Genomic DNA, 109,991 nt, shown 5'->3' with positions numbered 1-109,991 from the left:
AAAGGTTTCAATTAAGCTAATAAAGAACAAAAAAAAAAGACCGCCCAAGGGCGGCCCCGCAAAGATCTGCGATGGATTTGGATAGGAGTGGAGAGAAACCATACTGTACCTTTATTATATGTATCCGTTTTCATTTTGTCAACAAGCGTTTTCAAATGATTAACGAATATTTTTTAAAAATGAACGGCGTAGCCGATTTCGCCCAGACGCTCCACCGCGCGGTCCAAATCTTCCTGCTCCCGAAAGCTCAGACGCAGTACTCCGGGCACATCCTCCCGGCTTTCGGTGATCTGGACGTTGCTAAGGTTGATCGCACTGTTGCCGAGCTCCGTCGCGACCTTCCCGATGATGCCTGGATGATCGGGCACGTCGATGTAACATTCGTAGACCGAATGGATCATGCCTTTCCGCCGTTCGGGAAGCTGGCTGCGGAAGATCCCGGCTTCCCGGAACGCCCGCTCCACCGCCTCCCCGTTCTCGCCTTCGAGCATGCCGACGAACCGGTCCATGCCCGCCTGCCATGCTTTCAGCAGCCCCAGAAGCACGTCGCGGTTGTTCACGAGAATGTCGCGCCAGACGACGGGATCGCTGGACGCGATGCGCGTGATGTCGCGGAATCCGCCTGCAGCCAGCTGGCCGTACAGCGGGTTGTCCCCATTGAAGCCGCGCACGAGGTTCACGAGCGCCACCGCGATGATATGCGGCAGATGACTGATCGCGCCGACGATTTCGTCGTGCTCCTCGGGATTGACGTGCACGATGTTGGCCTTCGTATGCGCGAGCAGCTGCGTCAATTTATCAACGTAATGCCGCGGAGTCGACGGATCGGGTGTCAGCACGTAAAAGGCGTTCTCGAACAGATAAAGCGAAGCGGCTTCCACGCCCGCGCGCTCCGAGCCGGCCATCGGATGTCCGCCGATGAAGACCGCGTCGCCGAGACGGGCTTGTCTCGCCGCCGCGGCGACCGATGCCTTCGTGCTCCCGACGTCTGTAATGATGCAGCCCGGCTTCAGATTCAACTGGCTTAACTCCTGTACGTATCGGTCCAATGCGCCCACGGGCACGCACAGAAAAATAAAATCCGCCCCTTCTGCCGCCTCGCGAAGAGACGTCGTCGCATGATCGACGACGCCCCGCTCGAGGTATTTGGCTGCGGATGATTCGCGCACGGAATGACCGACGACCGTAATGTTCGGCTTGCCTTTGAAGCAGAGCGCGAGCGAGCCGCCGATCAAGCCGACGCCGAATATCGCGATTTTCGTCATGACGTTACCCCAGTACCGCCGCTTCCGTCAGCACGGCCTCGAGCGCCGCGACGAACGCTTCGTTCTGCTCCGGGCTGCCGATCGTAATGCGGATGTACGTCGGGTAGTGCGTCCAGCGCGCGCGGGAAATGACGCCGCGGCGAAGCAGGCCGTCGAATGCTTGGACGGAAGGCATTTTGACGTCGACCATGACGAAGTTGCCATGCGCTTCGAAGTAGTTCAGGCCCATGCGGTCGAACTCGCCGTACAGGTAAGCCCGGCCCGCCGCGTTGCGGTCCCGGCAGCCGCTGACGAATGCCGTGTCTGCCAGTGACGCCGCGGCTGCGGCTTGCGCCATCCGCGTCGTGTTGAACGGCTCGCGCACTTGGTTGACCATGCGGATGAGATCGGCATGTCCGGCGCCGTATCCGATGCGCAGCGACGCGAGGCCGTGAATCTTGGAGAACGTGCGGAGCAGGATCACGTTCTTGAATTCGCGCATCAGCGCCAAGCTGTCCGGGAAGGATTCGTCCGTAACGTACTCGATGTACGCTTCGTCGAGGGCCACGATGACGTTCGACGGCACCTGGCGGACGAACGCATCCAGCTCCGCCTGACGGACGATCGTGCCGGTCGGGTTATTCGGATTGCACACCCAGACGATCTTGGTCCGTTCCGTAATGGCGGCGAGCATCGCGGGCAAATCGTGCACGCCGTCCTTGAGCGGCACTTCGATGATCGTCGCGCCCTCGATGACCGCGTTGTGGCGGTACTGCGAGAACGTCTCGTCCGCCATGACCGTCTCGTCGCCCGGAGTCAGGAACGCCCGCGCGAGCATCAAAATGACTTCGTCGGAACCGGCACCGAAAATGAGCTGGTCGCGCTCGACGCCCAGATAGGCGGCGACCGCGGCGGTCAGGTCCGTGCTGAAGCTGTCGGGATATATGCTGATGTGCTCAAGTTCCTTCATAATGGCGGCTTTCGCGTGCTCCGAAGACCCGAATGGATTTTCGTTCGATGCCAGCTTAATGACTTCCTTCAGGCCCAATTCGCGTTTGACTTCTTCAATCGGTTTGCCTGGCTGGTACACAGGCAGGCTGACGATACTTTGTTTCGGTTGCATTCCTATCACCTCGTGAATGTGGTTACTGCTCAACATTTCAACATTGTCTCATAAGTTGCCCGCATTTAAAAGTGTTTCGCGCAATTTTTCTTTCGCGCTTTTAAGCTTTTATGCGAAGAAGCGTTAATTTTTCCGATCTTTCGTTAGCTCCCTCTGCCTCGCCCGCTCCCTCGCCTTCGTTCGGATGGACGCCAAAAACCTCCGGCAGCCGCGAAGCCCCGGAGGTTGGATAAGGTTGAAAAGCCGCCCGCGCTTAACCTCTCAATTCGCGGACGAAATCGCGGATCTGCGCGAGGCCTTCCTGCTTGGTCCCCGGCGATTTCAGCAGCGGCAGCGCCTCTTCGATCTTGCGGACGATGGCGCTGCCGACGATGACGCCGTCGGCCTGCTTGCCGAACCGCTCGACCTGCTCGCGGCTTGAGATCCCGAAGCCGACCGCGATCGGCGTATCCGTCGCGCGGCGAACCGTCGCCAGGAATTCGTCGATGCCCTGGTGGAAATCGGACCTCACGCCCGTGACGCCGAGGGAAGACACGCAGTACACAAAGCCGCGCGCCTTGGCGGAGATGCGCGTCACGCGGTCGTTCGACGTCGGCGCGACAAGCGGGATGAGATGGATGTTCGCCGCTTCGGCCCGTGCGCGCAGCTCGGCGTCTTCTTCGATCGGAAGATCGGGAATGATGAGTCCGCTGATTCCCTTGGCCGTCACGAGCCCGAAGAACCGGTCCAGGCCGTACTGCAGAACCGGATTATAGTAGGAGAACAGGATGAACGGCAGCTTCACGCCCGCCTTGCGCGCGTTATCGGCGACTTGAATGCAGTCCGCGATCGTCACGCGCCCGCCGCCGAGCGCCCGCTCCGAGGCGCGCTGGATGACCGGCCCGTCGGCGAGCGGATCCGAATACGGCACGCCGAGCTCGATCATGTCGGCGCCCGCCTGCTCCATGGCCGCGATGATGTCGACCGACGTGTCCAGATCGGGATCGCCGATCGTCAGGAACGGAATGAGCGCGGTGCGCCCTTCTTCGCGCAACCGTCCGAAGGCCGCGTCGATTTCGTTAAGGTGGTTCGCCATTACGCCAAACCTCCTTCCAGATAGCCCATGATGGCTTGGACATCCTTGTCGCCGCGGCCGGAGAGGTTCACGACGACGATCTGGTCCTTGCTCAGCGTCGGCGCCAGCTTCATCACCTGCGCGATCGCGTGCGCGGACTCCAGCGCCGGGATGATGCCTTCCGTGCGCGACAGCAGCTGCAGCGCCTCCAGCGCTTCGGCGTCCGTGATCGGCACGTACGCCGCGCGCTCCGAGTCCTTCAAGTACGCATGCTCCGGTCCGATGCCGGGGTAATCGAGACCCGCGGAGATCGAATGCGCCGGCTGCACTTGGCCGTAGTCGTCCTGCAGCACGTAGCTGAGCGAGCCTTGGAACACGCCGTGGCGGCCCTTCGTCATCGTCGCCGCGTGCTCTTCGGTATCCACGCCGCGGCCGGCCGCTTCGACCCCGATCAGCTTCACGGAAGTGTCGTCGATAAACGGGTAGAACATGCCGATGGCGTTGCTGCCGCCGCCGACCGCCGCCACGATGTAATCCGGCAGACGGCCCGCTTCCCGCTGAATCTGCCCGCGCGTCTCGTCTCCGATGATGCGCTGGAAGTCGCGCACCATCATCGGGTACGGGTGCGGCCCCGTCACGGAACCGAGGATATAGTACGTGTCGTCGACATGGCTGACCCAGTAGCGCAGCGTCTCGTTGCACGCGTCCTTCAGCGTGCGCGTGCCGGACGTGACTGGCACCACCTCCGCGCCGAGCAGCTGCATGCGGAACACGTTCAGCTCCTGCCGTTTCGTATCTTCTTCGCCCATGAACACCTTGCACTCGAGGCCGAGCAGCGCCGCCACCGTGGCGGACGCGACGCCGTGCTGGCCGGCGCCGGTTTCGGCGATGATTTTCGTTTTGCCCATCCGCTTGGCCAGCACGCCTTGACCGATCGTGTTGTTGATCTTATGCGCGCCGGTATGGTTCAAATCCTCGCGCTTCAAATAGATTTGCGCGCCGCCGAGATGCGCGGACAGCCGCTGCGCGTGGTAGAGGGACGTCGGGCGCCCCGAATATTTGGTTAAGAGATTGCGGATCTCCGCGATGAAATCCGGATCCTTGGAGTAATGCCGATAAGCCTCCTCCAGTTCGATCAGCGCGTTCATCAGCGTCTCTGGCACGTATCGGCCGCCGAATTTGCCGAAGCGTCCGTTCTCGTCCGGAACTTGCGTCATACGCCTTGCACCCTTTCCGCAAAAAGTCTGATTTTCGTCATGTCCTTCGCGCCGTCCGTCTCGACGCCGCTCGATACGTCCACGCCGCCGGGCGCATATCGCTTCACTAACTCTACCACATTATCGGGATGAAGTCCTCCCGCGACATAGAGCGGAACGCCGCCCGCCGCTTCCTTGTACCGGTCGATGACGGACCAGGCGAACGTCTTGCCCGTGCCGCCGCCCGCGGTGTCGATCAGGAACCCGTCCACGCTGCCGATGTACGCCTGCAGCCGGCCGGAACCGTCCGAATCCGGATCGGCGCCGTCTTCCGGCGTTACCGAGAGCACCTTCCACACCGCGACGCCGAATGCCGACCTCGCCTCCGCGCAGAACGACGGCGACTCTTCTCCATGCAGCTGGACTATGTCGAGCGGGGCGATCCGAAGCGTCTCGCGCAGTTCGTCCATCGTCGGATTCACGAACACGCCGACCGTCCGCGGCGCGGCGCCTTCCGCGTTGCGCAGCCGCCGCGCCGCGGCGATCAGCTCCGATGCCAACTCGGGCGCGATCTGGCGCCGGCTCTTCGCGAAGACGAAGCCGACCTCGTCGATCGGCAGCCCGTCCATCGCCCGCATGGTCTCCGCGTCGCGCAGGCCGCATATCTTGACGCGCGTCGCGCGGCCGTTACCTTGCTCCGGCTCCGTCATCCTACGCTCACCGGCCCCATGAGCCGCTCGACCGCCGCGCCGACGTCCGCCTGGCGCATGAGCGACTCGCCGACCAGCACGCCTTTGGCGCCGCACGCTTGGACGAAGGCGATATCCTCCGGCATTCCGATGGCGCTTTCGCTGATGACGGTCACGCCGGCCGGCACGAGGCGGATCAATCGTTCCGTCGTCCGCAGGTCCGTCTCGAACGTATGCAGGTTGCGGTTGTTGATGCCGATCAGCGTCGCCTTGCCCAAGCCGAGAACTTCCTCCATCTCCGCTTCGTCATGCACCTCGACCAGCACGTCCAGCCCAATCGAACGCGCGATGTCGTAGAACTCCGACAGCTGCGCCGGGCGCAGAATCGCCGCGATGAGCAGGACCGCATCCGCTCCGATGAGCCGCGCTTCGTAGATTTGCCGGTAGTCGACCGTGAAGTCCTTCCGCAGCAGCGGAACGCCGACGGCACCGGACACTGCGGTCAAGTATTCGTTGCGGCCTTGAAAATACTCCGCGTCCGTCAGGACCGAGATGCAGTCCGCCCCCGCCTGCGCGTACGTCCGCGCCAATTCGACGGGCTCGAAATCCGCCCGGATCAGCCCTTTGGACGGCGACGCCTTCTTCACTTCGGCGATCAAGCCGACCGGCCGGTTCGTCCGTCCGGCTAGCGCGCGCTCGAAGCCGCGGCATGCCGGAAGCGCGGCGATCCGGCGCTCGGCGTCGGCCAGCGAGAACGTTTCCGCCAGGCGCTCCGCTTCGTTTTTTTTGGTGGCCACGATTTTATCAAGAAACATCGCTCATCGCTCCTGTCGTTTCAATCAATTGGCGCAGCTTCGCCGCCGCGCCGCCGGAATCGATCACTTTCTTCGCCGCTTCGACGCCTTCGCGAAGCGAATCCGCCCCGCCGCCGACGAAGATACAGGCGCCGGCATTCGCGAGCACGATGTCGCGGTAAGCGCCGTATTCTTCGCGGTCGAAGATCGAGCGGATGATGCGGGCATTCTCGATCGCGTCCCCGCCGATGATGTCGGACAGCGCGTGCGTGCGCAGCCCGAGCTCCTCCGGCGTCAGCGTGTACGTCCGCACGGCGCCGCTCCTCAGCTCCGACACTTGCGTCGCCGACGACACACTGATCTCATCGAGGCCGTCGTAGCTGCTGACGACCATCGCGCGCTTCTGGCCGAGATCGCCGAGCACCGACGCGATCGTTGCCGTCTTGGACCGGTCGTAGATGCCGAGCAGCTGCCGGTCCGCGCCGGCGGGATTCGTCAACGGGCCCAGCATATTGAAGATCGTCCGGAAGCCCAGCTCCCGGCGGGGCGCCGCCGCGTGCTTCAGGGACGGATGGTACAGCTGGGCGAACATGAAGCAGATGCCGATCGCGTCGAGGCAGCGGGCGGCCTGCTCCTCAGTCAGCGCGATGTTGACGCCGAGCGCCTCGAGCGTGTCCGCGCTGCCGGATTTGCCGGACATCGCCCGGTTGCCGTGCTTCGCGACCCGTACGCCGGCCGCTGCCGCGATGATCGCGGAAGCCGTGGAAATGTTGAATTTATGAATGCCGCTGCCGCCCGTTCCGCATGTGTCGAGCAAGCCGTTTCGTTCCGTCGCCACGTGGCGGGAATGCGCGCGCATCGCCTCCGCGAAGCCGGTAATTTCGTCGCGCGTCTCGCCTTTGAGGCGAAGCGCCGTCGCGACTGCGCCGATTTGCGCGCCGGTCGCCTCGCCGCTCATGATCAGGTCCATTACACCGCGCGCCTCTTCGCGGGACAGGTCGGCGCCGCCGATCAGCTGGTTCAGCGCGCGCTGCATCGTCATGATTTCGTTTGTCACCGTCATCGTCCGCTCATCCTTTCGCGTTCGCGTAATAGTCCATGTTGATCATGTTCGCTGGGCGCTCGGGCTGCGGGAAGGCCGCTTCCGCCACGCGGACGGCTTTCAGCAGCGCCATCGCTTTGTTGACCGTTTCAGTGTACTCGTTTTCCGGGACGGAATCCCAGACGATGCCGGCGCCCGACTGCACGTACGCCTTGCCGTTCTTGAAGATCATCGTGCGGATCGTAATGCACGTGTTCAGGTTGCCGCCGAAGCCGAGGTAGCCGATCGCGCCCGCGTAGGCGCCGCGCGCTTCGTTCTCGAGCTCGGCGATGATTTCCATCGCCCGAAGCTTCGGCGCGCCCGATACGGTGCCGGCCGGCAGGCACGAGACGAACGCGTCGAAAAAATCGCGGTCCTCTCTTAATTTGCCTGATACGTTGGAAACGATGTGCATGACATGGGAGTAGCGCTCGATTTCCATGTAAGCATCGCAGCGGACGGAGCCGAATTCGGAAACGCGGCCGATGTCGTTGCGGCCGAGATCGACCAGCATGAGGTGCTCCGCGCGCTCCTTCTCGTCGGCCAGCAGCTCCTTCTCGAGCGCCAAGTCCTGCTCCGGCGTCTTCCCGCGCGGCCGCGTGCCGGCGATGGGCCGCGTCTCGACGCGTTCGCCGTCGACCTTCACGAGCGCTTCCGGCGACGTGCCGACGATAACTTCGTCGTCCATCTTCAGGTAATACATGTACGGCGACGGGTTCATCGTCCGCAGGACACGGTAGACGTGCAGCGGATCGACCTCCGTCTCGATGCTGAACCGCTGCGACAGCACCACTTGGAAAATGTCGCCGGCGCGGATGTATGCCTTCGATTTCTCGACGTTGGCCAGGAACTGCTCCTTCGTCACATTGGACGAAATCTCGCCGAGCTCCGGATCGGCGGGAATCGCGCCGCCCGTCATCAGCGTCGTCGGGGTCGGCTGCTGCAGCCGCTCGATCGCCGCTTCGATCCGGCGGACCGTCTCCGTGTAACGGGCTTCGATGTCCGCGTCCGTCGCGCCTTCCGGAACGTGCACGTTGCCGATCACCTGCACTTGCTGCTTGAAGTGATCGAACACGATGACTTGGTCGCAGAACATGAACTGCAAGTCGTTCATCTGCAAATCGTCGATCCGGTGGGCCGGCAGCTTCTCGTAATATTGCAGCAGGTCATAGCCGAAAAATCCGATCGCCCCTCCCGTGAACGGCGGCAGGTCCGCGACGGCCGGGCTGCGGTACGCGCGCAAATGCGCCTTCAGCAGCTCGATCGGCTTCTCGCGAAGCACCGTCGTTTCGCCGTCTCGCTCGATGACCATCTCGCCGTTCTTCCCACGGATGAACATGAACGGGTTCGTGCCGATGAACGAGTAACGGGCCCACTTGACGCCGCCCTCCACGCTTTCCAGCAGAAACGCGCGGTTCTCGCGGTAGAAATGCTGAAAGATCCGAATCGGCGTCTCCGTGTCCGCCATCACATGCCGCACGATCGGAATGAGGTTGTACGTCCCGGCCTGCCGGATGACGTTTTGCAGCTCGTGGTTCATGTCCCGTCTCCCCTTTTCGCTCGAAAAATAAAAAAACTCCTGCTTTCGCAGGAGTTCGCGTGTGTTGGAAGATGGTAAAATGAGGGTGAACGAAATAGCGAAAATAAGCGCAGGCACGAAAAACCGTTGCTGCACGCTATCTTCAACACTCGCTCAACTATACTACGCTCATCTCGGCTCTACTCATCTCAACTCACTGTACTGCTGCTCGGCTCTACTCGGTACTTCGCTAATCTGGTATTAACTATACAATAGCGCTCTTGCTCCCGTCAATCCCGAATATTCCGCGCCGTTGCGGCCCGATCGGCGATTTTAGGCTTTGGCCAAATCCGGACGGAGCGCTTTCGCGCCGCCCAAATAGACGTGCTCGATCTGCTCCTGGGTCCTCTCCGTATTGACGAGCACCATCAGTCGGATGCATTTCTCCAAGCTTCCTTGCACCGGCACTTCCAGCGCGCACATCAGCGGCACGAGCTCCCAGCCGTCCATCGCGCGGATGGCCCGGGCTGGGAACGTCGCATCAAGGTCGCCGGTCACCGTGACGAACACGCTCGCGATCTCGCCGGGCTCGATAGCGTTGGCGTTCACGATGCCGTTCAATAATTCCGCCGTCGCCTTCAGGATCGGCTGTTCTTCGTTGACGTTCACCGTAATGGCGCCGCGTATTCCTCTTACCCTCATGCCTCGACGGCCTCCTGTTTCAGCTCTTCCACGATCTCGCGAATGAGGGCGGTCGATACCGATTTATTGATTTCCACCTTGCCGACTGCGACGGGTACGATGAACGTAATCGCGCCTTCCTGGAATTTCTTGTCGTGCATCATCGCGCTCATGATGGCATCCGTGTCCAGATGCGCCGGCAGCCGGACGGGCAGTCCGACGCGCGCGAGCACGCGCTTGGTCACGCGGTAGACGTCTTCCGGCGCGCCGAGCCGGACCGCCAAGCGGGCCGCCCCCACCATGCCGATGGCAATCGCTTCGCCGTGCAGCAGCTCGACGTAGCCGGCCACCGCCTCGAGCGCGTGGCCGATTGTATGGCCGAGGTTGAGAATGGCACGCAGGTCGTTCTCCCGTTCGTCCTGCGACACGACCGCCGCCTTCACACTGCACCCTTTATAGAGCGCGTACCCGAGCGCCTCCGGATCCAGCGCCAGCAGCTTCTCCGCGTTGGCGTCGCACCAGGCGACGAATTCGGAGTCCCAGATCAAGCCGTGCTTCACGACTTCGGACAAGCCGGCCTTCACCTCGCGTACCGGCAGCGTCTGCAGCGTGTCCAAGTCGTAGAGCACGAGTTCCGGCTGGTGGAACGCGCCGATGATGTTCTTGGCCAGCGGGTGGTTGACGGCGACTTTGCCTCCGACGCTGCTGTCATGCGCGAGAATCGTCGTCGGGATTTGGACGAACTTGATGCCGCGCATGTAGGATGCGGCTACGAAGCCGGCCAAGTCGCCGACCACGCCGCCGCCGAGCGCGACGACCGCGGACTTGCGGTCAAGCCCCTGCTCCAGCGCGGTACCGACGAGTTCCTCCAGGCGGCTCAGCGATTTCGACGCTTCGCCGGAAGGGATGACCGCGGAGGCGACCGTGAATCCGCTCGCACGCAGCACGGCTTCCAGGCGGCCCAAATGCCGCTCCGCGACATGGGTATCCGTCACGATCAGCAGCGGCGACTTCTTGCTGATGCCGTGGTCGGCGAGCCGCAGGCCTGCTTCGTCCAGCAATCCTTCGCCGATATAGATCGGATAGGACCGTTCACCGAGATCGACGGTCAGCTTGCGCGCGCCGCCCATTAGTAATTCCTCACTTGCGCCAGGTAGTTGTCGTAGTTCGCGCGGATCTCTTCCATGGAATCGCCGCCGAACTTCTCCAGGAACGCCTTGGCCACTTCCCACGCCACGACGTGCTCCATGACGACGCTCGCCGCGGGCACCGCGCAGCTGTCGGAACGTTCGACCTGCGCCGTGAACGGCTCCTTCGTGTCGATGTCCACGCTTTGCAGCGGCTTGTACAGCGTCGGAATCGGCTTCATCACGCCGCGGACGACGATCTGCTCGCCGTTCGTCATGCCGCCTTCGAAGCCGCCGAGCCGGTTCGTCCGGCGATGGTAGCCGCGCTCCTCGTCATAGAGGATCTCGTCGTGCACCTGCGACCCGCGGATCGTGCCCGCTTCGAAGCCGATGCCGATCTCGCAGCCTTTGAACGCGTTGATCGACACGACGGCTTGCGCGATGCGGCCGTCCAGCTTGCGGTCGTACTGGACGTGGCTGCCGAGTCCGACCGGCACGCCTTCCACGATGCACTCCACGATGCCGCCGATGGAATCGCCTTCGGCTTTGATTTGATCGATGTACGCGGTCATTTTCGCTTCCGTATCCTTGTCGACGACCCGGACCGGCGATTCCTCCGTCAGCCGGATCAGCTCGTCCAGCGGCAGATCGTTCGCCGGGGCTTCGATTTCGCCGATGCGGATGACCTGGCCGCCGACTTTGATGCCGAAAGCCGCCAGGAACTGCCGGGCGACCGCGCCGACGGCGACGCGCGCCGCCGTTTCGCGCGCGCTGGACCGTTCCAGCACATTGCGCAGATCCGTCAAATTGTATTTCAAGCCGCCGTTCAAGTCCGCATGGCCCGGACGCGGCCGGTGCACGCGGCGCTTCTCCTCGTCGCTGCCCTCGATCGGCTCGATGTTCATGACGCTCGTCCAATGCTTCCAGTCGTTGTTCTCGACGACCAGCGCGATCGGCGCCCCCGTCGTGCGGCCGTGGCGCACGCCGCCGACGATGGTGGCCGCGTCCTTCTCGATCTGCATCCGGCGCCCGCGGCCGTGACCCTTCTGCCTGCGCTGCAGCTGAAAATTCAATTCTTCGAAGTCCAGCTGCAGATTGCTCGGCATCCCCTCGATAATGGCCGTCAGCTGCGGACCGTGCGTCTCTCCTGCCGTCAAATAGCGTAAATTCAACGTAAAGCTCCTCTCTCATCCCGAACGCCGCGAAGCCCGATTTCGGAACTACATGGTCTCCCTCGAATATCTTTGCTCATTATAGTATAGCCTCCGCGGTTTGACAAGAAATCGGCAAGGGCGCCAAAAGGCCGCCGAATCAAGTAAAAAGCCGCCCGGAACACCTCGTGGAGAGGCGTTCGGGCGGCCGGTTCCGGCTTATCCGTTGACGGATCGTTTGTCTTGCAAAGCTTGCGAATCGGCGGACAATTCGGGGTCGTTCATGAGCCCTTTCATCTGCCCCGTGTCGATGCCAAGGATTTGGGCGCATTCCTGGACGGTGATAAACCCGCGTTTGTACGCCAAAATCACTTTGCGTTTGTCCATGCTGCACCTCCTCTATGCGAATGGGTTGCGATACGCATAGTATTGGTGTGGCTGGAAATTCCTATACCACCTGTCCGAACGCTTTACGATCGCCGCCGGTAGAAGAACGTCTCCTCCGATTCGAGCTCGTACTGCCCCGGCGTGAAGATCTGCTCCGTGCTGCCGACGAAGAGCAGCCCGCCGGGCTTAAGCGCCCGCGAGAACTTCCGGTACAGCCCGTGCTTGGCGTCCTCGGTAAAATAAATCATGACGTTGCGGCAGACGATGATGTCGAAGCCGCCGTCGAACGGGTCGTTCAGCAGATTATGCCGCTTGAACGTGACGATCGCCTTCAGCTTGTCCGCGACGGCGATTTCGCCGCTGCCATGCGGCACGAAATAATCGGTCCGGTACGCATTGGGCACGTCACGGACGGACCGTTCCGGATAGACGCCAAGTACCGCTTTCTGCAGGACGGCGCTGTCCAGATCCGTGGCGAGAATGGAGACCCGGTCCTGGGCACCTAGCGCGTGCGCGATCATCGACAGCGTATACGGTTCCTCTCCCGTCGAGCAGGCGGCGCTCCAGATCTTCAGCGGCCCACCCTGCTTCAGCAGCTCGGGAAGAAACTTCCGCTCCATCGCCTCCCAGCGGCCGGGATTGCGCCAAAATTCGGATACATTGATCGTCATCCGGTCCAGAAATTCATCCATCAGCTTGCCGTCCCGTTCCAGCTCGCGGTAATAGGCTTCGAACGAGTCATAGCCATGTTTTTGCCGGAGCGTCGTCAGCCGGCGCTTCATCTGCGCTTCCTTGTAGAGCGAGAGATCGATCGCCGTCTTCCCCTTAATGCGTTCGATAAAGAGCGAAAAGTCCTTGTCTTCCAAGGTAGTTCCCCCGCGGATACAGAAAAACCGGGCAGACCGGACTACACCCACTGCCCGATCGTCTGCGTGTAATCTAGCAGCTCGTGCGGCTCGAAAAAGATGCCAATCTCCCGTTCGGCGCTCTCCGGCGAATCCGAGCCGTGAATGAGGTTGAAGTTCGTATGTACGGCGAAATCGGAACGGATCGTGCCGGGCGCCGCTTCCAAAGCGTTCGTCTTGCCGATCATGGCGCGCGTCAGCCCGATGACGTTATCACCCTGCCATACCATCGCGAATACGGGGCTCGACGTCACGAAGGCGACGAGCGGCGGATAGAAGGGCTTCCCGACGTGCTCGGCATAATGACGTTCGGCGATTTCCGGCGTGATGCGCATGAATTTGGCGGCAACCAGTTTAAGTCCCTTACGTTCGAAGCGCGATACGATTTCACCGATTAAGCCGCGCTGTACGCCGTCCGGCTTGACCATCAGAAATGTTCTTTCCACTCGAGTTCCCTCCCAGGCGCGTTCAATAGTTTCGTTTTCCCACGAAATGCGCGATATCGGTCAAATTCTTCTTCGCCGGAATGTTCGGCAGCCCGGCGAGCGCGCCGATCGCCTTGGCAATGTATCGCGCCGCCAGCTCGTCGGCGACCGCAATGCCGGCGCTCTTCCGTATGATGTTCAACGCGCGCTTCGTATCCCCTGCTCCGTTAGTGGATTGAATGCGGTCGATCTCCGCCTGCAGTTCTTCGGCGTTCGCCTCCCGCAGCGCGAGCAGCACGGGCAGTGTGATGTTGCCCTGCCGGATGTCCGAGCCCGGCGGTTTGCCGATCTGCTTCTCGGTGCCGAGCAGGTCGAGCAGGTCGTCGCGAATTTGGAACGCCATGCCGACGTTGTAGCCAAACCGGTACAGGGCGTTCGCGATTTTGCGGTCCGCGCCCGCGGCGATCGCGCCAAGCTGGCAGCTGATCGCGAGCAGGATCGCTGTCTTGCGGCGGATGCGGAGCAAGTAATTGCGGACGGACTGCTTCGTATTAAAGAAGTCGCGGATCTGCTCCATTTCCCCGATGCACATCTGCACCATGGCGTTTGACAGGATTTGGTGGATCTGCGGGTTTTCCAGCCCCGTCATGAAGGCGAGGGCTTTGCCGTATAAATAATCGCCGGTATACATCGCGATCCGGTTGTCCCATTTGGACTTGACCGTCAGCTGGCCCCGCCGGGTTTCGGCGTTGTCGATGACGTCGTCGTGCACGAGCGACGCCATGTGGATCAGTTCGAGCGGTACCGCCACCCGCTCCAGCACGCTCAGCTCGTACGTGCCGAACTTCCCGGACAGCAGGACGAACACGGGGCGAATGCGCTTCCCGCCGGCTTTAAGCAAATGGGTGGAGGTATCGGTCAGCAGCGCGTGCTCCGAAGTAACGCTTCGCGCCAGCTGGCCCTCGATCGTATCCAAGTCGCCTTTCATCTTGGCGTAAATGTCCAGTAGTTTCATTCGTTCTTCACCTTAAGAGCGGCGTGGTCCTCGAAAAAGCGCATCCGTACTTCGTGCGGCAGCAGTCCCAGCTGGTGCGCGTAATCGAAGTACAACGACAGGCCCGCTTGCTCGTCCGATCTGAAATTGTAGTGTAACTCTTGAAAATAGCGGTTCCAATACGAAGGCTCGCCGCCTAGCTGCGCGCACGCCTTGTTCACCAGCGGCTTCAGGTCGCGCAGGCTCCGCTCCTTGCTCGCCGTCAGAGCGCGAAGCACGTCCGCCACCGCACCTGGATCGCGTTCGGCCACTTCCTTGCGGACGGCGACCAGCGCGAAGGTCATGCCGTAGCCGGTCCAGCTGTTCCAGAGCGCCCCGAGATCGATGACGGTCAACCCTCTATCCTTCTGCTTATTGGCCCAGGAAGCATGGATGGCCGTATCGCCGATCAACAGCGCGGCGTCCGCTTCGGCCAGCATGTCGTCCAGCGAAGGCTCCATCGTGACGTAGGACGGCTCGGCCCGGTAATACAGCTTCATGAGTATCTTGAGCAGATTGACCGAGGTCGCGGAGGTCGCCGTCATGGCGATCCGTCCCGTCAGCACGTCTTCGAGCGGTTTCTTCAAGAATAAGAGGATGGAATTGACGCGGCCTTTCGCGCTGACGGACAGGTCCGGCAGCAGCAGATAACGGTCCGCATGCTCCGCATAGGCGAAGGAGGACATCGACGTAATGTCGATCTCGCCCTGCTTCAAAGCCCGGTTGAGCGCGGCTGGTACCCGCTTCTCGATGCGGAACCGGTCCGTTGGCAGCTGCTCCTCCGCGTAATGGAAGATCGGCCATACGTTCGCGTAGTCGATGCGGCCGACCGTAATCGGGCGGTTAGTCTCCATGCCGATCATCTCCCCATCTTCTGTACAGCTCGTGCTCCAGCGGAATTTGATCCAGCACTTTCCCGACCATGAAGTTCACCATCTCGTCCATGCTCTGCGGGCCGTAATAGAACGCCGGCATCGCCGGGATGATTTTGGCGCCGAGCTTGGCCAGCGTCAGCATGTTCTCCAGATGAATGGCGTGCAGCGGCGTCTCCCGCGGGACGATCAGCAGCTTGCGGCTTTCCTTCAGCATAACATCCGCGGCGCGCGTCATCAAATCATCTGAGATGCCGTGTGCGATCGACGCCAGCGTCCCCATGGAACACGGTACGATGATCATGCCTTCCACGCGGAACGAGCCGCTGGCGATGGAGGCGCCGATGTCGGCGTTCGGATGCAGCGTCAGCGCCCGCGATTCCGCCGCTTCGGGGAAATGCGCGGCCAGCGCGGCTTGCCGCTTCGTCGTGTCCCAGCCCTGCTCTTCCTTCAACACCCGCCAGCCCGCTTCCGTCACGACGAGATGCACGTCGACGCCGCAATCGAGCAGGCTGCGGATCAGCCGGATGCCATAGACGGAGCCGCTCGCGCCCGTTATGCCAACGACCCAGCGCTTGCGCAGGGCGTCTTTCGTTTCGTTTACCATGGATGCAGCACCACCAAATCAAGAAGCGTAAACGCGAACATCGTAATGCTGAGCCAGCCGTTCATCGTGAAGAAGGCCGTTTGCACCCGGCTGATGTCGCCAGGCTTCACAAGCATATGCTCGTACCAGAGGAAGCCGACCGACGCGATCGCGCCGATCAAATAAATCCAGCCTAGATCCGTTAACCAGTATAAAGAGATGAATCCGATCGCGGTTAGAAAATGAAAGCCGCGGGCAATCTTCAGGCCGCCGGCCAGGCCGAAGCGGGCCGGAATCGAGTAGACGCCTTCGCGGCGGTCGAACTCGAAGTCTTGGCAAGCGTAAATGATATCGAAGCCGGCCAGCCAGCAGACGACCGAGCCGTAGAGCACCCAGGCCGCCGGCTCGACCGAGCCGGTCACGGCGATCCAGCCGCCGAGCGGTGCGAGTCCGATCGTGATGCCGAGCACCACGTGGCACAGCCAGGTGAACCGTTTCGTGTACGAGTAGAGCACAAGGAAGAACACCGCGACCGGCATCAGCTTCACGCAGAGCGAATTGAGCTGCGAAGCCGCGATGAACAGCACGACAAAGGACACCGCGATGAACACGGCGACTTCGCCGGCTTTGAGCAGCCCGGCCGGAATCGCCCGTTTCGCGGTGCGCGGGTTCTTGGCGTCCATCACGCGGTCAACGACCCGGTTCAAGCCCATCGCCGCACTGCGGGCGCCGACCATTGCGAGCAAAATCCAGAAGATTTCCGCCCAGCCCGGCAGCCGGTGCTCCATCATGGTCGCGCCGATGAGCGCACCCATGAAGGCGAACGGCAGCGCGAATACCGTATGTTCGACCTTGATCATTTCCAATATAATGCGAGTTTTGCGTATCATCCCTTGTCCGTTCCCTTCGTCCCCGTGTGTAATGCCGCGATGCCTCCCGTCAGCGGATAAGCATGCACGTTTCGGAGACCGATGTCACGGAATTTATCCGCCAGCTGGTTGGAATCCGGGAACGCCTTGAGCGATTCCGGAAGCCATTTGTACTGCTCGTACCGTTTGGCGAACAGCTTGCCGAGCGCCGGCAAAATACGTTCGAAATAAAAATAATAGACCGATTTGAAAGGCTGCCAAATGGGCTTGGACAATTCCAGGCACACGACTTGGCCGCCGGGCTTGACGACGCGCATCATTTCGCGCAGCACTTGCTCGAGGTCCGGCACGTTCCGCAGACCGAAGCCGATCGTCGCGAAGTCGAAGCGGTTGTCCTCGAACGGAAGCGCCATCGCGTTGCCCTGGTGCAGCGAGATCTGCCGGTCGAGCCCTTCCTTGCGAACCTTTCGGGCGCCGATGTCCAGCATGTTCTGGCTGAAATCGAGACCGACGATCCCGCCGCTGCCGCTGGCGCGGGCCAGCGCGATCGTCCAATCGCAGGTGCCGCAGCACAGATCGATCGCGGTCTGCCCCGGCTGCACGTTCATCTTGCGCATCGTAAATGCGCGCCATGCCTTGTGCCTGCGGAAGCTGAGCAGGTCGTTCATCAGGTCGTACTTCGGCGCGATGCTCTCGAACACGTCGTGAACGTGTTGTTCTTTCGATTTGGATTGCACAGTCTGTCACCTTACCTTCTCTCGTTGAGGGCGGAAGCCGAGGCCGCCGGGAGGAGCGGACGCAGGAACGTCTCTCCGATCTGCTGAAGTTCGCGCACGAGCTTGTCGGAATCCAGGCACGCGATGACGGACTGCACGGCCGCGACGGACTGCCTCAGCTTCTCGGCCAGCTCCGCGCGGATATCGTACGCCGCGAGCAACGACGCCGCGAACGAAGGTTCCTGCGGCTCGTCGGCCAGCTTGCGCTTCTCTTCGTCCGTCCCGACGTCCAGCACATGCCAATAGCCCCAGCTGCCGCCGAAGCGCTCCGGCTTCTCGCTGCGATTCAGCTCGTCCAGCACGACCTCGCAGCGGCCCATTCCCTGCAGCAATTCCGTCCAGACGCGTGCCATCCGGTCGTCCAAAATATCCGTAAAGACCGTGAAGAGCTCCGTCTTGATTTGCGCGCATTGGTTCAGGTAATCCTCGGCCGTTAGCCTCAGCTGCTTCATCTTCATGTAGAAATTAACCTTCAATCGGTTCACTTCGCAAACGCCGTTGCTGATCCGGCGGATCATGCCGACTTGGCCGGCCTGGGCCAGCAACTGGTAGAACCGGCTGCTGTAGTAGTCGCCTGCGAGCACCTTCAACTGGCGCGAGCGCATTTCCTTCTCGGCCACGCGTCCCGATTCGTCGATCAAGTCGTGCGTGTCCATGCCCAGCTGCACCAGCGAGACGACCAAGGTGTACAGTTCGCTGTGAAGCAGCGGCGTACGTTGATTCGAAAGAAACGTAAAGAGCAGCCTGGCCCGGGAATCGGGAAACTCCGGCAGCTCCGTATGGGTTTGAATCATATCGTACTCGACGTACTTTTTGGCGATCTCGGGAACTTTGTAAGGTTTCATTGGCTTAGCCTCCGGACAAACAGCACATGGTTAGCTGCTTTATAATCTAAATAATTATAGCACTATGTTTGGCGTTTCGCTACAACCGCGCCCCCGACAAACGCAAGCGCTGGCGCCAGATTTCGTCCTGAAACGGCCTCGCGGCGCTTAAGTTTGACAGTTCTGTGGACAACCAGGCGTCCGTGCGCCGGACGTCCACCGCCGCGACTACCCGGACGTCGCTCCGCGCTTCGTCCGACTCCGCCTGAAGCGGCGCCACGAAGCGGACAAGCACCCGGTTCACGTTGTCGGTGCGGTTAAACGCGAACTCGAAGAGACGGCGCAGATCGTCCATCCCCGTGTCCACAGCATTCCCATCTTGTTCATCCGCTAAATCCACGGTGAGCACGGAACCGTTCCATGCGACCTTCTTCACCTTCAGCGACAAATTCAAAGTGAGCATCGTATCGACGATGGTGTCGGAACTGAGCCGTTTGATCGGCACGGGCCGGAAGACGGAGACCTCGCCCGCCCCTTCCTTCATCCGGCGGTCGGCCGCCGGCAGCGCGGTGATGAGCAGCGTGACGGCAAGCGTCGCGGCGCAGGCCGCGAGCAGCCCTTTCCATTGCGGCATGAGGCATCCGTCCTTCACATACAGAATATCCTGCTTCTTTTAGTGTACAAACTAAAAAAGCAGGCTATGCCTGCTTTTCACTCGACGTCCGTATCCACCGTGCCGTGTTTGGTCACAACGGTCGCTTTGCCGCGAATCTTGATCGCCGACGTATGTTCCGTGAACTGACAAATGAGCACTTCGCCTTTGTCGAGTTTCTCGGTGTGGTGGAATTTCGTATCCTGTCCGCGCGTCAGGCCGATGACCTGCACCCCTTGCGCCTTGGCTTTCACGACGATGTATTCGTCATTCCGGTCCGACATCTTGATTGGCCTCCTCTAACTCGGTGAATCTTGCAAAACGAAACGCGCGAAAGCCCCGGTATTAAAAAACTGCCCCCGAACTTGGCATTCGAGACGGCAGCCGTCGCTTGCGTATGAGAAATGGTCGGGTGTACCGGATTTGAACTGGCGACCTCTACCACCCCAAGGTAGCGCTCTACCAAGCTGAGCTAACACCCGACAAGTCTTACGGCCGCCCCTAATCGGGAACCGCAAAAATCAGTCTACTGGAAATGCTTACACTTGTCAATAGACCGGATCCGGCAAAAAAGAGGGCCGTCCCGGAACGAGAAACGCCCGAATGCGCAAGCATTCGGGCGTCGTCCAACGGCGCTTGGCCGTTCCTTATTTGGAAACCAGGTCTTTCAGAGATTTACCGGCTTTGAAAGACGGGATTTTGCTGGCCGGGATGTCGATCTCCTCGCCCGTTTGCGGGTTGCGGCCTTTACGCGCTTCGCGGCTTTTCACCTCGAAGTTGCCGAAGCCTACCAGCTGAACTTTGTCGCCGCCTTGCAGCGTGTCGGAGATCACGTCAAATACGGCGTCAACCGCCTTGGACGCATCTTTTTTGGAAAGGTCAGTCAATTCGGCTACTTTCGCAATCAGTTCCGTTTTGTTCATTTCTTTCACCTCCCCCGTCGGCAGTTAAAAGGCACATCATTATCATTCTGTTTTACCGAAACCCCGGAATTTATACCTGAAGGCGACGGTGAGAAGAAATTCCGGTATGTGCAATTCCTGCATAGTGAACCTAGAACAGATTTATAGTAATACAGTTGCCTATCCGATTTCAAGAGGAATCGCGCGTTTCCACGGAAGAATCCCGGATTTTGCGCGGTTTCATCGCATTTCGGACGCGTTTCCCGGAGGAAATGACAATGAAAGGAATCTCGGATATCCGGACAACGCAAAAAGAGACACGCCGGCTGCGTGCCTCTTCGCGCTTACAGGATAATGGCGATCAGGCCGCCGGATCCTTCGTTGATGATTCTGCCGAGCGTCTCTTGCAGCTTGTAGCGGGCGTTGTCCGGCATCATGGCGATTTTGCCTTGAATGCCCTCTCTGACGATGGAATGGAGCGACCGGCCGAAAATGTCCGACTCCCAGATCTTGATCGGGTCGTTCTCGAAGTCCTGCATCAGGTAGCGCACAAGCTCCTCGCTCTGCTTCTCCGTGCCGATGATCGGCGCGAATTCGGACTCGACGTCGACTCGGATCATGTGGATGGACGGCGCCGTCGCCTTCAAGCGGACGCCGAAGCGGGAGCCCTGCCGGATCAGCTCCGGTTCGTCGAGCGCCATCTCCGCCAGCGTCGGGGCCGCGATGCCGTAGCCCGTCGTCTTGACCATCTCGAGCGCTTCCGCGAACCGGTCGTATTCCCGCTTGGCATGGGCGAACTCCTGCATCAGCTGCAGCAGGTGATCCTTGCCGCGGATTTCGACGCCGACCACTTCCATGAGGATTTGGTCGTACAGCTCATCCGGCGCGTACAGGTCGATTTCCGCCACGCCCTGGCCCATGTTCATGCCGCTCAGACCGGCCCTCGCGATGAACTCGTATTCCATGAATTGCGTGACGACCCGGTCCACGTCGCGCAGACGGCGGATGTCCTTGACCGTGTCGCGGACGGAATTCTCGTAGTTCGTGCGCAGCCAGTGGTTGTCGTTCAGCACCATGACCCAGCTCGGGAGATTGACGTTGACTTCGTGAACCGGGAACTCGTAGAGCACCTCGCGGAGCACGGACATGACTTCTTCTTCGCCCATGGACGCCACGCTGAGCGTGATGACCGGGATATCGTACTTCGCCTGCAGCTCGCTGCGCAGTTGAAGCGCTTCGTCGCTCTTCGGACGCGTCGAGTTGACGATCAGCACGAACGGCTTGCCGACTTCCTTCAGCTCGTTCACGACGCGTTCTTCGGCTTCGATATACGAGCTGCGCGGAATTTCGGCGATCGTGCCGTCCGTCGTGACGACGACTCCGAGCGTGGAATGTTCTTGAATGACTTTGCGCGTGCCGATCTCCGCGGCCTCCTGGAACGGAATCGGCTCTTCGAACCACGGCGTCGTGATCATCCGCGGGCCGTTCTCGTCTTCATAGCCCTTGGCGCCGACGACGGCATAGCCGACGCAGTCCACCAGCCGGATGTTGACGTCGAGCCCTTCGGCCACGCGCAGCTGCACGGCCTGGTTCGGCACGAATTTCGGCTCCGTCGTCATGATCGTCTTGCCCGCGGCGCTTTGCGGCAATTCGTCAATAGCGCGCACCCGATCGGCATCGTTCGTGATGTTCGGCAGCACAACCGTCTCCATGAACCGCTTGATGAAGGTTGATTTGCCCGTGCGGACCGCACCGACGACGCCGAGGTAAATATCCCCGCCGGTTCGTTCGGCAATGTCCTTGAAAATGTCCACTTTCTCCACTGAATATCCCCTCCCAATCGTAATTCGCCTGTACATGGACGTACCGTAACTGCTGCTTTCCTCCTGGTGGTTGTCGTCAGGTTTCGCCGCTACCCGCCTGCCGATGGCCTATAGCAAGCGACGCAACTCGTACATGATTTTGGACTAGTAATAGCTTATTGCGACTGTCTCATGTTTATGACGACCGGAGAGTGAAATCTTTCGATTTTCGCGAGCTTTGCGCGGATTGACCTTCCAAGATTGAGATATATGAGAGCGCAGCCGCAGCTATGCCTGGACGGCAAAAAACTCCTGCCGCGGGGGCAGGAGCAAGTCAATGCGCGATGGGAGCTTGGGCTATTTCAGGACGGCTCTAGGCTCGCCGTTCACCAGCTTGTAGAGCGGCGATTTCACCGGCACGAAATCCGAGCCGTCGACGAGCAGCGTCCGCAGATCCGCGTTCGGATCCGGCTTTTCGCCGCTTGGGAGCTTGCCCAGCTGCTGCATGAGATCCGGGCCGTAATCCAGGTAGACGACGCCGTCCGGGTCCATCATGGCCGTCAGCACGCTGCCCGTAAAGACGCTTCGCTGCTCGGGGTCTTTGACGCCAAGCGCCTTGAAGTCGATGGCCGCGAACGATGGATACAGTTGCTGCCCGGCGGGCAATTTGCCTCCGTGCGCGCCGGCGTAGGCTTTGACGGACGCCTGAAGATCGTTGACCTTCTGATAGATTACGAGATTCATCAGCTTGACGGTCGGGTCCGTCTCCTCGTTGATCACGAGATAGTAGTAGCTTCCGCCCTTCTCGTATGCCGAAGCCGGAACCGCGGACATATAGTTCATCCGCTGCAGCTTGTCGAAGTCGACTTTGAACTTCTCGTAAACCGGCGTCTGCTCGTCGCTGTTCTGGATCGGCAGGAGCCCCGTATCCTTCTGAAATTGATCGACGATCGTTTGTACGTTTAAAATGGCGTCTTTCGGCGGCTTCTGGTTCTGTTCCAGCCGGTCCCGCGGATACAGGCAGCCGGACAACAGAACGGCCGTGCAGGCGAGCAGGAGGGCCGCCGCCGCGCTTCTAAAGCCTTTCATGATCCGATTATCCTCCTACCATAATTCATCGTCTTCCGCTTGGCGCATCATCTGTTTCCGGACGGCGGCGCGAAACGGATCTTCCGGCACTTCGACGATGGCGCGCCCGAATACCCGGGTCTGGCAAGCGAGCCTTGTCCCCATGCGGTCGAGTCCCGCCAGCTTGCGGCGTTCGTTATCGTTCGGCGGCGTCAGCCCGGCCGAACTGTGGGGCAGCGCCACCTTGCACATCAGGCAGGCCGCCTTGCCGTCGCAGCGCGTGCGGATCGGCACGCCTGCTCTTCTGGCCGCATCCAGCACGGTCGTGCCCGCGCGCACCGTAACGCTTCGTCCGGAAGGAAGGAACGTAATTTCCACATTCACCGGAATCCCTGCTTCCCTGGTTCATCTCGATTATCTCAATAGCTGCGATACGTGTTGCTGCATTTCCGCAGACAAGCGGTTCCTGGAGGCGATCAGCCTGAGGGCATCCGTATGAAGGCCATGTTCCTTCCGCATGCGAGCGGCGATCGGCGCCACCCGGTCATCTCTTGCCCGCAGGACGTTGAACCACAGCTCGTGCGCCAGCGGCGCCACGCCGACCGTATATGGGCCGGCCGCAACCGGCGTCCGCAGCGGATTCAGCACGTCCTCGACTTCCACGGCGTAACGATTCAAGCCCGACGAGACGACAAACCCGCCGACCAGCTCGACTTGTACGCCCGACACGTTATAATGGCTGAGCACCGAACGATAGATCGGGCTCACGCTTAATTGCGGTTCGTCCACTGCGTAAGCGCGAAGCGCCTCGTGCATGATGCCGGCCGCTTCGTCGTCCGCGTAAAGATCCAGGTCCCGGGGCGGCACCGTAAGCTCCAGCCCCCGCAGCAGCAGCCCTGTACTGCCGCCGATCAGCCATTGCGCGCCGGTAGGCGCCACGGCGCGGGCGATGACTTCGATCGCTTGAAGGAGCGGCTCGGCGTTGTCCATCGCTATCCGCCCTTCCATTAAAAATACGGCCGGTTCGCCGCTTTGATAAAGCCGGCCCCGGCTTTCACGACGGTTTGGCAGGCCAGCCGGTAGCCTTCCTCCAGTTCTTCCGGCTCCAGACGGTCCCACTCCTCGTCCGTGACCTCCTCGAGAAATTCCGCGCCTTCCTCAACCAGGCAGCGACATCTGGCGCATGTTCCGCGCGTGCAGGAGAACGCCCAGTCCGCATTATGCTTGATCGCGGCGTCGAGCAGGGTCAAGCCCGCTTCCGCTTCGACCGTCACGCTCTTCGTGCGGCTCTTCAATTCCAGCATCGGCCCATCTTCCTCTCTTCTCTCCGAAAATTCGTTGTGTGCGGCTACATGATGGAGATCAGTCCGAGAAATCCGCCGATTACGAGGAACAGAAACGCGGTCAGCGACAGCGCCATCCGCAAAAATCCTTTGGTCTTAAAGCGGGCCAGCGTCACCAGAACGGCAGCCAGCGCCATCAAGCCGATGCCCACGAGCGACACCCACATCTTCATCATTGGATCCATGACAACTTCTACCACCTTGTACACCCGATATTCGTTTTATTATACACCAGCGGCGATGAATGGGCTACTTTGGCGCCGGGTAAGCGAAGGGCGTACCTCGAAAAAAAGACTCCCGCCCAAAGCGAAGGCGGCACTGCACGCGGCAATGCCGGTCGCCTGTTTCGGAAGTCCGAAGCGTTACTTCTTGAGCATGAGCTTCATCAGCATTTCCATGTTGTTGACATTCATGCCGCTCTTCTTGACGGCGCCCACGATGTCGTTGATCGTTTTTTCCGAAACGGGGACTTTGGCCATCGCCGAGACGGATTTAATTAGCTTCCGCAGTTCATCTTCGTCCTGCATCGTATTTTCATTGACGCCGTTCGCAAGCTTCTTGACCGCGTTCTCGGTAATGTTCTTCCCGGTCTTCTTGTTCACGGCGCTCAAGACGTCCTTGGCTAAATCTTTCTTGCCGCTCATCGTTTCCCTCCTTCACGCTTCTGACGGCGTAAAAACTTTCGCGAGCCACCTGCGACAGGTTGCTGCTAGCAGTTTATGAAGAAGGGCCAATGTTGGTGTAGGCTATATGCCCGCGGATTCTTCGGTCTCGTGCGTGCGGCCTCTGCCCATCAGCGTTTCGACCGCGTCACGCGCCGGCTTCTGCGCGAACAGCACCTGGTAGAGCTGTTCCGTGATCGGCATCTCCACGCCGTACTGCTGCGCGATCTCGCGCGCGACGCTCGTGGTCCGGACGCCTTCGACGACCATCCCCATCCGGGTCAGGACGTCGTCCAGCGACGTGCCTTCCGCCAGCATCGCGCCCGCGCGCCAATTGCGGCTGTGCCGGCTCGTGCACGTGACGACGAGGTCGCCGACGCCGGCGAGTCCCGCGAACGTGAGCGGGTTCGCGCCCATTGCGATGCCGAGCCGGCTGATCTCCGCCAGGCCGCGCGTCAGCAGCGCCGCCTTGGCGTTGTCGCCGAAGCCGAGGCCGTCCGACAGGCCCGCGCCGAGGGCGATGATGTTCTTGATCGCGCCGGCGACTTCGACGCCGACGACGTCTTTGTTCGTATAGACGCGGAATTGCGGCGTGATGAATGCGTCCTGCACGAATTCGGCTGCGTCCAGGCTCGTGGACGCGACGACGACGGTCGTCGGCAGCCGGCGGACGACCTCCTCGGCGTGGCTCGGGCCCGAGAGGACGACGAGCCGATCCGCTCCGGCTTGCAGCTCTTCGGCGAGCACCGTCGTCATGCGCTTGTACGTGCCGGACTCGAAGCCCTTCGTCGCGTGCACGACGACCGCGTCCTCGCGTATATGCGGCGCGGCCAGCTTCGCCACGTCCCGCATCGCGACGGAGGGCGCTACGAACAGCACGAGTTCCGCCCCGCCGACCGCTTGCGCCATGTCCGCCGTCGCCGCGATGTTCGCCGGCAGCTCCGCATCCTTCAAGTAACGGCCGTTCGTCCGGCGCGTGTTGATTTCTTCGGCTTGCGCCTCGTTGCGCGTCCACAAGGCGACGGCATACCCGTTATCCGCCAGCACGGCGGCCAGCGCCGTTCCCCAGCTGCCGGCGACGAGCACCGCCGCTTTACGTTCCGTCATATGCGCGCCTCCTTACCCTTTTCTAGCGCCGAGCTTGTTCTCTTTGCCCTGCAGCAGTTTGACGATGTTCGTCCGGTGGCGTACGAACGCCAGCAGGCAGACGACAAGGCTCGCCCACACGTACGTATGCGGCTGGTCGCCGAAGTTCCAGATGAAGATCGGAAGCAGCAGGGCGAAAATCAGCGAACCGAGTGATACGAAGCGCGTGATCGCGATCGACGCGATGGCGACCGCTCCTGCGATCAGCGCCGGCACGATCGCGAGCGTCGCCATGACGCCGATCGTCGTGGCGATGCCCTTGCCGCCCTTGAAGCCGAACCAGACCGGCCAATTATGTCCAGCGATCGCGGCCAGTCCGCACAGCACCGGTCCCCAGTCGCCGCCGGCGACGTAGCGTCCGAGGATAACGGCGACGACGCCCTTCGCGATGTCGAGCAGGAAGACGACGATGCCCGGGCCTTTGCCCAGCACGCGGAGCGTATTCGTCGCCCCGGCATTGCCGCTTCCGTAATTGCGGATGTCGATCCCCTTCACCCATTTGGCAATAAGGATGCTGAACGAAACCGAACCTAATAAATAACTGATGAGTACTAGCAGCACGGTGACCAAGATAATCTCGCCTCTTTCAACGTTGTCCTAAGCGGGCCGCCGGACGGCCCTTTCTTTGCGGTGACAGGGAAACTGGTGCCCCCACGGCTCGGGCACCAGCTTCGTTTGATCGGCGAAGTTAGGGGTTTCATGGCGCTTGCGCGCCGACCTAGTCTTCGTCGGATTTTTTTCGGGTGAAGATCCGTACGGGCGTGCCTTCGAACTGGAAGGCGGCCCTGATTTTGTTTTCCAAGTACCGTTCATACGAGAAATGCATCATTTCCGGATCGTTGGCGAACAGCACGATCGTCGGCGGCTTGACGGCCACCTGCGTCGCGTAGTTGATCCGCAGGCGCCGGCCCTTGTCGGACGGCGGCGGGTTGATTGCGATCGCGTCCGAGACGACGTCATTCAGCAGATGCGTCGGAATGCGCATCGCGTGCTGCTCGGACACGTTCACGACGACCGGGAGCAGCTTGTGCAGCCGCTGCTTCGTCAGCGCCGAGAGGAAGATGATCGGCGCGTACGTCATGAACAGGAAGTGGTCGCGGATCTTCTGCTCGAACTGGTGCATCGTCTTGTCGTCCTTCTCGACGGCATCCCATTTGTTCACGACGAAGATCGCCGCCTTGCCCGCTTCGTGCGCGTAACCGGCGATATGCTTGTCCTGCTCGATGATGCCTTCCTCGCCGTTGATGAGCACGAGGACGACGTCGGCCCGCTCGATCGCCTTGAGCGCGCGCATGACGCTGTATTTCTCCGTCGTCTCGTACACCTTGCCGCGCTTGCGCATCCCCGCCGTGTCGATGAGCACGTACTTCTGCCCGTCCCGTTCGAACGGGGTGTCGATGGCGTCGCGGGTCGTGCCCGCCACGTTGCTGACGATGACCCGTTCTTCCCCGAGCAGGGCGTTGACGAGCGATGACTTGCCGACGTTCGGACGGCCGATGAGCGCGACGCGGATGACGTCGTCGTCGTACGGTTCGTCCTCGAGCTCGGGCAGCTTCTCGACGGCCGCGTCCAGCAGGTCGCCGATGCCCATGCCGTGCGAGCCCGAAATTGCGATCGGCTCGCCGAATCCGAGATTATAGAATTCATAGATATCGTCTCTACGATTCAAATTGTCGACCTTGTTGACGGCGACGACGATCGGCTTGCGCGAGCGAAGCAGCATTTGGGCTACTTCGTCGTCAGCGTGCGTCAGCCCGGCCTTTGCGTCGACCATGAAAATGATGACGTCGGCTTCCTCGACCGCGAGCTCGGCTTGCATCCGGACGGACTTCATGATCTCGTCTTCGCCGTCGATCTCGATGCCGCCGGTGTCCACGATGCTGAACGCTCGGCCGTTCCATTCGCCGGTTCCGTACAAGCGATCGCGCGTGACGCCAGGCTTGTCTTCTACGATGGCCAGCCGGTCACCAATGATCCGGTTGAAGATCGTAGACTTACCCACGTTAGGCCGCCCAACGATGGCGATAATGGGTTTAGACATAGTTTCACTCCTTAATATTTAAACGGTTTCGCACCGTTGTCATGAGCGTGTGTTCGTCGATCGCTGCTGAATGGCATCGATAATGAAGGGGCTTTCCCACACTCACGCCTATCATCATAGCAAAAAACAGCGGGAATGGCTAACATTTCATTCCGCGCTGTGGTCGACTAGAAGAAAGTTGCCGTCCTTCATGTCATGCGCGATGGCGTCCAAAATTTTCTCGAGGAGGAAGGCCGTCGATTCGCGCTTCGCTTTGTCGCTTTCGACGAATATCGGCGCGCCGCCCCCGACACGGTCGCGACTGTCCGTGACGATGGCCACGATTTTAGCCATGCTGCCGCTCCTCTCCCCGGTTTACGCCGGCTTCGGTCGGCATGCGCACCGCGGATTCCAGAATCGGCACCCGCTGCACGACCGCCTTCGCCTTCTCCGCGTCCTTCTCCTGCGGCAGCAGGAAGACCGCGAGCCGGCCGTCCTTCATGTCCAGCTTCGCCATCGGCACGAGCGCGGGCTCCCCGTCGTCCCGATAGACGCCGAGGATCGTGGAGAGGTCGAACAAAATTGCCTGCCGCTGGCCTAAGTTACTGAGCGGCGCCTTAGCGTTCGGATTGACCGGATGAAGAATGATCCCTAGCCCCCGCTCCTTGATGATCTGCTGATCGGACGACAAGCCCACATTCATAATGTAGATGTCGCCGACGTACAGATCGGGTCCGTCGACCTTCACGTCCGCAATCTCAGCGCGCGCGATGTGGGAGAGGGACTTGCCGGACTTGAGCCGATAGACGAGCAGGAGCGCCAGGAATCCCATAACGACGCCGAACGGCAAACCGAGCGCCAAGGATGCGAGGCTCGTGAGCAGCGATGTCAGGATGACGAGATAGTTCCGGCCTTCGAACACCATCGCGATGCCTTCGATATACGTCGATCCCCGCGAGACAAGCTCCATGCTGTCGATCTTGGACAGCGTCTGGCGCTCCATATTGCGTACGTCGCGAAACTGCTGGGCGGCGAGCGTCAGGAACGTAATCGCGGTAAAATCCTTTTTGTACAGCGCGGGCACGGCCACGGCGCCGAGCGCGGCGGCGATGACGCCGAGTGAGATATGAATGATGCGTCCATGGGGATATGTAGGGTACTGCCGGTAATCCGTCCGCAGCATCATAAGCCGGGAGCCTAGGCCGAACGCTACGCCGAGCATGATGCCATACACCACGTGATGCGGCTGGCCGGACTTTAAGTGCGTCCATAGATGTTCCCACATGTTTACGAGCTGCCTCCTTGTTCGCCGGATCGGCCGTCGAATACGCCAAGCGTCTTGTCTTTTATGAACGTCTTGACGGCGGACGTCAGTCTTGCGGCCGTCAAGGCGATAATCAAGCCGTCCCACCAAGCTGAGGACCCGATGAACAGCAGGCCGTCATGCGCCGCCGGCCCCAGATAGGCTCTGCCGAGCGCGATGACGGCGGCGAGCACGGAGATGACGAAGTGGCTCCGGAAGCGATCCGCGAGCAAGCCCGCGAACAGTCCGGCCAGCAGCGGGCCGTCCCAAGCCGGATGCACGGCCACGAACACGGGATCCATGCTGTAGATGTAGCCCATCCACATCCACATGAAGCCAGTAAGCAGCGCGGAGAAGAGCGTGAAGAGGATCGCGCCGGGCTTCCGCATGCTCACGAGGAGCACGAGCGCCGTGCCGATCGCGAGCGCGGCGCTTCCGGTCATCTCGGCTTGGTCGCGGACCGTGACGGACATCGCGTGCAGCACACCTGCCGCGCCGAGGAACGGGCCGAGCACGCGGAGCGGCAGCCCATCCGCGACCTGCCGCTCCCAGCCCGTGAAATAGAGTATCGCCGCCATCGATAAGAGCCATATCGCTATGAAGCCGTCGTTCATGCCTGATCCCTCCGTATGCCCTTATTATGCGCTTTCGGCCCGGGCTCTAACCCCAGGGGAGTCCGCCGGACCGGCTGACCTGGACATAAAAAAACCGCACGTTCCGCAGCAATAGCTGCGAAACGAGCGGTTTGTGATGCCGATCCCGGATGGAATCGATTATTTCAATTTGCTTAGCTTGTCACCGAAACGCTCGGCCAGCGTGAAGCTCATGCTTTCGTTGCTGAGGCTGACGTTCGGGTTGTTCAGCTCCACTTTCGGACCGCGGTCGCGGCGGTCTCCGCGGTCGCGGCGGTCTCCGCGCTCGCCGTGTTCTCTTTCGGAACGGGCAGGCTGCTCTGGAGCTTCTTCCGTTTCTTTGATGCTCAGGCTGACGCGCTTCTCGCCTGGATTGAAGTCGAGAATTTTCGCTTTGACTTCCTGGCCTTCTTTCACCACTTCGTTCGGCGTAACCACGTGGCGGTGTGCCAGCTGCGAGATATGCACGAGGCCTTCGACGCCCGGAGCGATCTCGACGAACGCGCCGAAGCTTACGATGCGGCGGACGGTACCCGTTACGATGTCGCCGATGTTGAAGCTGCCCGTCGCCGTTTCCCAAGGACCCGGTTGCGCCGCTTTGATGCTGAGGCTGATCTTGCCCGCGGCTGGATCGACTTTAAGTACCTTGACGCGAACGGATTGGCCTTCGGAAACAACATCCTTCGGATGCGCTACATGCTGCCAAGACAGCTCGGATACGTGGACCAGGCCGTCGATGCCGCCGATGTCGACGAACGCGCCGAACGGCGTCAGGCGTTGAACCGTACCGTCGATTTCTTGGCCGATTTGCAGGCCGCCGATGATGGTTTGCTTGTTTTGTTCGAACTCCTGGTCCAGCACTTCTTTCGCGGACAGGATGACTTTGTTGTTTTCGCGGTCGATTTCTTTGATTTTCACGCGGATCTTGCGGCCCTTGTAGTCGCTGAAATCTTCAACGAAGTGGCGCTCAACCATGGAAGCCGGAATAAAGCCGCGTACGCCCACGTCGACGACCAGGCCGCCCTTCACGACGTCCGCAACCGTGACTTCGAGCACTTCGCCGGCTTCGAACTGCGCCTGCAGCACATCCCAAGCCTTCTCGCTGTCGATCGCTTTCTTGGAAAGCACGAGGCGCTCTTTCTCGTCGTCGATGCTGACGACTTTCAGCTGTACTTCTTGGCCGACCTGCACGGCGTCCGCCGCGCTGTCGATTTGAACCGAGGAAAGTTCACGAAGTGGAATAACGCCGTCATATTTATATCCAAGGCTAACGGTCACTTGGTTATCTTCGATTTTGACGATCGTACCATTCACGATGTCCCCTTTTTTCAAGGACACGAAATTATCCAAAGCATCTTGGCTGATTGCTTCCGCGGACGCGGATTCTTGAACTTTTGTTTCTTCTGACATTTGAAATAACCTCCTCAATTCATACCCCAACTTTATTTAAACGTGAAGCCGTTGTTTGAAACGCGTTCAACCGGCCCACCGTTTAAAACATGAATAACGTGAAATGATTACCCTGCTTTGACCATGTTGCGGATCTCGCGCATGATGACATCGGTCACTTGCTCCAGCGCATCGGATGAAGAATCTTGTATGAAGGCCGACAAATCGATGGGCTTGCCATACTTGATGCTCATCTTGCGGAAAATCCTGTACTTGCCGATGATGGCGACCGGAATGACCGTTGCGCCGCTTCGCAGCGCGATCATGGCCGCGCCCTTCTTGCCCGCGCCGTCTCCCGCCGATCTGGAACCTTCCGGGAAGATTCCCATCACTTTGCCTTCCTTCAGCAGGCCGATCGCGGTGCGGATCGCTTCCTTGCTGACCCCTCCCCGCTTGACCGGGAAGGCGCCGAGCGACCGGATGAACGGGCCGAACAGCGGGACGGCGAACAGCTCCGCCTTCGCCATATAGTGCACCTTGCGGTTCACCGGCGTGCCGACGGTCGGCGGATCGAGCAGGCTGATATGGTTCGAACAGAGGACGACGGGACCGGTCGGCGGGATGTTCTCCAAGCCGGTCGCTTCAAAACGGAACAAGACGGCGTAAATGATCCGCAGCAGGCTGCGGCAAATGCTATATAGCATAGTTTACTTCGCCTCCACCGTTTTGGTTCGGCATAAGTCCAGAATTCGTGCGACGACTTGATCGATCGTCAGATCCGTGCTGTCGATCACGACCGCGTCCTCCGCGCGAATCAGCGGCGAGATTTCCCTGCGCTCGTCGCTAAGGTCCCGCTCCGCGATCTCCCGCTCCAGCTGCTGCAGCGGCACGGCTTCATTGCCGCTCAGCTCCTGATAGCGTCTGAGCGCCCGCACCTGCACGCTGGCGACGAGAAAAATCTTCACTTCGGCGTCCGGCAGCACGTGCGTGCCGATATCTCGGCCGTCCATGACGATGCCCTTCGAGTCCGCCAGCTCCCGCTGCAGCTGCACCAGTTTCAGCCGCACGGCCTCGTGGGAGGCGATCTGAGAAACGATCAGCGTCACTTCGCGCGTTCGGATTGCAGCGGTGACGTTCTCGCCGTTCAGCCATACCGTCTGTCCTTCACCGCCGGGCGCAAGCACGATGTTCAACGTCTGAACGAGCCGTCCCAGCTTGTCCGAATCGTCAGGGGTGATGCCTGCACCGATCGCCGCGTAAGCGACAGCCCGGTACATCGCGCCTGTATCAATGTAAATGTAACCCAGTTGTTCAGCGACTTTGCGGGCGACGGTGCTCTTCCCGGCGCCTGCCGGTCCGTCGATCGCCACGTTAATGCGGCCGCTGATGGTTCCCCCATTCTTGCCCAAGCGGTGTTTGACCTCCTTGAAAGTCGGGCAGCGGCTGCCACCATGCTGTAATCGTCATTAAAAAAGCAGGCATTGCCTGCGATACTAAAAATTATACCACAGCCGCCGAGGAAGTGCAAAGAACGCAAACCTGTTAAAAAGGCGTGCCTTCGAGCCGGTCCACGCCCGTGACCCACATTCGCACCTGCGGAATTTGGAGCGCCAGCTGACTGATCGCGAGCGCGGCGAGAAGCGCGATCACGGCAATCTTAAGCGCCCGGGTCACCCGGTCGGCAAGGGCCAAATAGTCCTTCTGGGATTTACGCGGCATGTCGTCGCCTCCTTGTCCGAGCGCTGTTCGCCAGGCGTGCCGCAGCCTGATCCTGCCGCATGGACGAGCCTCGGATAAGGCTAGTTTTTCCACGAAAGGAATCCTTATTCATTCCGGATGCCGGAATTATTGTTTCCGGAAATCGAGCTGCCGTTCGAAGCAAAAGCGGATGATGCGCTGCCGCTCGCTGTCCGCGATCTTCGCAAACTTTGCCATGATTTGGCGTTTGCCGTTCTCGAGCTTCACCCGAATGACCTCCGCTTTGAACTGGGCATGGTCGACCGATCCGTTCCGGTACGGCACGAGCAGCCAGCAGTCGAGCTCCGTTCCCGGCTTGATCGGCCATTTGGCATCCGCCATGAACGAAACGCCCCCGCCGCCCACGTCGTCGGTCACACCGATGAATCGCACGCTGCCCGATAGCGTGATCGCGATCTCGAGCTCGGCCGCTACCCGCAGGAAATGCCTGCGCTGAACTTTGGTGACCGAATCGGGCTCCGGCTTGCGGATCCGGACCAGCCTGACGGCGTCTTCCCTGAAGCCCAGCACGTGCGAATTGAAATAGTGCTTTACGCCCTCCTGCGTCATGTAATACGCGGAAATTTCGTCCCCGAGATACAGCCGCTTGTACCGCCCCGTCCCTTCCAATATCGGAACGTCGATGAGCAGCTCGTCCGCAGAGCTGTCCGCGATTCTGGACTTGTACTCCAGCGCGGCTTCTTCTTCGTCAGACGACGCGACTTGCAAGTATAGGAACTGATTGATCGTTGGCAGCATCGGCTTTCCTCCCCCCATCGCATGATTATAGCACAGCCTGTCGAAATTTGGGGAGGGAGGCGGGCACGCGAAAAGGGCGCGCGTCCCGGGACGCGCGCCCTTCCAATCAGGCCGGCAGCTGTTCGATGGACTCCTCGACGCCGCTGTCGGCGTTAATGTAAATTTTGTAAACCGAGCCGTTGATTCTGCCGACGAACTCGTAGCAGAGCACTTCCTTGTCCGCGTCGTTGTCGATCAACGCCATCTGCTGCCGGCTCACCTTGAAGTCGGGATTCAGCGCCGCCTTCGCCTGCGCGCTCGTCAGCTTCGCCTTCGGCAGCTTCCGCTTGCGGTGCTCGTACACGTAATCGCCGGCTTGAATCGCCACGCCGTCGCCGTTGTCGCGCGCGATCTTGACGGTCAGCTTGGCGGGGTAGATGAGCACCCCGTCCTGGGTATCGACGAAGGTGAAGACCGCCGCGCTGCGGCCGTCGTCGTAGGAAATCGGCCTCATGCCTTCGTAGCCGTGGTTCTTCAGGAACTCGCCGGCTTTGCGCTTCGCCTGCTCGATGCTGACGGTCGGCTTGCCGATGTCGCGCGGGTTCGAGAACCAGATTAGCTTGGCGCCCTTCTGCGTGTAATCGATCTCGATCGGATTATCCGCTTTGTTCGCCTTATACGTGGCCGAGAAGGAGGCGTACTCCGTGCCCTTGCCGTTCTCGACGACTCGGATTTGCTTCGCCTGCTCCGCGCTTAAACCGAGGAATTTGGCGGCGCGTTCCCGGATCTCCGCCAGGGTGCTCTTGCTGCCGCCGAGCATCGTGACGGTCCGTTTCTGGTACATGCTCGCGACCGACGGTCCCCAGTTGATTTCCGGGTATTCGCCGACCTTCTTGTCCACCGTCTTGAAGCCGTCGATGATCGTGTTGTCGCGGTTCGATTTCTCCGAGGCGAGCGCGATTTCGACGTCCATCCAGCGCAGGTTCTTCGCCAGGACCTTCTCCTGCACGCCGTTCAGCGATTTGGAGATGTCCGCCGAGTCCGCGTACAGTGTCTTCAACGTCTTGAACTCGTCGGGCGACAACGGCTGCTTGCCCAAATCCCGGACCGACGTTTTATACGAGAAGTTCGCGATTTTGGACAGGAATTCTTCCGTCTTGTTGAACGGCAGCAGCGTCAGCGGAAGCTGGTTGACCTCGTTCTGCGCCTCGCTCGTCAGCCTCCAGGCGTTCACCAGCCCTTTGCGCTGGAAGCTCTGCGACGCGCTGTTCACGGCCAGCGTGTTCCCGAGCTGGCGGTGCAGCTGATCGACATGGTACGACAAATCATGAAAGGCGCGCTGATATTGGCTCTCGGCCTTGATTAAGATGGAATTTTTCTCTTGGTGCTCCTGATATCCCCAGTACAGGGAGCCGATGAAGAACAGCGTCATGACCGGGAATAGCACCGCGCTTAAGCGACGATACATAGCAAAAGCTCCTTTCGTATGCAAAACCTGGTGTTAGTTTGGTTTGCCGAAAGGAGCTTTATGCATGTTTGGCGAAGTTTTCCTTGCGTCTGCCGCGCCGCGCTACATCGCCAATTCTTCAATATCGAAGTCGTCGACGTTGTTGCACAGGCACTGCTTGAAGCCGGTGTCGATCCGGTCCTTGTCCCTGCGTCCGCGGAGCACGAATTTCTCCCCGCACAGATTGCAGCGGATGGCGATTTTCACGCGAGCCGTTTCCATGGCGTTCCTCCCCTAGGCTGCCGGCCCAGTCCGGGCTGGCGTTTTTTACCTAGTATGGACGGAAATGCTACAGCTTAACCTCTTCCTCGCGGCTGATCAGCCTGAACGGCGACCGCGCGTTCGCCCGATTGATCCGGCGCACGCCCTTGTACCACAAGTAGGCCATGAGCGGCAGGATGAACCAAGCCCAATAGGTCGAGCCGGACCCCATGATGTAGTCGTATAGACCGTGTTCAAGCAGCGGCAGGCAGGCCGCGAGAATCAGGAAGCGCAGTTTCAGCTGGGACGCGTTCGCGAACTTGGCCTTCCCCAGGTAGTAGCCCATCGTGACGCCGAACAGCGCATGGCCGGATACCGGCAGCAGCGCCCGGATCAGGAGCGAGCCGACCGTCATCGGCTGGAAGACCGCGTAGAGCACGTTCTCGACCGTGGCGAAGCCGAGCGAGATCGCGACCGCGTAGACGATGCCGTCGTACGGCTCGTCGAATTCCGTGTGATTATATATGATATGGTAGAGGACGAACCACTTCATCAGCTCTTCGACGCCCGCCGAGACGGCGAACGAAAACACGACCGGCCCGCTTCCGAGGCCGAGCTGGAGTCCTCGCTGAATGACCATGATAGGAAGCACGATCAGCACGCCCATCAGAAAAACCCGGATAACCATATGAATCGGCTCCGCCTCGTAGCGGTCCTTCAAATAAAAGTAAGTCAACAGCGCGATGCCCGGAGCGACCGCGGCCGTCAATATCGAAAAAAGCAGCATTATCCGTGTCACCTTCCAGAAGGAAGCCGATCCGCCGGGATGGAGACCGGACAACCGTCTCCTTATACCCATCCCCGCAGGCGAACCGCTTCCGCCAATTTGCGAACGCCGACCATGTACGCGGCCAGACGCATGTCGACTTTCTTCGTGCGATGCAGCTCATACACGCTTTCGAAACCGCGAACCATCATGAGCCGCAGCTTGGCGTCGACCTCTTCTTCCGTCCAATAGTAGCCTTGGTTGTTTTGCACCCATTCGAAATAGGAAACGATGACGCCGCCCGCGCTTGCCAAAACGTCCGGCACGAGCAGAATACCGCGGTCCGTCACGATGCGGGTCGCTTCAATCGTCGTGGGGCCGTTCGCGGCCTCCACAATGATTTTAGCACGAATCCGGTCCGCATTGCTTGCCGTTATTTGGTTCTCGATCGCAGCCGGCACGAGCACGTCGCATTCCAGCGCCAGCAGTTCGTCGTTCGATATCGTGTTCTTGTATAAGTTGGTGATCGTCCCGAACGAATCCCGTCGGTCCATCAGTTCGTCGATGTCCAGTCCTTGTTCATTATACAATGCGCCGTGCACATCGGAAATAGCAATCACTTTCGCGCCGGCATCATACATGAACTTGGCCAGGTAGCTCCCTGCGTTGCCGAAGCCTTGGATGACGACGCGGGAACCTTGCAGCGGGATACCGAGCTTCCCCATCGCCTCGTCTATCATGATGGCCACGCCGCGCGCTGTGGCGCTCTCCCGCCCGTGCGAGCCTCCGAGCACGAGCGGCTTGCCCGTTATGAAGCCAGGCGAGTCGAATTCCCGGATGCGGCTGTATTCGTCCATCATCCAAGCCATGACCTGCGCGTTCGTCATGACGTCCGGCGCCGGAATGTCTTTGGTCGGCCCGACGATCTGGCTGATCGCCCGGACATAGCCGCGGCTCACCCGCTCCAGCTCGCGGAAAGACATTTTGCGGGGGTCGCAAATGACGCCGCCCTTGCCGCCGCCGTAAGGCAAGTTCGCAATGCCGCATTTCAAGCTCATCCAGATCGACAGCGCCTTGACTTCCGCCTCGTTGACGTCTGGATGAAACCGCACGCCTCCTTTAGTCGGGCCGACGGCGTCGTTATGTTGGGCCCGATAGCCGACGAAGACGCGGGTTTTGCCGTCGTCCATGCGGACTGGGAAGCGCACAGCAAGCACCCGCATCGGTTCCTTCAGCAAATCGACCATGTCATCGCCGTAGCCCATTTTGCGGAGCGCCTCTTCGATCACGATTTGCGTCGAGGTCAATACGTCATTGTTATCCATAGCTGTCATGGAAATGTCCACCGCCTTTTCCTTCAGTATGATCGGGCGCGAAGCCGGCTATGCGATCGGTTTGTCCGGAGGGCCGTGCCGGAATAAACAAAAAGCACCAGACGCGCGGATATCCGCTGCTGATGCTTTCAGTAACAAAGCGACGCTATTAGAAATGAGTGCAAATTTCGAGCACCGCTTTGGCAGGTACGATCACTTTGCCGTATTCTTCGAGTACCGCGGTCGTAATGGATGTGGCTTCCCCGTATTCCGCCAGCAGGGCGATAATGGCGTGGTAGCGGGGCAGCTCGAAGCCGACCGGCTCGAACGCAAGCATATATTTGCCGTTGTAGGCATAGAGACGTCCGTCTTCGATCAAATCAGCCGATTTCAGCTGCTTGCTGACGGAAATGACATCTTCGATGTCCTTGAACGCATAAAGCACGATATCGCTCTGCTCCAGCGTGACTTCCATCTCGTAAACGTCCTCGTCGTTTTCTTCTTCTTGCAGCTGGTCGTCGGCTTTTCCGTTCACTTTGCCGCGCGTCACGATGACGACCATGCCTTGAGCAGGTAGCGCAAACACCTCCACGGCCAACGGGCCGCTGGCGTCGAAGCCGAGCTCGCTGTAGGCTTGATCCATCATTTCGCTGAACAGCTCGTGGACTTTCGGAATTTCGCGCCACATGTCTTCCTTCTGGATCCCACGCTCCAGCAAGTCGTCGAACGTCAGGAAGATTCGGATTTTGTCTTGATTGAGCCGTTCGATTTTCATGATAGGATCCTCCTTTTCGAAAAGCATCTGCTTCGTCTATCGGAGCAAAAACCTTCGTCGAAAGCGATTGAACGCGGGTTACGTTTGTTATACACAGCGTATGATGCCGCCGTCGTTTGGTGAATAAAATGTTCTTATTGCTATGTTAGCATGTCTGGGTTCGGAATGCACTAGTGCGCAAAAAAAAGAATCGCCCCCGCCCCCAACTGTATATACGCAGCCGGGAAGGAAACGATTCGTTTTTGTCCATATTTCGTAGGTCGCCTTAATGCGTCTTCGCTTCGGATCGGATCGCGTCAACCTGATTTTTGAGGCTGGGATCGCTGCTCAGCATCATTTCGATCTGTCCCCAAGCGCCGGCGGAGTCTCTAGCGGAGCTCTCCGTATGCTTGGCGGACGCATGCCGGGCTTCGCCGAATTTGCGGTTCACGACCGCTCCCATCGCTCTTCTCGAGACGCCGGACATGGCCATTCCGGCCGCGCTTGTCGCCCATGCGAACATTCCGGGTCTTTTTTTGGCGACGTAAGCCGCAGCGGCGGCTCCGGCCAGACCCCCAATTAAAAACGCAGACCATTTCATCGGGAAAAGTCCTCCTCCAACATGCGAATGCATTCCGTTTCGCGTATAGTTTGACCCGGTCTCGGGCCGGTCATCCCACCACAAATTTAGGAAAGGGGAAAGTCCGGGCGTCTGGCTATAATATGCTACAATGAGGGCAATCCACGGGGCATGTCCGATGCTTTCGATCAAGGAGGTACGCTGAACATGAAACCGCGACACGCATTTCGTACGACGATGACGACCTTGCTGGGGCTAGCGCTCGCGCTTGCCGCCGGCTGCGCGGCGGCGCATAACTCTGCGGCTACGGAGCCTGGTCCGCCCGCCGAGCAAGCCGATTCCGGCGGCGCGGCGGCACCCGAAGGACTTCCGGCCACCGGCGAGACGAACGGCGCGTCCGGCTCAAACGCGGCAGCCGGCGGCATGAAATCCGGTTCTGGTTCTGCCATGACACCGAACGAGGGCACGAGCGGAGGCGGTCATGCGAGCGCGGGGAAAACGAACGCGGGGCAGCCGTCGCCGGCCGCTGCGGAATCAGCCTCCGGCGAGGCGAAGCCCGCGGGGCAGGCCGTCAAGAAGCTGTACCGCATGAACGCCGTCTACAGCTTCGCGCCGATCGATAAAGCGGCGGCGAGCGCCAAAGTCGTCCTGCTCACGTTCGACGACGGGCCGAAAGCGGACAAAACGGTCACCGCGCTGCTCGATGTGCTGGATAAGCACAATGCGAAAGCGATCTTCTTCGTGAACGGCTACCGCGTAAAAAGCCATCCCGAGCTGCTAAAAAAAATCGCCGACCGCGGACAGACGATCGGCAACCATTCCTGGGATCATATCGATTTGAAGAAAGAACGCGAAGCCGCCGTCCGAAAGCAAATCGGCGACGTCCAAACCATCGTGAAAAAAGTCACCGGCCGCGCTCCCGTCTTCTTCCGGCCGCCGTTCGGATCGGGCAACGATACGGTCAAGCGCATCGCTCGCGGCCAAGGCATGCTGTACATGACGTGGTCGAACGGGTCGCTCGACTGGGACGCCGGCTCCCGCGGCAAGCCGGAAAAAGTTATCGCCAACGTGCTCGAACAGCTGCATCCGGGCGCGAACATTCTCATGCACGAGCTGCCGTGGACGACCGAAGCGCTGGATTCGCTGCTGACGAAGCTGGAAGCGAAAGGCTACGGCTTCATCGATCCCGCCTCGATCGATCTCGGTTTGGATGCCCCTGCGAAGAGCGCAAAATAAGCCGGTGCATCTGCGGCTCCGTCAGAAGCCGGATTGGCAGCCTCGACGTCCCGAAGCCGCAGCTGACGAACAGCCGCATCTTCGGGACGCCCTTCGACGGCCGGTCGAACTCGAACCATCCCCGCCAATAGCCGGAATCGCCTTCTCCGCGCCACAGCGGACCGATCACCGGCAGCGCGACCTGTCCGCCATGCGTATGTCCCGACAGAACCAGGTCGATGTATTCGTCGCCCTTCAGCCGCTTGGCGATGATGGGATCGTGCGACAGCAAAATCGTGAATAGGTTCCCCCGGCCGTCCTCCATATCGGCGAGCGCCAAATCGGGCCGCTCATGGTCGGTTCGCGGATCGTCGACCCCGGCAAGCCGGATCCGGCTGCCGTCCTTCTGCTCCAGCACGACCGATTCGTTCGCGAGCAGCCGCACGCGCTCTTCCTCCAGCAGCACCTCAAACGGACGGATATCCTCGTCGTAATCGTGATTGCCGTGCACCATGTACATCGGCGCGATCCGCGACAGCCGCCGCAAATTTTCCCGGATGCGCGCGTCCGGCACTTTCTTCTCCCGCAAATCGCCGCCGATCAATACCAAATCGGCTCCGCCGGCCTGCAAGAACGCGTCGATCAGCCGGTTCGGAATGACGCGCCGGTGAACGTCGCTGATAAACAGCAGCGCCGTGCCGTCGAATGCTTGCGGCAGCCGCTCGAACGCCGCCTCCTGCACGTCGAGTTTGTACCGGTACGACGCGCGCACCATATGCCCCAGCGCCAACAAGCCGAATGCCGCGACGGCAGCCGCTATCCATAATAATGTCATGATTCCGCTTGCACCTCCGAATGACGTTCCCCTTACTCCCGCTACGCGTCCCTAGTACTCGAACTGCCTTCCCCACCACAGCAAACCCGCGAGCAAGAGCAGGAACAAGAAGATGAGCAGCCGATAAAACCAGCGCGTCAACTGCTGTTTGCTCGAAGGATGGGTCACCCGCCGCGGCGGCAGGGCCGGGGCCTCCTCCCCGTTCTTCTCGAGTCCCCATTCCTCCTCCAGCGCCGCGGCGGTCTCGTCGTAGAGATCGTCCAGCGGCTTGCCGGTCCGTTTGCCGAATTTTTTGACTCTGCTCATGGGTCCCTCCGAAACCGAATCACGAGCCCCATGACGAGATCAATGACGAAGTGCGCGACAATCGGCGCCAGCAGCGTGCCGGTCCGAATGTAGATCCAACCAAGCGCATAGCTGATCACGAATACGAGGCCCGTCGGAATCCAGTGCCGCAAATAGCGGACGTGAATGGCGGCGAATACGATACTGGTCCAGTACGGTCCGAGGTGATGCTGCACGGCTCCGCGAAACAGCGTCTCCTCGCAAATCGCCACGACGAGCGACAGGAGCGCAATATGCCAAATCGGCCGCGTCCGGAAGATCCGGTCGTTCACCCCGCCGTCGTCGTTCGCTTCGTCCGGCACGAACCGGGCCGCGAGCATGTCGAGCAAGATGACCGCCGCGGCGAGTCCGATTCCCCAATAGGCGAAATGCCAATCGTTCCCCGGCGCGTACAAAGAAAATGGATTGCGGCGCTGAAATAACAGCCAAACGAAACCGATAATGAAAGTAATCGCTTGCGTCGCGTACAGATTAATCAGGAGCATCCGGTCATCGATTTCGTCGATGCGCATCGTTTTCAGCCTGATTTTACGAAGATCGAATTTTTTCATGTCCTGCTCCTGCCATGATAGGTTTATATTTCCTTTTACTAGGATTTATCCTATACTAATAGGACCATCGCGAGAAATTTGTCGAAAAAAGTCTAATGCCTGAAGGGGATTTCACATGGAGAAACGGCTAACGCGCACAGAAATGCTTTATAGTCTCGGTTTTCTTTTCATGCTCGTCTTCGCGGTCGGCGCGTTTTTCTACGGCGTCAAGATCGGATCGGAAAAAACCGAAGCCCGATTGGCGGAGCCCGCGAAACAGCTCGGCGGAAGCACGAAAGGAAACGCGGATGCCTATCAGCAGCAGGATCTCGTTTCCTTCTATCATACCGTATATTCGCCCTATCGTGAATTTCAAAACGAATGGATCGCCACGTTCCGCAAATTGTCGGCCGGCCAGCTGACCAATGCCGCCTCCGCTTTGAACGAGCTGTCGGACGCCGCCGAGCAAGCCTACAAGGAAGCCGAGCGCGCTTCCGTCCCGGCCAACTCGCCGCTGCTGGCATCCGCGCAGCTTCAGCTGCTCAAGAGCCTGCGCATGTTCGACGAAGCCGCGTCGCGGGGCGCCGGCTCCGTCAAGGACGCGCCCGGTGCCGAGCTGGTCAAGGCGCTGACGACAGATGCCTATTACGTCGACGGCGTAAAATACGCGCTGAGCGGCCAGCAGGATTATTACGCGGCCATGCTGAAATGGAGTGCCTCCGTGAACCCGGACATTCCCGGCGAATACGAAGCGCCGGGCGGACTCAGCCTCGCGGATTGGAAGAAGCTCCCGCTGACCGTCAAGAACAAAGTGGCCGCGGACCGGCTGAACGCGCGCAGGTCGCTCGCCGCCTTCTATCCGCAGGATCTCGCCTCGCGCGTGGACGAGTTCGTCCATTCCGGCCAGGCGAGCGCAATGAAGATGCGCACGGTCGATGCCGTCATCGACTTGCTCCTTAAGACGGAAGCGGTCCGGGCCGGCGATTTCGGAAGCAGCAAGGATGAACTCTATTCGAAGGAACTGCTGCCGCAGCTTCCGTTTTTCTTCCCGGAGCAGGAATAGACCTAGGCACCCGATTCACTGCCGATCATCGAGTAGCTCCGCCTAACACCGATTCGTTTCGGTTATCGATTCGCGTCAATCATATTGAAAGCCGTCATGAAGGGATACCGCCGCCATGCCGCCAACCACGTTGGCGAGGCCGCCGTATCCCTTCTCGCTTAAGAAGCGGCACACCGCCTGGCTGCGCACGCCGTGCGCGCAGATGACGTAGACCGGCTTGTCCGCCGGCACCCGCGTCCACGTCTCGATGAAGGACGAGAGCGGCAGCATGGTGCTTCCCTCCAGATGATAATAGTCCCATTCTTCGGGCTCCCGCACGTCTATGATTTGATCCGGCTCAAGCTTCCCTTCCCGCACCAATTGCCAGAAAGCATCCGGTTGAATGTCGCGCCAAACGTCCATTTCGCCAACCTCCCGTTTACGGTCGATCATAACGAAATTTTCACATTTGAGCAAGTTTTAAGCATTGCAATTGCTTTTCAGCTTGCTATAATAGGGGAAACATTAAAGCAGGCCGAAATTGCCGTTCCACAGGATTCGTTCATAGTTGTGTGATCGTGCGAACAGACTCTCGCCTTTGGCGCCGCCGCGTGCGGCGGGATGGACGGGGGTCTTTCGCTTCTACTATATACCCATCATACAAACGCTCAGGAGGCAATCCAACATGTTCAAAGTATTGGTCTCAGATCCGATCAGCGATTTAGGCATCCAGAAGCTCGTGGATGCGGAGGACGTGACGGTCGACAAGAAACCGGGCCTCAGCGAAGACGAGCTCGTCGCCATCATCGGCGACTACGATGCCTTGCTCGTGCGCAGCCAGACGCGGGTCACCGCGCGGATCATGGACGCCGGCAAATCGCTGAAGGTCGTCGGACGCGCCGGCGTCGGCGTCGACAACATCGATCTGGAAGCGGCCACGCAGCGCGGCATCATCGTCATCAACGCGCCGGACGGCAATACGATCACGACCTGCGAGCACACGTTCGCGATGATGATGGCCGTCGCCCGCCACATCCCGCAGGCGTACTTGAAGACGGTCGGCGGCGAATGGGACCGCAAGTCCTTCCTCGGCGTCGAGCTCCGCGGCAAAATCCTGGGCGTGCTCGGCATGGGCCGCATCGGCAGCGAAGTGGCCAAGCGGGCCAAAGCGTTCGGGATGGAAATTTGGGGCTATGACCCATTCCTGACGGAAGAGCGCGCTGAGAAGCTCGGCGTCCGGCTGTCCAGCGTGGACGACATCGTGCGCAACGCCGACTTCATGACGGTGCATACGCCGCTGACGCCGGAAACGCGCCATATGATCTCCCGTCCGCAATTCGAGGTCATGAAGAAAGGCATGCGCATCGTGAACTGCGCCCGCGGCGGCATCATTGACGAGCTTGCCCTCGTGGAAGCCGCCGATCAAGGCATCGTCGCCGGCGCCGCCTTCGACGTGTTCGAGGTCGAGCCTCCGGCTGCGGATCATCCGTTTCTGAATCATCCGAAGATCATCGTCACGCCGCATCTCGGCGCCTCCACCGTGGAAGCGCAGGAGAACGTCGCGATCGACGTCTCCGAGCAAGTACTGAACATCCTGCGCGACAAGCCGTTCCTGAACGCCGTGAACATGCCTCCGATTCCGGCGAACGTGCTGAACAAGCTGCAGCCGTACTTCAGCCTCGGCGAGAAGCTCGGCAGCTTCGTCTCGCAGTTGATCGAAGGCGCCGTCGAAGAGATCAGCGTCAGCTACGCCGGCGAGCTCGCCGAAGTCGACACGCAGCCGCTCACCCGCTACATCGTCCGCGGCGTGCTGTCGCATCACCTCGGGGCGGAACAAGTGAACGTCGTCAACTCGCTGCACTTGGCGAAAGGCCGCCACGTCAACGTGGTCGTGAGCAACTCGCACGCCGCGCGCGACTTCACGAACTCGATCACGGTCGTCCTTCGTTCCAAGAAGGCGACGCGCCTCGTGACGGGAACGATGCTGACGGGCTACGGCCCGCGGATCGTCCAAATCGACCGCTTCACGGTCGACGTGGCGCCGCAAGGCAACCTGGTGCTGATCTCGCATAACGACAAGCCGGGCATCATCGGCAGCGTGGGCACGCTGCTCGGCGACAACGGCGTCAACATTGCGGCGATGCAGGTCGGCCGCGAGCTGGAAGGCGGCGCGGCGATCATGGTGCTTACCGTGGACAAAGGCGCTTCGAAAGAACTGATCGCGAAGCTCGTCGAGCTGCCGGATCTGAACAAAGCGAAAGAAATCAACCTGTACTGATGCTCGCCGCTTCCTGCGGCTGGATACCGAAAGAGCGCCTTTCCCTCGGGGAAGGCGCTCTTTTTATCTCATTGCGGCGTTTACGAAAATAAAATGTTTCACGACCAACAAGATTAGTCTACTTCCTTCAACAAGATGCGACGCGAACGGCGCTCTTCAGCCCTGTGCGTAAGCCGAATAAGCCGTACTCGTCCATCGAACGACAAAGGCGCTTGTCGTCGGGAAAAGCGCCTGTCGCTATTTAGTAGCCTTCGTTACGCTTAGTCGATGATCGCAGCGTCACCAACGCTTATTGCGACGGTTCGACCGGCAGCAGCAGGGTGAACGTCGTGCCGACGCCGACCGTGCTTTCCGCCCGGATGCGGCCTTTATGCGATTCGACGATGTTCTTCACGATGGCGAGGCCGAGCCCGGTGCCGCCGCTGGAGGCGCCGCGGGTGCGCGCCTTATCTGCCTTGTAGAAGCGCTCGAAGATGAACGGCAGATCCTCGCTCGGGATGCCCTCCCCTTCGTCGCTGACCTGGATCTCCACGTACGCATTCAGCTCCGCGACCATCTGCCGCGCGCTGATCCGGATCTGCGCTTCCGACGGCGTATGCCGGAGCGCATTGCTCAGCAGGTTCGTCAGCACCTGCTCCAGCCGGTCCTCGTCCGCTTCGGCGATGACGAGCGGCTCCGCGTCCATTTCGAGCTCGAGCTGAATGTTCTGCTCCTTCGCCAAGCCTTGGAATTTGCGGTGCACGCGCCGAAGCAATCCCGTCAGATCCGTCGGCTCCAGCTTCATCTCCAGATGGCCCGCTTCCATCCGCGCCAGATCAAGCAGATCCTTGACCAGCCGGCCCATCCGCAGCGATTCCTCGTAGATGACGTGGGCCATCTCCTTCCGCTCTTCCGGGGACGCCGCGATATCGTCGAGCAGCGCTTCGCTATATCCCTGCAGCATGGACAGCGGCGTGCGCAGCTCATGCGAGACGTTCGCGACGAAGTCGCGGCGCAGCTTCTCGAGCTTCGACTCCTCCGTGACGTTGCGCATGACCGCGACCGCGCCCCGCACCGTTTCATTGGACTTGAGCGGCGCCATGACCACCGACCAGACGCCGCTCTGCACATGCACCTTATCGGTCAGATCCCGGCCTTCCCGCAGCACCTTCCGATAGAGATCGAACAGCGGCGCGGGGACTTTGGAATATGTCTTGCGCTCCTCGGACCACTCCAGCTCGTTCCAGCGATCGATGAGCTGCTGGCCGTGCGGATTGGCGAGGATCACCTGGCCCGCAGCATCAAACGTCACGACGGCATCCGCCATGCTCCGGTGCACGCTGGCCAAATGCTCTTTCTCGTGGTTCAGGTCGCGAATGAGCGTATCGAGCTCGGCCGCCATGTTGTTGAATGTGTTGGCCAAATCGCCGATCTCGTCGGAGGAGCGGATCGGCACCCGGGTCCGGTATTCGCCCTGGGAGATGAGATCCGCCGCCTTCTTCATCTGCAGCAGCGGCTGCGTAATCTTGGTAGACAGGAAGAACGCGAAAAACGTGGACAGCAGAAACCCGATAATCGCCGTATAGACGAACAGCACTTTGACCGCATGGGAATTATTGAAGGCGATATCGATGTACTGCAGCAGAAACATGCCCAGGATGAGCAGCACCGCCGCCACGAGAGCAATGATCGTGAGCCAGAGCTTGCCGACTACGCTGCGCCAGATAACCACTTATTTGGACACCTCGAGCTTGTAGCCGACGCCCCACACCGTCGTGATCATCATGGCCGCTTCCGGCGAGACCTTGTTCAGCTTCTCGCGCAGCCGCTTGACGTGTGTGTCCACCGTGCGCAGGTCACCGAAGAACTCGTAATTCCACACGTCCTTCAGCAGCTCCTCGCGGGAAAACACCTTGTCCGGCGATATCGCGAGATAGTGCAGCAGCTCGTACTCCTTCGGCGTGAGGCTCACTTCCTGGCCGCCGGCCATGACCCGGTGAGCGTCGTGCTCGATGATGAGATGCGGGAACACGATGTTATTGCTCGTCATTGTCTCCTTCGTCAGGAACGCCGTCGCCGATGAGCGGCGCAGAATCGCCTTGACGCGGTAGATGACCTCGCGCGGGCTGAACGGCTTGACGACGTAGTCGTCCGCCCCGACCTCGAAGCCCTGCACGCGGTTCATCTCCTCGCCCTTCGCCGTCAGCATGATGACCGGCGTCGACTTCACTTGACGAAGCCGCGTGCAGACTTCGATGCCGTCGATGCCGGGCAGCATGACGTCGAGCAGGATCAGATCGAAATCGCCGTGCGTCGCCATCCGGAGCGCCGTTTCCCCGTCTTCCGCCTCCTCGATGCGGTAGCCTTCCTTCTCCAAATACATTTTGAGCAGCCTGCGGATCCGTTCTTCATCGTCTACGACGAGTATGCGGTGAAGTTCTTCGGACATGGAGCATGTCTCCTCTCGAATGGCGAACGATTCGCCTGTAATCGTGCCGCAGGCGCGCGCCTGATTAGACGCGCGCCCGGCACTCCTTGCTTCTATTATACACCTGCGTACGAGTGCAGGCCGACCAATACGAGATTAACCCCGATCAGCGTGAACATGACCACGACGAAGCCGATGACCGCGAGCCAGGCGGACTTGGAGCCATGCCAGCCGCGCGACAAGCGAAGATGGAGATACGCCGTATAGTACAGCCAGGTGATGAGCGCCCAAACTTCCTTCGGGTCCCAGCCCCAGAAACGCGACCAGGCGATATACGCCCAAATCATGGCGAAGATCAGCGCGCCGAGCGTGAAGATCGGGTAGCCGATCGCGATGGCGCGATAGCTGATTTCGTCGATGTCGTCCTCGTCGATGCCGTCCATGAGCGGATGGATGGCCGCCCCGATCCGCTTGCGGAGGATCAGGCGCAGGAGTCCGTACAGGATCGAGCCATTGATGACCGACCAGGTGATCGTGTTCAGCTTGCGCGCCGCGTCGACGCCTTTCATCCAGTGCGGCGTTTCGAACAGCGGCTTGTCGAGGCCGAGGAACGAATCGATCGAGACGACTTGGCTGTTGTACGGCTTGAAGATCGGCGGCAGCGAGTACTCCACCGTGTTGACCGCCGAATTCTCGACGCCGCTGTCGTCGATGGTGACCGTCTCCTGCTTGAAGCTCGCTTCGTAGCCCGCGCCGCGGAACGCGAACACCGAGCCGATGAAGGCGATGATGACGATGATGACGTACAGCGTGAATTCGACCCAGCGCTGCTCGCGCTTCGCTTTCTCGTCGGTCTTCCGAAAGTCGACCGTGCGCAGCAGGTACATGAGGCCCGCCGCGAAGCCGACGGCGAAGAACGCTTCGCCCGTCGCGGCCGTCGTGACGTGAATCTTCAGCCAGTACGACTGAAGCGCCGGAATGAGCGGCTGCACCTCCTGCGGAAACACCGCCGCATAGGCGACGATGATGACCGTGAGCGGCAGCGTGAACAGGCCGAGCAGCGGCTTGCGGTAGATCGCTTCGACGATGATGAACGCCGCCATGATCGCCATCGCCAGGAACGACATGAACTCGTACATGTTGCTTGTCGGGATGTGCCCGCCGCCGGCCCAGCGGGTGAAGAAGAACGTCAGGTGCGCGGCGAAGCCCGCCAGCGAGACGACGTACGCGACGCGCCCCCACTTCTTGACATGCTCTTCCGGGCTCCGTTTGCTCCACTTTTTGCCCAAGGCGGATACCCCGTAGAACAAAAATCCGAAACAGTATAAAAAGAATGCGACGATGAACGCGTCGCTGCTGAAATCAAGCAAACTCACGTTTTGTTCCTCCCGTTATCGAGCGACTTCGGCTCTACGGCGATACCCATGCCGCGCAGGGCGGACGCGAGCTCGGCACGCATGCCGTAATTGTTCTTGTTCGTATGGGCGCCGAGCGTGACGCGGCCGCCGTCGAGCCGCAGCCAGATTCGGCGGTGCTGCCAGTACGAGCCGATCAGCAGGCCGAACATCGAAATGCCGGCGCCGACCCAGATGTAAGGCATGGCGCGGTCGTAGCGGATGTTAAGCGAGCTTTCGACCGGGGCGAACTCGACGCCGTCCATCGAGCCGACCTTCAGTTCGAAGCGCTCCGCCAGCTTGCCGTTGATGACGTCCTGGCTGAACCGTTCCTTGTCCGTCTGTTTCGGGAAATACATGTACGGCTCGCCTTGCGCCGGAAGATCCGGCCCTTTCAGGACGAAGACGAACGCCGGCGCGTTCGGTTCGCGCGATTTCGTCGTCGGCTGGCCCTGATCGTTGAGTGCGAAGTCCATGTAGGATTGACGCAAATCCAGCGTATACGGCCCGAGCGCGTAGTGGAGCTGCGGATTGCGCATGTCCAGCTTGAACGGCCCGTACGTCTTGCCCGTCTTCTTGTCGACCAGGACGGGATTGACCGCTTTCAATTTCGGCGTGTCGTCGAAGCCGAACTGGTACGCCTTCAGGCCTTTGTACGTCAGCGGATCGTTCACGAGAATGTCGTGGCTCGCCACGGCCGTCAGCTTCGGCTGCTTGGACGGATCGTCGCAGTCGGCGGAGCAGGTGTAGAGCACGGCTTTCGTCTCATACAGCTTCGCCCGCGCCGTCCCCTGCAGCTCCTTCGGCAGCTCCGCGTCGGTATAGTAGTCGATAGTGAACTTCTCGTTCTTGATGTAGTACTTCGTCTCCGGCACCTTGACCGTCTCGCCTTCCGGCACGGTGACGTAATTGTCCATCTGCCAGCTCGGCAGCGTGCGCAGCAGCACGGCCAGCAGGAACACGATCAGCCCGATGTGGTTAATGTACGGCCCCCAGCGGCTGAACCGGTTCTTCTCCGCGAGCAGCGCGCCGCCTTCTTGGTGCACCTTGTAGCGCTTGCGCTTCAGCTGGGCGGCCATCGACGCTGTCCACGCTTCCTCCGGACCTTCGATCTCTCCCGCGTATACCGTTTTTTGACGGGTCAGAAACTCCGGGTGCTTGCGGACCTGCTGTTTGTTCAGCGCCCGGTACAGCGGCAGGACGCGGTCGAGGCTGCAGATGACGAGCGACGTGCCGATCATGACCAGCAGGCCGATGAACCACCAGGATTCGTACGTATGGGAAAAACCGAGCTTATAATACCATTTGCCGATCCAGCCGTAGCGCTGCTCGTAATACGTGCTCGGATCGAACGAGATGAAGGCGTTCTCCTGCGTGAAAATCGTGCCGATCATCGCCGCCAGCAGCGTGACGACGATGAGCCGGACCGCCACCTTCACCGAGGAGAAGAAGTTCCACACCCGGTCGATGGGAGACGGGTTGCTCTTCTGCGAGCGCCGGGCGATGCCGTCGTAGCGCATCTCAAGCGGGGCGCCGCTCTTCTCCTCTTCGGGATCGAGCGGATAGCCGCAGTTTTCGCAAAGCACGGTCCCGGTAGGATTCTGGTGACCGCACTCGCATTTCGTGTTCTCAAAAGCCGACAATGCAAAAAACCTCCTCCGACTAGGACGCCAGCAGTTTCGTGATGCGCTCGTCCATGTCCTGCTTGCCCATCGGTCCGATAAAGACGTCCATAATCGTACCGTCTGGCTTCACGAAGAAGGTGGTGGGATACGACCGAAGCCCGTATGCGCGTTCAATCTGCCGGTTGTCGTCCTGCAAAATCGTATAACTGACGCCGTATTGTTCGATGAAATTGCGGATCGCCAGCTTGTCCTCGCTCAAGTTGATGCCGACGACCTCGAACGGCTTGTCCGCGTGCTTCTTGTACTGTTCTTCCAAATCCGGCGTCTCCGTCACGCAGCCCGGGCAGAAGGTCCCCCAAAAATTCAGGACGAGCGCCTTGCCCTTATAGTCCTCGAGACGGTGCGTCTTGCCGTCCAGGTCCAGAAGCGCGAAAGAAGGCGGCGTCTGACCCTTCCCGGGCAGCCCGCCGCTGTTCGCGAACAGCGAGTTGCCGATGGCATAGCCGCCGAGCACGAGCACGCCGAGGAAGATCAGCACCTGAATGAGTCTGCGGTTCTTTTTCATTGCGTTTCACCGCCTATTCCTTAGCTGCAATGCTGCTGTTTGTCGTATTTCCATTATAACGAAAATCGGACGGCAATCGAGATTGCCGCCGACCGTTATTTTTGAACTTTATGTGTCTTGACGGCCGCCGCGCGGAGGTCCTGCACTTCCTTCGGCGTCAGATGCCGGAACTTGCCGCGGGCCAGTCCGTGCAGCCCCAATTCGCCGAATCGGATCCGGCGGAGCAGGATGACGGGATGATGAATAGCGTCGAACATGCGGCGGACTTGCCGGTTGCGGCCTTCGTAAATCGTAATCGTGATGGTCGACTGATTTTTCTCCGTGTCGACGTCGTGGTATTCGACCTCGGCCGGCGCCGTCATGCCGTCCTCGAGCAGAATGCCCTGCTGCAGGCGCTCCAGCGCGGAGCCGTGCGGGACGCCCTTCACGGTCGCCCAATAGGTCTTCGGCACGTGATGGCTCGGGTGCGTCAGCAGGTTCGCGAACTCCCCGTCGTTCGTCAGCAGCAGCAGTCCTTCGGTATCGTAATCCAGCCGGCCGACGGGATAGACCCGCTCCTTGATGCCCGGCAGGTAGTCGGAGACGATTTTGCGGCCCTGCGGGTCGCTCGCGCTCGTGATGACGCCTTTCGGCTTATGCAGCATCAGGTACAGCTTGTTTTCGCTCTTGATCTTGCGGCCGTTGACGGTAATGACGTCCGTCGCCGGATCCGCTTTGGCGCCCAAGGTCGTGACGGTCTCTTCGTTGACCTGAACCTTGCCGGAGAGGATCAGCTCCTCGCATTTGCGGCGCGACGCTACGCCGGCCTGCGCCAAAATTTTTTGTAAACGTTCCACTCGATTCACCTCACCCCCCATCATACCCTATATCGATACCGGAAAGAAAGTGCGCGTCCGCCATGGACTTCCAGTCCCATGCAAAAAGCCCCGGCGCAAGGCGTCCGGGAGCGGTCGCCGATTGCGTGCGGGGCTAGCGTGCTTATCCCTCGATTATGTACCTCTTGATGCGTCATTAAGAACCGAAGACGAACAAACATATAATGATAGCCGCAAAAAATCCGACCAAGTCCGAAAACAAGCCGACCTTGAGCGCGTACTTGCTCTTGCGGATGCCGACCGCGCCGAAGTATACCGTCAGCACGTAGAGCGTCGTATCCGTGCTGCCTTGAATCGTCGACGAGATCCGGCCGATCAGCGAATCCGGGCCGTACGTCTTGATCAGCTCCGTCGTGAAGGCGAGCGAGCCTGCCCCCGTCAGCGGCCGCAGCAGGCCGAGCGGCAGCACCTCGCTCGGGATGCCGAGGCTGTCGAACAGCGGGCGCAGCAGGCCTGCCAGCATGTCCATGGCCCCTGAGGCCCGGAACATGCTAATGGCCACCATCATGCCGACGAGATGCGGAATAATGTTGATCGCCGTGCCGAATCCGTCCTTCGCACCGTCGATGAACGACTCGTAGACGGGCACGCGCTTGAACGCGGCGTACAGCGGGATGAACACGATCATGAACGGAATCAGCCAGGCGGAGATCGCCGTGACCCACTCATACAACGGCCTCACCCTTTCCTTGGCCGAAGCCTCCGGCCGCCGGTCCCGGCGGCGGCTGCGGCGGACCGGCGCCTCCGCCGTGCGCCGGCGGGGCGTCGCGGCCGGCATCCCTAGGCGGCTTGCGGTTGTACCGATGGCGGTACCAGCGGTCCGCCGCGATCGCCGCCGCCGTCGCGACGAGCGTCGCCGCCAGCGTCGTGCCGACGATCTCGGCGGGATTGACGGAGCCGTACGTCATGCGGATCGCGATCAGCGTCGTCGGCACCAGCGTGATGCTCGACGTATTCAGCGCGAGCAGCGTGCACATGGCGGCGGACGCCGTCTCCTTGTGCGGATTCAGCTTCTGCAGCTCCTGCATCGCCTTGATGCCCATCGGCGTCGCCGCGTTGCCGAGCCCGAGAATGTTCGCGCTCATGTTGCTCATGATATATCCGAGCGCCGGATGCCCCTTGGGCACGTCCGGGAACAAAAACCGGACGGCGGGCTGCAGCAGGACGGCGATTTTGCGCAGCAGACCCGCGTCCTCGCCGACGCGCATGAGCCCGAGCCAGAACACCATGACGCTGATCAGGCCGAAGCTGACCGTCACCCCGCTCTTGGCGCCTTCGAACGCCGCTTCCGTGAGCGCGTCCATGCGCCCGTTCAAGATGGCGGCAACGAAACTGGCCGCGATGAAGAATAGCCAAATGAAATTTACCATCCCGCCGCCTCCTTCCCCCAAACGTTACCGGAGCGGCCCGGCCGCGCTCCGTACGGCCGCGCGCAAGGCCGCGCGTTCGCCCGAGGTCCAAGCCGGCTTATCCGGCAGACTGATCCGCGGGCCGTTCGGATCGTACACCGGCGTCGAGCCGATCTTTTCGTCGCCAACGAACCATTCCAGCGCGCCGCGTTCGCCGAGCAGATACGCCGTCGAGCCGGGGCTCGCGAGCGTCAGCTTGCTGCGCAGCCGCTCCTTCTCGCCTTCGGCGAACGGATAGCGGAGCGTCCGGCCGACGGCGAGCGGATGCCCGCTGACAGGTTGTCCCTTGCGCGCGACTTCGCTCAGCGGATAATGGTTGAAGCCGTAGCTCAGCATCCGCTGGTGGTCATTCCAGTCGTCGCTGTCCCGCAGCGTGACGGCGACGAGCTGCTGGCCGCCGCGCGAAGCCGAGCTGACCAGGCAGCGGAGCGCCTTTTTGGTATAGCCGGTTTTGACGCCGTCCGCGCCTTCGTACAGCGACAGCATTTTGTTTTTATTCATCCAGAGGTAATCCCACTGGTCGTTCGGGTTCGGCGCCGACTTGCGCTTCGTCTTGACGATTTCTTTGAACACCGGGTTTTTCAGCGCGTACGCGGTCAGCTTGGCCAAGTCGTTGGCGGAGCCGTAGTGGCCCTCCGCATCGAGGCCGCTCGGGTTCATGAAATGCGAATTCGCCAGCCCCAGCATCTCGGCCTTGTCGTTCATCAGATGGACGAAGCCCTCCTCGGACCCGCCCACATGCTCCGCGATCGCCGTGGCCGCGTCGTTGCCGGAACGCAGCATCAGCCCGTACAGCAGATTATGCAGGCTCATCTTCTCCCCGCGCCGCAAATAAATCGACGAACCCTCTTTGCCGGCCGCCCGGACGCTCGTCTCGACCATGTCGGACAGCTTGCCGTGTTCGATCGCCACGATGGCGGTCATGATTTTCGTCAAGCTGGCGATCAGCATCGGCTTGTCCCCGTGATAGCTGTACAGCAGCCGGCCGGATTCCACGTCGATCAGCGCGGCGCTCTCCGCTCCCGTCCTTAACTCCGGCGCCGGTTCCGCGGCCGCCGCCGCTCCCGGAAGAAGCAGCATGACGGACGCCGCGACGGCGGCGATTCTGTTCCTGATGCAGGCGAGCCTCATAGATGTCCTCCTTCGGATGTCGGTACTCGTCTTGTACAAGTATATGAACCGGTCCGGGATATATCCCACCTCGTCCTAAAAAAAGAAACCGCCCCGGAACGGACGGTTAGTCGGTAAAGCCGCGGCCCGCCGTCGGCACTCAGCGCACATCCATGCTGTCGATCAGCACGGAATCGACTTCGGCGACGGACGCATGGTCTTTCTTGAACATCGTCTGGATCTTATCGAACACCTGCGGCGCGGAATCGATGACCCGCTCCATCAGATGCGTCTGGTTGTCGAGCGGCACGATGCGCACGCCATGCGTGCCGACAACCAGGAACGCGATCGGAGTGATCGACACGCCGCCGCCGCTGCCGCCGCCGAACGGCATTTGCACGGCCGCGTTGTGCATGTCGGTCCCGCTCATTTTGTTATGGTCGCCCATGCGGATATCGCTGCCGCCCGCCACGAAACCGAAGCCCACCTTGGAGATCGGCATGATGACGCTGCCGTCCGGAGTCTGCACGGGATCGCCAACTATGGTATTTACGTCCACCATTTCTTTGATGTTTTCCATCGCGGTCTGCATTAGGCCTTGAATCGGATGGTCGTTCATCGATAAAGTCCTCCTCGGTTCGAAAAATCGGAAAGCTCTCCTTGCCGTTTCTAGCGTACCCCTGCCGGCATCGCATTATGTAATCAGCCGCGCAGCAATATCCGCTGCCAGCCGACGAGCCCCCTCGGTACGCCTTTGGCTACTTTTTTCATCTTAACCGCGAGCCGGATGCCGGCGTAGAGCGCATAGCCGAACGTAATTTGGGCCGTGAACCGCCCTTCCGTCGTGAAATGCGCGCCTTGGTACACGGGCTGCACCGAGAGCTCTGGATCCGTCTCGAGCCGGACCAGCTGCGACAGCACGCCGATCGTGGTCGTCTTGACGGACCAGGCCGTGCCGGTCGCCATCGCCGTCCACATCGCGTCGCCCGTGCCGACCGCGCTCGCCCATTTCCATTCCGTGATCCGCACGTGGTTCAACGTCCGGCGCACCCAGCCGAGCAGCTCGTCCGTATGCCGCAGAATCGCTTGAGCTTTGTTGATCGAAGACGCAATGTTCTTCGGATCGACATGCGACTTATCCGTGTTCGAGTGGACGCCGCCGATGTTGGCGGCCGTCAGCTCGCGCTTCAGCTCGAGGCCGAACCCCTTCGCCTTCACCACCGGCAGCTGCCAATGGTAATGCACGAGGCCCATCAGCGCGCGAATGCGCAGCTCGGCATCGTCGTTCTCCCCCACCCGTTTGAAATGGCCGCTGATGTTGACCTGCGAGCTCGCGATCACGAGGAGAAGCAAAAAAAAGAGACCTGCCGCGATCATCCATCCGAACGGGTAGCCAAGCATGGCGTTTTCCCCCATTTCCCTACTTTGGTCGGATATAGTATGACCTTGCGGACAAATCTCATTCGGGTTGTTACGGTTCGGATACCCGCTCCGGTTCGTGCTTCGGTTCCTGCGCCGGTTCGCGCTCCGGATTCGGTTCGGGCTCCTCGGACCCATCGCGGCGATTGTCGCCGAGCTCTGCCTCGAGATCGGCCATCGTCATGTCCTCGATTGTCATCTGGCGTCCTTCCAGCCGCTCGAACAGCAGCTGCGTCTGATCCTCCAGATCGTCGTCCGCGATGGACGACGGCTCCGGCAGCGCGTCCAGCCCGGACAAGCCGAAATAATCGAGAAACGACTTCGTCGTGCCGTACAGAATCGGGCGGCCAATCTGCTCGGCGCGGCCCACCTCCTCGATCAGATCCTTGCCGACGAGCGACTGGATCGCCCGGTCGCATTTGACGCCGCGGATCTCCTCGATCTCCACGCGGGTGATCGGCTGCCGGTACGCGACGATGGACAGCGTCTCGAGCGCCGCCTGGGACAGGCTCGAGCGCGTCGGCGAATACGCCATCCGCTCGAAATACGCCGCGTGATCGGGATTGGTCGTCATCCGGTACGCGCCAGCGACCAGTGATACCTGAATGCCGCGCTTCTTGGACTTCAGATCCTTCATCAGATCCTTCCCCAGGTCCGCGGCAACGCCGGCGTCCAGCTGCAGGATGTCCGCGAGCTGCTTGGCCGTCAGCCCTTCGTCCCCCGCCATGAACAGTAATCCTTCAATAATCTGCTTCAACTTCGAATAATCCGCCATCAGCCGTTTCTCCCCTCCAATGCACCACGATATCATCAAATAGGCCGTGCTGAAAACAGCGAATATGTTTCATCTTCATCAGTTCAAGCAGCGCCAGGAACGTCACGACGATCTCGTGCCGGCTCATGTCCTCCCGTATCAGCTTCGAGAAGCGGACGGTTTCGAATTCCCGCAGCACGTCCACGATGTCGCGAATCCGGTCCTTGACCGAAATTTCGTCGCGGTGGATCGTCGCGATGACGTTGCGCCGGGACGCCTTGCGCAGCGCCTTCTGGAACGCCGCGATGAGGTCGGCGACGCTCAGTCCCTTGACGGGATTCTCCGGCACGACCTTCATGAACGGCGTCATGTCCTCCGGCTCCTTCGTATAGACGAGGCTGCGCTCGAATTCCTGCTCCCGAAGCTGCTCCGCGATCTGTTTGTATTTGCGGTATTCCACGAGCTTCGCGATCAGCTCGTCGCGCGGGTCGAGGCCGTCGTCGGGCCATTCTTCGAAGTAGTCGTCCTCGATGACCGGCGGCTTCGGAAGCAGCTGCTTGCTCTTCATCGACAGCAGCGTCGCCGCCATGACGAGGAATTCGCTCGTGACCTCCAGCTCCAGTTCCTGCATCGCATTCAAGTATTCCATGTATTGATCCGTAATTTCGCTGACGGAAATTTCATGAATGTCGATTTCGGCCTTGTCGATCAAATGAAGGAGCAAATCCAGAGGTCCTTCGAACGATTCCAGTTTGTACGTCACCGTCATGCTGCACGCCACTCCCGCCAATGATTAGTTAAAGATCGGACGAATCGCGCATGCGTTACCGCGATCGGCCTTGCGCCCGTTCGGCCTGCCGGCCGGCGACCGGCTTAGCCTTGAAGCGTCTTCGTCAGGTTCGCCATTTCGATGGCGGTCACGGCCGCTTCCCAGCCTTTATTGCCCGCTTTCGTGCCCGCGCGCTCGATCGCCTGTTCGATGGAGTCGACCGTCAGGACGCCGAACACCGTCGGCACGCCGGTTTTGAGTCCGACGGCCGCCACGCCTTTGGCCGCTTCGTTGCAGACGTAGTCGAAGTGCGGCGTGGATCCACGGATGACGGCACCGAGCGTGATGACGGCGTCGTATTTGCCGCTTTCGGCCATCTTTTGGGCGATCAGCGGAATTTCGAACGCGCCCGGTACCCACGCGATATCCACTTCATGGTCTTCCGCGCCGTGGCGCTTGAACGCGTCGAGCGCGCCGCTCAGCAGCTTGCTGGAAATAAACTCGTTGAACCGTCCGACGACGACGCCGTATTTTAACCCTTCGGAAATTAAATGTCCTTCGAATACGTTTGGCATAATGCTGTCATCCTCTCTGAATTAGACCGCTACGGGCCATGTTATCGGTTATTCGGGCTATCGTCAAATTTGAGCAGGTGCCCAAGCTTGTCTTTCTTCGTGTGCAGGTACTGGTCGTTGTCTTCGTTGGCGTCCATCTGGATCGGCACGCGCTCGACGACCTCGAGGCCGTAGCCTTCGAGCCCGCGGATTTTGCGCGGATTGTTCGTCAGCAGCCGCATTTGGCGGACGCCGAGGTCCTTGAGGATTTGCGCGCCGATGCCGTAATCGCGGAGATCCGGCGCGAAGCCCAATTTAATATTCGCGTCGACGGTGTCCAACCCCTGCTCCTGCAGCTGGTACGCCTTCAATTTATTGATCAGGCCGATGCCGCGGCCTTCCTGGCGCATGTAGAGCAGCACGCCGCCCCCGGCTTCGTCGATCTGCCGCAGCGCCGCCTCGAGCTGCGGACCGCAATCGCAGCGGTGGGAATGGAACACGTCGCCGGTGAGGCACTCGGAATGAACGCGCACGAGCGTCGGCTTGGACGAATCGATCTCGCCCTTGACGAGCGCCACGTGCTCCTTATTGTCGACCTCATTCGTGTAAGCGATGGCCCGGAACACGCCGAAGTCGGTCGGCAGATTCACGTCGACGGCCCGCTCGACCAATTTCTCCTTCTCGTTGCGGTAATGGATCAGCGACTCGATGGAAATCAGCTTCAGCCCGTGCTTCGCTTTGAATTCGATCAGATCCGGCAGGCGCGCCATGGAGCCGTCTTCCTTGATAATCTCGCAGATGACGCCCGCGGGCTCTTCGCCGCACATCCGCGCCAGGTCGATGGCCGCTTCCGTGTGGCCGGCGCGGCGCAGGACGCCGCCCTTCTTCGCGATCAGCGGGAAGATGTGGCCCGGCCGGCGGAAGTCGTGCGCCCTCGTCTTCGAATCGATCAGCGCCTTCACGGTGAGCGACCGTTCGTAAGCGGAGATGCCCGTCGACGTCGACACATGGTCGACCGAGACGGTGAACGCGGTGCCGTGGTAGTCGGTGTTGCGCTGCACCATCGGCGGCAGGTCGAGCGCCTCGGCGCGCTCCTGCGTGATCGGCACGCAGACGAGCCCGCGCGCTTCGGTAATCATGAAATTGATGACCTCCGGCGTCGCCTTGCTCGCCAGCGCGATCAGGTCGCCTTCGTTCTCCCGGTCCTCGTCGTCGACGACGATGATCGGCTTGCCCAGCATGAGATCGTATATGGCTTCTTCGATGGCGTCGAAGGCGGACTGGTCGTCCGGCAAGTTTCTTGCTCCCAGATTGCTCATCGCGATCCGCTCCTTTGGCAGGCGGCTTGCCCGCCTGAGTATGGTTTAGAAAAATCCGTTGTCCGCCAGAAACGCGGCGGTGATGTTGCCGCTGCCCTCCGGTTTCCCTTCCTTGGCCTCGTCTCCGCCCTTGTAATGAAGCAGGTGGTCGACGTACTTGCCGAGGACGTCGCATTCGACGTTGATGACGCTGCCCGCGCCCTTATGCTGCAAGGCCGTCTCCTTCAAAGTGTGGGGAATGATGGAGACCGCGAAGCTGTTCCGGTCGGCCGTCGCCACCGTCAGGCTGATGCCGTCGAGCGTGACCGAACCCTGCGGAATGACGTAGCGCATCAGCTTCTCGTCATGCGGCCGGATCGTGAACACGACCGCGTTGGCATCGCTGCCGCGCGCGACGATGTCGGCGGTGCCGTCGACATGGCCCTGCACGATATGGCCGCCGAACCGGCCGCCGGCCAGCATCGCCCGTTCGAGGTTCAGCGGCTCACCGGGGCGAATGTCCTTCAGGTTGGAATGGCGGTACGTCTGCGGCATGACGTCGACCGTGAACGAACGGCTGTCGAACGCCGTGACGGTCAGGCAGACGCCGTTAACCGAGATGCTGTCGCCGAGGGCGACGTCCTTCAGAATGCGGCTCGCCTCAACGACGAGCAGCATCGCCTCGCCCTGCTTATACGACCGCTTCAGCGTGCCGATTTCTTCGATCAGTCCGGTAAACACGTGGTTGCTCCTCCTCTCCATTCGAGCCTCTCGCAGCTTGCTTTGCCGCGTCCGCCGCTATTCGGCTCCGCCTGCGCGGTCGCCCGGCGCGCGGTCGGGATAGCCGCTCACGAAGATGTCGTCGCCGATCCGCTCGACCTGCACGTCGCGGAACGGAATCGCGTGCGCCATCTTCTCGAAGCCTTCGAACTGGAACACGCCCGGCGCGCCGGCTCCGCCGATTACCTTCGGCGCCACGAACAGCAGCAGCTTGTCGATCAGCCCGAGCTCGAGCATGGCGCCGTTCAGCTTGCCGCCGCCTTCGAGCAGGATCGAGCCGATCTCGCGTTCGCCGAGCTTGCGCATGGCGAGTGCGAGGTCGACGCGGGGGCCGTCTCCGCAGCCGATGACCTCGACGCCGGCCGCCTCCAGGGCGGCTCGCTTGCCGGGATCCGCGCCGTCGACCGTCAGCACGATGACGGGCGCCGTCCGGTCCCGCAGCATGCGGGCTTCGAGCGGCAGGCGGAGTTTGGAGTCGACGACGATGCGGACCGGATGCACGGCCGGCACGGACAAGCGCGTCGTCAGCTCGGGATCGTCGACGATCACCGTGTTGGCGCCGACCATGATGCCCGTGTGCCGGTGCCGCAGCGTGTGCGTCATCTCCCTGGCACGCGGCCCGCTGACGTAGCGGCTGTCGCCGCTCTTGGCGGCGAGCTTGCCGTCCAGCGTCATCGCCGACTTCATCGTGACGAACGGCAGCCGCGTGACGATGAACTTGTTGAACATCTCATTCATCCGCTGCGACTCCTGCTCCAGCAGGCCGACCTCGACGGCGATGCCCGCTTCCCGGAGGCGGGCAAGCCCCCGGCCGGCCACCTGCGGGTTCGGATCGGTACAGGCGACGACGACGCGCGCCACCTTCGCTTCGATGAGCCGCTCGCAGCACGGCGGCGTCCGTCCGTGATGGCTGCACGGCTCCAGCGTGACGTAAGCCGTCGCGCCCTCCGCCTGTTCGCCCGCCATGCGCAGCGCGTGCACCTCCGCGTGGCCCTCGCCCCGGCGCAGATGGGCGCCGAGCCCGACGATGCGGCCGTCGCGGACGATCACGCAGCCGACGACGGGATTGATCTCCGTCTGCCCCTGCGCCTTGGACGCCATATCGAGCGCGAGCCGCATGTACGACTCGTCGTTCAACACGTCGATCGAAGACATAATAAAAATCACCCCTCGGCTAAATGTCGCCAACGGGGTGATGAGAGAGCATGCATAAAAGGACGCGTCTGAAGACACATTCAAACAAACTCGGCAACCATGTGAAAAAAAGAACAAGGTTGGCGAGACATGAAAAAATGGAATTCACGAGCCCTCTCCTTCTCCCATCCAGACTATACTGTCGGTCCCGGATTCGCACCAGGTCCACCGCCAAGCAGCCGTGCATGCCCTGGAGGGACTTGCACGCTTGCGAGTCGGGTCACGGACTGACAAAGGAAGACAGCCGCATGTCGCTCAAGCGGAACTGCAGCCCTTTGATCACCGCCGGTTGGGAATTTCACCCTGCCCCGAAGGATTGTCGTAAATACGTTTGTGGAAATGGTACCACTTCGGACTTGAAAATGCAACTTGTTTTGTAGGCTTAATGTCGAACCGTGGCCGCACGTCCCGCGCAAGCCATAAAAAAGGCAGCGCGCGGATCGGTTCCGCGCGCTGCCTTGCTCAAGCTCACACTTCCAAAATTTCGACTTTCTCCATGCGGTCGCGGCCTTGGAACGCGTCGACGTGCTCCATGCCCTTCGCGACTTTGCCGAATACCGTGTGCTGGCCGTCCAGATGCGGCTGCGGCTGGTACACGATGTAGAACTGGCTGCCGCCCGTGTTGCGTCCCGCGTGCGCCATGGCCAGCGCGCCGCGCTCGTGCTTGTTCGGGTTGATCTCGCAGTCGATCGTGTAGCCCGGACCGCCGGTGCCGTTGCCGTTCGGGCAGCCGCCTTGCGCGACGAAGCCCGGGATGACGCGGTGGAATGTCAAGCCGTTGTAGAAGCCTTCGTTTGCCAGCTTCTCGAAGTTCGCGACCGTGTTCGGCGCGTCCTTCTCGAACAGATCCAGGTACACCTCGGCGCCGTTCGCCAACGTGATTTTCGCTTGTTTTGCCATGAGTGGTGGCCTCCTGTCGAAACTGATTATTTCACTGCCGACGTTTGCAAACGCGCCGGAATGACGTCGTTGCCGATAATGTCGTCGAGCGACTCGCGCTTGACGGCGACGTCCGCGGCTCCGTCTTTTACGAACACGACGGCAGGACGGCGAATGCGGTTGTAATTGCTCGCCATGGCATAATTGTACGCGCCCGTGCAGAATACGGCAAGCAAGTCCCCGTTATTGGCCTTGGGAAGCTCCAGATCGATGATCAATTTATCGCCGCTTTCGCAGCATTTGCCCGCGACCGTGACGGTCTCTTCGAGCGGGTCGTTCGCGCGGTTCGCCAGTATCGCCTCGTACTTGGACTCGTACAGCGCCGGACGCGGGTTATCCGTCATGCCGCCGTCGACCGCGATATACTTGCGCACGCCAGGGATGTCTTTGCTTGTCCCGACGGTGTACAGCGTCGTGCCGGCGTCGCCGACCATGCTCCGGCCCGGCTCGACCCAGATTTCCGGCAGCGGGTAATCGCCTGCGGAGAAGTTGGTCTTGATGGCGTCAGTGATCGCCTTGACGTATTGCGCGATCGGCAGCGGCGTGTCGCCTTCCACGTAGCGGATGCCGAAGCCGCCGCCGAGGTTGATGACGCGGAACGTCACGTTCAGCTCGTTTCTGACCTGCATGGCGAAGCCCGCCACTTTGGCGGCCGCCATCGAGAAGCCTTCGACTTCGAAGATCTGCGAGCCGATGTGGGAGTGGACGCCGAACAGCTCCAGGTTCGGCTGGGCGACCGCTTCTTGAATCGCTTTATACGCCGTGCCGTTGCCGAGGTCGAAGCCGAACTTCGAATCGGTCTGGCCGGTGGAAATGTAATCGTGCGTGTGCGCTTCAACGCCCGGCGTGATGCGCAGCAAAATGTTGACGCGCTTGCCTTTGTTCGCCGCGAGGGCGTTCAGCAGGTAGAGCTCGCTGAAGTTGTCGACCACGAAGCAGCCGATGTTGGCGTCGAGCGCCATGTTGATCTCGTCCGGCGTCTTGTTGTTGCCGTGGAAGTGGATGCGCGCCGCCGGGAAGCCCGCCTTCAGCGCCGTGTACAGCTCGCCGTCGGAGACGACGTCGAGCGACAGCCCTTCCTGCTCCGCGATGGAGCACATCGCCATGACGCTGAACGCCTTGCTCGCGTAGGCGACCTGGAATTTCAAGCCCGACGCGCGGAAGGATTCCACGTATTCGCGGGCTCTTTGGCGCACGAGCGCCTCATCTACGATGTAAAGCGGCGTGCCGAACTGCTTGGCAAGCTCCGTCGTGTCGACGCCGCCGATTTCCAAATGGCCTTGTCCATTAATTGTGCTGGTTCCATGTAAGTACATTGAGTTCCCCTCCGCCTTCTGCATAAAAAATGCCCAATCGTGAGATTTGCATCATTTAGCATCAGTATAACGCATTCGCTCCCCCGCCGAAATGGATAATTCCACATTTCATTTGCATTTTTAACTTTGGGGCAGGAGCGGGAGGGCTGTCAATTCGGCATTTTGTCCCGCTGCTGCGCCTTCAGGTAGTTCGGGCGCTTGCGGTTTTGCAGGACGGGCACCCGCAGCAGAATGCCCAGCATGCCCTTGGCGTCGAACGGAACGAACGGCCACATGTACGGCCGGTTGAACGACCGCTGCATGCACAGCATGACAAAGAAGAACGTCGTTGCGACCACGAAGCCCGGCACCTCGAACAGCGCGACCGTGATGATGAGCACGAGCCGGATGATCCGGTTGGCCAGGCCGAGCTCGTAGCTCGGGGTCGCGAACATGCCGATGGCCGATATGGCCATGTACAGCACGACCTCGTTAACGAACAGGCCCGTCTTGACGGCGATATCGCCGATCAGGATGGCGGCGATCAGGGACATCGCGGTCGCGAGCGGGGTCGGGGTATGGATGGCCGCCATCCGCATGAGGTCGACCCCGACTTCGGCCAGGATGAACTGCGCGACCATCGGCAGGTGCCCGGCTTGCTGCGCGCCGATGAAGGCAAGCCCGGGCGGCTTCAGCTCCGGCCGCAGCGTGAACAGGAACCAAAGCGGCAGCAGGAAGAGCGACGCGACGACGCCGATGAAGCGGACCCAGCGCAAATACGTGCCGATGAACGGCGTCTGGCGGTTCTCCTCCGCGTGCTGCAGCAGGTCGAAGAACGTCGTCGGCAATATCATGACGCTCGGTGTCGTGTCGACGAAGATGGCGATATTCCCTTCCATCAGGTGCACCGCGACGGTGTCGGGCCGCTCCGAGTAGCGGACGAGCGGGAACGGGTTCCAGCCCCGCTGCACGGTCGCTTCCTCCAGCTGCTTGTCCGCGAGCGGCAGGCCGTCGACCTTGACCTGCTTGATCTTGTCCTTCATCGACTCCAGCATTTCCTTGTCGACGATGTCGTCGATATAGGCGATGCAGATATCCGTCTGCGTGCGCTCGCCGACCCGCAAGACCTCGTAGCGCAGCTGCTTGTCCCGCAGCCGCCGGCGCACGAGCGTCACGTTGACGAGCATCGTCTCCACGAATCCGTCGCGCGCACCGCGCACGACCCGCTCCAGCGTCGGTTCCTCCGGGTTGCGGGCCGGGAACGCCTTGGCGTCGATCAGCAGCACCTTGTCGTCGCCTTCCACGAACATTGCGGTGCCGCCGGAGAGGACGTTCGTCATCATGTTGTCCCAATCCTGCTCCTCGACGACCTGGATCGCCGGCACGTAGAGCCGGAAGAAGTCATGGAACGACGCGGCGCGGTAATCCTCCGCCTGGAGATACGTCAGCCGCTTGAGCACCTCGGTCAAGATCGTGTCCTTCGCGAACCCGTTGAAGAAGAAGAACGCCACGCGGCGGTCCCCGAACGTCATCTCGCGCAGGACGATGTCGAAGCTCGTCTTATAGCCGACCTCCTCCTCGAGCTTCTGCTTGAAGCCCTCGAGCGAAGCCGGGATCGGCACGGGCTCCTTCGCCTCGTCCGCTTCCTTCGCTTCACGGTCCGGCTTCCGGTGAGCCGCGATCGGGCGCGCGGGAAGCTCCTCCTCGTCCGGATCCGCCGCGGCCGGCCGTACGGAGAGCTCCTCGCCCGCCGCCTCATGCGCTTCGGCCCGCGCTCCGGGACGCCCGCCCGCGCCTGAAGGCGCCGCTGCCCGCTGCGCGGTCAGCGGTTCGGCTTCGGCGAGCCGCTCGCCTTGATGATCCGCTATGGGCAGCTCCGCTTCCGCTTTCCCGCCGGCGTCCGCCTGCCCGATCGGCGCGGCTGCGCCCGCGCCGGGCTTATCATGTTCCGGAGCGCGCTCCCCTTCCCGCATCGGCGCTTCTTCGCGCGTTCGGGCCGCCCCCCAATCGGCCGGAACCGCGTGCGCGCCATGCTCCTCCGGCTCGTCGCCGAAGCCGTTGCCGTCGTCGTGCCAGAACACGTGAACCGGCTTTTTGAATTCGGTCGTGCCCGTTTCTTTATCGCCATGCCCGTTATCGCGCATAATTCCGCCCTTCTTTCTTCTCGTCGATTTTCGCCCTTTCGCCTTGCCTTAAGGGTCCATGTATTGAAAGACTAGCCAATCGAACAGCGACCCCGTCACTTTGCCGATCACCATAGCGTAGACGAGGCTGACCAAATATCGGCTGAGCCGGACGCGCTTGGCCAGAATCGGCAGCACGTTCATCACTTCCGTCAGCGCCGCGCCGAGCATGCCGACGAAGATGCCGTCGAACGTGCCGATGATGGCCAGAGTCGGATGCTTCGGCAGCCACAGCCGCCATTCGAGGAAGTCGGCCAGCGACCAGAACAGCGCGCCGCACACGACGGCCGTCTCGAACCAAATGGACTTGCGGTACGCAAAGGCCAGCTGGGCCAGCCGCGGGATGATGTCCAGCACGATGAGCAGCGCCGCCAGCGCGCTGCCGACGCCGAGCCCGCCGGCAAAGCCGAGCACGGCCACGAACGAATTCGCCGCGAGGCCGCTAACCATCGTCGACCCCCGCCTTCGGACGCCGCCGCGCCGCCGCTTCCTCGCCCGGCTCGTTCTTCCGGCGCATCTCGTCGGCGATGACGTAGGCGTTGACGTTCTCTTCGTACATGTACAGCTCCACCTCGAGCGGGTTCGGCTCCTCGTTGAACCGTTTGCGGAACAGGTGGTTGAAGAAGACGAGCATGCCGACGCCGATGCCGACGGAATACGGCACTTGGAACCAAAGCGGGTGCTCCGCCTTCCTGCCCGTGACGAGCTCCGTGATCCGCACGTGGACGTCCTTCATGCTGACGTCGGTATGGAAGTTCATGATCGCGAGCCCGGACCCGAAGAAGAGCAGCAGCCACGTGACGAACAGCACGGATTTCCGCGGCTCGCGCGGCGCGTCGGCGATGATGACCAGCACCTGCGGGTCGCCGTATGCGTCCACGACGGCGCCGGGCGACTCCTCGCGGATCAGGCGGACGATCTGGAGCAGGTCGATTACGACGCGGTTGCCGTCCTTCAGCGAATGGCGATGCAGCGTGAGCGACTCCAGCCGCGCCTCCAGCGCCGGGTCGCTCGCGAACAGGCGCGCCGCCTGCCCCAGCGTGACGACGCCTTCCGGGCGGATGCCGATCCGCTTGCGCAAGCGCAAGTACACGGTCGGCGTCATGTCTGCGCCCATCGCGCACACCTCCTTGTCGTCATGATCTCCCTTAGTATGAGAATAACGGGCATGAAAATAATCGCAGGTTTGCCTGCGAATATTAAAAAAGCCGGCCGTCCCGGATGGGACGGCCGGCTTCGCTCGCCGGACGGCGCCGCTCACTGTGCGATCTGGTCGCGGATGAGCTGCAATATTTTTTTCTCCAGCCGGGACACCTGCACCTGAGAGATGCCGAGGCGCGCGGCGACCTCCGACTGGGTCTGGTCGCGGTAATAGCGGAGGAAGACGATGAGGCGTTCGCGCTCCGACAAGCCGCCGATCGCTTCGTTCAGCGCAAGCTTATCGAACCAGCGCTCCTGCGAATCGTCGGCGATCTGGTCCATCAGCGTGATGGGGTCGCCGTCGTTCTCGAACACCGTCTCGTGAATGGACGTCGGCGGTTTGTTCGCTTCCTGCGCGAAGACGACGTCCTCGGGCGTGATGCCGAGCCGTTCCGCAACCTCCTTGATCGTGGGCAGACGGCCCAGCACTTTCGACAGCTCGTCCTTCGTCTTGCGCACTTTGTTGGCCGTTTCCTTCAGAGAACGGCTGACCTTCAGCGTGCCGTCGTCGCGGAGGAAGCGCTGGATTTCGCCGATGATCATCGGCACCGCATAGGTGGAGAACTTGACCTCGTACGAGAGATCGAACTTATCGACCGACTTCAGCAGGCCGATGCAGCCGATCTGGAACAAGTCTTCCGGCTCGTAGCCGCGGCCCATGAAACGCTGCACGACGGACCAGACGAGCCGGATATTGCACTGCACCAGCGTGTCGCGCGCCAGTGAATCCCCGGCCTGACTCAACGCGATCAGCCGCTTGACCTCGGAATCATCCAGGTATGGCTGCGCCGTTTGTTTCATATCGACATCCATGCGGTCCAACCCCTATGCCCCTAATTGAAGAGCGCTTTTTTCGATTCGATGCGCTTCGTCATCGCGATGGCGGTGCCTCGTCCCGGTTCGCTCGACACGTCGAAGCCGTCCATGAAGTTCTCCATGATCGTGAAGCCCATGCCCGACCGTTCCATCTCCGGCTTGGAGGTGTAGAGCGGCTGGCGGGCCAGGTCGACGTCCTCGATGCCGCGTCCCTTGTCCTTCACGACGAGCCGGACGACGTCGCCTTCAATGGCGCCTTCGATCGTCACCATGCCGGAAGGGTCGCCGTCGTAACCGTGGATGATCGCGTTCGTCACCGCTTCGGAGATCGCCGTCTTCAAATCGTTGAGCTCGTCGAGCGTCGGATCCAGCTGCGACACGAACGCCGCCACGGCGACCCGGGCGAACGCCTCGTTTTCCGAACGGGCGGAAAAGGCAAGTGTCATCTCGTTTCTCTCGTTCATGAAACGACCTCCAGACTCGTGAGCGCAAGCCGCTCGTTATCGTGAATCGGCAATATCTTGAACAAGCCCGACAGTTCGAACAGCCGGTAGACGCTCGTATTCACGTCGCATACGACCATTTTGCCGCCTCTGGCCTTCAGCTGCTTGTAGCGGCCAAGAATGACGCCAAGCCCTGAGCTGTCCATGAATTGGAGCTCCTTCAGGCTCAGAATGATGTGGTCGCTGTTGCCGCGAAGGATCGCTTCCTCCATCTTGAACCGGACGACGTCGGCGGTATGATGATCCAGCTCGCCGCGCAGCCTGACGATCAGCACGTTACGGTAATGTTCCAATTCCACCTGCAAGCTCATCCTCATGTTCACTCCTCGCGTTGAATTTGCGGAGCACGAGCCGGTCCCGGACCTGCCTGGGCGGCCGGCGCCAGGTTCGCGTTGAAAGGAGGATTCTACGCCGCGTCCGCCGTTTCCTGCCCCCCGACAAAACTAGAAGCAGAGCGCTAAAGGCAGACAAAATGCGAGCGGCGGAGGCGGATCTTGCTTCGCGGGTGCCGTTTTTAGCTGAACAAGCCGCCCAAGGAGCGCTTGAACAGCGTCCACCAGCCCGCGCGTTCGACGGAAGACGGGGCGTCGACGGCGAATTCCGTCAGCACCTGTTCGCCCTGGTACACGATCAGCTTGCCGATTGGCTGGTTAACCGTGACCGGCGCCTTCAGCGGATGCAGCTTCAGCTCGTAGCGGATGTCCTTGACGGTGCTGCCCCTCTTCAGCAGCACGCTGTAGGAATGCTTCGCCGTGAGCTTCAGCTCCTGCTGCATGCCCTTCTCGATCTTCACGGTGCCCATCGGGTCGCCCTTCTTGAAGATCGAATGGTTCATGTACTGCGCGAACGAATAATCGAGCATCTGCGACACTTCCGCGTTGCGCGTCTTCGTGTTCGGCTCACCCATCACGACGGCGATGACGCGCAGGTTGTCCCGGTGCGCCGTGGCCGTCAGGCAGAACTTCGCCTCGCTCGTGAAGCCGGTCTTCAGCCCGTCCGCGCCCGTGTAGAAGCGGACCAGCTTGTTCGTGTTGACGAGCCAAAACGGCTTGTCGCTCGTCTTGCGCAGGTAGTCCTGGTACACGCCCGTGTATTTCGTGATTTCGCTGTGCTTCAGCAGCTCGCGCGACATAACGGCGATGTCATGCGCGGACGTATAGTGCTCCGCCGCCGGAAGCCCGTTGCAGTTGGCGAAATGGGTGTTCTTCAGCCCCAGCTCCGACGCGCGCTTGTTCATCATGTCGACGAAGGCCGACTCCGTGCCGGCGATCTTCTCCGCCATGGCGACCGACGCGTCGTTGCCCGACGCCATCGCGATGCCCTTCAGCATCTCGTCGACGGTCATCTCTTCGCCCGGCTCCAGGAAAATTTGCGAGCCGCCCATCGAAGCGGCATATTCGCTCGTCGGCACCTTGTCGGTCAGCTTGATGCGCCCTTCGTCCAGCGCTTCCATGATCAGCAGCATCGTCATGACCTTGGTGATGCTAGCCGGCGGTAGCTTGGCATGGCTGTTCTTCTCGAAAATGATAGTCCCGCTGTCGGCGTCCATCAGAATGGCCGAACGCGCGGACGGCGCCAGGTCGGACGCGCCCGCGCCTTGCGGCGCCGTTTTTTCTTCGGCCATGGCCGATACGGGAACAGAAAGCGCCAAAATCATCGTCAACGCCAGGATGACGAAAGGTTTCACGTTGATTTTCATCGAAGTTCTCCTCCTGAGTGGTGCCCGCGGCAAAGCTAGACCGCAAAACGGCTAAAATCTCATTCCTAGTGTGCACCGATCGGGGGTAAAATATTCCAGTCGCCCTGGCAAAAAAAGAAAGGCATCCGACCGAAATCGGATGCCTTTCCCCTAGAACCGATGAACGCGTTAGAGTCGCGTCACGCCCTGCTCCGTGACAATCGAGAGCAGCAGCGGGGACGGCCGCGCCGGCTCTTCGCCGATCGCGTACGCGTCCTGGACACGGCGCAGCACCGCCTGCGCCGCGTCGCCGTCCTCGCGCACGTGCAGGAGCGCGATCGTCTCGCCTTCGCGGACTTCCGTACCGACCTTGCGCTGCAGTGTAATGCCGACCGCGTGGTCGATGAGGGATTCCTTCGTCGCCCGTCCGGCGCCGAGCAGCATAGCCGCGAGGCCGAGCTCCTCCGCCTGGATGGCGTGCACGCTGCCGCTCTTCGGCGCCGGCACTTCGACGAGCACGGGCGCCTGCGGAAGCAGCGCGGGATCGTCGCCGACGGCCGGGTCGCCGCCCTGCGCCTCCACGAACTGCTTGAACTTCGCGAGCGCTTCGCCCGAGCGCAGCTTCTCGCGGAGCGTCGCCTCCGCCTCCTTGAGGCCGGCGGCTTGGCCGCCGAGCACAACCATATGCGACGCGAGCGCGATGCACAGCTCGGTCAGGTCGTCCGGACCGCGGCCGTGAAGCGTCAGGATCGCCTCCCGGACCTCCAGCGCGTTGCCGATGGCGAAGCCGAGCGGCTGGTCCATGTCGCTGATCAGCGCGGCCGTCCGGCGCCCGACCTGCGTGCCGATCTCGACCATCGCCTTCGCGAGGCGCTCGGAGTCGTCCAGCGTCTTCATGAACGCGCCGCTGCCGGTCTTGACGTCCAGCACGATGGCGTCGGCGCCGGCCGCGATCTTCTTGCTCATGACGGAGCTGGCGATGAGCGGGATCGATTCCACCGTCGCGGTGACGTCCCGCAGCGCGTACAGCTTCTTGTCGGCCGGAGCGAGATCGCCGCTCTGGCCGATGATGGCGACGCCGATGCCGTTAACCTGCGCGATAAAGTCCTCTCGCGCCAGCTCCGTGCGAAAGCCTGGCATCGATTCCATCTTGTCGATGGTGCCGCCGGTATGGCCGAGGCCACGGCCGGACATTTTGGCGACGGGCACGCCGCAGGATGCGACGAGCGGACCGATGATCAGGCTCGTTTTGTCGCCGACGCCGCCGGTGCTGTGCTTGTCCACTTTAATGCCGCGGATGGGCGACAGATCGACCCGGTCGCCGGATTCGGCCATCGCCAGGGTCAGGGCCGCGGTCTCCTCCGGATTCATGCCTTGAAAGTAGACGGCCATCGCCCAAGCGGACATTTGATAGTCCGGAATTTCTCCGCGGCTGTAGCCTTGTATAAGAAACGTCAATTCCTCGTTCGTTAACGCGCCGCCGTTGCGCTTCTTGTGAATGATGTCGACCGCTCGCAAGCTTGTTGACCTCCTATGCGTGCTTCCCGGTTGCGCGTGACGGGCCTTTCAGCCTTGCACCGACTCCGGCGTCCGGTTTTTCTCGCGCTGTACTTTGACGATGAGCTGGTCGAGCGTCTGGCTGAGCAGCAGGACGTCGCGGTTCAGGAACGTTCCCTTCCCCATGGCGGCGCTGACCAGCTGGCCGCGCAGACGCTCGAGTACATGATAGCTTTGCTTGTCCATGAAAAAAATTCCCCGCTTTATGAAAGATGGTGGATTAATGATCACGGACATTATACGACGACCATCCGATAAAGAATGTCACAATGAGTCGAGACCGATTGTTACATTTATGTTACAAACTACACCGAAGGAATCAGCCCCGTCACGAGACCAAGGAACCGGGTTTTCACGCGTTCCGTCGTTTCCATGACCTCTGCGTGGGACAGCGGCTGATCCAAAATACCCGAAGCCATGTTGCTGATGCACGAAATTCCGAGCACTTCCATGCCGGAATGATTCGCCGCGATGACTTCCGCGACCGTCGACATGCCGACGGCATCCGCCCCGAGAACGCGCATCATGCGGATTTCCGCCGGCGTTTCGTAGGACGGACCCAGCACGGCCAGATAGACGCCCTCCTGCAGCGAGAAGCCCTGCTCCAGGGCGACGTTCGCCGCGAGCTCGCGCAGGCGCTTGCTGTACGGCTGCGACATGTCCGGGAACCGGACGCCGAGCTCGCTGTCATTCAGGCCGACGAGCGGATTGCGCCCCTGGAAATTGATATGGTCGCTGATCAGCATGAGATCGCCCGGGTTGTAGCTCGTGTTCACCCCGCCGGCGGCGTTCGTGACGATCAGCTTGGACGCGCCGATTGCCTTCATAACGCGGACCGGGAAGGCCGTCAATTCGGGCCCATAGCCCTCGTACATATGGAACCGGCCGCGCATCAGCACGACGGGACGCCCGGCCAGCGTGCCGATCATGAGCTCCCCGGCATGGCCTTCCACCGTCGAGACCGGGAAGTGCGGAATGTCCTCGTACGGGATGACGACCGCCTGCTCGATATAGTCGCCCAGAATGCCCAGGCCCGAGCCCATGATCAGGCCGACCTCCGGCTTAAGCGAAATGTTCCCCAAAATATACTCCGCCGCTTCGCGGACTTGCGCTGCGTTCAACATCTCCCTGTTTCCTCCTTGTATGGTCATGCCTGCGCGCCCGGCGCCTGGCGCGTATGCCGCCGTGCGCCGGGTGGCGGCCGTTACTGCAGCTCGCCGAGGAACGACGCGCCGTTCGGCGGCCGCTTCACGCCGAAGTTGTCGGCGATCGTGGCCGCCACGTCGGCATAGGTGGCGCGCACGCCGAGCGAGCCGGGGCGCTTCAGCGCCGGGCCGTAGACGAGCAGCGGCACGTATTCGCGGGTATGGTCGGTGCCGCGGTAGGTAGGGTCGTTGCCGTGATCGGCCGTGACGATCAGCAGATCCCGCTCCCCGAGCAGCTTCTCCAGCTCCGGCACCGCGAGGTCGAACTCCTCGAGCGCGCCGGCGTAGCCCTGCGGATCGCGCCGATGGCCGAACAGCGAGTCGAAGTCGACGAGGTTCGTGAACAGCAGGCCGCGGAACGGCTTGCCGAGCGCGCCGAGCGTCTTCGCGATGCCGTCCGCGTTGCTCTTCGTCGGCAGCGACTCCGTGACGCCTTCGCCGCAGAAGATGTCGTTGATCTTGCCGACGGCGATCACGTCATAGCCGCCGTCCTTCAGCGCGTTCAGCACGGTCGGCTCCGGCGGCTTCACCGCGTAATCGTGCCTGTTCGGCGTCCGCTTGAACGCGCCCGGCTCGCCGACGTACGGCCGCGCGATGACCCGGCCGACCGCGAAGCGCTCGTCCATCGTCAGCTCGCGCGCGATTTCGCAGGCGCGGTACAGCTCCTCGAGCGGGATCACGCCTTCGTGCGCGGCGATTTGGAAGACGCTGTCCGCGGACGTGTAGACGATCCATTTGCCCGTCTTGAGCTGCTCTTCGCCCAGCTCGTCGAGAATTTCCGTTCCGCTCGCGGACTTATTGCCCAGCACGTCGCGGCCGGTCCGTTCCGCGAACGCGTCGATCAGCTCCGCCGGGAAGCCGTCCGCGAACGTCTGGAACGGCACCGTAATCTTCAGGCCGGCGATTTCCCAGTGGCCGGTCATCGTATCCTTGCCCGAGGACACCTCGGCCATCTTGCCGTAATACGCGTCCGGGCCTTCCTCCGGCGACCAGTCGCCCAAGGCTTCGATGCGGTCCAGTCCCCAGCGCCGCAGCTGCGGCAGCTTCATGTCCGGCACCTCGCGCAAAATATGGCCCAGCGTATGGGCGCCGGCATCGCCGAACGCCGGGGCGTCGGGCAGCTCGCCGATGCCCACGCTGTCGAGCACGATGACTGCAATTCGGTCAAAACGCATCACGTTCACTCCGTTCTCGATTCTCTTCTCGTTATAATGATGATGGCTAAACAGGCTTCATGCTTCATGCTAATCTGGCCGGCTTATGTAGGCCGCCCCGCCCGCGGATGGGCCTGGCGGTACACATCATTGATCCGCGTCTTCGCGGGCTGAGCGTATTGCAGCGTCGCCTGCAAGCCGGCGTGGCCCATCATTTCCTGGACGGACCGGAGATCCGCTCCGTTGCGCAGCAGATGGGCCGCGAACGCCTGCCGCAGCGAATGCGGCGTCAGCTCCCGCTCGATGCCGGCGTCCCGCGCGGCCTGCTTCAGGATTTTCCAGAAGCCCTGCCGCGTCATCCGGCCGCCCTGCAAGTTCAGGAACAGGGCTTGTCCGCCCGCCTTCGCGAGCTTCGGCCGCACCCGCTCCAAGTAGGCGGTCAGGGCGTCTGCCGCCGCGCCGCCGACCGGAATGATCCGCTCGCGGCCCCGCGCGTCGACGCAGCGGATGAAGCCCAGCTCGAGCCGGACATGCTCGAGGTCGAGCGCGGCCAGCTCCGACACGCGCATGCCCGTCGCGTACAGCAGCTCCATCATCGCCGCGTCGCGCGCGCCCGCGTCGGAGGCCGCGTCCGGCGCGGCGAGCAGCCGCTCGACCTCATCTTGCTCGAGCGGCTCCGCCCTGCGCTTCTCCGGCTTCGGCGCCTCCAGTCCGAGCGCCGGGTTCGACGGCATGCGCCCGCGCGCGACCAGCTCGTGGAAAAACGACCGGACGGCGACCATCTGCCGCGCGACGGTCGCTGCGGCCCGGCCCTGCTGGCGCAGCCGGTGAAAATAAAGCGACAACTGATGCTTCTGCACGTCCTCCGCCCGCTCGACGCCTTCGCCCCGCAAATACGCCGTCAGTTGAAGCAAATCCCGTTCATACGATTGAAGCGTTTGCGGCGACCGCGGGCGTTCGCCCTGCCGCAGCGCATCGATAAAAGTTTTCACGTCTTCGTTCATGCCGCGTTCCTTTCCGGGACGTTCGGCCGTCCCCGGTCCACCTGCCTCGTAACTTTCCACGGCAGGCCGGCCGTTTCCTGCAAACGAACGCCGAATCTGTCGAAACGAAAGGCGGGCCGGCCTACTCGCCGTACCAATAAAACAACCGCAGCCTTTCCGCGATGCTGCCGTTCTCCCCTTCCTGCTGATCCGCCGCCTTGAATACCTTGAGCGCATGCCCCTGCGGCACGCGGTACGGATCGTCCGGCGCGATCCAGACCGCGATCATCCTGCAGCCGCCGTACATCGTCACCGTGAGCACGCCGAGCAGCAGCATGAACAGCAGCCGCCGCAGCCATCTGCGCACCGACACAACCATCGATCGCGTCCCCTTCCCATGCGAAAACGGACATGAGCCGCGGCCCTTCCGGGCCATGGTTGTCCTTTACATCACCATATGAGACGGGCGCGCCGTTCATGCCTGGGCGGGCCGGACAATTGGCGGATGGCGCCAAACTAATGCAGCGCGGCGGCTGCCCAGCATAGCGGGCGGAACGGGAGGAGCCGCTGCCGCGGCGTTAGCTCAGCTTCTCGAAACGGATGCTCTCGAGCAGCTGCTCCATGCCGACGTAGGGCATGCCGACGGCTTCGGCCACCTGGGGATGCGTCACGCGGCCTTTGTACGTATTGACGCCTTTGCGCAGCGGCTCGTTATGCCGGACCGCTTCCTCGAGTCCTTTGCCGGCCAGCTCCAGCGCGTAGGGCATCGTTGCGTTCGTAAGCGCGAGCGTCGACGTCCGCGGCACGGCGCCGGGCATGTTCGCGACGGCGTAATGGAGCACGCCGTGCTTCTCGTAGACGGGGTCCTTGTGCGTCGTCACCCGGTCAATCGTCGCGATCGTGCCGCCTTGGTCCACGGCCACGTCGACGATGACCGCGCCCTTCTTCATGCTCTTGACCATGTCCTCGGTGACGAGATGCGGCGCGCGGGCGCCCGGAATGAGCACCGCTCCGATCAGCAGGTCTGCTTTCTTCACCGCGCTCGCGATATTGTACGCGTTGGACGTGAGCGTCCGGATGCGCCCGCCGAACACATCGTCGATGTAGCGCATCCGCTCGGCGCTCCGCTCGAGGATGACGACGCTCGCGCCCATCCCGAGCGCGATCCGCGCGGCGTTCGTGCCGACGATGCCGCCGCCGAGTATGATGACCTCCGCGGGCGGAACGCCGGGTACGCCCCCGAGCAAAATGCCGCGGCCGCCGTAGAACGCCTCTAGAAACTGCGATCCCACCTGCACTGCCATCCGCCCGGCCACCTCGCTCATCGGCGTCAGGAGCGGCAGACTGCCGTTCGCCAGCTGGATCGTCTCGTACGCGACGCCCGACACTTGCTTGTCGACGAGCGCCTTCGTCAATTCCGGCGCGGCGGCCAGATGCAGGTACGTGAAGAGCAGCAGCCCTTCCCGGAAGCAGCCGAACTCCTCCGGCAGCGGCTCCTTGACCTTCATGATCATCTCCGCGCGCGCCCAGACCTCCTTCGCCTCGGCGACGATCGCCGCTCCTTCGGCCTCGTACGCCTCGTCCGGAAAGCTGCTGCCCGCGCCGGCCCCGCTTTGGACGAGCACTTCGTGGCCGGCCGCCTTCAGCATCGCCGCTCCGGCCGGCGTAAGCGCGACGCGGTATTCGCTTGCTTTGATTTCTTTCGGCACGCCGATGATCATACGCATCTCCCTCTCCTGTTTCCTTGCTTCATCATATACAGGCAGAGGACGGCTTGACAGTCCTCGCTGATACGATTTCCTCGGCTGTCATAAATTATGTACCCCGGGGGGCGAATGCCCAAGCTCTCGCGCGGACGCCTCCATACACTGCAGTAATGGCTTCGCCACGCAACGCCCATGACATCCATCGCTAAAAGGAGGTACTGCCTTGCCTAAGGTGGAGAAGCTGCTGCTCAGCTGTTCGTCGGCCCGTTCGTCCGCCCATACGACGCGAAAGCTGATCGGCTTCAAGCGGCGCGGCCAATACGTGAGATGCATGAACCAACTGGCGAATTACGGCATTAAACCGATCAAAAGCATCCGGCGCGGCCGGTTGATCGTCTGCTATCTCGACAATCGCCGTACCGACAAGCTCCATTCGCTCGCAACCCATCCCGATATCAAATTTATCGAACCGGATTCCAAGGTCCGCGCACACGGCCTCGGCCCCGTCCGGGTAAAGAGCCGGCGCCCGGCGTCCCCGTTCGTGAAGCGCAAGCTCCGCGCGAAATCCGCCAAAGCCGGCGTACGCTCAGACGATTCCGGCAGCTCGGTGCCCTGGAACGTCAAGCAGGTGCAGGCGCATTCGGTCTGGCCGTCGACGCGCGGCGGCGGCGTCGGCATCGGCATCATCGACACCGGCATCGGCAAAAACGCCGACCTGAACGTCACCGGCGGCGTCAATACGATGGGCGGCAGCTCGTACGCGGACGATAACGGGCACGGCACGCACGTCGCCGGCATCGCGGCCGGCCTCGGGAAGAACGGCCTGACCGGCGTCGCGCCCGGCGCCAAGCTGTATGCGATCAAAGCGCTCGACGCGAACGGCGCCGGCTACATTTCGGACCTGATCAAGGGGATCGAATGGTGCATCAAGAAAAAAATCCCCATCATTAACATGAGCCTCGGACTCGAAGGAGAAACGAGCTCGGCCCTGCAGGAAGCGGTGGAGCGCGCCCGGAAGAACGGCATCATCGTCGTCGCTTCGGCTGGCAACAGCGGCCCGTCGAACAGCAACGGCATCGACCAGCCCGCGCGGTATTCCGACGCGATCGCCGTCGCGGCGACCACGAAGAACGGCAAGATCGCCGACTACAGCAGCCGCGGGTCCGGCATCGACGTGGCCGCTCCCGGCAGCTACATCAAGTCGGCGAAGCCGGGCGGCGGCTACGCCGTCATGTCCGGCACCAGCATGTCGTGCCCCCACATCGCCGGCGGGGCGGCCCTGCTGAAGGCGCTCAATCCGAGCCTTACGCCGTATGGCGTCAAGAAGCGGCTGCGCGCGACGGCGAAGAAGCTGTCCGGCACCAGCTCGAAGGCGCAGGGCTACGGCGTGGCCCAGCTATTTGACGCCGCGGGAATCGAGCGCGAGGCCGAGTCGGCCCATCGCAGCCAAGCGCGCGCGTCCACCCGGCGCAAGCGGAAATAAGCGACAAAAAAACTCCCTTTAACAGCGGAGCCCAGTCAGTGGACTGTGCACCCTGCGGAAGGGAGTTATTGTTGGTCCGGTTTGGCCAGATTGTTTTTCGCCCTGCAATTTTTGCATACCCCTTGAAAATCAAGCCGGTGGTCGACAACCGTAAAGCCGTACTCCTTCTCCAACCGCTCCTCGAGCGGCCCAAGCCAATCTTCCAATATCTCGCTCATCGTGCCGCATTGGACGCAGATGAGATGATGGTGATGATGTTTGTTGTTATCAGTCCGCAAGTCGTACCGCGCGACGCCGTCGCCGAAATTCAGTTTCTCCACGACGTGGAGCTCGCTCAGCAGCTCGAGCGTGCGGTAGACGGTGGCAAGCCCAATCTCGGGCGCTATATCCTTAACGAGCATGAAGACGTCTTCGGCGCTCAGATGATCCTCTTCGTTCTCCAATAGCACGCGAACGGTCGCTTCCCGCTGCGGAGTCAGCTTGTACCCCTGTGACTGCAGCTGCTGCTTGACTTTATCAATCCGGGATTCCATGGCTTTCCCCCTCGCAACATGACTTTGGCTGGAACCGGTATGAGTTTCAGCTTTAATTATAGGTGCTTCTATCGAGGAAAGTCAATTTTTTTTAGAATGATTCCAATTCAGCGGGAAGTCCCGCCACGAGCGGCGCGGCCCAGCGCAGCAGGACCGGCGTCACGTACGATTCTACCAATGCTGCGGCGATCAGGAGAACGAGCATGACGGCGGCCGTCGCCGTGTACGCGAGAAGCGGGCGGCCTAGCGGGCCGAAGCGGCCGAAGAGACGGCTCTTCACGACGTGGACGGCGAACGTGACGGCGGAGACGCTGGCGATCAGGAAGGCCGGCACCGCGATCAGGTTGACCGGCGCCACCGACGCGAGCGAGAACGCGAGCCCTTTCCAGGCGAATTCCCGGACGAGCATGCCGATCGCGAAGCCGACGAGCACGCCTTTCAGGAAGTCCAGCGCGAGCACGAACGGCATGCCGACGACGGTCAAGCCGAGCACCCAGACGAGCAGCAGCCATTTCGCCTGGAACCACGCCCGGTCCGCGAACGTTTCGCTCCCCTGCGCCAGCGTGCCGTTCTGAATATGAAGAAGGAATTGACGGATATCGTCGGACAGGTCCTGCTGCTGATCCAGCGTCAAGGCATTGATCATCAGCGCGCCGAAGACGACGCCGACGACGAAGAGCACGAAGACGAAGACGTACAGCGACAATTGGTCCTTCACCGACGTCTGAAGCGCGGAAGTTCGCATGGCACACTCCTCCAACCTGGGTTGGTACAGTGTATGTCCAAGCGTCCCTGCCTATGACGGCCACCTGTCCGCAGACGGAGCTCCTCAAGCCAACTCTCGTCAGCCGATGCCGCCCTGCTGCACGACCTTGCCGTATCGGCCGCCGCCGCCCGCCTGCAGGCGAAGCCCGCCGAGCCGGGCCGAAACGATCATGGCCGCCGCTTGCGCGCCCGCCGTCTCGGCAAGCTCGGCTTCCGGCGCGTCGTGGAGAATGGCCATCTCCGTGCCGAAGCGTGCCAGCAGCTTGTCCAGCGTCTTCCGGCCGATGCCGGGCACGAACTCGAGCGGGACTTGGTAGACGTACTTCGGCCGGTCCGCCGGCACGACGGGCTCGGCGCGCCCCGCCCGCTCCGCGAGCTCGAGAATCCGGTCCAGCACGCCCCGAACCCGCTTGGGGCTGCCGCATTGGCCGCAGCGCGTGCCGTCCCCGTCCGCTTCGGCCAGCGAGCCGCAGTTCAGGCAGAAGGTCCGGTGATATTTGCCGAGCACGGGGTTGAGTCCGTAGTTGGCCGCGATCGCCCGGCCCTCCTCGCCCCGAAGCGCCAGCGTGAGCTCGCGGAAGGACGGTTCGGCGAGCCGCAGCTCGTTGTATTCGCGGCCGATCTTGGCCAAGGAATGCGCGTCCGAGTTGGTCAGGAACGGATAGCGGTCCAGGTCCGGCACATAGCCCGCCATCCGGGCATCCGAGCTCAGGCCGAGCTCGACGGCGTCGACCCGTTCGGGATCGAGCGTGTCAGCCAGCCGGTCGGAGCAGCTGCCGAACAAGCTCTTATGCGGCGTGAAGATATGCGCGGGTACGAACAGGCCGCCCCGGCCCTTCGCTTCCGCCTGCAGCTCGCGGCTCGGCGCGTACAGCCGCTGCGAGCTGAGCCGGACGTTGCGCATATGCTTCGCGAGCCATGCCGTAAAGTCCCGCATCGTCGCGAGATCCGGCAGGAAGACGAGATGATGCGCGGGGCCGAAGCCGGGATCCCGCACTTCGATTTCGGCGCCGAGCAGGATGACCGTGTCCCGGTAACGAATGCCCCCGCCCTCGGCCTCCGTCATCTCGCCGCGGTCCAGCAGCGCTTCGATGTCCTCCTGCACGCCCGGCGACTGGCAGTCGATGACGCCGAGCAGGGAGATGCCTTTGCGAACGGCCGCTTCGTATGCGATGTTCCGGAACGTCAAGTCGCGGCTGCCGCTGATCTTGACCGGCTCTCCCCGTTCGGTGCGCCCGATGTGCAGGTGCAGGTCGGCGAACACCCGCCGCAGCGGGGCCGGATGCTCGTCGCGAACGGCGTTTTCCGCCTGCCCGGTCACTAAATCTCTCCCGTCAGCCGGTAGACCTGCCAGGCATATACCGCCAGCACCGTCTTCGCGTCGCTGATGCGCTCTTCCCGAATATACTGCTGCGCCTGCTCGAACGTGATGGCTTCCACGGCCAGATACTCATCCTCGTCCGGCGCGCTTTCCCCCTTGACAAGATCTTCGGCGAGATAGACATACAGCTTCTCGTCGGCAAACCCCGGCGAGGTATAGAACGCGCTAAGCGGCCGCAGCTTGCCCGCCTTATAGCCCGTCTCCTCCTCCAGCTCGCGCGCCGCGGCCGCCATCGGATCCTCCCCGGCGTCCAGCTTGCCCGCCGGAATTTCGATCTGGAACTTCTCCATCGGCTTGCGGTACTGCTCCACGACGAGCATTTTGCCGTCGATCAGCGCCAGGACGGCCGCCGCCCCGGGATGGCGGACGATTTCGCGCGTCGCCGTGCCGCCGTTCGGCAGCTGAATCGTATCCACTTGCAGCGAAATGATTTTTCCCTGAAAAATCGGTTCGGTCTTCACCGTAACTTCCCGGTATTGATCGGTTTTCTCCAGCATGGTCGCTTCTCTCCTCGCGAATCGGTTGGTTGGCATAACTTGTCCGGCGCCCGCATACCCTCTATCAAACGGAACATTCGATTCGAATACCGGAACGGCAATAAGGGGGCGATCGGCATGAAACAATATCTCGAGCACGGTCACTTGACGCTCGTGGGCAAAGCCTGGGAAATCCGCCATCAGTTGAAGCTGCTCAGCAAATCGGGCGCGAAAGCCGGACCGGCGCAAGGCCCGACGCTGCGCGAGTGGCTGCAGGCGTCCGTCCGCTCGCGGTAAGCGTCCGCGACAGGCGGCTTGATACGCCGAATTGCAAGCCGAATTGCAAGCAGACGGGTATGAAAGCGGCCGGTATAAAGCCATTATTGGCAAAGGTTCGGCGGGATATCGGCAGCGGCCGAACCGGCCGATACGAGGAAGGGGCAGCCCGGGCAGTAGACGCATGTCTACCGCATCCCGGGCGCCCCTTTTCGGTTTGCCGCCGCCGCGCGTGCCTGAATCGTTCTCGCCGTTCGCGCAGGCCGCGATGCTGCGCGGATTACGCTCTGGGCTCCGCCGTCATGGCGATGATCGTCAAGACCAGCTCGGCCGTCTTCTCCAGGTCCGACGCCTTGATCTGCTCGTTCGCCGTATGGATATGCTCGTACCCGACAGCCAAGTTTACCGTCGGCACGCCGAAGCCGTTGAAGATGTTCGCGTCGCTGCCGCCGCCGGAATGGAACGTGCGCGGCACGGCGCCGATCTTCGCGATCGCTTCCTTGGCCAGCTCCACGACCGGCGCGTCGTCGCCGTGCATGAACGCCGGATAGGCGAGCCGGTTGTCGAACTCCGCCTTCGCGCCGTACTCCTTCGTCACCGCGTCCACCGCTTCACGCATCGCTTCGACCTGCTTTTCCAGCTTCCCGTTCACGATGCTGCGCGCCTCGCAATCGAGCTTCACGTAATCGCAGACGATGTTCGTGGCGCCGCCGCCCTCGAATCGGCCGATGTTGGCCGTCGTCTCGTGGTCGACGCGTCCGAGCGGCATCCGCGCGACCGCTTTGCTCGCCACTTGAATCGCGCTGATGCCGTCCTCCGGATTGACTCCGGCGTGAGCTGATTTGCCGTAAATCTTGATAGTGATCTTCGCTTGCGCCGGCGCGGCGACCGCGATCGCGCCGATCTCGCCGTTCGAATCGAGCGCGTAGCCGTACGACGCTTCCAGCTTCGACGGATCGAGCGCCTGCGCGCCGACGAGTCCGCTCTCTTCGCCGACAGTAATGATGAACTGCACCGGACCGTGCGGCAACTGCCGTTCCTTCAGCACGCGAATCGCTTCGAGCATGGCCGCCAGGCCGGCTTTATCGTCGCTGCCGAGGATCGTTGTGCCGTCACTCCGGATATAGCCGTCGTCGTCGAGGCGCGGCTTGATGCCGTTGCCCGGCGTCACGGTGTCCATGTGCGAGGTGAAGAAGATCGTCGGCGCTCCTTCCGCACCGTTTCCTTCCAGCTTCACGATCAAATTACCCGCCCCATGGCCGGTAATCGCCGCCGCGCCGTCCTCCTCGACCGTCAAGCCGAGGCCGGCGAATTTTTTCGTCAGTACGTCGCAAATGCGACGCTCGTTCTTCGTCTCGCTGTCTACCTGCACGAGCTCCATGAATTCCGCAATCAATCGGTTCCGGTCGATCATCGGCTTTCCTCCGTCCGTCGTTATCGTTTACAATAGGGACAAGCCTAGGGGCATACTCTCTTATTTTACATGAAAGGAGCATCCTGCCGCCATGCGTCCCAACGCCATGATGAAAGCATTTATTTGGGTGCTAATCGCGTCCCTCTTGATTTCCACGCTGCTGATCGGCATCGGCTGGGTTTTCGAGTAACCCTTCCAGCCGCGCGACCGTCCGGCCGAACTGCCGGCAGAAGTACGGCAGCAGCTCCGACGCCACCTGCTCCACGCTTCGGTGGAGGCCGGTCACGTCCGCGAACGACGTTACCTCGTATTCCTGAATGCCGCACGGGATAATGCCCTTGAAGCCGTCCTGGGCGATACCGGCCTTCACGTTCAGCGCGAAGCCGTGGCTCGTCACGAATCCCCGCCTTGCCCGCGCTTTATTGAATTTCACGCCGATTGCCGCGATCTTCTCGTCGCCGACCCAGACACCCGTATACTCGGGCTTGCGGCCGCCGGCGACGCCGTAGCCGGCCAGCCAATCGATGATGACCTGCTCCAAATCCCGCAAGTATTGATGCAAATCCAGATTCGCGCTGTCCAGGTACAGCAGCGGGTAGCCGACGAGCTGGCCCGGGCCGTGGTACGTGATGTCCCCGCCCCGGTCGATCTGGAACAGGCCGATGCCGCGCTGCGCCAGCTCCTCCTCGGAATATAACAAATGCTCGGGATGCTTCTGCGAGCCGACCGTATAGGTTGGCGGATGCTGAAGAAGGAGCAGCGACTCGCGCCGCTCCCCCTTGTCGATCTCCTTCACGCACGCTTTCTGCAGGTCCCAAGCTTCGGCGTACCCCATCATGGGCACGTACCGCACATCGATCGCGTTCACGTTCGTTGTCATCGCTTGTTCGCCTCGTTTCAATACAGCTTCGTATCCAACGTGAAGCCTTCCAAATTTTCTTTCACGCGCTGCAGGAACCGCCCGCATATGACGCCGTCCAGAATCCGGTGATCCAGGGACAAGCAGATGTTCGCCATGGACCGGACGGCGATCATGTCATTGATGACCACCGGCCGCTTCACGATGGACTCGAACGTCACGATCGCGGCCTGCGGATAGTTAATGATAGGATAAGACAGAATGGATCCGAAGGAGCCCGTGTTGTTGACCGTAAACGTGCCGCCTTCCATGTCTGCGAGCGTCAGCTTGCCTTCGCGGGTTTTGCGGGCGAGATCCTCGATCTCTCGGGCGAGCCCGGCGATGTTCTTCTGGTCCGCGTTCTTGATGACGGGCACCTTCACCGCGTCCTCCGTGCCGACGGCCAGTCCGATGTGAATGTCGCGCTTGACGATGATCTTATCGACGGCCCAGACGGAATTCATGATCGGGAAATCCTTGATCGCGTTGACGACGGCTTTCACCCAGAACGCCAAATAGGTCAGGTTGACGCCCTCGCGCTTCATGAAGTCTTCCTTCAGCTTGTTCCGCAAGGTGACGAGATTGGTGACGTCGACCTCCATCATCATCCAGGCGTGCGGGATTTCGGTCACGCTCTGTCGCATGTTGCGCGCGATGGCGTTGCGCACCGGCGTGACGTCGATGAAGTACTCGCTTCGGCCTGGCAGCTGATGCCCTTCGATCTCCACCTTCGGAATGCGCGGCGTCTCCGACAGGTGAATGCCCGTCGAGCGCACCGGCTCCTTGGAGTTCAAGTTCGGCATGGCCGCGGGCGGCTGCGGCGCGGAGGACGCCGATGCCGCAGGCTTGGCGCCGCGGCCGTTCTCGATGTACGCCAGCACATCCTTGCGCGTGATCCGGCCGCCGAGTCCCGTCCCCTGCACGTACGTCAGATTGACGTTATGCTGGACGGCCAGCTGCTGGACCGCGGGCGAGAACCGGTGGCGCATGCTGTCGTCGCCGTCCGTCTCGCCGCGGCTGGCCAGTCCTTGCGCGCGTACGGCGGCGCGGTCGCCGCTGCTCACGCTCGCCGCCGGCACGGCTGGCGGCGCATCCGCGGCTTCTGCCGGCGCGCCGGCGGCGTCGCCTGCGCCCTCCCCGTCGGATTCGATCAGGCAGACCGGCGTGCCCACCGGCACCGTCTCGCCGTCGCCGACGAGGATTTTGATCAGCCGGCCCTGCACGGTCGCGGGAAGCTCGGCGTTCACTTTATCCGTTATAATTTCGCAGATCGGCTCGTACATGTCGATACTATCGCCCGGCTGCTTGAGCCATTTGTCGATCGTCGCGGTGACAAGCGATTCGGCGAGCTGCGGCATGACGATTTCCGTCACTGTTTTCATTCCGACCACTCCTAAACGTATGCGTGATGTCGGCGCCCTCGCTCCCTAGTACACCGCCAGGCGCTTCATGGCTTCCTTCACTTTGTCCTTGTTCAGCATGAAAAATTTCTCGCCCGGCGGATTGATCGGCATCGCCGGCACGTCGGGGCCGCACAGCCGCATGATCGGCGCGTCGAGCTCGTAGAGCATCTCTTCCGCGATGATCGCGGACACTTCGGCGCCGATGCCGCCGAATTTGTTGTCCTCGTGCACGATCAGCACTTTGCCCGTGCGGCGCGCGGCCTCGAGGATCGCTTCCGTGTCAAGCGGCTGCAGCGAGCGCAGGTCGAGGACATGCGCCGTGATGCCTTCCGCTTCCAACTCGGCCGCGGCTTCCATGATGAAATGCAGCGGCAGGCTGTAGCTGATGACGGTGATATCGTCGCCTTCGCGCAGCACGTTCGCCTTGCCGATCTCGACTGTGTAGTCGCCTTCCGGCACGTCGCCGCTCACGAGTTTATAGCATTTTTTATTTTCGAAATAAAGGACGGGGTCCGGGTCGCGGACGGCCGCCTTCAGCAGCCCTTTCGCGTCATACGGCGTATAGGGCGCCACGATCTTGAGCCCCGGCGTTCCGAAGAACACGGATTCCGGGCATTGGGAATGGTACAGGCCGCCGAAAATGCCGCCGCCGATCGGCGCGCGGATGACGAGCGGGCAGTTCCAGTCGTTATTGGATCGATAGCGGATCTTCGCCGCTTCGCTGATGATCTGGTTCGTGGCCGGGAACATGAAGTCGGCGTACTGCATCTCGGCGATCGGCTTCATGCCGTACATCGCCGCGCCGATGGCCGTGCCGGCAATGGCCGACTCCGCCAGCGGCGTGTCGAGCACGCGGTCTTCGCCGAACTGCTCCAGCAGCCCTTTCGTCGTCGTGAAGACGCCGCCCTTGTACCCGACGTCCTCGCCGAGCACGAACACGTCCTCGTCGCGTTCCATCTCTTCCTTCATGGCCAGGCGGATGGCATCAATATAGTCCATTTTCGGCATATTAGCGCCCTCCTCTGCCTGCATCGTCGCCGTGATAGACGTGATACAGGATGTCTTCCGGCTCGGGGAACGGCGCTTTGTCGCCGTAGGCCGTCGCATCGTCGACGGCCGCTTTCACTTCTTGCTGCAGCAAGGCGTCGCGCTCATCGTCCAACACGCCGCAATCGATCAGATACTGCTTGAACTTCGAAAGGCCGTCCTTGTCGCGGTGCATCTCGATCTCTTCCTTCGTCCGGTAGGCCGTGTCCTCGTCGGACGTGGAATGCGGCGACAGCCGGTACATGACGGCTTCGATCAGCGTCGGCCCTTCGCCGCGGATCGCGCGCTCCCGCGCTTCTTTCACGGCGCCGTATACTTCAAGCGGATCGTTGCCGTCGACGGTGACGCCCGGGAAGCCGTAGCCGAGCGCGCGGTCGGCGATGCGGCCACCCACCTGCTTGTGCAGCGGCACGGAAATCGCGTATTGGTTATTCTCGCACAGAAATATCACCGGCAGCTTGTGCACGCCCGCCATATTGGCGCCTTCATGGAAATCGCCTTGGTTGCTCGAACCATCGCCGAACGTGACGAAGCTGACGAACTCTTTTTTCTTCATCTTCGCCGCGAGCGCGATGCCGACGGCATGCGGAACCTGCGTCGTGACCGGGCTCGAGCCCGTGACGATGCGAAGCCGTTTGGAACCGAAATGACCGGGCATTTGACGCCCGCCGCTGTTGGGATCGGCCGCCTTGGAGAAGAGGCTGAGCATCAGCTCGCGCAAGGTCATGCCGACCGAAAGTACGAACGCGTAATCGCGGTAATAGGGCAAAAAGTAATCCTGCTCGCGGTCAAGCGCGAAAGCGGCCCCGACCTGCGCCGCCTCCTGACCGATGCCGGAGACGTGGAATTTGATCTTCCCCGCGCGCTGGAGCAGAAGACAACGCTCGTCGTAACGCCGGCCCATCAACATCAGCTTATACATCTCGAGCACTTGTTCGTCCGTGAGTCCAAGCGCCGCATGCTTCGGCTGCTTGACTGCGGATTCGGATTGAGTCATGAGGTTCGCCCTCCTTTTAGCTGCTATTATAACCAGGTACTAAGACTTGCCTATACCCATTATAACCGACTTTGGGACAAAAGGAAATGCTGCCTCGTTTTGCCTGTTTTCCCCGCGGCGCGTTGCGCTTCAGATCGATAGCGCCTTCCCGTCGACGGCGAGCATCGCTTCGCCCAGCACCTCCGACAGCGTCGGATGCGGGTGAATGGCCTGCGCCACTTCCCATGGAGCAGCGTCGAGCAGCATCGCGAGCGACGCTTCCGACAGCAGGTCCGTCGCATGCGGGCCGACGATGTGGACGCCGAGCAGGTCGTTCGTCTTCGCGTCCGCGATCACTTTGGCGAAGCCTTCCGGCTCGCCGAGCACTTGCGCCTTGCCGATCGCCTGAAACGGCACCTTGCCGACCTTGATAGCATGTCCTTGTTTGCCGGCTTCGTCCTCCGTCAGGCCGATGGACGCGATTTCCGGCTTCGCGTAGATCGCCCGCGGAATGCGGGCATGCTCCGGCGCCTGCTCGGCGCCGCCGAGAATATGGCCGACCGCGACGATCGCCTCGTGCGCGGCGGCGTGCGCCAGCTGCATCCCTCCCGTCACGTCGCCGATGGCATAGATATGCGGCTCGTTCGTTTGGAAGTACGCGTTGACCTTGATCGCGCCCTTCTCGACGCGGACGTCGGTATTCTCCAGGCCGATGCCCTCGACGTTCCCTTGTCTGCCGACCGAGACGAGCAGCCGCTCCGCGGTCAAGATGACGGGCCCGTCGGCCGTATCCGCCGTAATGATACCTGTGCCGTCACTAAAGGTATACGTTTCCGGCTTCAATTGGATGCCGGTTAATATCCGTACGCCCCGGCGGCGCAGCTGCTTCGTTAGCTCGGCCGTAGCGTCGGCGTCCTCGCCGGGCAGCAGCCGTGCGGCGGATTCCACCAGCGTCACCTCGACGCCGAAGTCGATCAGCATGGACGCCCACTCCACGCCAATGACGCCGCCGCCGACGATGAGCATCGACTTCGGCAGCTTGTCCATCTCCAGCGCTTCGTCGCTCGACATGATCTGGCCTTCCACGGGCTCGAGCCCTTTCAAGTGGCGCGGCCGCGAGCCCGTCGCGAGGATGAGATGCGCCGGCACGACCGTCTCCATCTCGCCGTCCGCCAGCTCCACGGCTACGCTGCCGCTCTTGGGCGAGAAGATCGACGGGCCGATGACGGTCCCGCTCCCCTGAAGCACGGTGATGTCATGCTTGCGCATCAAGTATTGCAGGCCTTTGTACAGATTCTCGACCGTGCCGCTCTTGCGCTGCTGCACCTTGGCAAAATCGAGCGTCACGGTACCGTCCACCTGAACGCCGAACGTGTCGGCCTTGCGCAGCGTGGCGAATACCTCCGCGCTCCGCAGCAGCGCCTTGCTCGGGATGCAGCCTTTATGTAAACACGTGCCGCCGAGCTTCTCTCTCTCGATAATGACGGCTTTCTTCCCCGCCTGCGCGGCCTTGATGGCCGCCGTGTATCCTGCGATGCCTCCGCCGATGATGGCAATGTCGCACGCGATCGTCATGGTCGTTCCCCTCTCCATATGGTCAAGCTGGTCTACTCCCTATTGTACCTGTTTTCGTTCCGCGGGAAAACTCCGGCGGTTTTTCCAAATGGACAGCCCTGCGCGGAAAAGGTATGATGAATATCGTAGAAGCGTTTTTCCGCAAGGCAACGGGAGGGTTCAAACAGAAATGAAGCAAGTTCTCATTCGGTTCATCGCGGTTCTGCTGCTCGTGATTCCGGGTCTCGGCGCCACGTACGGTTTTCTGCTCATGAAAGATGCGATCTTTCATTTCTTCGCTTCCTTCGGAGACGATGCTTCAGTCGTTCATCCGTTCGAATGGTGGCGCTTTATCGCCGGTCTCGCGCTGTTTTTGCTCGGCGTCGGCTTTATCGGCGGCTGGACGTTCTTCCGCGACCGCAAGCGCAATTATGTCGCGCCCCGCTTCCGCAAGAAGCGTCCGCGTCCGCCGCGGCCGCAATCGTAATTTGACAATGGCTTACACAACATGCCGGTCCGTATCGGCGCGCTCCTCGCGCCCTAAGACGGCAGTGCAAAAGGGCAGGTTCTCCGCGGTGCGGAAAGCCTGCCCTTTTGCTTGCGCTATCGTTCGCGCATTTGCTTGCACATGGTTCCGCCTATCAACGGCCGGCCCTTCGCATCAGGAAGCAGCCCCGTTCGACGCGATGACGCGGTCGACGATGCCGTACGCCACCGCCTCCTCCGCGCTCATGAACCGGTCGCGGTCGGAGTCCCGTTCGATCTGCTCTACGGATTGTCCCGTATGGTGCGAGAGCAGCGCGTTGATTTTCGCCCGCGTCTTCAAAATCCAGCTGGCATGGATTTGAATATCGCTCGCCTGCCCCCTTGCGCCGCCGAGCGGCTGGTGGATCATGACTTCGCTGTTCGGCAGGACGAATCGTTTGCCTTTCGCGCCGCCGGCGAGCAGGATCGCCCCGAAGCTGGCGGCGAACCCGGTACAGATCGTCGAGACGTCCGGCTTGATGAACTGCATCGTATCGAAGATCGAGAAGCCCGCGGTGACGGAGCCTCCCGGACTATTGATATACAGTTGAATATCTTTCTCCGGGTCGTCCGCCGCCAGAAACAGCAGCTGCGCGACGATGGCGTTGGCCATATGGTCCTCGATCTCGCCGCTGACCATGACGATCCGGTCCTTCAGCAGCCGGGAATAAATGTCGTAGCTCCGCTCTCCCCGATTGGTCGTTTCGATAACGTAAGGCGTCAAATTCATGCGCATTCCCTCCTCGTTCGGTTACGCAGCAAACCGCATCGTAACGGACGAGGAGGAGGCGATATCCGAGGGCGCGAACCGCTGGCTAAGCCGGCTGACCGCTTCCACCGGGTCGATGATCTGCGCTTCGGCGTTCGCGAGGACGACGAGCGCTTGAGGATCGCCGTGCCGCACGGCGTTCACGTAGGCCGACAGCAAGCTTTCGTCGACGTCCGCCGCCGGCGCGCTCGGCTGATCCGGATCGCGAAACCGCGCCCCGAGCTTCAGCTTCTCGACGGCGATCCGCGCCCGGTGAAGCGCCGCCTTCACCGCGCCCTCGGACGTCGACAGCTTCGCCGCGACCTCGCCGTTCTTGAAGCCAAACAGTTCCTTCAGCAGAAACACGGTCCGCTGGAGCGGCGATAAATGACCGAGCAGCAGTCCGAGCATCGCTGTCAATTCCGCGGAATCGCCATAGAAACGGCTCAGGGCGGCTTCGCTGCGCTGCATGGCCGCGAGCGCGCGCTCGGCGCGTTTCTTCCGCCTCGATTGGTCGACGGCGATGTTTTTGGCTGTGCGGAGCAAATACGCCGTCGGATTCGGATGCGCCACCGACCCGTTCATGACCGGGAGCGCCCGCAGGCAGGTCTCCTGCACGAGATCCTCCGCGTCCCAGGCAGAGCGCGTCAGCGACAGGCAATATCGATACAGCGTGAACCGCAGATCTTCCACGGCCCCGGATGGCTGAAGTTTCGTCATGGGCATGCACCTCCTTATCCGTTTGGTTTGCTTACACTGCGTAAACGAACGGCCCTGTCAAAAGGATACGCAGGCGGGAACCCGTTATACGACCGAATTCGAATTGACGGCCGCTTCCCCGCCGGCGCTCCGGAACAGCGGCCCGAGCAGGGCGAACAGCGCAAACGCTCCGCCCAGCAGCAGGAACACGCTTTGGGTCGATACGTATTGTATGCTGGCTCCCCCCACGCTCGGACCGAGCAGGCTGCCGATACTGAAATGGATCGATGCGATGACGTTGGCCGACGGCAATAGATTCCGCGGAAGCACATCGCCCGCGTAGGCCAATCCGAGCGAGAAGAACGAACCGACCAAGCCGCCGACCAGCGACAGCAGGACGAACAACAACGGCACCTGGCTGCCGGCAAGCGGCACCGCGAAAAAGACCAGGCCCGCCGACAACGCGCAGCCCATCAGGACGCGTTTGCGTCCGATCCGGTCGCTCAGTATGCCGAGCGGGAACATGACGACCAGACTGCCGATGCCTAGAGCAGGCAGCAGCATCGATATCGTTTCTTTGCTGAGCCCGATTCGGAGCCCGTAGAGCGGAAAATTGCTGTTCATCGTCGATTCCAGCAAGCCGTACAGGATGGCCGGCAATAACGCGAACCATCCCAGACGATAAACCAGCCAAAAACGATTGCCGCTCTCGGCGGACGATTTCGCGGCTTCGGGGTACTCCCTGCCGAGCGGCAGCATGAAGAAGGCGACGAGCACGAACAGCGCCGCGTTCAGTGCGAATGGCATCCAGCTGGCTGCATTCGCCAGGTTAATGCCGATTGGGCCGAGGCTGAAGCCGATGCCGTAAGCCATGCCATAAAGCGAAATAACCCGGCCGCGGCGCTGCGGCGAAGCGCTGCTGACGATCCAGAGCTGCGCGCAGTAATGGAGCGCGCTGTCGCCGATGCCGACGGCGATCCGCAGAATGAACCAGATCCATAATGCGCCGGAGAAGACCGGGAACAGCAGCGTGGCCGTTCCCGCGAGCGCGATGCCCGCGAGGATGCCGGCCTTATACCCGAACCGGCGAATCGGCTTCTCGATAAAGAACATCATGCCGAATGTCCCGATATACAGCGCCATGGAGTTGAGGCCGTTCATATCCGACGAGACGCCTTGCTGCTCGAGAAGAATGGCAAGCAGGGGGAGCAGCAGCCCCTGATTGAAGCCCGAGATGAGCGTGACGGACAATAAGACGGTAAGTCGTTTCCACGAAGGAGCGGAAGTAGATGTCAACGATGCCACAAGAAAACAATCCCCCTAGATGCTTGAACAACGCGAAACGCCACTGCCCGCGAGTGACTCGCGGGAGCGGCGCTCCATCCAATCGAATGAATCGTTCGTAATAGCGTGTCGTTCTAAGATACTTTGTGTTCGATCCGCAGCTTGTCGGCGACCATCGCGATAAACTCGCTGTTCGTCGGTTTCGACTTGCTGATATTGATCGTGTAGCCGAACAAGTGGCTGATGCTGTCGATGTTGCCGCGCGTCCAAGCGACCTCGATCGCATGGCGGATAGCGCGTTCGACGCGGGAAGGCGTCGTTTTGAATTTCTCGGCGATCGCGGGATACAGCGTCTTCGTAATCGCGCCTAAAATTTCGATATTGTTGTATACCATTGTAATCGCTTCGCGCAAATATTGATACCCTTTGATGTGAGCGGGTACGCCGATTTCGTGAATGATGCTCGTAATATTGGCATCGAGGTTTTTTCCTTTGGCGATCGGAACGACGTTGGACTTCGTTGCCGAGGCGGACGAGGCCGAGGCGGTGTACGACGATGAGATAACCGTCGGATTGCCGACCAGCTGCCGGATGCGGTTCGCCAAAATTTCCATATCAAACGGTTTCAAAATGTAATACGACGCGCCCAGCTGAACGGCTTTTTGCGTGATGTTCTCTTGGCCGAACGCCGTCAGCATGATGATTTTCGGCATTTGCGGCAGATTCATTTCGCGCAGGCGCTCCAGCACGCCGAGGCCGTCAAGATGCGGCATGATGATATCCAGGATCAATACATCAGGACGCGTTTCTTCCAGAATGCGGAGAACTTCCTCGCCGTTATACGCGACACCCGTTACAGTCATATCGTTTTGTTCGGAAATATACTCGGAAAGCAGAGTCGTAAATTCACGGTTGTCATCAGCCAACAATACTTCAATTCTTTGCAAGGTATAGTCCTCCTTAGACTTAAATCCTAATGGTTGAGACGCAGCATCTTTACGTCTTTCCTGCTTGTTAAACATTTTCGACATGGGGTATAAAATTCCTTCTGTCGAATAATCTTTTTCTTTATTTTTTATTCGATGTGATTTATAATGAATAATTTATTACATGATGTATCATTGTTCGAAATTTTTCGACAAGTCATGATCTTGGACTTGTCCTATGTACAGCGAATGAACTTACGCAACTACCCGTTTCGTACATCTCCGACTTCCGCTACTACATATCCGCGAGAAGCAAAAAATCTTAAGGTGGCTTAGGCCGCCTTAAGATTTAAGTTCGTCGTCTTCAGCAACACGCCAGCATCCTGCAGCATCCACTCGATAAAGCAGCCATATCCCGACGTCGGGTCGTTAACGAATACGTGCGTCACTGCACCGATCAGTTTGCCGTCCTGTATGATCGGGCTTCCCGACATCCCTTGCACGATGCCCCCGGTTTGCTGCAGCAGGCGGCGATCCGTAATTTTGATGACCATGCCCTTCGTGGCGGGCGATTGCTGCCGGGTCACGTGCACGACCTCGACATTGAAACGCTCCACCTTCTGTCCGTTCACGACGGTGAGCAGCTGCGCCGGCCCTTCTTTCACCTCTTCCGCGAATGCAACCGGGATCGATTGCTGATTATAGCTGTGCGCGGGGAGCTCCCTCATTTTGCCGAATATCCCAAAGGACGTGTTGCGTTCGATATTGCCAAGCACTTTGCTTTCTTTGATGAAATGAGCCCGTTTTTCCCCCGGTTCGCCGTTCTGGCTCTTATTGATCGACGTCACGTTGGATTGAAGAATTTGCCCTTCGCCCACCTCGATCGGCGTCTGCGTGTCCATGTCGGTTATAACGTGCCCAAGCGCTCCGTAGACGCCTTGATCCGGCGCATAGAATGTCAGTGTGCCCACGCCGGCTGCCGAGTCGCGAATGTACAGGCCGAGCCGCCAGGCGCGGTCTTCCGCATCGTAGACCGGAGAAAGCTTCGTTTCGAACAATCTTGTGCCGCGTTTGACCGTCAGTTGAAGCGGTTTTTTGGCGGTACCGGCTTCTTCGGCCAGCTTGGCCACTTTATAAACTTCATTGACATAATTGCCGTTGATGCGCACGATCAGATCGCCGAGCTGCAATTTGGCCGTTTCGCCGGGAGAAACCTTCGTTCCTTTATCGTTGACGACTTGGTGATGGCCTACGACCATGATGCCCGCGGACTTCACTTTGACGCCGATGGTTTGTCCGCCCGGTATGACCCGCAGATCCGGTACGACGTTGACTTTGAGCGTCTTGAATGGAATTTTGCCGAATAATTTCAATTTGAGCGTTGTTTCGCCGCTGCTGGATGATTGAATCGTCACCGGCTTGTTTAAATTAATGGAGGTAGAGCGGCCGCTCGAACCGTTAATCTGAAGCAGCTGCGAATCGGATGTTACTTGCGCATGAACGGGCATACTGTAATCCAGCTGTTTCAATTGCCCCGAGAATAAGCGAACTTCATTCGGAAAGGCGGCGAAATGTTGGATTGGCGAGGATAGACCAAGCATGCAGACGATGATGACGAGGAATAAACCAAGCCACCGTTTCCGCTGATAGGCATTCAATGACTTCACGCTCCCTGCTGCTGAATCGCTTGACGAGAAAGGTGGTTCGCCATTTGCGTACCTATAAGGTATCCCTGCCCTTATTGTTTTATGTCGCCAAAAACATTCCCTGAATGGTTCTCTTATGCTCCCTTCTGTTTGTAAGCCAGGTCAAGCATTTCTTGCGCATGGTGGCGCGTTTTTTCCGTGACTTCCACGCCGCCTAGCATGCGCGCCAGCTCTTCGATCCGATTCGAATGGCTGAGTTCCGTTACCCGCGTCGAGGTCCGTTCCGACACGATGGTTTTGCGGATCTCATAATGATGTTCCGCCATGCAGGCCACCTGCGGCAAATGGGTAATGGAGAACACTTGGCACTGGCTGGACAATCGCGCCATCTTCTCCGCGATAGCCTGGGCGGCGCGGCCGCTTACGCCCGTATCGACTTCGTCAAAGATGAGCACCGGCACTTCGTCGATGGAAGCGAAGATCGTCTTTAGAGCGAGCATGATCCGCGACATCTCGCCGCCGGACGCGATTTTGCTGATCGGTTTCAGCGGTTCGCCCGGATTCGGCGCGATCAGGAAGACGGCTTCGTCGATGCCGTTCGAATGGAGTTTGTAGCCTTCGCCGACCGGCGACTGCTCTAATAGGACGCGGAACGTCGTCCGATCCATCTGCAGCTGGCGCAGCTCGCTCTCGATCGCCGTCGCGAGCCGCTCCGCCGCTTTGCGCCGCAAGCCGGACAGTTGAACGCCGAGCGCCATGCAGTCGGTCTGATGCTTGACGAGCTCTTGCTGGAGCCGGGCCAAATGCTCGTCACGATTTTCGATTTTGTCCGTCTCGGCTTGAATATTGCCCAGATAAGCGAGAATATCGGGAATCGACTCGCCGTATTTGCGCTTCAGGCTGTTGATCAGATCGATCCGGTCTTCGATCAACGTCAGCCGTTCCGGATCCGACTCCACGCCGTCCCGGTAATCGCGAAGCTGAAACACCGCGTCTTCGAGCTGGAAGAACGCCGACTGGAGCTGCTCCAGCAGCGGATCGAGAACCTGCGGATCGTATTCGCGGATATCGGTCACCTTGCCGACCGCTTTGCTGATCGCGTCGAGCCCCTTGTTGCCGTTCAACAGGCTATACGCCTCCGCTGCCGAATCCCGGCGCTTGACGGACGACATCAGCTTCTGGCGCTCCTCGGCCAAGTCCTCGTCCTCGCCCGGCTTCAGGCGAGCCGAAGCGATCTCCTCGATCTGGAACCGGTATAGGTCGAGCATCTGCATGTTTTGCCGCGTGGTCTCTTCCAGGCTCTTGAGCTCCGCGCGAACCTGCTCATAGTGTTTGTAAACGACGCGATAAGATTCCAGCGTGCCCTGCACCGCGTCGCCGGCATATGAATCCAGCCAATCCAAATGCTTCTCGGTCCGGAGAAGCGACTGATGCTCATGCTGGCCATGGATATTCACGAGGCATTCGCCAATCTCACGCAGCATGGACAGCGTGACGATATGTCCGTTAACGCGGCTGACGCTCTTGCCTTGGGAGGATAGCTCCCGCCGGACGACAAGACCTTCCTCGTGCGAAGCCCGCAGCCCGAATGTCGTCAAGGTCGTCCAGACCGGGTGTCCCTGCGGCAGCTCGAACATGGCTTCGATTTCGGCTTTGTCGCAGCCGTACCGGACCATGTCGGATGCGCCCCTGCCGCCGACGACCAGGCTGAGCGCATCGATCAGAATCGATTTGCCCGCTCCCGTTTCCCCCGTCAGAACATGAAACCCGTCATGAAACTTTACAGATACCTGCTCGATAACAGCCAAATTGCGAATAGACAGCTCGCGAAGCATCGTCGCTCTCCTCCTTAGCGAATTAGGTAATCGTTGATCGGCCTAGCGTGACTTAATTCATCAATCCGAGCAAGCGGTCTACAATCTCGGAGCTAAGCTCCTTGCTGCGGCAAATAATCAGAATCGTGTCGTCGCCGCAAATCGTCCCCATGACTTCGACCCACTCCATGTTGTCGATCATGGCGCAGATCGCGTTGGCCGTGCCCGGCAAGCACTTCATGACGACCAGGTTGTCTGTAAAATCGATATGCAGAAAATGATCGGACAACGTGCGCTTCAGCTTCGAAATGGAATGCGTTCGCGTCTCCTGCGGAATGGAATACTTGTACCGGCCGTCCTCGATGGGCACTTTGACCAGCTGCATTTCCTTGATGTCGCGCGACACGGTTGCCTGCGTCACTTGCAGACCCGTGTTGCGAAGCGAGTCGACCAAGTCGTCCTGCGTTTCGATGATTTGGTTCGAGATGAGCTCGCGTATTTTCATTTGCCGAACGCTCTTCATGTACATCCTCCTCTTGGTTAAGAACCGAATTTAAACGTTATGGTCCGTATGACGGACTCCTTGTGATCCACGAACAGGACCCCTTCGCATTTCGGCATCAGCAGCGCGTACACGAGCAGCCGGTCCCGTACGCCGCTGCCCGTCCAATCGATGGGCTTTCGCTCGCGCGCCGTCTTCACAATATAGTATTTGCCGTCTTTCTCGGCAATCAAGTCGATAAACAACCGGCTGTACAGCGTCGTACCGTCCAAATCGATCGTCAGCGGAACGCGGTACTTGCCGTGCGTCACCTCGTAGCCGGCCTTCTCGAGCAGCTGCACGTTCACGTCGTCTTCCATAACGTCATCCGTCTCGCTCAAGAGGAGCTTCGTGTTCAATCCCGGCGGCTCGTGCAGCCAGCGGTAAAAAAGCCGATACAGCCAGTAAACCAGCAGCGCGCCGGCGACGATCATGACCAGCCAATCCCCGTAGTCTCCCATGCAGGACCTCCCGCGATCGAAATGATTGCCACTGTACCATTTCGTGGCCCGCGGTCAAAATCCTGTCGAGGGGAACATATGAGTCCCGAACAAGTGTTTGCTTTTGTTCTTATCTTATCAAATAATGGGCATTATGCAAAGGGGGGTGAACCAAAAAATCAGCAAAAAAAGCCTTTCATGCGGCGTGATGCCTCACGAAAGACTTCTTCTAAGCGAATGCGGACGCGGCTTCCTCGACGAGCGAAGCGATCGCCGCTTCGTCCGGAACCGTCCCGGGACGACCCGGCTCCCACCGCCAATACGCCAAAAATTCGATATTGCCTTCGCCGCCCGTAATCGGCGAGAACGTCAGCCGTTCCAGCTCGTAGCCGATTCCAGCCGCAAACCCGAGCACCTGCTGCAGCACCTCCCGATGCGTAGCCGGCTCCCGGACGACGCCCGACTTGCCGACCTTCTCGCGCCCGGCTTCGAACTGCGGCTTGATGAGCGCGACGACGCGTGCTCCCTGTTCGAGCAGCGTACCGAGGGTGGGCAAAATCAATTTCAGCGAAATAAAGGAAACATCGATCGTCGCGAACGTCGGACGCGGTCCTTTGAGATCTTCGGGAACCGTGTATCGGAAATTGGTTCGCTCCATGACGTTCACGCGTTCGTCCTGCCGCAGCGACCAGTCCAGCTGGTTATAGCCGACATCGAGGGCGTAGACGTACGAGGCGCCGTGCTGCAGCGCGCAATCCGTGAATCCGCCGGTCGAAGCGCCGATGTCCAGCATGACCGCGCCTTCGAGGTCCAATCCGAATTGCTTGATCGCCTTCTCCAGCTTCAGGCCGCCGCGGCTGACGTAAGGATGCAGCGCGCCCTTGACCACGATGGAGGCGGTCCGCGGCACCTTCATGCCGCTCTTCTCGATGCGCTCGCCGTCCACGAGGACGAGACCCGCCATGAGCGCCGCCTTGGCTTTGACGCGGCTGTCGTAGTAACCCTGCTCGACGAGCAGCACGTCGATTCGTTCTTTTGCTATTGTCATCGGTTCGAAATCTCCTGTGTTCTATACCTGTCCGGTTACGCGCTTGCGCACCCGCGGAAGCAGCGTGCTCAGCTCCGTCGCGACGTGCTCGGCGGTCAAACCGACTTCCTGGCGCTGCTCCTTCACGGATCCGTGCTCGACGAAAATATCCGGCACGCCCATAATGCGGACATGCGCGCCGTCGCGGCGGTGCAGCGAGTAAAACTCCATCACGGCGCTGCCGAGACCGCCTAGCTCCGCCCCTTCTTCCAGCACGAGCATCGGCAGTCCTTCGTCCGCGATCCGGTGCAGCATCTCCTCGTCGAGCGGTTTGACGAAGCGGGCATTGACGACGCGAACGTTCAAGCCTTCGCGCTTCAGCAGCTCCGCCGCTTCCTCGGCGACCGGAATCATCGGGCCGATCGCGGCGATGACCGCGGATTCGCCCTCGCGCACCACTTCCCATGTGCCGATCGGAATCGGCGTCATCTCTTCGTCGATCGGCACGCCGAGCCCGTTGATGCGTGGGTAGCGGACGGCGATCGGGCCATCGTCGTAATCGATCGCGGTCTTCATCATCCGGCGCAGCTCGTTCTCGTCCTTCGGCATCATCAGCACCATGTTCGGAATGTGGCGCATGAATGCCATATCGTAAACGCCTTGATGCGTCTCTCCGTCCCCACCAACGAAGCCGGCCCGGTCGATCGCGAACACGACGTTCGTGTTCTGGCGGCAGATGTCGTGGACGACCTGGTCGTATGCGCGCTGCAGGAATGTCGAGTAGACGGCGAACACCGGCTTCAGCCCTTCCATCGCGAGCGCCGCGCACATCGTCGCCGCGTGCTGCTCGGCGATGCCGACGTCGATCATCCGGTCCGGGAACCGCTGGGCGAACTTCAGCAGGCCGGAGCCCCCGGGCATGGCCGGCGTGACCGCTACGATCCGTTCGTCATTCTCGGCCAGCTCCATCAATGCATCGCTGAACACCTCTGTATACATCGGCGGACCAACGACTTTGAGCATTTGACCGGATTCGATTTTGTAAGGAGTCGATACGCCATGCCACTTAAAGGAGTCCGCTTCTGCCGGCGAGTAGCCTTTGCCCTTTATCGTAATGACATGCACGAGCACGGGTCCCGGCACTCGGCTCGCCTGATCGATCAGCTCCGTGAGCTGATTCAAGTCATGGCCGTCGACCGGCCCGAAATACGTAAAGCCGAACTGCTCGAACAAAATACCGCTCACGAGCAAATACTTCAGACTATCCTTGAGCCGCTCCGCGGTTTTGGCCAGCCGGCCCCCGATCGCCGGAATTTTGTTCAGGAATTGGTTCAGCTCTTCCTTCGCCTTTTGGTAGTGGCGGTCCGTCCGGATTTTGCCGAGATAATGGTGCAGCGCACCGACGTTCGGGGCGATCGACATCTCGTTATCGTTCAAGATGACCATGAGGTTCTTCTTCTCGTGGCCGATGTGGTTAAGCGCCTCGAGCGCCATCCCGCCCGTCAACGCGCCGTCGCCGATGATCGCGACGACTTTGTTCTTCTCGCCTTTGAGGTCACGGGCGAGCGCCATGCCCATGGCCGCAGACAGCGACGTGCTGCTGTGCCCCGCCTCCCAGACGTCGTGCGGGCTTTCCGCGCGCTTGATGAAGCCGCACAGCCCTTTATATTTGCGCAATGTATCGAACTGATCCCTGCGGCCAGTCAGGATTTTATGGACGTACGATTGATGTCCGACGTCGAAAATGAACTTATCCTTCGGGCTGTCGAACAAATAGTGCAGCGCCAAGGTAAGCTCGACGACTCCCAGGTTGGGAGCCAGATGTCCGCCGGTCGCCGACAGCTTCTCGATGAGGAAGGTGCGGATCTCGCCCGCAAGCTGCTCCAGCTGCGCGATCGACAAGGACTTCAAATCTTTGGGCTCGTTGATATGTTCAAGCAACACGATGTTTCCTCGCTTTCCCGGCCATACAGCCCTCGTTAACCGACAATCGTCAAACGTGGCTAAATTATATCATAATTCGTGGCAGAAACACACGCGGCCGGGATTCTAGTGGTCTCGGCTCATCAAATAATCGGCGATCGCGAGCAGCGTATCCGGCGTCTCGAGGTTCGCCTCGACCAGTGCTTGCTTCGCCTCCTGCGTAAGCCGCACGACGAGCTTCTCGCTCTCTTCCATGCCGATTAAGTACGGATACGTCACTTTCCGCTCTTCCACGTCGCTTTGCACCGGTTTGCCCAGCTTCGCCGCGTCGCCGATCAGATCCAAAATGTCGTCTTGGATCTGGAAGGCCAGACCCAGCTTGCGCGCGAAGCGCTGCAGCGCTTCCAGCTGCTCCGGGGACGCGCCGCCGATCCGGGCGCCGGCCAGCACCGAGAACACGAGCAGATCCCCCGTCTTGTGCATGTGGATGTATTCAAGCTCTTCCTGCGACGTGATGCCCTGCTCGCCCTGAATATCCGCGGCTTGCCCGCCGACCATCCCCGGCACGCCGGCCAATCTGGCCAGATCCGAGACAATCGCGAGCACCGTCTCCGGCTGCGCGCCCAATGCGACGGACTGCGTAGCCGCGAAAAAGGCATGCGTCAGCAGCCCATCGCCGGCCAGAATGGCCATCGCTTCGCCGTAAATCTTATGATTCGTCGGCTTGCCCCGGCGGAAATCGTCGTCGTCCATCGCGGGCAGGTCGTCGTGAATCAGCGAATACGTATGGATCATCTCGACGGCGCAAGCGACCGGCATCGCAAGCTTGCGCGCGTGCTCCTCGCGCCCGACGGCTTCCGCCGCGCTCAGCACGAGAATCGGCCGCAGCCGCTTGCCTCCGGCCTCCAAGGAGTACATCATCGACTCGCGCAGCTTGGGCGGAACGTCCCATTCTTCCGGAATGGCGCCTCTCAGCGCTTCTTCGATTTCAAGGACGGACCGGTTCAAGTAGTCGTTCAGCGAAAGTGAAGTTTTCACCTGTCGTCCCCTCTGTCTTCGTTTGCGGGCGCAAACGGTTTTCGCTGCAGGCCGTTCTCGGATTCGATCAGCGTCTCGATCTTCCGTTCGACCTGCTCCAGCTTGGAGCCGCAAAGCTGGGACAGCTTCATGCCCTCCTGGAACAGCTCGATCGCCGTTTCGAGCGGAACGTCGCCGCTCTCCAGCATGCCGACGATGTCCTCGAGGCGCTCCATGGCGGCTTCGAAGCTGAGTTCCTCCTGTACCGCGACTTTTTCCTTCGCTGCCATCGCTTACGCCTCCCCTTTCATTGCCCATACCTGGCATTCCAGCTGGCCGTCCGTCACGTGCACCTTGACCAGATCGCCGAGCTGAACGTCCGCGACCGACTTGACCAGCTTCTTTCCCTGCTCGTCGTATACGAGACTATACCCGCGCGCCATGACTTTAAGCGGGCTGAGCGCGTCCAGCTGCCGCATCGAAGCGACGAGCTGCAGCCGCCTCGCCTTCAGGCCGCCGGCCATGCCCGCTTCGAGCCGCGCCGTCGCCTGCGTGAGCTGCTTCGCCGCAGCTGCCGCCCTGCTTCCGGGATGCGACCGGTTCAGCGCCGCCTGCAGGCGCGCGAATCGTTCGCCGTTCCGCTCCGACAGCCGGATCGCGCGATGCCGCAGCCGCTCCCGCAGCACGTCGAGCCGCTGTGATTGCTGCAGCACGTACCGGCGCGGATTCACGAAGACCGGCGAGCGTCGCGCGCGCGACAGCCGTTCTTTCCGGCTAAGGAGCGTCTGGCGCAGCACGTGCACGAGACGCGATTCGGTTCGGGCCAGCTGCGCCTTCAGCTCGTGCACGCTCGTCACCGCCAATTCCGCAGCGGCCGTAGGCGTAGCCGCCCGCAGGTCGGCGACGAAATCCGCGATGGTGAAATCCGTCTCGTGGCCGACCGCCGAGATGACCGGGATCAGCGATGCGGCGATGCTCCGGGCGACGGCTTCTTCGTTGAACGCCCACAGCTCCTCGAGCGATCCGCCGCCGCGGCCAATTATTAATACGTCGACCTCCGCCAATCGGTTCATCGTTTCGATCGCCCGGACGATCGACGGCGCGGCTCCCTTCCCCTGTACGGAAACGGGAAAAAGCAGCACCGGCACGGAAGGGTGTCGGCGCTGCAGCGTGATCAGAATATCGCGCACGGCAGCGCCGGTCGCGGAGGTAATGACGCCGATCGCCTTCGGGAATTTCGGAATCGGACGCTTGCGCGCCGGATCGAACAAGCCTTCGTCCTGAAGCTTGCGCTTCAGCTGCTCGTAAGCCATGTATAGGCTGCCGATTCCGTCCGGCTGCATCGTCGTGCAATAGAATTGATAATTGCCGTCCCGCTCGTAGACGGACACGTTGCCTCTGGCCAGCACCTTGGCGCCTTCCTTCGGCATGAAGGCCAGGCGCTGGTTATGGGAAGCGAACATGATGCATTTCAGCCGGCTGTCCTTGTCCTTCAGCGTGAAATACATATGGCCGCTGGAATGATGCGTGAAATTGGAAATTTCGCCGCGCAGCCAAACATCGCTCAGAAGATCGTCCGATTCCAGCTTCATCCCGATGTAGCGGTTGATTTCCTTAATCGAAAAGACGCGCGTTCGGTCAGCCATCGTACGAGATTCACTCCTTCGCCGCTTGCTGCCGCTTCGCGGCTTTCAGCGTGTTTTGCATCAGCATCGTAATCGTCATCGGGCCGACGCCGCCCGGTACCGGCGTAATGTAACCGGCGTTGTTCAAGACGTCGTCGTAATCGACGTCGCCGACCAGCTTGCCGGTATCGAGCCGGTTGATGCCGACGTCGATCACGACGGCGCCCGGCTTGACGTAGTCGCGGCCGATGGCGTTCGGCTTGCCGATCGCGACGACGAGAATGTCCGCCGTCTTGGCGATGTCCGCCATGTTGGCCGTACGGGAATGGCAAATCGTCACGGTGGCGTGTTCGCGGAGCAGCAGCATGGCGACCGGTTTGCCCACGATGTTGCTGCGGCCGATCACGACGGCGTGCTTACCGGCGATGTCGACGCCCGTCCGCTTGATCAGCTCGATGACGCCCGCAGGCGTGCACGGAAGCAGGCTGTCGTCGCCGATGACGAGATTGCCGACGCTGACCGGATGGAATCCGTCCACGTCCTTCTCCGCGCTGATCGCGTCGATGACGGCCTTCTCCTCGATATGCTTCGGCAGCGGGAGCTGCACGAGAATGCCGTTGATCGTGCTTTGCCGGTTCAGCTTGTCGATCAGGTCGAGCAGCGCTTCTTGCGACGTCGCGGTCGGAAGGCGATGCACTTCGGAGTAGAACCCGAGTTGATGGCAGGCTTTTTCTTTGTTGCCGACGTAAACTTGCGATGCCGGGTCTTCGCCGACGAGAACGACGGCCAGGCCCGGAACGATGCCTTTCGCCGCCAGCTTCGCCGTCTCCTCGGCGATTTCGATCCGGATGGCGTCGGAAATGGCTTTACCTTCGATGCGTTGTGCTGTCACTTCGATCACTCCTATGTAACGCCCCGAAGGGCTGTAGTATCGGAAACCCCTTACGCCGGACGGGCGCAAGGGGCTTGTCTCTCCATCGAGCCGGACGCGCCTCAAGCCTTCGGCTTAAGCTCGTCCAGCGCCTGCAGCAGGCGCCCGAGCACGCCGTTGACGAACTTGCCGGATTCGTCCGTGCCGAAATGCTTCGCCAGTTCGATCGCCTCGTTGATGACCGCCTTCGGCGGCGCGTCGTCCCGGAATACCAGCTCGTAGCAGGCGAGCCGCAATATCTGGCGGTCCACCCGCGACAAACGGTCCACCTGCCAGCCCGTCAAGTAATGCTGCAGCATGTCGTCTATCGCCGCTTTATGTTCCACGACGCCTTGAAGCAGGCTGCGGATATACTCGTCGACTTTGCCGACGTCCGCCGCGTCCGCCTCGATCTCGTTCTCGTCGTGGACCTCGTCCACCAGCATGTCCACGGCCGACGACGTCGTCGCCTCTTCGTTCATTTCCATTTGGTACAAGCTCTGTACCACGATTTCCCGTGCTAACCTTCGTTTCATCTGTTCTCTGACCGCTCCTTAAAATTCGTCAAGGCACCGTTCGCCGACCCTACTACCGGGCGGCGACCCGTCGTGCCGAAGCGAAATCCGAACGCAACCCCTCGCAGGCGAGGGGCAGATCGGATTTCAAATTATGATCTCCTCCCTGCCCCGAACGGCTGCCGCGTTGTCCGGGGTACGGAGGAGACCATAGCGTTATTTGAACGGCCGCCATCGCTCCGTCAGCCATTCCACGAGCTGCTGCCACGGAATGATCGGTCCCCGCTGGGCGTCCTTCATCTTACCGATGGCATAACCGGCCCATAACAGCAGGCCGAAAAACAGCATATCCCAAAAACCGACGATAAAATAAAGAAGCCCGAGAATAACGCCGACGGACACGCCGGCGATCCGTCCGCCATAGGTTGTCCAAATTTCCTTCCACATCGGCACCACCCCTATTCGACCCGGCTTTTAAAATTCGCGGTTTGGATGATGTTCGCCACGTAGACGGACACGCTCGCGACGGGAATGCCCGTGATTTCCTCGACATGGGATTTGACCGCGCGCTGAATGTCTTCCGTCAGCGTCGGAATGGAGCTTTCGCCGTCCGCGATGGCGCGCAGCGACACCTCGATGCCAGCCTCGCCGATGCGGATCCGCGCCTTCAGGTCTTTCACGCCGCGCTGGCGCGCGGCCGCCTTGAGCGCCAAATTCTCGACCGTGTCTAGCGAAATGCGGATGTCGCCGAACTCCGTCCGCTGATCGATCGACGGGGCGGACGCGTTACTCGGCCGAAGCGCAATATAGAAGAACCGCAAGCTGATGAGGAAGACGACCGCCGCCGCCGTGACGACCGTCACCTGCAGCCAGCGCATGTCGCCGTTGTACAGATTATGTACGAGATTGCTCAGCCACTCTTCCGGAAACCAATATACGCCCGCGCTGAACGCAACGGCCGCGACGGCCCCGATGGCGATACTGTAGAGAAACAACAGCAGCTTGTCCAACACTCTAATCAACGTCAGATGCCTCCTTGGGGCGGTTCTTCCCATCGAAATGCAAGCAGCGCCCGAAGACTCGGGCAGGTGCTCCCATTCGTAGATAAAACCCCCTAGCGCCGAGCGGCAAGCCCAACCACTAGGGGGTATGAGTCATTCGTGTCTACGAGAGGATTATTTGAGACGAAGCTGCGGGTCTTCCGCCTCGGTCTTCTCCGCGATTTTGAAATGAACGTCATGAATATGAACATTGACTTCGACGACCTGAAGCCCGGTCATCATTTCGATCGAGCGCTTGACGTTGCGTTGAATGTCCGAAGCGATCTCCGGAATCCGGTTGCCGTACTCCACGATAATGGACACGTCGACCGCCGCCTCGCGCTGCCCGACTTCGACCTTCACGCCTTTGGCCAGGTTCTTGCGGCCCAGAAGCTCGGCGATCCCGCCGGCGAATCCGCCGCTCATGCCCGCGACGCCTTGTACCTCGATCGTCGCGAGACCCGCAATGATTTCGATGACTTCGGGTGCGATTTGAATAGTCCCCATGTCCGTTCTTTCATAGTCCGCTGCCAGCGTACTCATGGTTATCCTACACCTCCCGTTAAGTTGCGCGCCTCAGCCGCCAGCCGATAGCTTATCCGCTTCTTATTCCTATACTATAGCATTCTGGCGGAAATATGACAAACGCCGCGGAACTTGTTTCACGGCCTATTCCAGCGCGAATTCTTCGGGGTTGTTGACGTCGTGCTCCTCGAGAAACTTGATATCGAAGTTGCCCTTCAGGAACATCGGATGGTTCAGCAGCTTCAGGTGAAACGGAATGGTCGTCCGGATGCCGTCAATCGCGAATTCCGAGAGCGCCCGCTTCATCCGCGCGATGGCCTCCTCGCGGGTCGGTCCCCACACGATCAGCTTGGCGATCATAGAATCATAGTGCGGCGAGATCGTATAGCCCGGATAGGCGCCGCTGTCCACGCGGACGCCCGGGCCGCCCGGCGCCAGGTAGAACTGGATCTGTCCCGGCGAAGGCATGAAGTTCCGCTCGGAGTCCTCCGCGTTGATCCGGCACTCGATCGCCCATCCGTTGATCTTCAAGTCGTCCTGCGTGAAGGAGAGCGGATTGCCCTCGGCCACGGAGATCATTTCCTTGATCAGATCGACGTTCGTGATCATCTCGGTCACGGGATGCTCGACCTGGATCCGCGTGTTCATCTCCATGAAGTAAAAGTTGCCGTCCGGCCCGAGCAAAAACTCGAGCGTGCCGGCGCCCGCGTAGTTGACCGCCAGCGCGGCGCGGACCGCTGCTTGCCCCATCCGCTCGCGAAGCGCCGGACTGAGCACCGGGCAGGGCGCTTCCTCCACGAGCTTCTGACGGCGGCGCTGAATCGAGCAGTCGCGCTCGAACAGGTGGACGGCGTTGCCGTGCTTGTCGGCCATGATTTGAATCTCGACGTGCTTCATGCCGGTCAAATATTTCTCGAGGTAAACGCCGGCGTTGCCGAAAGCCTTCTGGGCTTCCTGCTGCGCCGTCGTGATTTGGGAAACGAGCGATTCCTCGTCCTCGGCGATCCGGATGCCTTTGCCCCCGCCGCCCGCCGTCGCCTTGATGATGACAGGGTAACCGATTTCGCGGGCGACGCGCACCGCGTCGTCCAAATCCTCGACCAAGCCGTCCGAGCCCGGGATGATCGGCACGTCCGCTTCCTTCATGGTCGATTTGGCGACGGATTTGTCGCCCATTTTGCTGATGGCCGTCGGGGACGGACCGATGAAGGTCACGCCGCACGATTCGCAAATCTCCGCGAAATCGGCGTTTTCCGCGAGAAAGCCGTAGCCGGGATGAATGGCGTCGCAATTGGTCAGCGTCGCCACGCTCATGATGTTGGTCAGGTTCAAATAGCTGTCCTTGGACGCGACGGGACCGATGCAGTACGCCTCGTCCGCTAGTCGGACGTGAAGCGATTCGCGGTCGGCCTCGGAGTACACGGCAACGGTTTCAATGCCAAGCTCGCGGCAGGCGCGTATGATGCGAACGGCGATTTCGCCGCGGTTCGCGATCAGGATTTTGTTGAATTTCACGGGTAAAAGCTCCTCTCGTGTCCGATGTTTCCGGCGTCGTCCCGGTCCGGGAACGGCTTATTCCGGCTTGACAAGGAACAACGGCTGTCCGTACTCGACAAGTTGTCCGTTCTCGACGAGAATCTCGACGATCTCGCCGCGCACTTCCGCCTCGAGCTCGTTCATCAGCTTCATCGCTTCGAGAATGCAGACGATGGATTTTTCGTTAATGCGCTCACCTACGTTGACGTACGGCGGCTTGTCCGGCGAGGACGCGCGGTAGAAGGTGCCGACCATCGGCGATACGATCTGGTGGTAGCCGCTGTTCGCGGCGCCCGGGGCCGGAGCGGCCTGTCCCGCGTTCTGCGGCGCGGTTTGCTGCACCTCGACGATGGGCGGGGAAACCTGCGTATATGTAGGAACGAGAGGCGCGCCTTGCTGGACGTTCACCACTTCGGTTTTGCCGGGTTTGCGGATCATGAGACGCGCGCCGTCGTTTTCGATTTCGAGCTCATGGACCGAGGTCCCGTCGATTAGCTTGATCAATTCTTTAATCTCGCTCAGTTTAAACATCGTTTCACTCCTAAAAGTTTTTGCATCCTCGCTGCGGGACGCTTCGTGCTCGTTTATATGTAAGCGCTTCGTTCGCGGCCGCCGGAAGGCGCTTGTCCTCTCCGTGCCTGCGCATAGCAAATCATATTATAGCATAACTCCGGCCGAACACGAAGCCCCCAATTTGGACGGGCCCGGCACGGAAAAAGCCCCGGGCGCCGGGGAATCCGGCGCCGGGGCCCGCCCGGCGTCACTTCACGTACTGGATCGTCAGCTGGTCCGGCGTCAAGCCGAGCTCCTCGATCGCCGTCGTCAGGATGCTGTCCGCCTGGCTGCGCTCGAGCTTGTCGCTCTGCACGACGATCTTGTAGCGGTCGTTCGCGTCTGGGACAACGGCTGCGTTGCCGAACTGCTTCGAGAGCTCTTCCTCAAGCGCCGTGATCTTCGCGTTCTTGTCCTCCAGCAAGTCGAGCTGCTCCATCGAAGCGGCGGCGTCCTTGTCGCTCAGCTTCGTGTCCGACACTTGACCCATCAGCTTGTTGAATTCGTCGTAGTAGCTGTCGTCCCGCCGCTCCTGCAGCTGGCTGAACACGCTCGTCGCCACGCCGCCCGCTTCTGCCATTTCCTTCAGCACGTCTTCGTCCGACTTGGCCGCGTCCTTGCCGCCGCTTGCCGCGTTTTCCGCCGTGCCGCCGTTCGCGGCGGAAGCGCCGCCCGCAGCCTGATCGTCCGCGGAAGCGCTGTCCGCCGCCGCTTGGTCCGCCGCGTTGCCGGCATCCGCGCCGCCGTCCGTCACTTCGTTCGTGACGATGGCGTCGTTGCCGGCCGCCGAGCCGGATGCCTCCGTGGCGTCGCTCTTCGCGCCTTGCTGCCCCGCGCCGTCCGTCGTCACGATGTCGTTCGACGGCGTGCTGACGTCTTCCGTGAACAGGTAATACGCGGACAAAATCACCATCAAGCTGAGCATCGACACGAGCCAAACCGTTTGCCTTTTGTTATTCATTCCTGTACAGCCTCCCTTTTAATTGTAATCCTTTGGAATCTATTGATGCTTGCGGGGGATGACCGAGATTCGGTTCACCGCAACGTTGAGACCCTTCTCCACGGCGTCGATGATGAGCCTGCGCACCGTGCCGTTCTCCGCGCCTTGGGCGACGATGAGCACGCCCCTGATTTTCGGCTGGATCCGCTTGACGATGATCGGCGCGCTGTCGCCGTCCGTATCGTACAGGACGACATGTCCCTCTTTCGTGATCGAGGTGATCGTCCGTTTGCCGCCGTTCTTGTCCGTCTCGTTCGTAATCTGCTGCGCTTCCTTCTCGTCGATCTGCACGACCGCTTCTTCGGTGGAGTCGACGGTGACCATGACGTCCACGGGACCGACGCCGACGATGTGCTCGAGCATTTCCTTCAAGCGGCTTTCGAGCGGCTGCTCGATGGCCTCGAAGGGGTCGCTCGGGTCGCTCCCAAACTTCAACGCCGGCTCGCTGGGCGGCGCATTCGCCTGCGACTGATCCTGCTGCTGCTGCGGCACTTTCTGAAACGTCAGAAACGAATTGAGGAGCATCAGCGCGGCTCCGATGCCGCCGATGACGAGCAGCCAGCGCAGCGTGCGTACCCGCTTCGGTCCCCCGTTTCCTTTGCCGACGGTCGACTCCAGCCCGTCCAGCCATTTGGCCAACGTCGTCCCCCCCTTCCTATCGCGCGGCCGCCGCTTCCGGCGCCGGTTCCAGCACGTCGACGGCCGCCGGGTTGACGGACCAGCCTTCCCGCAGCGCCGCCCGGACCGCGTCCGCGGCCGCGTCCGAAGCGGGCTTCAGCGCCGCCTCGTCTGCCGGGGCGTTCCCGGGAGCCGCCGGCGCCGCGTCGACCTCCACGGCCACATCCTCGACCGGCGGCACCGCCCCGTCTTCGGCTTCGCCCGCCGTCCCGCCGTCATCCGGGCCGCCCCGCGGTTCCCGTGCGAGCGTAACCCGGACGCCGCCGATCCCCGCGGGCTTCCCGTCCTTGCCCGCCGCCACCCGCACGTCCACCGCCGTCACCGCCAGCCCGGTCGCCTGCTCGAT

The 109,991-nt window shown here is 60.9% G+C and carries 123 protein-coding genes, 1 tRNA gene and 1 riboswitch (1 of these 125 cut by a window edge); of the genes, 6 read left to right on the top strand and 118 right to left on the bottom strand.

Features of this window, described 5'->3' with window-relative positions; genetic code table 11:
• Positions 1–173 precede the first annotated feature (173 nt).
• From ACFPB1_RS04350 to ACFPB1_RS04115, 48 genes are all read right to left on the bottom strand, one after another.
• On the bottom strand, positions 174–1,265 hold the full coding sequence (locus tag ACFPB1_RS04350; protein ID WP_379222271.1) for a prephenate dehydrogenase: 1,092 nt from the start codon (positions 1,263–1,265) through the stop codon (positions 174–176).
• Between the two features lie 4 nt (positions 1,266–1,269).
• Positions 1,270–2,367: a histidinol-phosphate transaminase gene (hisC, locus tag ACFPB1_RS04345; protein ID WP_379222269.1), complete on the bottom strand. Its 1,098-nt coding sequence runs from the start codon at positions 2,365–2,367 to the stop codon at positions 1,270–1,272.
• Between the two features lie 253 nt (positions 2,368–2,620).
• Positions 2,621–3,442: a tryptophan synthase subunit alpha gene (gene trpA, locus ACFPB1_RS04340; RefSeq protein WP_379222267.1), complete on the bottom strand. Its 822-nt coding sequence runs from the start codon at positions 3,440–3,442 to the stop codon at positions 2,621–2,623.
• A complete protein-coding gene (gene trpB, locus ACFPB1_RS04335) occupies positions 3,442–4,638 on the bottom strand; it encodes a tryptophan synthase subunit beta (protein ID WP_379222265.1) in 1,197 nt (398 codons plus the stop codon). The genes trpA and trpB overlap by 1 nt, the downstream gene beginning before the upstream one ends.
• Positions 4,635–5,327: a phosphoribosylanthranilate isomerase gene (locus ACFPB1_RS04330; protein WP_379222263.1), complete on the bottom strand. Its 693-nt coding sequence runs from the start codon at positions 5,325–5,327 to the stop codon at positions 4,635–4,637. The genes trpB and ACFPB1_RS04330 overlap by 4 nt, the downstream gene beginning before the upstream one ends.
• Positions 5,324–6,121 (bottom strand): indole-3-glycerol phosphate synthase TrpC, encoded by a 798-nt coding sequence (gene trpC / locus ACFPB1_RS04325; RefSeq protein ID WP_379222261.1) that lies wholly within the window; start codon positions 6,119–6,121, stop codon positions 5,324–5,326. Before trpC ends, ACFPB1_RS04330 begins: the two co-directional genes overlap by 4 nt.
• Positions 6,111–7,163, bottom strand: coding sequence for an anthranilate phosphoribosyltransferase (gene trpD, locus ACFPB1_RS04320; protein ID WP_379222259.1), 1,053 nt, complete (start codon positions 7,161–7,163; stop codon positions 6,111–6,113). Before trpD ends, trpC begins: the two co-directional genes overlap by 11 nt.
• 7 nt (positions 7,164–7,170) lie before the next feature.
• Complete coding sequence (gene trpE, locus ACFPB1_RS04315) at positions 7,171–8,721, bottom strand: anthranilate synthase component I (RefSeq protein ID WP_379222257.1); 1,551 nt, start codon at positions 8,719–8,721, stop codon at positions 7,171–7,173.
• Between the two features lie 312 nt (positions 8,722–9,033).
• Entirely contained in the window at positions 9,034–9,402 is a 369-nt protein-coding gene (gene aroH, locus ACFPB1_RS04310) for a chorismate mutase (RefSeq protein WP_379222255.1), read from the bottom strand.
• Positions 9,399–10,511 (bottom strand): 3-dehydroquinate synthase, encoded by a 1,113-nt coding sequence (gene aroB, locus ACFPB1_RS04305; RefSeq protein WP_379222253.1) that lies wholly within the window; start codon positions 10,509–10,511, stop codon positions 9,399–9,401. The genes aroH and aroB overlap by 4 nt, the downstream gene beginning before the upstream one ends.
• On the bottom strand, positions 10,511–11,680 hold the full coding sequence (aroC, locus tag ACFPB1_RS04300; protein ID WP_379222250.1) for a chorismate synthase: 1,170 nt from the start codon (positions 11,678–11,680) through the stop codon (positions 10,511–10,513). The genes aroB and aroC overlap by 1 nt, the downstream gene beginning before the upstream one ends.
• A gap of 198 nt (positions 11,681–11,878) precedes the next feature.
• The gene (locus ACFPB1_RS04295) at positions 11,879–12,046 is read right to left on the bottom strand and encodes a hypothetical protein (RefSeq protein ID WP_379222248.1); all 168 of its coding nucleotides are present in this window, start codon (positions 12,044–12,046) and stop codon (positions 11,879–11,881) included.
• A gap of 83 nt (positions 12,047–12,129) precedes the next feature.
• Positions 12,130–12,912: a CheR family methyltransferase gene (locus tag ACFPB1_RS04290; RefSeq protein WP_379222247.1), complete on the bottom strand. Its 783-nt coding sequence runs from the start codon at positions 12,910–12,912 to the stop codon at positions 12,130–12,132.
• Between the two features lie 41 nt (positions 12,913–12,953).
• Positions 12,954–13,397: a nucleoside-diphosphate kinase gene (ndk, locus tag ACFPB1_RS04285; protein WP_379222245.1), complete on the bottom strand. Its 444-nt coding sequence runs from the start codon at positions 13,395–13,397 to the stop codon at positions 12,954–12,956.
• Between the two features lie 22 nt (positions 13,398–13,419).
• A complete protein-coding gene (locus tag ACFPB1_RS04280) occupies positions 13,420–14,391 on the bottom strand; it encodes a polyprenyl synthetase family protein (RefSeq protein ID WP_379222243.1) in 972 nt (323 codons plus the stop codon).
• Positions 14,388–15,263, bottom strand: coding sequence for a menaquinone biosynthetic enzyme MqnA/MqnD family protein (locus ACFPB1_RS04275; protein ID WP_379222240.1), 876 nt, complete (start codon positions 15,261–15,263; stop codon positions 14,388–14,390). The genes ACFPB1_RS04280 and ACFPB1_RS04275 overlap by 4 nt, the downstream gene beginning before the upstream one ends.
• Entirely contained in the window at positions 15,253–15,888 is a 636-nt protein-coding gene (locus tag ACFPB1_RS04270) for a UbiX family flavin prenyltransferase (RefSeq protein WP_379222238.1), read from the bottom strand. The genes ACFPB1_RS04275 and ACFPB1_RS04270 overlap by 11 nt, the downstream gene beginning before the upstream one ends.
• Entirely contained in the window at positions 15,882–16,757 is an 876-nt protein-coding gene (locus tag ACFPB1_RS04265) for a UbiA-like polyprenyltransferase (RefSeq protein ID WP_379222236.1), read from the bottom strand. The genes ACFPB1_RS04270 and ACFPB1_RS04265 overlap by 7 nt, the downstream gene beginning before the upstream one ends.
• Positions 16,754–17,473 carry a demethylmenaquinone methyltransferase gene (locus ACFPB1_RS04260; protein WP_379222234.1) on the bottom strand — a complete coding sequence of 240 codons (720 nt, stop codon included), beginning with the start codon at positions 17,471–17,473 and terminating at the stop codon, positions 16,754–16,756. Before ACFPB1_RS04260 ends, ACFPB1_RS04265 begins: the two co-directional genes overlap by 4 nt.
• A gap of 11 nt (positions 17,474–17,484) precedes the next feature.
• Complete coding sequence (locus ACFPB1_RS04255) at positions 17,485–18,357, bottom strand: heptaprenyl diphosphate synthase component 1 (protein ID WP_379222232.1); 873 nt, start codon at positions 18,355–18,357, stop codon at positions 17,485–17,487.
• Between the two features lie 79 nt (positions 18,358–18,436).
• Positions 18,437–18,970, bottom strand: coding sequence for a hypothetical protein (locus ACFPB1_RS04250; protein WP_379222230.1), 534 nt, complete (start codon positions 18,968–18,970; stop codon positions 18,437–18,439).
• 77 nt (positions 18,971–19,047) lie between these two features.
• Positions 19,048–19,272 (bottom strand): trp RNA-binding attenuation protein MtrB, encoded by a 225-nt coding sequence (gene mtrB, locus ACFPB1_RS04245; RefSeq protein ID WP_379222228.1) that lies wholly within the window; start codon positions 19,270–19,272, stop codon positions 19,048–19,050.
• 121 nt (positions 19,273–19,393) lie between these two features.
• Positions 19,394–19,470: transfer RNA gene (locus tag ACFPB1_RS04240), tRNA-Pro, on the bottom strand.
• 165 nt (positions 19,471–19,635) lie between these two features.
• Positions 19,636–19,911, bottom strand: a complete 276-nt coding sequence (locus ACFPB1_RS04235; RefSeq protein WP_112882614.1) for an HU family DNA-binding protein — start codon at positions 19,909–19,911, stop codon at positions 19,636–19,638.
• A 323-nt stretch (positions 19,912–20,234) separates the two neighbouring features.
• Positions 20,235–21,713, bottom strand: a complete 1,479-nt coding sequence (spoIVA, locus tag ACFPB1_RS04230; RefSeq protein ID WP_379222225.1) for a stage IV sporulation protein A — start codon at positions 21,711–21,713, stop codon at positions 20,235–20,237.
• A gap of 336 nt (positions 21,714–22,049) precedes the next feature.
• The gene (locus tag ACFPB1_RS04225; RefSeq protein WP_379222223.1) at positions 22,050–22,781 is read right to left on the bottom strand and encodes a hypothetical protein; all 732 of its coding nucleotides are present in this window, start codon (positions 22,779–22,781) and stop codon (positions 22,050–22,052) included.
• Between the two features lie 15 nt (positions 22,782–22,796).
• Entirely contained in the window at positions 22,797–23,144 is a 348-nt protein-coding gene (locus ACFPB1_RS04220; protein ID WP_379222222.1) for a 2Fe-2S iron-sulfur cluster-binding protein, read from the bottom strand.
• A 30-nt stretch (positions 23,145–23,174) separates the two neighbouring features.
• Positions 23,175–23,750, bottom strand: a complete 576-nt coding sequence (locus tag ACFPB1_RS04215) for a hypothetical protein (RefSeq protein WP_379222219.1) — start codon at positions 23,748–23,750, stop codon at positions 23,175–23,177.
• 17 nt (positions 23,751–23,767) lie between these two features.
• Positions 23,768–24,064 (bottom strand): 2Fe-2S iron-sulfur cluster-binding protein, encoded by a 297-nt coding sequence (locus ACFPB1_RS04210; RefSeq protein WP_379222217.1) that lies wholly within the window; start codon positions 24,062–24,064, stop codon positions 23,768–23,770.
• Between the two features lie 44 nt (positions 24,065–24,108).
• Positions 24,109–24,288 (bottom strand): DUF2768 family protein, encoded by a 180-nt coding sequence (locus tag ACFPB1_RS04205; RefSeq protein WP_379222215.1) that lies wholly within the window; start codon positions 24,286–24,288, stop codon positions 24,109–24,111.
• Positions 24,289–24,465: 177 nt separating this feature from the next.
• A complete protein-coding gene (locus ACFPB1_RS04200; RefSeq protein ID WP_379222213.1) occupies positions 24,466–24,747 on the bottom strand; it encodes a stage VI sporulation protein F in 282 nt (93 codons plus the stop codon).
• 102 nt (positions 24,748–24,849) lie between these two features.
• Positions 24,850–25,872 carry an NAD(P)H-dependent glycerol-3-phosphate dehydrogenase gene (locus ACFPB1_RS04195; RefSeq protein ID WP_379222211.1) on the bottom strand — a complete coding sequence of 341 codons (1,023 nt, stop codon included), beginning with the start codon at positions 25,870–25,872 and terminating at the stop codon, positions 24,850–24,852.
• A 12-nt stretch (positions 25,873–25,884) separates the two neighbouring features.
• The gene (gene plsY / locus ACFPB1_RS04190; protein WP_379222393.1) at positions 25,885–26,484 is read right to left on the bottom strand and encodes a glycerol-3-phosphate 1-O-acyltransferase PlsY; all 600 of its coding nucleotides are present in this window, start codon (positions 26,482–26,484) and stop codon (positions 25,885–25,887) included.
• A 145-nt stretch (positions 26,485–26,629) separates the two neighbouring features.
• Entirely contained in the window at positions 26,630–27,952 is a 1,323-nt protein-coding gene (gene der / locus ACFPB1_RS04185) for a ribosome biogenesis GTPase Der (protein WP_379222209.1), read from the bottom strand.
• Between the two features lie 147 nt (positions 27,953–28,099).
• The gene (locus tag ACFPB1_RS04180; RefSeq protein ID WP_379222207.1) at positions 28,100–28,285 is read right to left on the bottom strand and encodes a capping complex subunit for YIEGIA; all 186 of its coding nucleotides are present in this window, start codon (positions 28,283–28,285) and stop codon (positions 28,100–28,102) included.
• Positions 28,278–29,216: a YIEGIA family protein gene (locus tag ACFPB1_RS04175; RefSeq protein WP_379222205.1), complete on the bottom strand. Its 939-nt coding sequence runs from the start codon at positions 29,214–29,216 to the stop codon at positions 28,278–28,280. Before ACFPB1_RS04175 ends, ACFPB1_RS04180 begins: the two co-directional genes overlap by 8 nt.
• A 2-nt stretch (positions 29,217–29,218) precedes the next feature.
• A complete protein-coding gene (locus ACFPB1_RS04170) occupies positions 29,219–29,848 on the bottom strand; it encodes a hypothetical protein (protein WP_379222202.1) in 630 nt (209 codons plus the stop codon).
• Positions 29,849–30,007: 159 nt separating this feature from the next.
• Positions 30,008–31,276, bottom strand: coding sequence for a 30S ribosomal protein S1 (gene rpsA / locus ACFPB1_RS04165; protein ID WP_379222200.1), 1,269 nt, complete (start codon positions 31,274–31,276; stop codon positions 30,008–30,010).
• Positions 31,277–31,383: 107 nt separating this feature from the next.
• Positions 31,384–31,959: a lysophospholipid acyltransferase family protein gene (locus tag ACFPB1_RS04160; RefSeq protein WP_379222198.1), complete on the bottom strand. Its 576-nt coding sequence runs from the start codon at positions 31,957–31,959 to the stop codon at positions 31,384–31,386.
• Positions 31,960–31,962: 3 nt separating this feature from the next.
• On the bottom strand, positions 31,963–32,664 hold the full coding sequence (cmk, locus tag ACFPB1_RS04155) for a (d)CMP kinase (protein WP_379222196.1): 702 nt from the start codon (positions 32,662–32,664) through the stop codon (positions 31,963–31,965).
• A gap of 133 nt (positions 32,665–32,797) precedes the next feature.
• Entirely contained in the window at positions 32,798–32,974 is a 177-nt protein-coding gene (locus ACFPB1_RS04150) for a hypothetical protein (RefSeq protein ID WP_379222194.1), read from the bottom strand.
• 126 nt (positions 32,975–33,100) lie between these two features.
• Complete coding sequence (locus tag ACFPB1_RS04145; RefSeq protein ID WP_379222192.1) at positions 33,101–33,751, bottom strand: flagellar brake protein; 651 nt, start codon at positions 33,749–33,751, stop codon at positions 33,101–33,103.
• 106 nt (positions 33,752–33,857) lie between these two features.
• The gene (ypeB, locus tag ACFPB1_RS04140; RefSeq protein ID WP_379222190.1) at positions 33,858–35,198 is read right to left on the bottom strand and encodes a germination protein YpeB; all 1,341 of its coding nucleotides are present in this window, start codon (positions 35,196–35,198) and stop codon (positions 33,858–33,860) included.
• Positions 35,199–35,300: 102 nt separating this feature from the next.
• On the bottom strand, positions 35,301–35,459 hold the full coding sequence (locus ACFPB1_RS04135) for a hypothetical protein (RefSeq protein ID WP_379222188.1): 159 nt from the start codon (positions 35,457–35,459) through the stop codon (positions 35,301–35,303).
• Between the two features lie 67 nt (positions 35,460–35,526).
• A complete protein-coding gene (prsW, locus tag ACFPB1_RS04130; RefSeq protein ID WP_379222186.1) occupies positions 35,527–36,225 on the bottom strand; it encodes a glutamic-type intramembrane protease PrsW in 699 nt (232 codons plus the stop codon).
• A 62-nt stretch (positions 36,226–36,287) separates the two neighbouring features.
• The gene (locus tag ACFPB1_RS04125; RefSeq protein WP_379222184.1) at positions 36,288–37,538 is read right to left on the bottom strand and encodes a Glu/Leu/Phe/Val family dehydrogenase; all 1,251 of its coding nucleotides are present in this window, start codon (positions 37,536–37,538) and stop codon (positions 36,288–36,290) included.
• Between the two features lie 148 nt (positions 37,539–37,686).
• Positions 37,687–38,292 (bottom strand): genetic competence negative regulator, encoded by a 606-nt coding sequence (locus ACFPB1_RS04120; RefSeq protein ID WP_379222182.1) that lies wholly within the window; start codon positions 38,290–38,292, stop codon positions 37,687–37,689.
• A 265-nt stretch (positions 38,293–38,557) separates the two neighbouring features.
• Entirely contained in the window at positions 38,558–38,872 is a 315-nt protein-coding gene (locus ACFPB1_RS04115; RefSeq protein WP_379222180.1) for a hypothetical protein, read from the bottom strand.
• A gap of 186 nt (positions 38,873–39,058) precedes the next feature.
• Here ACFPB1_RS04115 and ACFPB1_RS04110 point away from each other — a divergent pair, with 186 nt between their 5' ends.
• Positions 39,059–40,087, top strand: coding sequence for a polysaccharide deacetylase family protein (locus tag ACFPB1_RS04110; protein ID WP_379222178.1), 1,029 nt, complete (start codon positions 39,059–39,061; stop codon positions 40,085–40,087).
• On the opposite strand, the gene ACFPB1_RS04105 is transcribed toward ACFPB1_RS04110, so the two are convergent.
• Genes ACFPB1_RS04105 through ACFPB1_RS04095 form a run of 3 tightly spaced genes read right to left on the bottom strand, consistent with a single transcriptional unit; the run spans position 40,029 to position 41,797 of the window.
• Positions 40,029–40,901: a metallophosphoesterase gene (locus ACFPB1_RS04105; RefSeq protein WP_379222175.1), complete on the bottom strand. Its 873-nt coding sequence runs from the start codon at positions 40,899–40,901 to the stop codon at positions 40,029–40,031. The two genes, ACFPB1_RS04110 and ACFPB1_RS04105, sit on opposite strands and share 59 nt — an antisense overlap.
• 51 nt (positions 40,902–40,952) lie before the next feature.
• Positions 40,953–41,207, bottom strand: coding sequence for a hypothetical protein (locus ACFPB1_RS04100; protein ID WP_379222173.1), 255 nt, complete (start codon positions 41,205–41,207; stop codon positions 40,953–40,955).
• The gene (locus tag ACFPB1_RS04095) at positions 41,204–41,797 is read right to left on the bottom strand and encodes a CPBP family intramembrane glutamic endopeptidase (RefSeq protein WP_379222172.1); all 594 of its coding nucleotides are present in this window, start codon (positions 41,795–41,797) and stop codon (positions 41,204–41,206) included. Before ACFPB1_RS04095 ends, ACFPB1_RS04100 begins: the two co-directional genes overlap by 4 nt.
• Positions 41,798–41,912: 115 nt before the next feature.
• Here ACFPB1_RS04095 and ACFPB1_RS04090 point away from each other — a divergent pair, with 115 nt between their 5' ends.
• On the top strand, positions 41,913–42,839 hold the full coding sequence (locus ACFPB1_RS04090; protein WP_379222170.1) for a hypothetical protein: 927 nt from the start codon (positions 41,913–41,915) through the stop codon (positions 42,837–42,839).
• 75 nt (positions 42,840–42,914) lie between these two features.
• On the opposite strand, the gene ACFPB1_RS04085 is transcribed toward ACFPB1_RS04090, so the two are convergent.
• Positions 42,915–43,241 (bottom strand): rhodanese-like domain-containing protein, encoded by a 327-nt coding sequence (locus tag ACFPB1_RS04085; protein ID WP_379222168.1) that lies wholly within the window; start codon positions 43,239–43,241, stop codon positions 42,915–42,917.
• Between the two features lie 262 nt (positions 43,242–43,503).
• Between ACFPB1_RS04085 and serA the strand changes: the two genes are divergently transcribed.
• Complete coding sequence (gene serA, locus ACFPB1_RS04080) at positions 43,504–45,096, top strand: phosphoglycerate dehydrogenase (protein ID WP_379222166.1); 1,593 nt, start codon at positions 43,504–43,506, stop codon at positions 45,094–45,096.
• A 289-nt stretch (positions 45,097–45,385) separates the two neighbouring features.
• On the opposite strand, the gene ACFPB1_RS04075 is transcribed toward serA, so the two are convergent.
• From ACFPB1_RS04075 to ald, 33 genes are all read right to left on the bottom strand, one after another.
• Positions 45,386–46,807 (bottom strand): HAMP domain-containing sensor histidine kinase, encoded by a 1,422-nt coding sequence (locus ACFPB1_RS04075; RefSeq protein ID WP_379222164.1) that lies wholly within the window; start codon positions 46,805–46,807, stop codon positions 45,386–45,388.
• Positions 46,808–47,524, bottom strand: a complete 717-nt coding sequence (locus ACFPB1_RS04070) for a response regulator transcription factor (protein WP_379222161.1) — start codon at positions 47,522–47,524, stop codon at positions 46,808–46,810. It lies immediately after the preceding gene.
• A 95-nt stretch (positions 47,525–47,619) separates the two neighbouring features.
• Positions 47,620–48,879 (bottom strand): cytochrome c biogenesis protein CcsA, encoded by a 1,260-nt coding sequence (gene ccsA / locus ACFPB1_RS04065; RefSeq protein ID WP_379222159.1) that lies wholly within the window; start codon positions 48,877–48,879, stop codon positions 47,620–47,622.
• The gene (gene resB, locus ACFPB1_RS04060) at positions 48,876–50,540 is read right to left on the bottom strand and encodes a cytochrome c biogenesis protein ResB (RefSeq protein WP_379222157.1); all 1,665 of its coding nucleotides are present in this window, start codon (positions 50,538–50,540) and stop codon (positions 48,876–48,878) included. The genes ccsA and resB overlap by 4 nt, the downstream gene beginning before the upstream one ends.
• A 19-nt stretch (positions 50,541–50,559) precedes the next feature.
• On the bottom strand, positions 50,560–51,087 hold the full coding sequence (locus ACFPB1_RS04055) for a redoxin domain-containing protein (protein WP_379222155.1): 528 nt from the start codon (positions 51,085–51,087) through the stop codon (positions 50,560–50,562).
• 95 nt (positions 51,088–51,182) lie between these two features.
• On the bottom strand, positions 51,183–51,923 hold the full coding sequence (locus ACFPB1_RS04050; protein ID WP_379222153.1) for a pseudouridine synthase: 741 nt from the start codon (positions 51,921–51,923) through the stop codon (positions 51,183–51,185).
• A gap of 175 nt (positions 51,924–52,098) precedes the next feature.
• Complete coding sequence (locus tag ACFPB1_RS04045) at positions 52,099–52,635, bottom strand: spore maturation protein (protein ID WP_379222151.1); 537 nt, start codon at positions 52,633–52,635, stop codon at positions 52,099–52,101.
• The gene (locus ACFPB1_RS04040; protein ID WP_379222149.1) at positions 52,628–53,332 is read right to left on the bottom strand and encodes a nucleoside recognition domain-containing protein; all 705 of its coding nucleotides are present in this window, start codon (positions 53,330–53,332) and stop codon (positions 52,628–52,630) included. The genes ACFPB1_RS04045 and ACFPB1_RS04040 overlap by 8 nt, the downstream gene beginning before the upstream one ends.
• A 24-nt stretch (positions 53,333–53,356) precedes the next feature.
• Complete coding sequence (locus ACFPB1_RS04035; RefSeq protein WP_379222147.1) at positions 53,357–54,502, bottom strand: D-alanyl-D-alanine carboxypeptidase family protein; 1,146 nt, start codon at positions 54,500–54,502, stop codon at positions 53,357–53,359.
• Between the two features lie 139 nt (positions 54,503–54,641).
• Positions 54,642–55,100: a GerW family sporulation protein gene (gene ytfJ, locus ACFPB1_RS04030; RefSeq protein ID WP_379222145.1), complete on the bottom strand. Its 459-nt coding sequence runs from the start codon at positions 55,098–55,100 to the stop codon at positions 54,642–54,644.
• Positions 55,101–55,183: 83 nt separating this feature from the next.
• Entirely contained in the window at positions 55,184–55,882 is a 699-nt protein-coding gene (locus ACFPB1_RS04025; RefSeq protein WP_379222143.1) for a DUF2953 domain-containing protein, read from the bottom strand.
• Between the two features lie 70 nt (positions 55,883–55,952).
• Entirely contained in the window at positions 55,953–56,675 is a 723-nt protein-coding gene (gene scpB / locus ACFPB1_RS04020) for an SMC-Scp complex subunit ScpB (protein WP_379222141.1), read from the bottom strand.
• Positions 56,641–57,423 (bottom strand): segregation and condensation protein A, encoded by a 783-nt coding sequence (locus ACFPB1_RS04015; protein ID WP_379222139.1) that lies wholly within the window; start codon positions 57,421–57,423, stop codon positions 56,641–56,643. The genes scpB and ACFPB1_RS04015 overlap by 35 nt, the downstream gene beginning before the upstream one ends.
• Positions 57,424–57,527: 104 nt before the next feature.
• On the bottom strand, positions 57,528–57,998 hold the full coding sequence (gene ribE / locus ACFPB1_RS04010) for a 6,7-dimethyl-8-ribityllumazine synthase (RefSeq protein WP_379222137.1): 471 nt from the start codon (positions 57,996–57,998) through the stop codon (positions 57,528–57,530).
• Between the two features lie 41 nt (positions 57,999–58,039).
• A complete protein-coding gene (locus ACFPB1_RS04005) occupies positions 58,040–59,296 on the bottom strand; it encodes a bifunctional 3,4-dihydroxy-2-butanone-4-phosphate synthase/GTP cyclohydrolase II (protein WP_379222135.1) in 1,257 nt (418 codons plus the stop codon).
• Between the two features lie 45 nt (positions 59,297–59,341).
• Positions 59,342–60,016, bottom strand: a complete 675-nt coding sequence (gene ribE, locus ACFPB1_RS04000; protein ID WP_379222133.1) for a riboflavin synthase — start codon at positions 60,014–60,016, stop codon at positions 59,342–59,344.
• Positions 60,017–60,073: 57 nt separating this feature from the next.
• A complete protein-coding gene (ribD, locus tag ACFPB1_RS03995) occupies positions 60,074–61,210 on the bottom strand; it encodes a bifunctional diaminohydroxyphosphoribosylaminopyrimidine deaminase/5-amino-6-(5-phosphoribosylamino)uracil reductase RibD (protein WP_379222130.1) in 1,137 nt (378 codons plus the stop codon).
• 152 nt (positions 61,211–61,362) lie between these two features.
• A riboswitch (FMN riboswitch) is annotated at positions 61,363–61,569 on the bottom strand.
• Positions 61,570–61,717: 148 nt separating this feature from the next.
• Positions 61,718–62,149, bottom strand: a complete 432-nt coding sequence (locus ACFPB1_RS03990; RefSeq protein ID WP_379222128.1) for a peptidylprolyl isomerase — start codon at positions 62,147–62,149, stop codon at positions 61,718–61,720.
• Between the two features lie 26 nt (positions 62,150–62,175).
• Positions 62,176–63,504, bottom strand: a complete 1,329-nt coding sequence (gene lysA / locus ACFPB1_RS03985) for a diaminopimelate decarboxylase (RefSeq protein ID WP_379222126.1) — start codon at positions 63,502–63,504, stop codon at positions 62,176–62,178.
• Between the two features lie 149 nt (positions 63,505–63,653).
• Positions 63,654–65,627, bottom strand: a complete 1,974-nt coding sequence (locus tag ACFPB1_RS03980; protein WP_379222123.1) for a spore germination protein — start codon at positions 65,625–65,627, stop codon at positions 63,654–63,656.
• A 48-nt stretch (positions 65,628–65,675) separates the two neighbouring features.
• A complete protein-coding gene (locus ACFPB1_RS03975) occupies positions 65,676–66,116 on the bottom strand; it encodes a stage V sporulation protein AB (protein ID WP_379222121.1) in 441 nt (146 codons plus the stop codon).
• Positions 66,109–66,783 (bottom strand): stage V sporulation protein AA, encoded by a 675-nt coding sequence (locus tag ACFPB1_RS03970; RefSeq protein ID WP_379222119.1) that lies wholly within the window; start codon positions 66,781–66,783, stop codon positions 66,109–66,111. Before ACFPB1_RS03970 ends, ACFPB1_RS03975 begins: the two co-directional genes overlap by 8 nt.
• A gap of 140 nt (positions 66,784–66,923) precedes the next feature.
• Positions 66,924–67,679: an RNA polymerase sporulation sigma factor SigF gene (sigF, locus tag ACFPB1_RS03965; RefSeq protein WP_090637986.1), complete on the bottom strand. Its 756-nt coding sequence runs from the start codon at positions 67,677–67,679 to the stop codon at positions 66,924–66,926.
• A 20-nt stretch (positions 67,680–67,699) separates the two neighbouring features.
• Complete coding sequence (spoIIAB, locus tag ACFPB1_RS03960) at positions 67,700–68,146, bottom strand: anti-sigma F factor (protein WP_379222116.1); 447 nt, start codon at positions 68,144–68,146, stop codon at positions 67,700–67,702.
• Positions 68,143–68,496, bottom strand: coding sequence for an anti-sigma F factor antagonist (gene spoIIAA, locus ACFPB1_RS03955; RefSeq protein WP_379222114.1), 354 nt, complete (start codon positions 68,494–68,496; stop codon positions 68,143–68,145). Before spoIIAA ends, spoIIAB begins: the two co-directional genes overlap by 4 nt.
• Before the next feature lie 203 nt (positions 68,497–68,699).
• Positions 68,700–69,884, bottom strand: coding sequence for a D-alanyl-D-alanine carboxypeptidase family protein (locus ACFPB1_RS03950; protein ID WP_379222112.1), 1,185 nt, complete (start codon positions 69,882–69,884; stop codon positions 68,700–68,702).
• Positions 69,885–70,052: 168 nt separating this feature from the next.
• Entirely contained in the window at positions 70,053–71,381 is a 1,329-nt protein-coding gene (locus ACFPB1_RS03945) for a pyrimidine-nucleoside phosphorylase (protein WP_379222110.1), read from the bottom strand.
• A gap of 48 nt (positions 71,382–71,429) precedes the next feature.
• Positions 71,430–71,606 (bottom strand): Spo0E family sporulation regulatory protein-aspartic acid phosphatase, encoded by a 177-nt coding sequence (locus ACFPB1_RS03940; protein WP_379222108.1) that lies wholly within the window; start codon positions 71,604–71,606, stop codon positions 71,430–71,432.
• Positions 71,607–71,725: 119 nt separating this feature from the next.
• Positions 71,726–72,544, bottom strand: coding sequence for a purine-nucleoside phosphorylase (locus ACFPB1_RS03935; protein ID WP_379222106.1), 819 nt, complete (start codon positions 72,542–72,544; stop codon positions 71,726–71,728).
• 80 nt (positions 72,545–72,624) lie between these two features.
• On the bottom strand, positions 72,625–73,800 hold the full coding sequence (gene deoB, locus ACFPB1_RS03930) for a phosphopentomutase (RefSeq protein WP_379222103.1): 1,176 nt from the start codon (positions 73,798–73,800) through the stop codon (positions 72,625–72,627).
• An 83-nt stretch (positions 73,801–73,883) separates the two neighbouring features.
• Positions 73,884–74,783: a tyrosine recombinase gene (locus ACFPB1_RS03925; RefSeq protein WP_379222101.1), complete on the bottom strand. Its 900-nt coding sequence runs from the start codon at positions 74,781–74,783 to the stop codon at positions 73,884–73,886.
• A gap of 121 nt (positions 74,784–74,904) precedes the next feature.
• Entirely contained in the window at positions 74,905–75,141 is a 237-nt protein-coding gene (locus ACFPB1_RS03920) for a DUF4227 family protein (protein ID WP_379222099.1), read from the bottom strand.
• A 199-nt stretch (positions 75,142–75,340) separates the two neighbouring features.
• A complete protein-coding gene (ald, locus tag ACFPB1_RS03915; protein WP_379222391.1) occupies positions 75,341–76,483 on the bottom strand; it encodes an alanine dehydrogenase in 1,143 nt (380 codons plus the stop codon).
• A gap of 217 nt (positions 76,484–76,700) precedes the next feature.
• On the opposite strand from ald, the gene ACFPB1_RS03910 reads away from it, so the two are divergent.
• A complete protein-coding gene (locus ACFPB1_RS03910) occupies positions 76,701–77,951 on the top strand; it encodes a S8 family peptidase (RefSeq protein ID WP_379222389.1) in 1,251 nt (416 codons plus the stop codon).
• Positions 77,952–78,016: 65 nt separating this feature from the next.
• Here the strand turns inward: ACFPB1_RS03910 and ACFPB1_RS03905 are convergent, their stop codons facing one another.
• The 4 genes from ACFPB1_RS03905 to ACFPB1_RS03890 form a co-directional block, all read right to left on the bottom strand.
• Positions 78,017–78,484: a Fur family transcriptional regulator gene (locus tag ACFPB1_RS03905; RefSeq protein ID WP_379222097.1), complete on the bottom strand. Its 468-nt coding sequence runs from the start codon at positions 78,482–78,484 to the stop codon at positions 78,017–78,019.
• Between the two features lie 91 nt (positions 78,485–78,575).
• On the bottom strand, positions 78,576–79,229 hold the full coding sequence (gene spoIIM, locus ACFPB1_RS03900; protein ID WP_379222094.1) for a stage II sporulation protein M: 654 nt from the start codon (positions 79,227–79,229) through the stop codon (positions 78,576–78,578).
• A gap of 99 nt (positions 79,230–79,328) precedes the next feature.
• Positions 79,329–80,570 carry an endonuclease Q family protein gene (locus ACFPB1_RS03895; protein ID WP_379222092.1) on the bottom strand — a complete coding sequence of 414 codons (1,242 nt, stop codon included), beginning with the start codon at positions 80,568–80,570 and terminating at the stop codon, positions 79,329–79,331.
• Positions 80,570–81,127, bottom strand: coding sequence for an NUDIX domain-containing protein (locus tag ACFPB1_RS03890; RefSeq protein WP_379222090.1), 558 nt, complete (start codon positions 81,125–81,127; stop codon positions 80,570–80,572). The genes ACFPB1_RS03895 and ACFPB1_RS03890 overlap by 1 nt, the downstream gene beginning before the upstream one ends.
• Positions 81,128–81,244: 117 nt before the next feature.
• On the opposite strand from ACFPB1_RS03890, the gene mciZ reads away from it, so the two are divergent.
• Positions 81,245–81,403, top strand: coding sequence for a Z-ring formation inhibitor MciZ (gene mciZ / locus ACFPB1_RS03885; protein WP_379222088.1), 159 nt, complete (start codon positions 81,245–81,247; stop codon positions 81,401–81,403).
• 259 nt (positions 81,404–81,662) lie between these two features.
• Here mciZ and ACFPB1_RS03880 read toward each other — a convergent pair whose 3' ends face one another.
• From ACFPB1_RS03880 to lpdA, 6 genes are all read right to left on the bottom strand, one after another.
• Positions 81,663–82,796 (bottom strand): M20/M25/M40 family metallo-hydrolase, encoded by a 1,134-nt coding sequence (locus tag ACFPB1_RS03880; RefSeq protein WP_379222086.1) that lies wholly within the window; start codon positions 82,794–82,796, stop codon positions 81,663–81,665.
• Between the two features lie 130 nt (positions 82,797–82,926).
• Positions 82,927–83,676, bottom strand: a complete 750-nt coding sequence (gene lipB / locus ACFPB1_RS03875; protein ID WP_379222083.1) for a lipoyl(octanoyl) transferase LipB — start codon at positions 83,674–83,676, stop codon at positions 82,927–82,929.
• Positions 83,677–83,693: 17 nt separating this feature from the next.
• A complete protein-coding gene (locus ACFPB1_RS03870; protein ID WP_379222081.1) occupies positions 83,694–85,076 on the bottom strand; it encodes a dihydrolipoamide acetyltransferase family protein in 1,383 nt (460 codons plus the stop codon).
• Between the two features lie 45 nt (positions 85,077–85,121).
• Complete coding sequence (locus ACFPB1_RS03865; protein WP_379222079.1) at positions 85,122–86,105, bottom strand: alpha-ketoacid dehydrogenase subunit beta; 984 nt, start codon at positions 86,103–86,105, stop codon at positions 85,122–85,124.
• 1 nt (position 86,106) lies between these two features.
• On the bottom strand, positions 86,107–87,141 hold the full coding sequence (locus tag ACFPB1_RS03860) for a thiamine pyrophosphate-dependent dehydrogenase E1 component subunit alpha (RefSeq protein WP_379222077.1): 1,035 nt from the start codon (positions 87,139–87,141) through the stop codon (positions 86,107–86,109).
• 129 nt (positions 87,142–87,270) lie between these two features.
• The gene (gene lpdA / locus ACFPB1_RS03855) at positions 87,271–88,695 is read right to left on the bottom strand and encodes a dihydrolipoyl dehydrogenase (protein WP_379222075.1); all 1,425 of its coding nucleotides are present in this window, start codon (positions 88,693–88,695) and stop codon (positions 87,271–87,273) included.
• Between the two features lie 169 nt (positions 88,696–88,864).
• Here lpdA and ACFPB1_RS03850 point away from each other — a divergent pair, with 169 nt between their 5' ends.
• Positions 88,865–89,161: a DUF2627 domain-containing protein gene (locus ACFPB1_RS03850; protein WP_379222073.1), complete on the top strand. Its 297-nt coding sequence runs from the start codon at positions 88,865–88,867 to the stop codon at positions 89,159–89,161.
• Between the two features lie 174 nt (positions 89,162–89,335).
• Here the strand turns inward: ACFPB1_RS03850 and clpP are convergent, their stop codons facing one another.
• From clpP to spoIIIAF, 23 genes are all read right to left on the bottom strand, one after another.
• Positions 89,336–89,929: an ATP-dependent Clp endopeptidase proteolytic subunit ClpP gene (clpP, locus tag ACFPB1_RS03845; protein WP_379222071.1), complete on the bottom strand. Its 594-nt coding sequence runs from the start codon at positions 89,927–89,929 to the stop codon at positions 89,336–89,338.
• A gap of 21 nt (positions 89,930–89,950) precedes the next feature.
• Positions 89,951–90,667 (bottom strand): RNA polymerase sigma factor, encoded by a 717-nt coding sequence (locus ACFPB1_RS03840; protein ID WP_379222069.1) that lies wholly within the window; start codon positions 90,665–90,667, stop codon positions 89,951–89,953.
• Between the two features lie 84 nt (positions 90,668–90,751).
• The gene (locus ACFPB1_RS03835; protein ID WP_379222067.1) at positions 90,752–91,951 is read right to left on the bottom strand and encodes an MFS transporter; all 1,200 of its coding nucleotides are present in this window, start codon (positions 91,949–91,951) and stop codon (positions 90,752–90,754) included.
• A gap of 113 nt (positions 91,952–92,064) precedes the next feature.
• Positions 92,065–92,877, bottom strand: a complete 813-nt coding sequence (spo0A, locus tag ACFPB1_RS03830) for a sporulation transcription factor Spo0A (protein ID WP_379222387.1) — start codon at positions 92,875–92,877, stop codon at positions 92,065–92,067.
• Between the two features lie 311 nt (positions 92,878–93,188).
• Complete coding sequence (gene spoIVB / locus ACFPB1_RS03825; protein WP_379222385.1) at positions 93,189–94,514, bottom strand: SpoIVB peptidase; 1,326 nt, start codon at positions 94,512–94,514, stop codon at positions 93,189–93,191.
• Between the two features lie 122 nt (positions 94,515–94,636).
• Positions 94,637–96,337 carry a DNA repair protein RecN gene (recN, locus tag ACFPB1_RS03820; protein WP_379222065.1) on the bottom strand — a complete coding sequence of 567 codons (1,701 nt, stop codon included), beginning with the start codon at positions 96,335–96,337 and terminating at the stop codon, positions 94,637–94,639.
• A 52-nt stretch (positions 96,338–96,389) separates the two neighbouring features.
• Positions 96,390–96,839, bottom strand: coding sequence for a transcriptional regulator AhrC/ArgR (gene ahrC, locus ACFPB1_RS03815; protein ID WP_379222063.1), 450 nt, complete (start codon positions 96,837–96,839; stop codon positions 96,390–96,392).
• Between the two features lie 17 nt (positions 96,840–96,856).
• Positions 96,857–97,318: a hypothetical protein gene (locus ACFPB1_RS03810; protein ID WP_379222060.1), complete on the bottom strand. Its 462-nt coding sequence runs from the start codon at positions 97,316–97,318 to the stop codon at positions 96,857–96,859.
• A 208-nt stretch (positions 97,319–97,526) separates the two neighbouring features.
• Complete coding sequence (locus ACFPB1_RS03805; RefSeq protein WP_379222058.1) at positions 97,527–98,345, bottom strand: TlyA family RNA methyltransferase; 819 nt, start codon at positions 98,343–98,345, stop codon at positions 97,527–97,529.
• A gap of 21 nt (positions 98,346–98,366) precedes the next feature.
• On the bottom strand, positions 98,367–100,268 hold the full coding sequence (dxs, locus tag ACFPB1_RS03800; protein ID WP_379222056.1) for a 1-deoxy-D-xylulose-5-phosphate synthase: 1,902 nt from the start codon (positions 100,266–100,268) through the stop codon (positions 98,367–98,369).
• Between the two features lie 105 nt (positions 100,269–100,373).
• Positions 100,374–101,285 carry a polyprenyl synthetase family protein gene (locus ACFPB1_RS03795; protein ID WP_379222054.1) on the bottom strand — a complete coding sequence of 304 codons (912 nt, stop codon included), beginning with the start codon at positions 101,283–101,285 and terminating at the stop codon, positions 100,374–100,376.
• A complete protein-coding gene (gene xseB, locus ACFPB1_RS03790; protein WP_379222052.1) occupies positions 101,282–101,554 on the bottom strand; it encodes an exodeoxyribonuclease VII small subunit in 273 nt (90 codons plus the stop codon). The genes ACFPB1_RS03795 and xseB overlap by 4 nt, the downstream gene beginning before the upstream one ends.
• A 3-nt stretch (positions 101,555–101,557) precedes the next feature.
• Complete coding sequence (xseA, locus tag ACFPB1_RS03785; RefSeq protein ID WP_379222050.1) at positions 101,558–102,910, bottom strand: exodeoxyribonuclease VII large subunit; 1,353 nt, start codon at positions 102,908–102,910, stop codon at positions 101,558–101,560.
• Positions 102,911–102,920: 10 nt separating this feature from the next.
• Entirely contained in the window at positions 102,921–103,781 is an 861-nt protein-coding gene (folD, locus tag ACFPB1_RS03780; protein ID WP_379222048.1) for a bifunctional methylenetetrahydrofolate dehydrogenase/methenyltetrahydrofolate cyclohydrolase FolD, read from the bottom strand.
• A gap of 101 nt (positions 103,782–103,882) precedes the next feature.
• Entirely contained in the window at positions 103,883–104,335 is a 453-nt protein-coding gene (nusB, locus tag ACFPB1_RS03775; RefSeq protein ID WP_379222046.1) for a transcription antitermination factor NusB, read from the bottom strand.
• A 195-nt stretch (positions 104,336–104,530) separates the two neighbouring features.
• Entirely contained in the window at positions 104,531–104,761 is a 231-nt protein-coding gene (locus tag ACFPB1_RS03770; RefSeq protein ID WP_379222044.1) for a DUF2273 domain-containing protein, read from the bottom strand.
• An 11-nt stretch (positions 104,762–104,772) separates the two neighbouring features.
• On the bottom strand, positions 104,773–105,336 hold the full coding sequence (gene amaP / locus ACFPB1_RS03765; protein ID WP_379222042.1) for an alkaline shock response membrane anchor protein AmaP: 564 nt from the start codon (positions 105,334–105,336) through the stop codon (positions 104,773–104,775).
• Between the two features lie 153 nt (positions 105,337–105,489).
• Complete coding sequence (locus ACFPB1_RS03760; protein WP_379222039.1) at positions 105,490–105,897, bottom strand: Asp23/Gls24 family envelope stress response protein; 408 nt, start codon at positions 105,895–105,897, stop codon at positions 105,490–105,492.
• Positions 105,898–106,023: 126 nt separating this feature from the next.
• Positions 106,024–107,394, bottom strand: coding sequence for an acetyl-CoA carboxylase biotin carboxylase subunit (accC, locus tag ACFPB1_RS03755; protein ID WP_379222037.1), 1,371 nt, complete (start codon positions 107,392–107,394; stop codon positions 106,024–106,026).
• Between the two features lie 57 nt (positions 107,395–107,451).
• A complete protein-coding gene (gene accB / locus ACFPB1_RS03750) occupies positions 107,452–107,946 on the bottom strand; it encodes an acetyl-CoA carboxylase biotin carboxyl carrier protein (RefSeq protein ID WP_379222035.1) in 495 nt (164 codons plus the stop codon).
• A 229-nt stretch (positions 107,947–108,175) separates the two neighbouring features.
• Positions 108,176–108,928, bottom strand: a complete 753-nt coding sequence (locus ACFPB1_RS03745; protein ID WP_379222033.1) for a SpoIIIAH-like family protein — start codon at positions 108,926–108,928, stop codon at positions 108,176–108,178.
• A gap of 39 nt (positions 108,929–108,967) precedes the next feature.
• Positions 108,968–109,606 carry a stage III sporulation protein AG gene (gene spoIIIAG, locus ACFPB1_RS03740; protein ID WP_379222031.1) on the bottom strand — a complete coding sequence of 213 codons (639 nt, stop codon included), beginning with the start codon at positions 109,604–109,606 and terminating at the stop codon, positions 108,968–108,970.
• Between the two features lie 16 nt (positions 109,607–109,622).
• Positions 109,623–109,991 carry the 3' portion of a stage III sporulation protein AF gene (spoIIIAF, locus tag ACFPB1_RS03735; RefSeq protein WP_379222029.1) on the bottom strand. It continues 351 nt past the right edge of the window, so the window shows 369 of its 720 coding nt (coding positions 352–720); its start codon lies beyond the right edge, outside the window; its stop codon occupies positions 109,623–109,625.

Origin of the sequence: Paenibacillus sp. GCM10023250, from assembly GCF_042653205.1 — a bacterium.
Lineage (GTDB): Bacteria > Bacillota > Bacilli > Paenibacillales > Paenibacillaceae > Paenibacillus_Z.
The sequence above is the reverse complement of the archived record's forward strand: the minus strand, read 5'-3'. Positions and strand labels throughout refer to the sequence as shown.

What these genes read in the sequence shown, in the direction of transcription:
- trpC (WP_379222261.1), bottom strand. Translation starts at nt 6,121, where the DNA reads ATGTTTCTTGATAAAATCGTGGCCACCAAAAAAAACGAAGCGGAGCGC.
- ACFPB1_RS04015 (WP_379222139.1), bottom strand. Translation starts at nt 57,423, where the DNA reads ATGACGGTGACGTACAAACTGGAATCGTTCGAAGGACCTCTGGATTTG.
- ACFPB1_RS03920 (WP_379222099.1), bottom strand. Translation starts at nt 75,141, where the DNA reads ATGGTTGTGTCGGTGCGCAGATGGCTGCGGCGGCTGCTGTTCATGCTG.
- ACFPB1_RS04025 (WP_379222143.1), bottom strand. Translation starts at nt 55,882, where the DNA reads ATGCTTGGCTACCCGTTCGGATGGATGATCGCGGCAGGTCTCTTTTTT.
- lpdA (WP_379222075.1), bottom strand. Translation starts at nt 88,695, where the DNA reads ATGACGATCGCGTGCGACATTGCCATCATCGGCGGAGGCATCGCAGGA.
- ACFPB1_RS04160 (WP_379222198.1), bottom strand. Translation starts at nt 31,959, where the DNA reads ATGCTATATAGCATTTGCCGCAGCCTGCTGCGGATCATTTACGCCGTC.
- ACFPB1_RS03990 (WP_379222128.1), bottom strand. Translation starts at nt 62,149, where the DNA reads ATGGCAAAACAAGCGAAAATCACGTTGGCGAACGGCGCCGAGGTGTAC.
- ACFPB1_RS04040 (WP_379222149.1), bottom strand. Translation starts at nt 53,332, where the DNA reads ATGGTAAATTTCATTTGGCTATTCTTCATCGCGGCCAGTTTCGTTGCC.
- ACFPB1_RS04330 (WP_379222263.1), bottom strand. Translation starts at nt 5,327, where the DNA reads ATGACGGAGCCGGAGCAAGGTAACGGCCGCGCGACGCGCGTCAAGATA.
- ACFPB1_RS03905 (WP_379222097.1), bottom strand. Translation starts at nt 78,484, where the DNA reads ATGGAATCCCGGATTGATAAAGTCAAGCAGCAGCTGCAGTCACAGGGG.
- ACFPB1_RS03860 (WP_379222077.1), bottom strand. Translation starts at nt 87,141, where the DNA reads ATGACTCAATCCGAATCCGCAGTCAAGCAGCCGAAGCATGCGGCGCTT.
- ACFPB1_RS03975 (WP_379222121.1), bottom strand. Translation starts at nt 66,116, where the DNA reads ATGGTTAGCGGCCTCGCGGCGAATTCGTTCGTGGCCGTGCTCGGCTTT.
- ACFPB1_RS04180 (WP_379222207.1), bottom strand. Translation starts at nt 28,285, where the DNA reads ATGGCTAAAATCGTGGCCATCGTCACGGACAGTCGCGACCGTGTCGGG.
- ACFPB1_RS04085 (WP_379222168.1), bottom strand. Translation starts at nt 43,241, where the DNA reads ATGGACGTTTGGCGCGACATTCAACCGGATGCTTTCTGGCAATTGGTG.
- lysA (WP_379222126.1), bottom strand. Translation starts at nt 63,504, where the DNA reads ATGTACTTACATGGAACCAGCACAATTAATGGACAAGGCCATTTGGAA.
- ACFPB1_RS04235 (WP_112882614.1), bottom strand. Translation starts at nt 19,911, where the DNA reads ATGAACAAAACGGAACTGATTGCGAAAGTAGCCGAATTGACTGACCTT.
- ACFPB1_RS04145 (WP_379222192.1), bottom strand. Translation starts at nt 33,751, where the DNA reads ATGCTGCCAACGATCAATCAGTTCCTATACTTGCAAGTCGCGTCGTCT.
- nusB (WP_379222046.1), bottom strand. Translation starts at nt 104,335, where the DNA reads ATGAAACGAAGGTTAGCACGGGAAATCGTGGTACAGAGCTTGTACCAA.
- recN (WP_379222065.1), bottom strand. Translation starts at nt 96,337, where the DNA reads ATGCTTCGCGAGCTGTCTATTCGCAATTTGGCTGTTATCGAGCAGGTA.
- ACFPB1_RS04005 (WP_379222135.1), bottom strand. Translation starts at nt 59,296, where the DNA reads ATGAGCAATCTGGGAGCAAGAAACTTGCCGGACGACCAGTCCGCCTTC.
- der (WP_379222209.1), bottom strand. Translation starts at nt 27,952, where the DNA reads ATGTCTAAACCCATTATCGCCATCGTTGGGCGGCCTAACGTGGGTAAG.
- trpB (WP_379222265.1), bottom strand. Translation starts at nt 4,638, where the DNA reads ATGACGCAAGTTCCGGACGAGAACGGACGCTTCGGCAAATTCGGCGGC.
- prsW (WP_379222186.1), bottom strand. Translation starts at nt 36,225, where the DNA reads ATGCTGCTTTTTTCGATATTGACGGCCGCGGTCGCTCCGGGCATCGCG.
- ACFPB1_RS03770 (WP_379222044.1), bottom strand. Translation starts at nt 104,761, where the DNA reads ATGTGGAAGGAAATTTGGACAACCTATGGCGGACGGATCGCCGGCGTG.
- ACFPB1_RS04295 (WP_379222248.1), bottom strand. Translation starts at nt 12,046, where the DNA reads ATGGACAAACGCAAAGTGATTTTGGCGTACAAACGCGGGTTTATCACC.
- ACFPB1_RS04115 (WP_379222180.1), bottom strand. Translation starts at nt 38,872, where the DNA reads ATGAAATGGTCTGCGTTTTTAATTGGGGGTCTGGCCGGAGCCGCCGCT.
- ACFPB1_RS03865 (WP_379222079.1), bottom strand. Translation starts at nt 86,105, where the DNA reads ATGCCGAAAATGGACTATATTGATGCCATCCGCCTGGCCATGAAGGAA.
- deoB (WP_379222103.1), bottom strand. Translation starts at nt 73,800, where the DNA reads ATGCGTTTTGACCGAATTGCAGTCATCGTGCTCGACAGCGTGGGCATC.
- ACFPB1_RS04090 (WP_379222170.1), top strand. Translation starts at nt 41,913, where the DNA reads ATGGAGAAACGGCTAACGCGCACAGAAATGCTTTATAGTCTCGGTTTT.
- ACFPB1_RS04055 (WP_379222155.1), bottom strand. Translation starts at nt 51,087, where the DNA reads ATGAAAAAGAACCGCAGACTCATTCAGGTGCTGATCTTCCTCGGCGTG.
- ACFPB1_RS04105 (WP_379222175.1), bottom strand. Translation starts at nt 40,901, where the DNA reads ATGACATTATTATGGATAGCGGCTGCCGTCGCGGCATTCGGCTTGTTG.
- ald (WP_379222391.1), bottom strand. Translation starts at nt 76,483, where the DNA reads ATGATCATCGGCGTGCCGAAAGAAATCAAAGCAAGCGAATACCGCGTC.
- ACFPB1_RS04265 (WP_379222236.1), bottom strand. Translation starts at nt 16,757, where the DNA reads ATGATACGCAAAACTCGCATTATATTGGAAATGATCAAGGTCGAACAT.
- ACFPB1_RS04135 (WP_379222188.1), bottom strand. Translation starts at nt 35,459, where the DNA reads ATGGAAACGGCTCGCGTGAAAATCGCCATCCGCTGCAATCTGTGCGGG.
- mciZ (WP_379222088.1), top strand. Translation starts at nt 81,245, where the DNA reads ATGAAACAATATCTCGAGCACGGTCACTTGACGCTCGTGGGCAAAGCC.
- xseB (WP_379222052.1), bottom strand. Translation starts at nt 101,554, where the DNA reads ATGGCAGCGAAGGAAAAAGTCGCGGTACAGGAGGAACTCAGCTTCGAA.
- mtrB (WP_379222228.1), bottom strand. Translation starts at nt 19,272, where the DNA reads ATGTCGGACCGGAATGACGAATACATCGTCGTGAAAGCCAAGGCGCAA.
- ribE (WP_379222137.1), bottom strand. Translation starts at nt 57,998, where the DNA reads ATGCCAAACGTATTCGAAGGACATTTAATTTCCGAAGGGTTAAAATAC.
- ACFPB1_RS04205 (WP_379222215.1), bottom strand. Translation starts at nt 24,288, where the DNA reads ATGGATCCAATGATGAAGATGTGGGTGTCGCTCGTGGGCATCGGCTTG.
- ACFPB1_RS04270 (WP_379222238.1), bottom strand. Translation starts at nt 15,888, where the DNA reads ATGGTAAACGAAACGAAAGACGCCCTGCGCAAGCGCTGGGTCGTTGGC.
- scpB (WP_379222141.1), bottom strand. Translation starts at nt 56,675, where the DNA reads ATGGCGGATTATTCGAAGTTGAAGCAGATTATTGAAGGATTACTGTTC.
- xseA (WP_379222050.1), bottom strand. Translation starts at nt 102,910, where the DNA reads ATGGCTGACCGAACGCGCGTCTTTTCGATTAAGGAAATCAACCGCTAC.
- ACFPB1_RS03935 (WP_379222106.1), bottom strand. Translation starts at nt 72,544, where the DNA reads ATGTTGAACGCAGCGCAAGTCCGCGAAGCGGCGGAGTATATTTTGGGG.
- spoIIAA (WP_379222114.1), bottom strand. Translation starts at nt 68,496, where the DNA reads ATGAGCTTGCAGGTGGAATTGGAACATTACCGTAACGTGCTGATCGTC.
- hisC (WP_379222269.1), bottom strand. Translation starts at nt 2,367, where the DNA reads ATGCAACCGAAACAAAGTATCGTCAGCCTGCCTGTGTACCAGCCAGGC.
- ACFPB1_RS03840 (WP_379222069.1), bottom strand. Translation starts at nt 90,667, where the DNA reads ATGACGAAACTTCAGCCATCCGGGGCCGTGGAAGATCTGCGGTTCACG.
- ACFPB1_RS04350 (WP_379222271.1), bottom strand. Translation starts at nt 1,265, where the DNA reads ATGACGAAAATCGCGATATTCGGCGTCGGCTTGATCGGCGGCTCGCTC.
- ACFPB1_RS04150 (WP_379222194.1), bottom strand. Translation starts at nt 32,974, where the DNA reads ATGCCGCGTAAATCCCAGAAGGACTATTTGGCCCTTGCCGACCGGGTG.
- ACFPB1_RS04110 (WP_379222178.1), top strand. Translation starts at nt 39,059, where the DNA reads ATGAAACCGCGACACGCATTTCGTACGACGATGACGACCTTGCTGGGG.
- ACFPB1_RS04170 (WP_379222202.1), bottom strand. Translation starts at nt 29,848, where the DNA reads ATGAACGACGGCTTCATAGCGATATGGCTCTTATCGATGGCGGCGATA.
- ACFPB1_RS03940 (WP_379222108.1), bottom strand. Translation starts at nt 71,606, where the DNA reads ATGGACAAGCAAAGCTATCATGTACTCGAGCGTCTGCGCGGCCAGCTG.
- aroB (WP_379222253.1), bottom strand. Translation starts at nt 10,511, where the DNA reads ATGGGCGGCGCGCGCAAGCTGACCGTCGATCTCGGTGAACGGTCCTAT.
- ACFPB1_RS04095 (WP_379222172.1), bottom strand. Translation starts at nt 41,797, where the DNA reads ATGAAAAAATTCGATCTTCGTAAAATCAGGCTGAAAACGATGCGCATC.
- lipB (WP_379222083.1), bottom strand. Translation starts at nt 83,676, where the DNA reads ATGACAACGAACGTGAACGCGATCGATGTGCGGTACGTGCCCATGATG.
- ACFPB1_RS04125 (WP_379222184.1), bottom strand. Translation starts at nt 37,538, where the DNA reads ATGACAGCTATGGATAACAATGACGTATTGACCTCGACGCAAATCGTG.
- ACFPB1_RS04175 (WP_379222205.1), bottom strand. Translation starts at nt 29,216, where the DNA reads ATGTGGGAACATCTATGGACGCACTTAAAGTCCGGCCAGCCGCATCAC.
- ACFPB1_RS04100 (WP_379222173.1), bottom strand. Translation starts at nt 41,207, where the DNA reads ATGAGCAGAGTCAAAAAATTCGGCAAACGGACCGGCAAGCCGCTGGAC.
- ACFPB1_RS03850 (WP_379222073.1), top strand. Translation starts at nt 88,865, where the DNA reads ATGAAGCAAGTTCTCATTCGGTTCATCGCGGTTCTGCTGCTCGTGATT.
- aroH (WP_379222255.1), bottom strand. Translation starts at nt 9,402, where the DNA reads ATGAGGGTAAGAGGAATACGCGGCGCCATTACGGTGAACGTCAACGAA.
- spoIIAB (WP_379222116.1), bottom strand. Translation starts at nt 68,146, where the DNA reads ATGAACGAGAGAAACGAGATGACACTTGCCTTTTCCGCCCGTTCGGAA.
- ytfJ (WP_379222145.1), bottom strand. Translation starts at nt 55,100, where the DNA reads ATGAACGACCATCCGATTCAAGGCCTAATGCAGACCGCGATGGAAAAC.
- trpD (WP_379222259.1), bottom strand. Translation starts at nt 7,163, where the DNA reads ATGACGGTGACAAACGAAATCATGACGATGCAGCGCGCGCTGAACCAG.
- sigF (WP_090637986.1), bottom strand. Translation starts at nt 67,679, where the DNA reads ATGGATGTCGATATGAAACAAACGGCGCAGCCATACCTGGATGATTCC.
- ACFPB1_RS03870 (WP_379222081.1), bottom strand. Translation starts at nt 85,076, where the DNA reads ATGAAAACAGTGACGGAAATCGTCATGCCGCAGCTCGCCGAATCGCTT.
- ACFPB1_RS03970 (WP_379222119.1), bottom strand. Translation starts at nt 66,783, where the DNA reads ATGGGCGCAGACATGACGCCGACCGTGTACTTGCGCTTGCGCAAGCGG.
- ACFPB1_RS03880 (WP_379222086.1), bottom strand. Translation starts at nt 82,796, where the DNA reads ATGATCGACCGGAACCGATTGATTGCGGAATTCATGGAGCTCGTGCAG.
- ACFPB1_RS04210 (WP_379222217.1), bottom strand. Translation starts at nt 24,064, where the DNA reads ATGCTGGAATTGAAGAGCCGCACGAAGAGCGTGACGGTCGAAGCGGAA.
- ACFPB1_RS04195 (WP_379222211.1), bottom strand. Translation starts at nt 25,872, where the DNA reads ATGACGGAACGTAAAGCGGCGGTGCTCGTCGCCGGCAGCTGGGGAACG.
- ACFPB1_RS03745 (WP_379222033.1), bottom strand. Translation starts at nt 108,928, where the DNA reads ATGAATAACAAAAGGCAAACGGTTTGGCTCGTGTCGATGCTCAGCTTG.
- clpP (WP_379222071.1), bottom strand. Translation starts at nt 89,929, where the DNA reads ATGAATTTGACGCCTTACGTTATCGAAACGACCAATCGGGGAGAGCGG.
- accB (WP_379222035.1), bottom strand. Translation starts at nt 107,946, where the DNA reads ATGTTTAAACTGAGCGAGATTAAAGAATTGATCAAGCTAATCGACGGG.
- ACFPB1_RS04275 (WP_379222240.1), bottom strand. Translation starts at nt 15,263, where the DNA reads ATGGAGACTAACCGCCCGATTACGGTCGGCCGCATCGACTACGCGAAC.
- ACFPB1_RS04070 (WP_379222161.1), bottom strand. Translation starts at nt 47,524, where the DNA reads ATGTCCGAAGAACTTCACCGCATACTCGTCGTAGACGATGAAGAACGG.
- ACFPB1_RS03760 (WP_379222039.1), bottom strand. Translation starts at nt 105,897, where the DNA reads ATGAGTACGCTGGCAGCGGACTATGAAAGAACGGACATGGGGACTATT.
- ACFPB1_RS04035 (WP_379222147.1), bottom strand. Translation starts at nt 54,502, where the DNA reads ATGAGGCTCGCCTGCATCAGGAACAGAATCGCCGCCGTCGCGGCGTCC.
- ribD (WP_379222130.1), bottom strand. Translation starts at nt 61,210, where the DNA reads ATGTCTTCGATCGACGTGTTGAACGACGAGTCGTACATGCGGCTCGCG.
- ACFPB1_RS03810 (WP_379222060.1), bottom strand. Translation starts at nt 97,318, where the DNA reads ATGGGAGACTACGGGGATTGGCTGGTCATGATCGTCGCCGGCGCGCTG.
- ACFPB1_RS04215 (WP_379222219.1), bottom strand. Translation starts at nt 23,750, where the DNA reads ATGGACAACGCCGAGCCGCTCCTTCAAGCGATCGAAGTCATCGCCCGC.
- trpE (WP_379222257.1), bottom strand. Translation starts at nt 8,721, where the DNA reads ATGAACCACGAGCTGCAAAACGTCATCCGGCAGGCCGGGACGTACAAC.
- ACFPB1_RS04120 (WP_379222182.1), bottom strand. Translation starts at nt 38,292, where the DNA reads ATGAAAATCGAACGGCTCAATCAAGACAAAATCCGAATCTTCCTGACG.
- ACFPB1_RS04250 (WP_379222230.1), bottom strand. Translation starts at nt 18,970, where the DNA reads ATGCCGCAATGGAAAGGGCTGCTCGCGGCCTGCGCCGCGACGCTTGCC.
- rpsA (WP_379222200.1), bottom strand. Translation starts at nt 31,276, where the DNA reads ATGTCAGAAGAAACAAAAGTTCAAGAATCCGCGTCCGCGGAAGCAATC.
- ahrC (WP_379222063.1), bottom strand. Translation starts at nt 96,839, where the DNA reads ATGAAGAGCGTTCGGCAAATGAAAATACGCGAGCTCATCTCGAACCAA.
- ACFPB1_RS03890 (WP_379222090.1), bottom strand. Translation starts at nt 81,127, where the DNA reads ATGCTGGAGAAAACCGATCAATACCGGGAAGTTACGGTGAAGACCGAA.
- ypeB (WP_379222190.1), bottom strand. Translation starts at nt 35,198, where the DNA reads ATGTATCGTCGCTTAAGCGCGGTGCTATTCCCGGTCATGACGCTGTTC.
- spoIIM (WP_379222094.1), bottom strand. Translation starts at nt 79,229, where the DNA reads ATGCGAACTTCCGCGCTTCAGACGTCGGTGAAGGACCAATTGTCGCTG.
- ACFPB1_RS03980 (WP_379222123.1), bottom strand. Translation starts at nt 65,627, where the DNA reads ATGCGCGATAACGGGCATGGCGATAAAGAAACGGGCACGACCGAATTC.
- ACFPB1_RS03950 (WP_379222112.1), bottom strand. Translation starts at nt 69,884, where the DNA reads ATGAAAATCAACGTGAAACCTTTCGTCATCCTGGCGTTGACGATGATT.
- trpA (WP_379222267.1), bottom strand. Translation starts at nt 3,442, where the DNA reads ATGGCGAACCACCTTAACGAAATCGACGCGGCCTTCGGACGGTTGCGC.
- ACFPB1_RS04280 (WP_379222243.1), bottom strand. Translation starts at nt 14,391, where the DNA reads ATGAAACTACTGGACATTTACGCCAAGATGAAAGGCGACTTGGATACG.
- ACFPB1_RS04255 (WP_379222232.1), bottom strand. Translation starts at nt 18,357, where the DNA reads ATGAAACCTTACAAAGTTCCCGAGATCGCCAAAAAGTACGTCGAGTAC.
- ACFPB1_RS04200 (WP_379222213.1), bottom strand. Translation starts at nt 24,747, where the DNA reads ATGAGCGGCAAGAAAGATTTAGCCAAGGACGTCTTGAGCGCCGTGAAC.
- ACFPB1_RS04225 (WP_379222223.1), bottom strand. Translation starts at nt 22,781, where the DNA reads ATGAAAGGCTTTAGAAGCGCGGCGGCGGCCCTCCTGCTCGCCTGCACG.
- serA (WP_379222166.1), top strand. Translation starts at nt 43,504, where the DNA reads ATGTTCAAAGTATTGGTCTCAGATCCGATCAGCGATTTAGGCATCCAG.
- ACFPB1_RS03925 (WP_379222101.1), bottom strand. Translation starts at nt 74,783, where the DNA reads ATGAACGAAGACGTGAAAACTTTTATCGATGCGCTGCGGCAGGGCGAA.
- ACFPB1_RS03805 (WP_379222058.1), bottom strand. Translation starts at nt 98,345, where the DNA reads ATGACAATAGCAAAAGAACGAATCGACGTGCTGCTCGTCGAGCAGGGT.